The sequence below is a fragment of the Arthrobacter sp. OV608 genome, assembly GCA_900110595.1.
Classification (GTDB): domain Bacteria; phylum Actinomycetota; class Actinomycetes; order Actinomycetales; family Micrococcaceae; genus Arthrobacter.
This window is the reverse complement of record FOEZ01000002.1, coordinates 1-113538: the sequence shown is the minus strand read 5'-3', so window position 1 is coordinate 113538 and position 113538 is coordinate 1. Positions and strand designations below refer to the sequence as shown.

Annotated in this window: 104 protein-coding genes, 3 tRNA genes and 1 pseudogene (1 of these 108 only partly in view); 67 read left to right on the top strand and 41 right to left on the bottom strand. The window is 65.8% G+C overall.

Annotated features, from left to right (window positions below; translation table 11 throughout):
• The 4 genes from BMX78_RS03300 to BMX78_RS03285 all read left to right on the top strand — a co-directional run.
• Positions 1–1409 carry the 3' portion of an APC family permease gene (locus BMX78_RS03300; protein ID WP_091416338.1) on the top strand. It extends 574 nt beyond the left edge of the window, so only the last 1409 of its 1983 coding nucleotides appear in the window; the start codon falls outside the window, past its left edge; it ends in the stop codon at positions 1407–1409.
• Positions 1406–2866, top strand: coding sequence for a TrkH family potassium uptake protein (locus BMX78_RS03295; RefSeq protein ID WP_353615420.1), 1461 nt, complete (start codon positions 1406–1408; stop codon positions 2864–2866). Before BMX78_RS03300 ends, BMX78_RS03295 begins: the two co-directional genes overlap by 4 nt.
• 112 nt (positions 2867–2978) lie before the next feature.
• Positions 2979–3815 carry an alpha/beta fold hydrolase gene (locus BMX78_RS03290; protein WP_091416336.1) on the top strand — a complete coding sequence of 279 codons (837 nt, stop codon included), beginning with the start codon at positions 2979–2981 and terminating at the stop codon, positions 3813–3815.
• The gene (locus BMX78_RS03285) at positions 3812–5587 is read left to right on the top strand and encodes a sensor domain-containing protein (protein ID WP_091416333.1); all 1776 of its coding nucleotides are present in this window, start codon (positions 3812–3814) and stop codon (positions 5585–5587) included. The genes BMX78_RS03290 and BMX78_RS03285 overlap by 4 nt, the downstream gene beginning before the upstream one ends.
• A 150-nt stretch (positions 5588–5737) precedes the next feature.
• On the opposite strand, the gene BMX78_RS03280 is transcribed toward BMX78_RS03285, so the two are convergent.
• The gene (locus BMX78_RS03280; protein WP_091416330.1) at positions 5738–6064 is read right to left on the bottom strand and encodes a hypothetical protein; all 327 of its coding nucleotides are present in this window, start codon (positions 6062–6064) and stop codon (positions 5738–5740) included.
• A gap of 257 nt (positions 6065–6321) precedes the next feature.
• Positions 6322–6663: a hypothetical protein gene (locus BMX78_RS03275; RefSeq protein WP_091416326.1), complete on the bottom strand. Its 342-nt coding sequence runs from the start codon at positions 6661–6663 to the stop codon at positions 6322–6324.
• A gap of 134 nt (positions 6664–6797) precedes the next feature.
• On the opposite strand from BMX78_RS03275, the gene BMX78_RS03270 reads away from it, so the two are divergent.
• From BMX78_RS03270 to BMX78_RS03260, 3 genes are all read left to right on the top strand, one after another.
• A complete protein-coding gene (locus BMX78_RS03270; protein WP_091416324.1) occupies positions 6798–8015 on the top strand; it encodes an MFS transporter in 1218 nt (405 codons plus the stop codon).
• Between the two features lie 93 nt (positions 8016–8108).
• Positions 8109–8810 carry an esterase/lipase family protein gene (locus BMX78_RS03265; protein WP_091416320.1) on the top strand — a complete coding sequence of 234 codons (702 nt, stop codon included), beginning with the start codon at positions 8109–8111 and terminating at the stop codon, positions 8808–8810.
• A 68-nt stretch (positions 8811–8878) separates the two neighbouring features.
• Entirely contained in the window at positions 8879–9778 is a 900-nt protein-coding gene (locus BMX78_RS03260; protein ID WP_091416319.1) for an LssY C-terminal domain-containing protein, read from the top strand.
• A gap of 447 nt (positions 9779–10225) precedes the next feature.
• Here BMX78_RS03260 and BMX78_RS03255 read toward each other — a convergent pair whose 3' ends face one another.
• Together BMX78_RS03255 and BMX78_RS03250 are read right to left on the bottom strand one after the other, a co-directional pair.
• Entirely contained in the window at positions 10226–10882 is a 657-nt protein-coding gene (locus tag BMX78_RS03255; RefSeq protein WP_091416316.1) for a signal peptidase I, read from the bottom strand.
• Positions 10883–10966: 84 nt separating this feature from the next.
• Positions 10967–11563, bottom strand: a complete 597-nt coding sequence (locus BMX78_RS03250; protein ID WP_091416313.1) for a TasA family protein — start codon at positions 11561–11563, stop codon at positions 10967–10969.
• 327 nt (positions 11564–11890) lie between these two features.
• Here BMX78_RS03250 and BMX78_RS03245 point away from each other — a divergent pair, with 327 nt between their 5' ends.
• The 6 genes from BMX78_RS03245 (at position 11891) to BMX78_RS03220 (ending at position 19708) form a co-directional block, all read left to right on the top strand.
• Positions 11891–12691, top strand: coding sequence for a carbon-nitrogen hydrolase family protein (locus tag BMX78_RS03245; protein ID WP_091416311.1), 801 nt, complete (start codon positions 11891–11893; stop codon positions 12689–12691).
• 108 nt (positions 12692–12799) lie between these two features.
• Positions 12800–13618: a gamma-glutamyl-gamma-aminobutyrate hydrolase family protein gene (locus BMX78_RS03240; RefSeq protein WP_091416308.1), complete on the top strand. Its 819-nt coding sequence runs from the start codon at positions 12800–12802 to the stop codon at positions 13616–13618.
• 256 nt (positions 13619–13874) lie between these two features.
• Positions 13875–15008, top strand: coding sequence for a glutamate--cysteine ligase (locus BMX78_RS03235; RefSeq protein ID WP_091416305.1), 1134 nt, complete (start codon positions 13875–13877; stop codon positions 15006–15008).
• A 20-nt stretch (positions 15009–15028) separates the two neighbouring features.
• Positions 15029–16507, top strand: a complete 1479-nt coding sequence (locus BMX78_RS03230) for an aminotransferase class I/II-fold pyridoxal phosphate-dependent enzyme (protein ID WP_091416302.1) — start codon at positions 15029–15031, stop codon at positions 16505–16507.
• A gap of 24 nt (positions 16508–16531) precedes the next feature.
• Positions 16532–18310, top strand: a complete 1779-nt coding sequence (locus tag BMX78_RS03225; RefSeq protein ID WP_091416300.1) for an N-acetylglutaminylglutamine amidotransferase — start codon at positions 16532–16534, stop codon at positions 18308–18310.
• Between the two features lie 3 nt (positions 18311–18313).
• Positions 18314–19708: a M20/M25/M40 family metallo-hydrolase gene (locus BMX78_RS03220; protein WP_091416297.1), complete on the top strand. Its 1395-nt coding sequence runs from the start codon at positions 18314–18316 to the stop codon at positions 19706–19708.
• Between the two features lie 12 nt (positions 19709–19720).
• Here BMX78_RS03220 and BMX78_RS03215 read toward each other — a convergent pair whose 3' ends face one another.
• From BMX78_RS03215 to BMX78_RS03200, 4 genes are all read right to left on the bottom strand, one after another.
• Positions 19721–20626: a phosphatase PAP2 family protein gene (locus BMX78_RS03215; RefSeq protein WP_139204860.1), complete on the bottom strand. Its 906-nt coding sequence runs from the start codon at positions 20624–20626 to the stop codon at positions 19721–19723.
• Between the two features lie 96 nt (positions 20627–20722).
• On the bottom strand, positions 20723–21898 hold the full coding sequence (locus BMX78_RS03210) for an MFS transporter (RefSeq protein ID WP_091416294.1): 1176 nt from the start codon (positions 21896–21898) through the stop codon (positions 20723–20725).
• Positions 21899–21924: 26 nt separating this feature from the next.
• Positions 21925–22425, bottom strand: coding sequence for an SRPBCC family protein (locus BMX78_RS03205; protein ID WP_091416291.1), 501 nt, complete (start codon positions 22423–22425; stop codon positions 21925–21927).
• A gap of 10 nt (positions 22426–22435) precedes the next feature.
• Positions 22436–22777: an ArsR/SmtB family transcription factor gene (locus BMX78_RS03200; RefSeq protein ID WP_091417062.1), complete on the bottom strand. Its 342-nt coding sequence runs from the start codon at positions 22775–22777 to the stop codon at positions 22436–22438.
• A gap of 199 nt (positions 22778–22976) precedes the next feature.
• Between BMX78_RS03200 and BMX78_RS03195 the strand changes: the two genes are divergently transcribed.
• From BMX78_RS03195 to menD, 4 genes are all read left to right on the top strand, one after another.
• Positions 22977–23993: a magnesium and cobalt transport protein CorA gene (locus BMX78_RS03195; protein WP_091416288.1), complete on the top strand. Its 1017-nt coding sequence runs from the start codon at positions 22977–22979 to the stop codon at positions 23991–23993.
• Positions 23994–24022: 29 nt separating this feature from the next.
• Positions 24023–25015 carry an o-succinylbenzoate synthase gene (locus BMX78_RS03190; protein ID WP_091416285.1) on the top strand — a complete coding sequence of 331 codons (993 nt, stop codon included), beginning with the start codon at positions 24023–24025 and terminating at the stop codon, positions 25013–25015.
• A gap of 186 nt (positions 25016–25201) precedes the next feature.
• Positions 25202–27271: a PhoX family protein gene (locus tag BMX78_RS03185; protein WP_091416282.1), complete on the top strand. Its 2070-nt coding sequence runs from the start codon at positions 25202–25204 to the stop codon at positions 27269–27271.
• Between the two features lie 246 nt (positions 27272–27517).
• On the top strand, positions 27518–29299 hold the full coding sequence (gene menD, locus BMX78_RS03180; protein ID WP_091417060.1) for a 2-succinyl-5-enolpyruvyl-6-hydroxy-3-cyclohexene-1-carboxylic-acid synthase: 1782 nt from the start codon (positions 27518–27520) through the stop codon (positions 29297–29299).
• Between the two features lie 36 nt (positions 29300–29335).
• On the opposite strand, the gene BMX78_RS03175 is transcribed toward menD, so the two are convergent.
• The 5 genes from BMX78_RS03175 to BMX78_RS03155 form a co-directional block, all read right to left on the bottom strand.
• Positions 29336–30163, bottom strand: coding sequence for a VOC family protein (locus BMX78_RS03175; protein WP_091416278.1), 828 nt, complete (start codon positions 30161–30163; stop codon positions 29336–29338).
• Positions 30164–30367: 204 nt separating this feature from the next.
• Complete coding sequence (locus BMX78_RS03170; protein ID WP_091416275.1) at positions 30368–31171, bottom strand: amino acid ABC transporter ATP-binding protein; 804 nt, start codon at positions 31169–31171, stop codon at positions 30368–30370.
• Between the two features lie 11 nt (positions 31172–31182).
• Positions 31183–31974, bottom strand: a complete 792-nt coding sequence (locus tag BMX78_RS03165; RefSeq protein WP_091416272.1) for an amino acid ABC transporter permease — start codon at positions 31972–31974, stop codon at positions 31183–31185.
• A gap of 122 nt (positions 31975–32096) precedes the next feature.
• Positions 32097–32900 carry an ABC transporter substrate-binding protein gene (locus BMX78_RS03160; protein WP_091416269.1) on the bottom strand — a complete coding sequence of 268 codons (804 nt, stop codon included), beginning with the start codon at positions 32898–32900 and terminating at the stop codon, positions 32097–32099.
• Between the two features lie 169 nt (positions 32901–33069).
• Positions 33070–34458 (bottom strand): isochorismate synthase, encoded by a 1389-nt coding sequence (locus BMX78_RS03155; protein ID WP_091416267.1) that lies wholly within the window; start codon positions 34456–34458, stop codon positions 33070–33072.
• 162 nt (positions 34459–34620) lie between these two features.
• On the opposite strand from BMX78_RS03155, the gene BMX78_RS03150 reads away from it, so the two are divergent.
• From BMX78_RS03150 to BMX78_RS03135, 4 genes are all read left to right on the top strand, one after another.
• Positions 34621–35397, top strand: coding sequence for a demethylmenaquinone methyltransferase (locus BMX78_RS03150; protein WP_255470947.1), 777 nt, complete (start codon positions 34621–34623; stop codon positions 35395–35397).
• 3 nt (positions 35398–35400) lie between these two features.
• Positions 35401–36741, top strand: coding sequence for a geranylgeranyl reductase family protein (locus BMX78_RS03145; RefSeq protein ID WP_091416264.1), 1341 nt, complete (start codon positions 35401–35403; stop codon positions 36739–36741).
• On the top strand, positions 36738–37838 hold the full coding sequence (locus BMX78_RS03140; RefSeq protein ID WP_091416262.1) for a polyprenyl synthetase family protein: 1101 nt from the start codon (positions 36738–36740) through the stop codon (positions 37836–37838). Before BMX78_RS03145 ends, BMX78_RS03140 begins: the two co-directional genes overlap by 4 nt.
• Before the next feature lie 422 nt (positions 37839–38260).
• A complete protein-coding gene (locus BMX78_RS03135) occupies positions 38261–39100 on the top strand; it encodes a type IV toxin-antitoxin system AbiEi family antitoxin domain-containing protein (protein ID WP_091416260.1) in 840 nt (279 codons plus the stop codon).
• Positions 39101–39216: 116 nt separating this feature from the next.
• Here the strand turns inward: BMX78_RS03135 and BMX78_RS03130 are convergent, their stop codons facing one another.
• Both BMX78_RS03130 and BMX78_RS03125 read right to left on the bottom strand, forming a co-directional pair.
• Complete coding sequence (locus BMX78_RS03130) at positions 39217–39642, bottom strand: hypothetical protein (protein WP_091416258.1); 426 nt, start codon at positions 39640–39642, stop codon at positions 39217–39219.
• A 13-nt stretch (positions 39643–39655) separates the two neighbouring features.
• Entirely contained in the window at positions 39656–40324 is a 669-nt protein-coding gene (locus BMX78_RS03125) for a trimeric intracellular cation channel family protein (RefSeq protein ID WP_091416256.1), read from the bottom strand.
• A 61-nt stretch (positions 40325–40385) separates the two neighbouring features.
• Between BMX78_RS03125 and BMX78_RS03120 the strand changes: the two genes are divergently transcribed.
• The 6 genes from BMX78_RS03120 (at position 40386) to BMX78_RS03095 (ending at position 47543) form a co-directional block, all read left to right on the top strand.
• Positions 40386–41255 (top strand): sirohydrochlorin chelatase, encoded by an 870-nt coding sequence (locus BMX78_RS03120; RefSeq protein ID WP_091417057.1) that lies wholly within the window; start codon positions 40386–40388, stop codon positions 41253–41255.
• A 54-nt stretch (positions 41256–41309) separates the two neighbouring features.
• Positions 41310–43055 carry a nitrite/sulfite reductase gene (locus BMX78_RS03115; protein WP_091416252.1) on the top strand — a complete coding sequence of 582 codons (1746 nt, stop codon included), beginning with the start codon at positions 41310–41312 and terminating at the stop codon, positions 43053–43055.
• Positions 43052–43852: a phosphoadenylyl-sulfate reductase gene (locus BMX78_RS03110; protein ID WP_502686264.1), complete on the top strand. Its 801-nt coding sequence runs from the start codon at positions 43052–43054 to the stop codon at positions 43850–43852. The genes BMX78_RS03115 and BMX78_RS03110 overlap by 4 nt, the downstream gene beginning before the upstream one ends.
• The gene (cysD, locus tag BMX78_RS03105) at positions 43849–44796 is read left to right on the top strand and encodes a sulfate adenylyltransferase subunit CysD (protein ID WP_091416249.1); all 948 of its coding nucleotides are present in this window, start codon (positions 43849–43851) and stop codon (positions 44794–44796) included. The genes BMX78_RS03110 and cysD overlap by 4 nt, the downstream gene beginning before the upstream one ends.
• Positions 44796–46205 carry a sulfate adenylyltransferase subunit 1 gene (locus BMX78_RS03100; protein ID WP_091416246.1) on the top strand — a complete coding sequence of 470 codons (1410 nt, stop codon included), beginning with the start codon at positions 44796–44798 and terminating at the stop codon, positions 46203–46205. The genes cysD and BMX78_RS03100 overlap by 1 nt, the downstream gene beginning before the upstream one ends.
• 171 nt (positions 46206–46376) lie before the next feature.
• A complete protein-coding gene (locus BMX78_RS03095) occupies positions 46377–47543 on the top strand; it encodes an RtcB family protein (RefSeq protein ID WP_091416242.1) in 1167 nt (388 codons plus the stop codon).
• 6 nt (positions 47544–47549) lie between these two features.
• Here the strand turns inward: BMX78_RS03095 and BMX78_RS03090 are convergent, their stop codons facing one another.
• Positions 47550–47960: an Hpt domain-containing protein gene (locus BMX78_RS03090; RefSeq protein ID WP_091416240.1), complete on the bottom strand. Its 411-nt coding sequence runs from the start codon at positions 47958–47960 to the stop codon at positions 47550–47552.
• A gap of 320 nt (positions 47961–48280) precedes the next feature.
• On the opposite strand from BMX78_RS03090, the gene BMX78_RS03085 reads away from it, so the two are divergent.
• The 4 genes from BMX78_RS03085 to BMX78_RS03070 all read left to right on the top strand — a co-directional run bounded on the left by BMX78_RS03085 (position 48281) and on the right by BMX78_RS03070 (position 51727).
• Entirely contained in the window at positions 48281–49420 is a 1140-nt protein-coding gene (locus BMX78_RS03085; protein ID WP_091416237.1) for an ABC transporter substrate-binding protein, read from the top strand.
• Positions 49421–49448: 28 nt separating this feature from the next.
• Positions 49449–50174 (top strand): ABC transporter ATP-binding protein, encoded by a 726-nt coding sequence (locus BMX78_RS03080; protein ID WP_050054183.1) that lies wholly within the window; start codon positions 49449–49451, stop codon positions 50172–50174.
• Positions 50164–51105, top strand: coding sequence for an ABC transporter permease (locus tag BMX78_RS03075; protein ID WP_091416234.1), 942 nt, complete (start codon positions 50164–50166; stop codon positions 51103–51105). The genes BMX78_RS03080 and BMX78_RS03075 overlap by 11 nt, the downstream gene beginning before the upstream one ends.
• A 184-nt stretch (positions 51106–51289) precedes the next feature.
• Complete coding sequence (locus BMX78_RS03070) at positions 51290–51727, top strand: SRPBCC family protein (protein WP_091416231.1); 438 nt, start codon at positions 51290–51292, stop codon at positions 51725–51727.
• On the opposite strand, the gene BMX78_RS03065 is transcribed toward BMX78_RS03070, so the two are convergent.
• The gene (locus tag BMX78_RS03065; RefSeq protein WP_091416228.1) at positions 51724–52227 is read right to left on the bottom strand and encodes a cupin domain-containing protein; all 504 of its coding nucleotides are present in this window, start codon (positions 52225–52227) and stop codon (positions 51724–51726) included. The genes BMX78_RS03070 and BMX78_RS03065 overlap by 4 nt on opposite strands.
• 72 nt (positions 52228–52299) lie before the next feature.
• Here BMX78_RS03065 and BMX78_RS03060 point away from each other — a divergent pair, with 72 nt between their 5' ends.
• The 4 genes from BMX78_RS03060 to BMX78_RS03045 all read left to right on the top strand — a co-directional run bounded on the left by BMX78_RS03060 (position 52300) and on the right by BMX78_RS03045 (position 56927).
• Positions 52300–52914 carry a TetR/AcrR family transcriptional regulator gene (locus tag BMX78_RS03060; protein WP_170850669.1) on the top strand — a complete coding sequence of 205 codons (615 nt, stop codon included), beginning with the start codon at positions 52300–52302 and terminating at the stop codon, positions 52912–52914.
• 106 nt (positions 52915–53020) lie between these two features.
• Positions 53021–54286: a uroporphyrinogen-III C-methyltransferase gene (cobA, locus tag BMX78_RS03055; protein ID WP_091416223.1), complete on the top strand. Its 1266-nt coding sequence runs from the start codon at positions 53021–53023 to the stop codon at positions 54284–54286.
• 98 nt (positions 54287–54384) lie between these two features.
• Entirely contained in the window at positions 54385–55851 is a 1467-nt protein-coding gene (locus BMX78_RS03050; protein WP_091416220.1) for an FAD-dependent oxidoreductase, read from the top strand.
• Between the two features lie 140 nt (positions 55852–55991).
• Positions 55992–56927, top strand: coding sequence for a TM2 domain-containing protein (locus tag BMX78_RS03045; RefSeq protein ID WP_091416219.1), 936 nt, complete (start codon positions 55992–55994; stop codon positions 56925–56927).
• A 14-nt stretch (positions 56928–56941) separates the two neighbouring features.
• Here the strand turns inward: BMX78_RS03045 and BMX78_RS03040 are convergent, their stop codons facing one another.
• From BMX78_RS03040 to BMX78_RS03030, 3 genes are read right to left on the bottom strand one after another with little or no spacing between them, the layout of a single operon-like run.
• Entirely contained in the window at positions 56942–57382 is a 441-nt protein-coding gene (locus BMX78_RS03040) for an SRPBCC family protein (protein WP_091416216.1), read from the bottom strand.
• A 22-nt stretch (positions 57383–57404) separates the two neighbouring features.
• A complete protein-coding gene (locus BMX78_RS03035; protein WP_091416215.1) occupies positions 57405–58232 on the bottom strand; it encodes a DUF1206 domain-containing protein in 828 nt (275 codons plus the stop codon).
• A 3-nt stretch (positions 58233–58235) separates the two neighbouring features.
• Positions 58236–58526 (bottom strand): hypothetical protein, encoded by a 291-nt coding sequence (locus BMX78_RS03030; protein ID WP_091416212.1) that lies wholly within the window; start codon positions 58524–58526, stop codon positions 58236–58238.
• Between the two features lie 154 nt (positions 58527–58680).
• Here BMX78_RS03030 and BMX78_RS03025 point away from each other — a divergent pair, with 154 nt between their 5' ends.
• Entirely contained in the window at positions 58681–59217 is a 537-nt protein-coding gene (locus BMX78_RS03025; protein WP_091416210.1) for a hypothetical protein, read from the top strand.
• A gap of 76 nt (positions 59218–59293) precedes the next feature.
• On the opposite strand, the gene BMX78_RS03020 is transcribed toward BMX78_RS03025, so the two are convergent.
• The 3 genes from BMX78_RS03020 to BMX78_RS03010 form a co-directional block, all read right to left on the bottom strand.
• The gene (locus BMX78_RS03020) at positions 59294–60502 is read right to left on the bottom strand and encodes an AI-2E family transporter (RefSeq protein WP_091416208.1); all 1209 of its coding nucleotides are present in this window, start codon (positions 60500–60502) and stop codon (positions 59294–59296) included.
• Between the two features lie 147 nt (positions 60503–60649).
• Positions 60650–61330, bottom strand: a complete 681-nt coding sequence (locus BMX78_RS03015; protein WP_091416206.1) for a FadR/GntR family transcriptional regulator — start codon at positions 61328–61330, stop codon at positions 60650–60652.
• A gap of 6 nt (positions 61331–61336) precedes the next feature.
• Positions 61337–62716 carry an MFS transporter gene (locus BMX78_RS03010; protein ID WP_091416204.1) on the bottom strand — a complete coding sequence of 460 codons (1380 nt, stop codon included), beginning with the start codon at positions 62714–62716 and terminating at the stop codon, positions 61337–61339.
• A gap of 148 nt (positions 62717–62864) precedes the next feature.
• On the opposite strand from BMX78_RS03010, the gene BMX78_RS03005 reads away from it, so the two are divergent.
• Complete coding sequence (locus tag BMX78_RS03005) at positions 62865–64430, top strand: CYTH and CHAD domain-containing protein (protein ID WP_286138757.1); 1566 nt, start codon at positions 62865–62867, stop codon at positions 64428–64430.
• A 107-nt stretch (positions 64431–64537) separates the two neighbouring features.
• Here the strand turns inward: BMX78_RS03005 and BMX78_RS03000 are convergent, their stop codons facing one another.
• Positions 64538–65974, bottom strand: a complete 1437-nt coding sequence (locus tag BMX78_RS03000; protein WP_091416198.1) for a PucR family transcriptional regulator — start codon at positions 65972–65974, stop codon at positions 64538–64540.
• Between the two features lie 156 nt (positions 65975–66130).
• Between BMX78_RS03000 and BMX78_RS02995 the strand changes: the two genes are divergently transcribed.
• Together BMX78_RS02995 and gabT are read left to right on the top strand one after the other, a co-directional pair.
• Positions 66131–67561, top strand: coding sequence for a gamma-aminobutyraldehyde dehydrogenase (locus BMX78_RS02995; RefSeq protein ID WP_091417052.1), 1431 nt, complete (start codon positions 66131–66133; stop codon positions 67559–67561).
• A gap of 61 nt (positions 67562–67622) precedes the next feature.
• Complete coding sequence (gene gabT / locus BMX78_RS02990; protein WP_091416195.1) at positions 67623–68993, top strand: 4-aminobutyrate--2-oxoglutarate transaminase; 1371 nt, start codon at positions 67623–67625, stop codon at positions 68991–68993.
• 81 nt (positions 68994–69074) lie between these two features.
• Here gabT and BMX78_RS02985 read toward each other — a convergent pair whose 3' ends face one another.
• Positions 69075–70337: an NAD(P)/FAD-dependent oxidoreductase gene (locus BMX78_RS02985; RefSeq protein WP_091416192.1), complete on the bottom strand. Its 1263-nt coding sequence runs from the start codon at positions 70335–70337 to the stop codon at positions 69075–69077.
• A 40-nt stretch (positions 70338–70377) separates the two neighbouring features.
• Positions 70378–71457 carry an EamA family transporter RarD gene (gene rarD / locus BMX78_RS02980; protein ID WP_091416189.1) on the bottom strand — a complete coding sequence of 360 codons (1080 nt, stop codon included), beginning with the start codon at positions 71455–71457 and terminating at the stop codon, positions 70378–70380.
• An 84-nt stretch (positions 71458–71541) separates the two neighbouring features.
• Here rarD and BMX78_RS02975 point away from each other — a divergent pair, with 84 nt between their 5' ends.
• From BMX78_RS02975 to BMX78_RS02940, 8 genes are all read left to right on the top strand, one after another.
• Positions 71542–72540 (top strand): DNA topoisomerase IB, encoded by a 999-nt coding sequence (locus BMX78_RS02975; RefSeq protein ID WP_091416187.1) that lies wholly within the window; start codon positions 71542–71544, stop codon positions 72538–72540.
• Between the two features lie 101 nt (positions 72541–72641).
• Complete coding sequence (locus tag BMX78_RS02970; RefSeq protein WP_091416185.1) at positions 72642–74075, top strand: FAD-dependent oxidoreductase; 1434 nt, start codon at positions 72642–72644, stop codon at positions 74073–74075.
• 105 nt (positions 74076–74180) lie between these two features.
• Complete coding sequence (locus tag BMX78_RS02965) at positions 74181–75521, top strand: helix-turn-helix domain-containing protein (protein ID WP_091416182.1); 1341 nt, start codon at positions 74181–74183, stop codon at positions 75519–75521.
• Between the two features lie 173 nt (positions 75522–75694).
• Positions 75695–77218 (top strand): acetaldehyde dehydrogenase ExaC, encoded by a 1524-nt coding sequence (gene exaC, locus BMX78_RS02960; protein WP_091416180.1) that lies wholly within the window; start codon positions 75695–75697, stop codon positions 77216–77218.
• Positions 77219–77254: 36 nt separating this feature from the next.
• The gene (gene adhP / locus BMX78_RS02955; protein WP_170850668.1) at positions 77255–78277 is read left to right on the top strand and encodes an alcohol dehydrogenase AdhP; all 1023 of its coding nucleotides are present in this window, start codon (positions 77255–77257) and stop codon (positions 78275–78277) included.
• On the top strand, positions 78277–78684 hold the full coding sequence (locus BMX78_RS02950) for a DUF779 domain-containing protein (protein WP_091416174.1): 408 nt from the start codon (positions 78277–78279) through the stop codon (positions 78682–78684). The genes adhP and BMX78_RS02950 overlap by 1 nt, the downstream gene beginning before the upstream one ends.
• Positions 78685–78858: 174 nt before the next feature.
• A complete protein-coding gene (locus tag BMX78_RS02945) occupies positions 78859–80421 on the top strand; it encodes an amino acid permease (protein ID WP_091416171.1) in 1563 nt (520 codons plus the stop codon).
• A gap of 223 nt (positions 80422–80644) precedes the next feature.
• Positions 80645–81004: a nuclear transport factor 2 family protein gene (locus BMX78_RS02940; RefSeq protein WP_286138786.1), complete on the top strand. Its 360-nt coding sequence runs from the start codon at positions 80645–80647 to the stop codon at positions 81002–81004.
• A gap of 2 nt (positions 81005–81006) precedes the next feature.
• Here BMX78_RS02940 and BMX78_RS02935 read toward each other — a convergent pair whose 3' ends face one another.
• From BMX78_RS02935 to BMX78_RS02925, 3 genes are all read right to left on the bottom strand, one after another.
• The gene (locus BMX78_RS02935; protein ID WP_091416165.1) at positions 81007–81642 is read right to left on the bottom strand and encodes a DUF2461 domain-containing protein; all 636 of its coding nucleotides are present in this window, start codon (positions 81640–81642) and stop codon (positions 81007–81009) included.
• Positions 81643–81769: 127 nt separating this feature from the next.
• Positions 81770–83251 carry a catalase gene (locus BMX78_RS02930; RefSeq protein ID WP_091416162.1) on the bottom strand — a complete coding sequence of 494 codons (1482 nt, stop codon included), beginning with the start codon at positions 83249–83251 and terminating at the stop codon, positions 81770–81772.
• A gap of 7 nt (positions 83252–83258) precedes the next feature.
• Positions 83259–83744, bottom strand: a complete 486-nt coding sequence (locus BMX78_RS02925; protein WP_091416160.1) for a Fur family transcriptional regulator — start codon at positions 83742–83744, stop codon at positions 83259–83261.
• Between the two features lie 95 nt (positions 83745–83839).
• Between BMX78_RS02925 and BMX78_RS02920 the strand changes: the two genes are divergently transcribed.
• Positions 83840–85111, top strand: a complete 1272-nt coding sequence (locus tag BMX78_RS02920) for an MFS transporter (RefSeq protein WP_091416158.1) — start codon at positions 83840–83842, stop codon at positions 85109–85111.
• A 33-nt stretch (positions 85112–85144) separates the two neighbouring features.
• Positions 85145–86014, top strand: coding sequence for a zinc metalloprotease HtpX (gene htpX, locus BMX78_RS02915; RefSeq protein ID WP_091416155.1), 870 nt, complete (start codon positions 85145–85147; stop codon positions 86012–86014).
• A 109-nt stretch (positions 86015–86123) separates the two neighbouring features.
• Here htpX and BMX78_RS02910 read toward each other — a convergent pair whose 3' ends face one another.
• Positions 86124–86615, bottom strand: a complete 492-nt coding sequence (locus BMX78_RS02910) for a YajQ family cyclic di-GMP-binding protein (RefSeq protein ID WP_050054209.1) — start codon at positions 86613–86615, stop codon at positions 86124–86126.
• Positions 86616–86800: 185 nt separating this feature from the next.
• Here BMX78_RS02910 and BMX78_RS02905 point away from each other — a divergent pair, with 185 nt between their 5' ends.
• From BMX78_RS02905 to BMX78_RS02895, 3 genes are all read left to right on the top strand, one after another.
• A complete protein-coding gene (locus tag BMX78_RS02905) occupies positions 86801–87055 on the top strand; it encodes a hypothetical protein (RefSeq protein ID WP_091417050.1) in 255 nt (84 codons plus the stop codon).
• 180 nt (positions 87056–87235) lie between these two features.
• A tRNA-Tyr gene (locus BMX78_RS02900) sits at positions 87236–87317 on the top strand.
• Positions 87318–87883: 566 nt separating this feature from the next.
• A complete protein-coding gene (locus tag BMX78_RS02895) occupies positions 87884–88315 on the top strand; it encodes a CBS domain-containing protein (protein ID WP_091416152.1) in 432 nt (143 codons plus the stop codon).
• Between the two features lie 143 nt (positions 88316–88458).
• Here BMX78_RS02895 and BMX78_RS02890 read toward each other — a convergent pair whose 3' ends face one another.
• Both BMX78_RS02890 and BMX78_RS02885 read right to left on the bottom strand, forming a co-directional pair.
• Positions 88459–89478 carry a LysM peptidoglycan-binding domain-containing protein gene (locus tag BMX78_RS02890; RefSeq protein ID WP_091416150.1) on the bottom strand — a complete coding sequence of 340 codons (1020 nt, stop codon included), beginning with the start codon at positions 89476–89478 and terminating at the stop codon, positions 88459–88461.
• A 356-nt stretch (positions 89479–89834) separates the two neighbouring features.
• Positions 89835–90566: a potassium channel family protein gene (locus BMX78_RS02885; protein WP_091416147.1), complete on the bottom strand. Its 732-nt coding sequence runs from the start codon at positions 90564–90566 to the stop codon at positions 89835–89837.
• Between the two features lie 77 nt (positions 90567–90643).
• Between BMX78_RS02885 and BMX78_RS02880 the strand changes: the two genes are divergently transcribed.
• The gene (locus tag BMX78_RS02880) at positions 90644–91189 is read left to right on the top strand and encodes an acyl-CoA thioesterase (RefSeq protein ID WP_091416145.1); all 546 of its coding nucleotides are present in this window, start codon (positions 90644–90646) and stop codon (positions 91187–91189) included.
• 27 nt (positions 91190–91216) lie between these two features.
• On the opposite strand, the gene BMX78_RS02875 is transcribed toward BMX78_RS02880, so the two are convergent.
• Positions 91217–92017, bottom strand: coding sequence for an ABC transporter permease subunit (locus BMX78_RS02875; RefSeq protein ID WP_091416142.1), 801 nt, complete (start codon positions 92015–92017; stop codon positions 91217–91219).
• Positions 92014–92937 carry an ABC transporter ATP-binding protein gene (locus tag BMX78_RS02870; RefSeq protein ID WP_091416139.1) on the bottom strand — a complete coding sequence of 308 codons (924 nt, stop codon included), beginning with the start codon at positions 92935–92937 and terminating at the stop codon, positions 92014–92016. Before BMX78_RS02870 ends, BMX78_RS02875 begins: the two co-directional genes overlap by 4 nt.
• 158 nt (positions 92938–93095) lie before the next feature.
• On the opposite strand from BMX78_RS02870, the gene BMX78_RS02865 reads away from it, so the two are divergent.
• Positions 93096–93518: a thioredoxin family protein gene (locus BMX78_RS02865; RefSeq protein WP_091416137.1), complete on the top strand. Its 423-nt coding sequence runs from the start codon at positions 93096–93098 to the stop codon at positions 93516–93518.
• 90 nt (positions 93519–93608) lie between these two features.
• On the opposite strand, the gene BMX78_RS02860 is transcribed toward BMX78_RS02865, so the two are convergent.
• Positions 93609–93887 carry a putative quinol monooxygenase gene (locus BMX78_RS02860; protein ID WP_091417048.1) on the bottom strand — a complete coding sequence of 93 codons (279 nt, stop codon included), beginning with the start codon at positions 93885–93887 and terminating at the stop codon, positions 93609–93611.
• Between the two features lie 114 nt (positions 93888–94001).
• Between BMX78_RS02860 and BMX78_RS02855 the strand changes: the two genes are divergently transcribed.
• Positions 94002–95723, top strand: a complete 1722-nt coding sequence (locus tag BMX78_RS02855) for an AMP-binding protein (RefSeq protein ID WP_091416134.1) — start codon at positions 94002–94004, stop codon at positions 95721–95723.
• A gap of 132 nt (positions 95724–95855) precedes the next feature.
• The gene (locus BMX78_RS02850) at positions 95856–96809 is read left to right on the top strand and encodes a hypothetical protein (protein ID WP_091416131.1); all 954 of its coding nucleotides are present in this window, start codon (positions 95856–95858) and stop codon (positions 96807–96809) included.
• An 84-nt stretch (positions 96810–96893) separates the two neighbouring features.
• Here BMX78_RS02850 and BMX78_RS02845 read toward each other — a convergent pair whose 3' ends face one another.
• Positions 96894–97877: a DNA-3-methyladenine glycosylase family protein gene (locus BMX78_RS02845; protein WP_091416128.1), complete on the bottom strand. Its 984-nt coding sequence runs from the start codon at positions 97875–97877 to the stop codon at positions 96894–96896.
• Positions 97878–98018: 141 nt separating this feature from the next.
• On the opposite strand from BMX78_RS02845, the gene BMX78_RS02840 reads away from it, so the two are divergent.
• The 7 genes from BMX78_RS02840 to BMX78_RS02810 all read left to right on the top strand — a co-directional run bounded on the left by BMX78_RS02840 (position 98019) and on the right by BMX78_RS02810 (position 104635).
• The gene (locus BMX78_RS02840; RefSeq protein ID WP_091416125.1) at positions 98019–98411 is read left to right on the top strand and encodes a VOC family protein; all 393 of its coding nucleotides are present in this window, start codon (positions 98019–98021) and stop codon (positions 98409–98411) included.
• 41 nt (positions 98412–98452) lie between these two features.
• Positions 98453–99838, top strand: a complete 1386-nt coding sequence (locus BMX78_RS02835; RefSeq protein WP_091416123.1) for a cystathionine beta-synthase — start codon at positions 98453–98455, stop codon at positions 99836–99838.
• 38 nt (positions 99839–99876) lie between these two features.
• Complete coding sequence (locus tag BMX78_RS02830) at positions 99877–101040, top strand: cystathionine gamma-synthase (protein WP_091416120.1); 1164 nt, start codon at positions 99877–99879, stop codon at positions 101038–101040.
• 47 nt (positions 101041–101087) lie between these two features.
• Positions 101088–101597 (top strand): winged helix-turn-helix transcriptional regulator, encoded by a 510-nt coding sequence (locus BMX78_RS02825; RefSeq protein WP_091416118.1) that lies wholly within the window; start codon positions 101088–101090, stop codon positions 101595–101597.
• 125 nt (positions 101598–101722) lie between these two features.
• Positions 101723–102997, top strand: coding sequence for an MFS transporter (locus BMX78_RS02820; protein ID WP_286138785.1), 1275 nt, complete (start codon positions 101723–101725; stop codon positions 102995–102997).
• Between the two features lie 23 nt (positions 102998–103020).
• Positions 103021–103791 carry an SDR family oxidoreductase gene (locus tag BMX78_RS02815; protein ID WP_091416113.1) on the top strand — a complete coding sequence of 257 codons (771 nt, stop codon included), beginning with the start codon at positions 103021–103023 and terminating at the stop codon, positions 103789–103791.
• A gap of 46 nt (positions 103792–103837) precedes the next feature.
• The gene (locus BMX78_RS02810) at positions 103838–104635 is read left to right on the top strand and encodes an alpha/beta fold hydrolase (RefSeq protein ID WP_091416110.1); all 798 of its coding nucleotides are present in this window, start codon (positions 103838–103840) and stop codon (positions 104633–104635) included.
• Between the two features lie 83 nt (positions 104636–104718).
• On the opposite strand, the gene BMX78_RS02805 is transcribed toward BMX78_RS02810, so the two are convergent.
• From BMX78_RS02805 to BMX78_RS02790, 4 genes are read right to left on the bottom strand one after another with little or no spacing between them, the layout of a single operon-like run.
• Complete coding sequence (locus tag BMX78_RS02805) at positions 104719–105894, bottom strand: acyl-CoA dehydrogenase family protein (RefSeq protein WP_091416108.1); 1176 nt, start codon at positions 105892–105894, stop codon at positions 104719–104721.
• A complete protein-coding gene (locus BMX78_RS02800) occupies positions 105891–107390 on the bottom strand; it encodes an APC family permease (RefSeq protein ID WP_091416105.1) in 1500 nt (499 codons plus the stop codon). The genes BMX78_RS02805 and BMX78_RS02800 overlap by 4 nt, the downstream gene beginning before the upstream one ends.
• A 31-nt stretch (positions 107391–107421) precedes the next feature.
• A complete protein-coding gene (locus BMX78_RS02795; RefSeq protein WP_091416103.1) occupies positions 107422–108633 on the bottom strand; it encodes a glutathionylspermidine synthase family protein in 1212 nt (403 codons plus the stop codon).
• A gap of 2 nt (positions 108634–108635) precedes the next feature.
• Positions 108636–109295 (bottom strand): Tat pathway signal protein, encoded by a 660-nt coding sequence (locus tag BMX78_RS02790; protein WP_091416100.1) that lies wholly within the window; start codon positions 109293–109295, stop codon positions 108636–108638.
• 170 nt (positions 109296–109465) lie between these two features.
• On the opposite strand from BMX78_RS02790, the gene BMX78_RS02785 reads away from it, so the two are divergent.
• From BMX78_RS02785 to BMX78_RS02770, 4 genes are all read left to right on the top strand, one after another.
• Complete coding sequence (locus BMX78_RS02785; protein WP_091416098.1) at positions 109466–110122, top strand: MOSC domain-containing protein; 657 nt, start codon at positions 109466–109468, stop codon at positions 110120–110122.
• 405 nt (positions 110123–110527) lie between these two features.
• Entirely contained in the window at positions 110528–112660 is a 2133-nt protein-coding gene (locus BMX78_RS02780) for a DEAD/DEAH box helicase (RefSeq protein WP_091416095.1), read from the top strand.
• Between the two features lie 292 nt (positions 112661–112952).
• Positions 112953–113024, top strand: a tRNA-Thr gene (locus tag BMX78_RS02775).
• Positions 113025–113085: 61 nt separating this feature from the next.
• Positions 113086–113159 (top strand) — tRNA-Met (locus BMX78_RS02770).
• Positions 113160–113273: 114 nt separating this feature from the next.
• Here the strand turns inward: BMX78_RS02770 and BMX78_RS22990 are convergent.
• Positions 113274–113538 (bottom strand): annotated as a pseudogene (locus BMX78_RS22990) (IS256 family transposase); the annotation flags it as partial.

Here is a 113538-nt window from a genome sequence, read left to right as displayed (position 1 = left end):
CCGAAGCCGTCGCCGTCGCAATTCCATTGGTGGCCGTGTTCCTGGTGATGAACGCGATCATCATCGGGGCCGGCATTACCGAGGTTCTCGCAACTCCGGGCGCGCTTGGAACGTGGACCGACGCCCTGGCCTCCTCCGGCGGCGGACCGGGCGGAATCGTGGGTCCGGCCCTGATGGCCTTCCCGCTGCTGGTCCTGGGACTCTCCGGCTTCGAGACCGGCGTCAGCATGATGCCCCTGGTGTCCTCCAAAGGCGCCACCCCTGAGGAAAAGCTGGCCAGCCGGGTGCGCAACACGCGCAGGCTGCTCACGACGGCGGCACTCATCATGAGCGTCTACCTGCTGGGAAGCAGCTTCGTCACCACCGTCCTGATCCCGGCCGAGGAGTTCCAGGCCGGGGGACAGGCCAACGGCCGCGCCCTGGCGTACCTGGCCCACGAGCATCTCGGCAACGGATTCGGGTCCGTCTATGACGTGAGCAGCATCCTCATCCTGTGGTTCGCCGGCGCCTCCGCGATGGCCGGCCTGATCAACATCGTCCCCCGCTACCTGCCCTCCTACGGCATGGCCCCGGACTGGTCCCGCGCCGTCCGTCCCGTGGTGCTCGTCTACACCGCCATCAGCATCCTGATCACCATCGGCTTCAATGCCGACGTGAACGCCCAGGCCGGCGCCTACGCCACCGGCATCCTGGCCATGATGGTCTCCGGCGCCATCGCCGTCACCATCTCCGCCATCCGCCGCAAACAGCGGGCCGCCGCCGTAGGCTTCACCCTGCTCACCCTGGTGATGCTCTACGCACTGGCGGCCAACGTCATTGAAAAACCGGACGGCCTGGCCATCTCCGGGTTCTTCATCCTGGGCATTGTGGCCGTCTCCCTTGTCTCCCGCATCAGCCGCACCACCGAGCTGCGGGTGGACAGGATCGAGTTCGACGACGATGCGCGCCGGTTCATCAGCGACACCCTGGATTACGACGGCCGGATCAACCTCATTGCCAACCGGCCGCAGGGGCGTGACGCCGCTGAGTACGCGGACAAGGAAGCAGTGCAGCGGGAGAACAACCCCGTGCCCGGGACGGCCGATGTCATATTCCTGGAAATCGACATCACGGATCCGTCCGAGTTCAGCGACACGTTGCAGGTCCACGGGGTTGAAGTGGCCGGCCACCGGGTCCTGCGCGCCCAGAGCCCTGCCGCCCCCAACGCCATCGCAGCCATCCTCCTGGCCCTGCGCGACGGCACGGGCGTCAAGCCGCACGCCTACTTTGAATGGTCTGAAGGGAACCCCTTGGCCCACCTCATGCGCTACCTGCTCCTGGGCCGCGGCGACACTGCGCCTGTGGTCCGGGAAATCATCCGCGAGAACGAACCGGACCCGGCCCGGCGGCCGGGCATCCACGTGGGATGAGCCTCCGAAGGAGCCTCCCGCCGTCGGAACCTGCCAAACCGGGTCCCGACCCCGCCAGCGTGGCCGCCGTCCAAAAGATGCTGCGGGACGCCAAAAACGAAAGGGAGGGCCGGAAGGCAAACGTCGTTCGCAGGATCATGACCCACCCGGTCAGGGCTGTTCCCGTTGCCTTCCTGATGGTCATCCTCATCGGCGCGGCACTGCTGATGCTTCCGGCCTCACGAACCGATCCCGACGCTGATGCGTTTCTGGACTCCCTGTTCACCTCGGTATCGGCCGTGTGCGTCACGGGCCTGGTCACCGTGGATACGGCAACATTCTGGACCCCGTTCGGGCACGTGGTCATCCTGGCGCTCATCCAGGTGGGCGGCTTTGGCATCATGACGCTGGCCACCCTCCTGGCGCTGCTGGTCCGCAAGAGCATCGGCCTGCGCGGCCAGCTCGTGGCCCAGACGGAAACCCACACCCTGAACCTTGGCGACGTCCGGGCAGTGCTGCTGCGGGTAGCGAAAATCATGTCGACCTTCGAGGCCGCAACGGCCGCGATCCTCACAGCGCGGTTCTGGATCGCCTACGACCAGAACCCCGGAACTGCCCTCTGGCACGGGATCTTCCACGCCATCTCCGCCTTCAATAACGCCGGCTTCTCGGTCTACAGCAACAACCTCATCGGCTTCGCCGAGGACCCGTGGATCATCACCCCCATCTGCCTGGCCATCATTGCCGGCGGGCTGGGGTTCCCGGTGATCATCCAGCTCACCCGCGGCGAGACCAAACCCCGGAACTGGACTGTCCACCTGCGCCTGACCATCTATGGAACGCTGTTCCTCCTGATCGCCGGCATGGCGCTGTTCGCGGCGTTTGAGTGGAACCGGAACGAAACCCTCGGCCCGCTCTCCCTCACCGGCAAGATCCTCGGTTCCTTCGCCGGCAGCGTCTTTCCCCGTACTGCCGGCTTCAACAGCATCGACTACGGCGCCGCAGCCCCGGAAACGCTGATGGTCACCAACATCCTGATGTTCATCGGCGGCGGCAGCGCCGGCACCGCCGGCGGCATCAAGATCACCACCTTTTTGGTGCTGGGCTTCGCCATCTGGAACGAGGTCCGGGGCCGTGACCAGGTGACTATCGCCCACCGGTCCGTTAGTTCCTCTTCCCAGCGCCAGGCCTTGTCCGTGGCACTGCTGGGGGTCGCCGCCGTGGTGATCGGAACCATGCTGCTGCTCATCTTCACCGACTACAGCCTGGAGAAGGTGCTGTTCGAGTCCATCTCGGCGTTCGGCACCGTGGGAATGAGCACTGGTATCACCTACAACCTTCCCCCGTCCGCGGAATGGGTGCTGATGGCGCTGATGTTCACGGGCCGCATCGGCACCGTGACGGTGGCGTCCGCCCTGGCCCTCTCGGCACGGCCGCGCCTGTACCGCCTCCCCGAGGAACGCCCCATCATCGGCTGAGGGAAAGATTCCATCAAGCCGGAGCCAGTCCTAGGATTCCCCGCCTTGCCGCGATTAGTATCTGAGGCAACACGAAGTAACCCTACTTATTACCTCTGGAAGCCGGTGCGGCATGGTCGAAACAGTCACTTCAGCAGTTTCGCCCGTTATCCGGCGGAACAACGTCACCATATCCGGGCAGGCGGACGGGCCGGTGATGCTGTTTGCCCACGGCTACGGCTGCGACCAGGACATGTGGCGCCGGCTCCTGCCCTACTTCAGCGACACCTATCGGCTGGTGCTCTTTGACAACGTGGGCGCGGGCCGCTCGGACGTGGACGCCTACGACCGCGACAAGTACGCGTCGCTGGACGGTTACGCGGCGGACCTCCTGGAAATCTGCGATGCCCTGGAGCTGGAAGACGTCATCCTGGTGGCGCACAGCGTCAGCGCGATGGTTGCGGTGATCGCTGCCGCGCGGGAGCCGCAGCGGTTCTCCCGGCTGGTCCTGGTGGCACCTTCCCCGCGCTACATCAATGACTTAGCCGATGGTTACGTGGGCGGGTTCTCGCAGGAGGACATTGAAGGCCTGCTTGCTTCGCTGGACAGCAACTACTTCGCCTGGGCTGAGGCGCTGGCACCGATGGCCATGGGCCACCCGGAGGCGCCGGAGCTTTCGGAGGAACTCCGGAGCAGTTTCTGCCGGACCAATCCTTCCATAGCCCGGCATTTCGCGCGGGTCACCTTCCTCTCGGACACCAGGCCCATGCTGGAGCAGGTGGGGACTGACAGCCTGATCCTGCAATGCTCCGATGACCTGCTTGCGCCGCCGGAGGTGGGTTCCTATGTCCACGAGCATCTGGAACGAAGCACGCTGGTGCAGCTCCAGGCCACCGGCCACTGCCCGCACGTCAGTGCACCGGAAGACACCGCCCGGGCCATCCTGGACTATCTATCGGCCAGTACGTGACAGGTTCCGACGAGCCGGACCGGGCCGATTTTGAAGCGCTGTTCCACCAGGCGCCCTGCGGATACCTGATCACCGACGACGCCGGACACATCACCGCGGTCAACGACACGTTCGTGCGCTGGTCGGGTTACACCCGCCACCGTCTGGTCGGATCCACGTTGCAGTCCCTGATGCCCGTGGGGGACCAGATCCTCTATTCCACGCACTGCATCCCGCAACTTGGCATCAACGGCTCTGTTTCCGAAATAGCTGTTGAAATCATCCACGCCGACGGCGGCCGCCGGGCTGCGTTGCTCTCGGCGTCACGGTCTCCGGGCTCCGGAGGGCAGCCCGCCATCGTCCGGGTGATCGTTTTCAGCGCCCACGAACGCCGGATGTATGAAAAGGAACTGGTATCGGCAGTGCGGGCTGCCGAGGAATCCGAAGCCCGCCGGGCGGAGGCTGAAAAGGAACTGCAGCGGCTCGCCCTGCATGACGCGCTGACCGGCCTGCCCAACAGGGCTGGACTGAAGGCCAAGCTGGACGCGGTTCCAGGAACTGGCGCCCAGGGCAGCGGCCGGCTGGCCGTCCTGTTCATCGACCTCGACCACTTCAAGGCCGTTAATGACAGCCTGGGCCATTCGGCGGGGGATGAGCTGCTGGTCTCCGTTGCGGAGCGCCTGGCAAAAGCAGCTCCGGATGCAAGTGCTGTGGCCCGGCTTTCCGGGGACGAGTTTGTGGTGGTGGGCCCGTTCACCGGCCCCGGGGAAGCCACTGCCCTCGCGGCGGAACTGCTGGAGATCCTCAGTACGCCCATCCAGATCGAGGACCTGGAAATAGTCACCTCCGCCAGCATTGGAGTAGCTGCCGCCCAGGGGGAGGGGGAAGGCCTTGAAGAGCTGGTTCGCCGCGCGGATATCGCGATGTACCGGGCCAAGGAACTGGGGCGCAGCCGCTGGGAACTGCATGAACCCGCGGCGTCTGATCCCACGGTGGACCGGCTCCGCGCGCTGGGCGAACTCCGGCGGGGAATCAACGAGGGTGCGCTCCGCGTCCATTACCAGCCGCGCGTGGACCTGCGCACCGGGCGGACCATTGGAGTGGAGGCGCTGGTCCGGTGGCAACACCCAACCCGCGGACTGTTGCCGCCGTCGGAATTCATCACCATGGCTGAAGAATCCGGGCTGGTGCGTCCGCTGGGAGCCTGGGTCCTGGGCGAAACCCTCCGGCAGGCGGACAGCTGGCGCCGGGAAGGCCGCGGCGGCGCGGGCCTTGAGTTCGCCGTCAACCTGTCCGCCCGGCAGCTCAGCGACCCGGAGCTGGTGACGATGGTGGAAGGCGCACTGCAGCTACGGGACATTGATCCGTCACACCTGCTGCTGGAAATCACCGAAACGGCCCTGATGGCGGACCCTGACGCGGCACTTGAGTCGCTGACAGCCCTGAGGAATCTCGGTGTCAACCTCGCCGTGGACGATTTTGGTACGGGCTACTCAAGCCTGACGTACCTGAAGAAGTTCCCCATCGACGAACTGAAGATCGACAGGTCCTTTATCAACGGGCTGGGTTCGGACTCCGGAGACTCGGCGATCGTGGGCAGCTGCATTGATCTGGCCCATGCGGTGGGCATCCGGGCGGTTGCCGAAGGCGTGGAGACGTCAGGGCAGGTCCAGACGCTGAGGGCGATGGGCTGCGACCTTGCGCAGGGCTACCACTTTGCCCGCCCGCTGCCTGCCCCGGCCCTGAAGGAGTGGCTGGACGCCCACGGTGACGGCGAACCCGCCATCGCATAAAAGGTTTCCACCGGACTGGGAGTGCGGCTACCCGTCTATTCGGATACGGCTGCACTTCCAGTCGGTGGAAAGTCTAAGGAGAGAAGAAAGTGTGCGGCCGGCACCACTGGCCCGATCAGGGGGCGCTGCGGGTGCCTTGGCCATAAAGCCTTATGCGGCGAGCAGTTCCGGCCGCGAGGGGGTATGTTGCCGTCGCGGTGCCAGGACACTGATATCGCACGGCTTCTGGTACGGATCAATAAGTGCCGGCAGGTGATGGGTCTGGGAGCACGCCTGCAGTTGCTCCAGTGCCTCGTCATCCACCACGGCATGGGAGATATCCAACTCCAGGTACAAACCCTGTCTGATGGAATTGGCGCGCTTGGCCACAACATAAAGCGCATTCACGCTGTGCACGGTGATGTGCCCCTTTGCAATCACCAGTGCTTTCGCGTGGTCGAGATCTACACGGACAACGATGTTGAGCTTGGAGTTCAAAATGTAAAGCCTTCCCCGGCATTGGCTGCGACGCTGCAGCTTCTTGCATTGGCCTGTTTCTTAAGCCTCAATCAGAGTAGGGGGTGAATGTGATCCACGCAACAGTTACGTATTTATTACACCGAATGTGGATGCTGATGTTGTGACGCCAGCGGCCGCAAAAACAAGCACGCTCGCCTTTTCCTGAACAGCGGCCGGCAGCACCCGTGCCGCCGGCCGACGTCGTACTTCTCCGCCAGATGCTGCCAAGCAGAAGGTCAGACCACCTCCGGAAGCCTTCCCGTTATTACTGACACCGGGGCCGATGACCAGCGCTCGCGCTCCGGCTCGTAGGAAATCACCACCGCGGCGTCGATTTCCCGCGCTTCGTCCATGGCGAGCAGCAGGGCGTCTTCAACGTGCCGGGCGTATTCGAGCCGCTCGGCCAGGCCGCCCTGCAGGTCGCTGTCATCAATCAGGACATGGCCTTTGCCGTCCACGATGACCTTCAGCGAAAAACCCTGGTCCTCATGAAGGGACCCGCGGGTGGATGAAATTTCGGTGACATAGTCTGCCCGGACCAACCCGTTGCCGAGCGTACGGATCCACACTTCACCCATGAAATGAACCTCCCCTTTGGTTGTGGGCGCGGATCAGCACCCATAAGGCAAACGCTAGTCCTTTGCAAGGGTTTTGTGACCCCCAAACCGGCGTCTTTCTGGCCCCTGCTGCCGCCCGCCCTAGGATAAATCTGATGACTTCCCCGGATGACCCACAGCCCTTTACCTTGCGCGGTATCGCCGTGGCCGCTTTCGGCCCCACGCTGCTTTTTGGGATCGGGCAGGGCGCCATCCTTCCGGTGGTGGCGCTGACCGCCCGCGGGCTTGGCGCTTCGGTGGCCCTCGCGGCGCTGATCGTCACGCTGATCGGACTGGGCTCGTGGTTCTTCAACCTGCCCGCCTCCTTGGTGACGCTGAAGTTCGGCGAACGCTGGGCCATTGTGGGCGCCGCGGTGGCTGCCGGCCTGGCCCTGGCCGCCGCCGGGCTGTCCTCGCTGATCCCCAACGGACTGTGGCTGCTTGCGGTGGCGATGGCCGTCGTCGGGATGTCCGGCGCCGTGTTCGGGCTGGCACGGCAGAAGTACCTCGCCGAGGCCGTTCCGGTGGAGTTCCGGGCGCGGGCGTTGTCCACACTGGGCGGAGTGAACCGGATCGGTGTGTTCATCGGGCCGTTCCTGGGCGCCGGGGTGATGCAGTTCTCGGGCATCGGTGGTGCGTACTGGGTAGGGGTGGTGGCCATGGCGGCGGCTGCCTTGCTGTCCCTCACCATCCCGGACCTGGAGCTTTCTGGAACGTCCGACGGCGGGCACAAGGGTCCGGAGCCCACCCTCCGTAACGTCGCTGTGTCCCACGCGAAGGTGTTCCTGAGCGTGGGTGCGGGCATCCTGCTGCTGAGTGCGCTGCGCTCCTCACGCCAGGTGGTGATCCCGCTGTGGGCGGACCACCTGGGCATGGATGCCAGTTCCGCCTCGTTGATCTACGGTCTGTCCGGGGCCATCGACATGCTGGTGTTTTATCCGGCCGGGAAGCTGATGGACCGGAAGGGCCGGCAGTTTGTGGCCGTTCCGTCCACGCTGCTGATGGGACTGGCCCTGCTGCTGATTCCGCTGACCGGGTCCTTTACCGGGCTGCTGCTCGCGGCGCTGCTGATCGGGTTCGGGAACGGGATCAGCTCCGGACTGGTGATGACGTTGGGGGCTGATTTCTCGCCGGACCGCGGGCGCGGGCAGTTCCTGGGGCTGTGGCGGTTCATGGCGGACGCCGGGTCCACGGGCGGGCCGGTTCTCCTCTCCGGGGTGACGGCCCTGGCCTCCCTGGGCGCGGGGATCTCAGCCACCGGCATCCTGGGCTTCGCGGCGGCGGCCGTGTTCGCCGTCGTGATTCCCCGCTTGAAGCACCGCCGGAACTACTGACCCTCCACTTGAGCCATCACTTTTGGTGCCCAAACCGCCCGGTTGGGGACCAAAAGTGATAGGGCAACGGGGTGCGGGCGCTATCCTCGACAGATGAGTGAAACGGGGATGCCCGTCCGTGGCAGTGGCCTGCAGAAGGCCGTGTGGTGGCTGCAGGACTACGTCTATGCCGCCATCTGCCAGGTCCAGGGCGCGGTGTCCCGGGTGCAGCCGGGTTCCTTCCATAAAGGCCACCTCAGTCCCGTGCTGATTATTCCGGGCGTGTACGAAAACTGGCAGTTCATGATGCCGCTCATCCGGTCCATCCATGATGCCGGCCACCCGGTCCACGTGGTGACGGTGCTGCAGCGGAACAAGCTGGATGTTCCCGCCGCCGCACGCATGGTGGCCCAGCACCTGGAGGAAGCGGGCCTGCGTGATGTTGCCATAGTGGCGCACAGCAAGGGCGGGCTGATCGGAAAGTACGCCATGCTGAACCTGGACCCCGAGCACCGGATTGAGCGGATGATTGCCGTCTGCACGCCGTTTTCCGGCTCCCGCTATGCCCGCTACATGCTGCTGCCCAGCCTGCGGATCTTCTCCCCGCGCAACGCCTTGACGCTTCAGCTGGCACGGGAGGAGACCATAAACAGCCGGATCACCTCCATCTACGGCCCCTTCGACCCGCACATCCCCGAGGGCAGTGTCCTGCCGGGCGCCACCAACATCGAGCTGCCCGCCGCCGGGCACTTCCGGATTCTGGGCGAGCCGGAGACGGCCCGGATCATCGTGGAGCAGCTGAACCTTCCGGCCTAGTCCGCGGGCGTCCGGCTTTCCCACCGGACCTTTTAGGCTGTTGGTGAGCGACCGAAAGGAGAAGCGTCGTGACGTCCACTGGCTCCCAGCGGGCTGTTCCAGATGAGCCGGACCACTCACGTTCCAGCAGCCCCGTGGTCCGCCGGCAAAGCAGATGGGCCACCGTCCTGGCCGTCCTGCAGCGGCTTCTGTACCTGGTGGTGACCATCGCCGTGGGCTGGGCGGTCTACTATTTCCTGCTCGCCCGCCTGTCGCGCGGCCCGGAACAGGCGTGGGTGTTCCTGCCGGTCTGGCTGATCCTGGCCTACGCCCTGTTGCCGCGCGTGCACAAGATCCTCAGCAGCCTGTACATTCCGGACTACTTCATCGGGCGGACCAGGACGGGCGACGGCGTCCTGGGCGACCCCGTGAACCTCGCCGTGGTGGGTCCCAGGGAGGAATTGCGCCAGGCCATGATGACAGCAGGCTGGGTGGAGGCTGATCCGATCACACCCGGCACCGCCTGGCGCACACTCACATCCACGGTCCTCGGGCGCAGCTATCCGGCCGCACCGGTCAGTTCGCTCTACGTATTCGGCAACAAGCAGGACCTCGCCTTCCAGCGCGAAATCGAGGGAAACCCGCGGAAGAGGCACCACGTCCGGTTCTGGAAATGCCCGCCCGGATGGCGGCTCCCGGGCGGACTCGCCGTGGACTGGGTGGGCGCCGGCACCTACGACCGGAGCGTGGGGCTGTCACTGTTCACTTTCCAGATCACCCACAAGATTGCCGACCGCACGGATGAGGAACGGGACTTCATCATCGAGACGCTCCGCTCGGCCAACGCCGTGGAGTCGATCCACATCATCCTCAACTACTCCAGCGGCTACCACCACCGCAACGGCGGCGGTGACGCCATCCGCACCGACGGGCACCTGCCGATCATCGACCTGCACCCGCCGGAGCGGTTGCGGCGGAGGGGTCTTTGAGCTTTTCAACAGGTGTACGTTCCAGACAATGGCATTGGGCTCCGCCAGAAATTGGTGGAATCTGACGGACGGTAAAGGGGGCGAATTTCGTATGAGAAAGCAACAGAACTTCCACCCTGCGGGGCGGTAAAGGTGCGAGAGCTTTCAGACAGTCCCTGATAGGTCGTGGACGAAACGCCACCACTGGAAACGATGACTTGCAACTCGTTGGCGTAGGCTATGGTGGCTTTCGCTGCCACGGACAGGGTCAGCACTCTCTTGTTGCTGCCGCATACTGCTGTTACTGCCACAGTCGAGGCGGTTGCCGGTGGAATCGTAGCCGTTGCCAAACCCGCGGCTGCCTTTGCGCTTCCGTTGAAAGCGGCGTTGGCCGCGGGGGAAATTGATATTCCGAGCGCCAGGCACAGGACGACGCCAAGCGTTCTGGCGGTGCGGCTCTTATGCAACCTAATCATTGGATTCGGGCCTGGGATCCTTGCGCCAGATCGATGTCAACAGCCCGATTAGCAGGACGCCTGGCGCCCCGTACATCACGGTGTTCAGGACAAGTGGTTGGCGAAGGGCGCGGATGGCCTGGCCCACGAACGGGATAGTCAGGACCTGCTTGTCCACCCTTGAAGCTTGGAAGCTGGCGGTCCAAGGATCAACGCCATCGTTGGCGTCACCCTTTGTGCGCACAGCTATCGAACCGTCGGCGTTTGCCAGGACCTCGGTGACCCGATGGGTCTCCACGCGCTGATCCTCCACAGGGATGTGGTAGGTAATGACATCGCCAACCCGGATGTCCGCAACGGACGTGGGTACAGTCACTACCACGTCGCCCGGATTGATCAGGGGAGCCATGGACCCGGTGAGCATCGTTGAGGTCTGGTAGCCCAGGACTCGTGGACCGACGGCAAGGAGCAGAAAGCCTGCTACGGCGACGACGACCAACAGACTGCTGAGGATACTGACCATTCTGCGGGCGGCAGCCTTCACGGTAGCGGATGTGGTGCGCAACGTCTCCACCGAAGTCCCCGCATCACGGTGGGGGGGTTTGCGATGCGGGGACGGCTCGGGGGCAGTTGCAGCGCTGGATGCAGGGACATCAGTCAGTGTGCTCATGGCGGTACGGCCCTTTGGGAGACGGGTAGTGCGGGAAGATGTCCTGGCGGCGCCGCTTCATAACGCCGCCAGGAGAATGCGGGGTTATTTGACGGAGCCCGTGCGCTGGGTGGCGTCGAACTTGAAGTTCACCGTGCTGGTCAGGCCCTGGAAGGCGTCAGTGGCGCTGGTGGGTAGTGAGGTGGTGATCTTCAAGTGGTCTGACTTGGTGGCCGTAAGGGATGCCGGAGCCGTAAGGACCTTGGTGCCGAGGACGGGAGTGGTGGCTACCACTGTCTTGGACCCCGCGCACGTGTCGGGACCGTTCGCAACTGTCACCCAATCGGTGCTGCAAGCCTCGATGGTGAGCTGAAGGCCGTTTTGGACATCCGATGTCAGCAGGGAGCCAGCGGTGGCGGTGGTAGTCAGCGTCACCGCATTGAAGTCTGAGTCGCCGGTATTGCTCAGGGTGACAAACTTTTCAACGGAATCGCCAGGGAGCAGGCCGGAAACAGAGTTGCTGAGTGTGTTGACAGTCCCTCCTAGTTCGATAACTACCGTGCCGGCCTTCACTTCTTGGCTCGCGTTCGTTGTGGAGGTAAACGCGCCGTAAGTGCCCAGGCCTGCGACTGCGGCTGCAGTACCGACGAGTGCGACGGAGGCGAGAATCTTGCCTGATGTGCTCTTCATGCTGATGCCCATGGGAATGTCCTTTGCGACGGGCCCACCCCCCAGTAGGGCCGGCCGGTGATTCAGCCAGGCTCTCTTGGCCTGACAGGTTCAACTATTCAGGGGCTTAATCAAATTACACACAGGTAATCACTCAAGGTTCTGTCAATAGTTCATCGACGTTTCCGCAGGTCAGCTGCTGTTCCTCCAAGCAGGTACCGCTAAGAGTCGTTATGGATCGTCAAAACGGCACTTCGGGCTACCTGGTTGGGCTGGGGAAACAGGAAGGGACTGTTCCCGCGGACCCGCGTGTGCCAGTCTGTGTTGAGGGGGCCCTTTACCGGTGGCAGGAGGACGGACATGAGGATCGCCTCAGGGCAGTTCAGTGCCGGCCGGGTACCCCGGAACAACCTGCAGCAGATCGCGCAGTTGATGGAGGCGGCGGCGCTGGGAAACGCGGATCTCCTGGTGCTTCCGGAGTCCAGCCTCTACGCCAGCGCGGAACCAGCCACCGTCCTGGCCGTTGTGGCGGAGCCCCTGGACGGCCCTTTTATCAGCGGTATCGCAGCGCTCGCCAAGAACCTGCGGCTGCCCGTCGTCGTGGGCACCACCGAGGCCAATCCCGACGGCCTGCCGTTCAACACCCTGGTGGCACTCGACGCCGCCGGCGCCATCCAGGGCACGTACCGCAAAATCCATCTATACGACGCCTTCGGCTACCGGGAAAGTGACGGCACCAGCCAGGGATCCATCGGGGTGCCCGCCCTGCTCTCCTACGGCCAGCTGCGCCTGGGCATGCTCACCTGCTACGACCTGAGGTTTCCGGAGAGCGCCCGCTACCTGGTGGACGCCGGAGCCAACGTCCTGCTGCTGCCTGCCATGTGGATCGCCGGGCCGGGCAAAGAAGATCACTTTTATACCCTGCTGCGCGCCCGTGCCATCGAGAACACCTCGTATGTGGTGGCGGCAAACCAGTGCGGACCGCTGGCCACTGCCTATTCCATGGTGGTGGATCCCTTTGGGGTGGTGATCGCCAATGCCGGCGAGGCGCCGGGCCTGGTCTTTGCGGAGCTTGAACCCGAACGGATCGCGGCCGTCCGGACCCGTGTGCCCTCCCTGCGGAACCGCCGTTTCCGGGTGGTCCCGGCAGACGAGGAATGAACCGCAAAAAGTGTGATCGTCTTGACACTTGGAATTGACACTGGCGAAACATTCGACGGCTGCACGGGCCATAAAATTGAGTCAGTAAATCTTCCTGGAGGGACCTCAGTGCACACCACCGACGCCGCGATGAAACCTGTCATCGGACTCACCACCTACCTTGAGCAGGCGGGTACTGATGGTTGCGGCACGGTCAGGGCAGCTTTCCTTCCCGAGACGTACCTGAAACCGATCATCGCCGCTGGTGGCATGCCCATCCTCCTGCCGCCGCAGCCCGTGATGGCAGGCATGATAGAACTGCTGGTCAGCAGGCTCGACGGCCTGGTGGTACCTGGCGGCTGGGATGTCAACCCGGCCCTGTACGGCCAGGAAGCCCATCCCGCAACCGACGCGCCGCATCCGGAGCGGGACGCCTGGGAGCAGGCCCTCATCCAGGAAGCCATCCGGCAGGACGTTCCACTGCTGTGCATCTGCCGCGGCGAGCAGCTGCTGAACGTGACGCTCGGCGGCAGCCTCCACCAGCACCTGCCCGATGTCATCGGCAGCGGCAATTACCAGCCCGGAGGCTACACCTTCAACCGCATCCCGGTGGAGATCAAACCCGGTTCCCACCTGGAGCAGCTGATCGGACCCAACCCCGGGCCCGTGCCGGTCTCCCACCACCAGGCCGTGGACAAACTGGGCGAGGGCCTCACCGCCGCCGCATGGAGCGAGGACCAGGTGGTGGAAGCCATCGAGCGCCCTGCCAGCACGTTCGCCCTGGGCGTCCAGTGGCACCCGGAGGAGTTGCCGGAGGACTTCGGCCTGTTCCGCGGGTTTGTCGAAGCAGCCCGCGGAAAGTTCCTGTCCCGGCTGGTGCCGGCCACGCCGCCGTCGTCCGTCTCCGCCGAAATCAATGCCAGCATGGCCGGACCCGCGCTGGCCTGACCCGGAAGCTTCCTTTCAAGAGCAGCGGAACCGCCCCGAAGCAGCACGTCAAAGTGCGCCGTTCTGGGCGGTTCCTGCGTTGCAGCTTGCCCGATATAAATAAGCATGCTTAGTATGTTTTAGACACTGAAGTTAAGCCAAAGCTTCATGGGTTTTTGATCCAGGAGCGAATGATGGCTGATTTCTTTATCGTTTTTCCTCCTGCCCACCGACCAGCCGCGTGCAGGGAAGCTGACGGTCCTACGGGGCAGCGGCGATGCGCCGGGTAGGCGTTGAGGAAGAGTTCCTCATCGTTGATACCGGGGACGGCCACGCCGTGCCGCTCGGTGACCTCCTGGAACGCCTGAACAATGACGACGGGCTGAGCCGGGAGATGAAGCAGGAGCAGATCGAAACCTGCACGCTGCCGAGGATCAGCCTGGACGAGCTCGCCCGGGACATCACAGTGCGGCGGCTGAGCGCCGATTCAACCGCCCGCGCAGCGGGGGCACGGTCAGTGGCCCTGGCAACGTCACCCCTACATGTCAAAACCACAACGAGCCCCGGCCTGCGGTACGAGCGGATGATCGAGCGGTTCGGCCTGACGGCGGTGGAGCAGCTGACCTGCGGCTGCCATGTGCATGTGGAAATCGAGTCGGACGAGGAAGGCGTCGCCGTCCTGGACCGGATCCGGATCTGGCTCCCGGTGCTCATGGCCGTCACCGCCAATTCCCCTTTCTGGAACGCCACGGACTCGGGGTATGCAAGCTACCGCTCCCAGGCGTGGAACCGGTGGCCCACCGCGGGGCCCTGCGAGATTTTCGGATCAGCCGACTCCTACCACCGCCAGGTCAACGAGATCCTGGGTTCCGGAGTCCTGCTGGACAGGGGGCAAATCTACTTTGATGCCCGGCTCAGCCACCGGCATCCCACCGTTGAAGTACGGGTGGGGGATGTGTGCCTTTTCGCCGACGACGCCGTCCTCCTGGCCGGGCTGGTGCGGGGCCTGGTGGAGACGGCAGCCAGGCAATGGCGGGAGGGCGTGCCTCCCGCCCCTGTCTCCGCCACACAATTGCGGCTTGCCTCCTGGCAGGCCGGCCGCTTCGGGCTCGACGGCGACTTGCTGGACCCGCTGACCGGCGGGCCCCGGCCCGCGTTCGAGGTGGCCATGGCACTGCTGGACCACGTCCAGTCAGCGTTGAAGAGCCAGGACGAGTTCGATGTTGTGGAGTCCATGCTGTTCCAGGTGCTGACCAGGGGTACAGGCGCTGCGCGCCAGCGTGCCATGTTCGCGGAGGCGGGCAGCCTGTGCGATGTCATCGCTGACGCCGTCCACATGACCAGCCTGCCGGCCACACCGCTTCAGACGCTAAGGGGTTTGCCGCTGCTGGCCACCGACCAGAGTTCCTAGACAACCATCCGGGAGGACACATGGACCAGAACGAAACACCGGTGCTTGATGCACTGGCCGAACACCAGAAACTGGACAGGTACGGCTTCACACCACCTGCCCACCGCCAGGGCCGCGGCGTCGATCCGCGGGTGCTGGAAGTGCTGGGCGAACAAAGCTTCAAGTCCGACGTCGTTGCCTCCTCAGGCCTGGACGACCGGCAGTCCTCCAACGGCTACCTGTCCAAAGCAGAGCAGCTCCTTGCCGAAGCCGTGGGAGCGGACAAGGCCTTCTTAACCACCTGCGGCAGCTCCCTGTCCATCAAGGCCGCCATCCTGGCCGTCACACGCGGCGAGGGGGAACTCCTCATCAGCCGCGACGCCCACAAATCAGTGGTTTCCGGGCTTGTCCTGTCCGGGCTGCAGCCCCGGTGGATCAAGCCGCGCTGGGACAACGAGCTCAAGCTGAGCCACCCGCCGTCACCGGAAACTGTTGAGGAGATGTGGCAACGGTACCCGGACGCATCCGCCGCATTGATCGTCAGCCCCACCCCCTACGGCACGTGCGCGGACCTCAAGGCCATCGCCGAGATCTGCCACAAGCGGGGCAAACCGCTGATTCTCGACGAGGCCTGGGGCGCCCAGCTGCCCTTCCACCCGGACACACCCACCTGGGCCATGTCCGCCGGCGCTGATATCTGCGTGGTCAGCGTGCACAAGATGGGACTCGGGTTCGAGCAGGGCTCCATTTTCCACCTCCAGGGCAACCTGGTGGACCCCGTCCGCCTCAACCAGTGCGCCGACGTCCTCTCCACCACCAGCGCCAACACGCTGCTGTACGCGGCGATGGACGGCTGGCGCCGGCAGATGGTGCAGGAGGGCAAAGCCATGATCGACAAGGCCCTGGAGCTCACCAGGGGACTCCGCAGGGACATTGAGGCGATCCCCGGCCTGCACGTCCTTGAAGATGAACTCGTCCACGCCGAGGCCTCCCACGATCTGGACATCCAGCACATCATGATCGACGTTTCCAGCCTCGGCATCAGCGGGTTCCAGGCCACCGACTGGTTGCGCGAAAACTGCCGCATCGACATGGGCACAACAGACCACCGCCGGACCGAGGCCGTGATCTCGGTGTCAGATGACCAGGAAACTGCGGAACGTCTCCTGGGCGGGCTCCGCGCACTCACCGAAGCCGCCCCGGACCTGCCCCGGCCGCCCGCCGTCGTCATCCCCAGCGAGGAGGACCTCTTCCTGGAAACGGTGATGCTGCCCCGGGATGCGTTCTTCGGGCCGGTGGAAGTCATCCCGTGCGAGGAAGCGCCGGGGCGTATTGCCGCAGAAATGGCCACCCCGTACCCGCCGGGTGTGCCGCTCCTGCTGCCCGGCGAGCGGATCAACAAAGCCGCCATCGACTATCTCAGGAGCGGGGTGGAGGCAGGGATGGTCCTGCCTGATCCCGCCGATCCAACGCTCAAGACCATCAGGGTGGTCCGTGAAGAACCACACCGATCGCAGTAAATCGCAAGGAACGAGGACAGCAGCATGTGCGGTATAGCCGGCGAAATCGCCTTCAACGGTAGACGGGCCTCGCAGGAGGCAGTTCTGGACATCATGGGGGCAATGACGTCGAGGGGACCGGACGGACGGGGAACCTGGGAGGCGGGCTGGGTTGCACTGGGGCATCAGCGGCTCAGCATCATTGACCTTTCCACGGCGGGCGGCCAGCCCATGGTGGACGACGGCGGCCTGGCCATCACCTTCAACGGCTGCATCTACAACTACAAGGAGCTGCGCCGCGAACTCGAACCCGAATTCACCTTCCGGTCCACCAGCGACACCGAGGTGATCCTGAAGGCCTACCGGAAGTGGGGCGACGGCTTTGTCCACCACCTGGTGGGGATGTTCGCGATCGCGCTGTATGACCCGCGGCGGCCGGAAGTCCTGCTGGTCCGGGACCGGCTGGGTATCAAGCCGGTGTACGTTTCCCACCTGCACGGCCGGCTGCGCTTCGCCTCCAGCCTGCCTGCGCTGGTGGCTTCCGGCGGGATCGACACGTCCATCGACGAGGCTGCCCTGCACCATTACCTGAGCTGGCACTCGATCGTTCCGGCCCCGCGGACCATACTGAACGGCGTCCAGAAGCTGCCCGCGGCCACCATCCGCACCATCCGCCCGGACGGGACCTGGCACGACCGCGAGTACTGGAAGCCTTCCTACACGCGGAAGGCGGAGCACTCGGGCTGGTCCGCTGCCGACTGGCAGGACGCCGTCCGCGAGTCGCTCAAAACAGCAGTACGACGGCGGATGGTTGCGGACGTGCCGGTAGGCGTCCTGCTCTCCGGGGGACTGGATTCGAGCCTCCTGGTTGCGTTGCTGGCGGAGGAGGGCCAGCACGGCCTCTCGACGTTCAGCATCGGGTTCGACGGCGCGGGCGGCGATTCCGGGAACGAGTTCGCCTACTCGGACCTGGTGGCCCGGGAGTTCGGCACGCGGCATGAGCAGCTGCACATCAGCACCTCCGAGTTCGCCCCGTCCATTGCCGGGGCAGTGGGGGCGATGTCCGAGCCGATGGCCAGCCATGACGTGACGGCCTTCCACCTGCTGTGCCGGACCGTGACGGAGCACGTGAAGGTGGTGCAGTGCGGCCAGGGCGCCGACGAGGTATTCGGCGGGTACGGGTACCACCAACCGCTTGCTTCTGTAGGCCGGGCCGACGCTTTATCGGCTTTTTCAGCAAGCTTTGTGGACCACAGCCATGAGGAGCTCCTGAAAATCCTGGAGCCCGAGTGGTACTGCGGTACGGATGTAAGCCGCGAGGTCCTGGCCGCCCACCTGCGCGCTCCCGGGGCGGAGACTGCCCTGGACGCGGTGCTCCGGCTGGACACGCACCTGCTGATGGTGGATGACCCGGTTAAGCGGCTGGACAACATGAGCATGGCATGGGGCATCGAAGCGCGCGTCCCGTTCCTGGACCACGAACTGGTGGAACTCGCCGCCGCCTGCCCGCCCGAATTCAAGGCCTCCCAGGGCGGGAAAGGAATTCTGAAGGACCTGGGCCGGCAACTGCTCCCGGAGGCTGTGGTGGACCGGCCCAAGGGATACTTCCCGGTTCCGGCCCTGCGGCACCTGGAAGAACCCTTCATCAGCATGGTCCGCGAAGCGCTGCACGCGCCCGAGGCCAAGCAGCGCGGGCTCTTCCAGCCTGCGTACATCGACGGACTCCTGGCCAACCCCAACATGCAGCGGACCCCGGTGAACAGCAACGTGCTCTGGCAACTGGCACTGCTGGAAATGTGGCTCCAGCACCACGGGGTGGGCTGATCCTTGACCCTGGAAGGCACACACACCTCCCTGTTGCCCTCGCTCCGCCAAGCGGTCGCAGCGGACTTTGCGGCCGCCGTCGGCCAATTGTCCGGGCTGGTCCGGATCCCGGCGATGGCGTGGGACTCCTTCGACCCGGCCGAACTGGACACAGCTGCGCGGCACGTGGCGGCATTGCTTCACGAGGCCGGGATCACCGACGTCGACATCCTCCAGGCACCCCGGCCGGACGGTGCACCGGGGGCACCGGCGGTGGTGGGTCGCAGGCCGGCCCGCAACGGCAAGCCGACACTGCTGCTGTACGCGCATTATGACGTCCAGCCGGCCGGTGACATCGCCCTGTGGGAGAGTCCCCCCTTTGAAGCGGTGGAGCGGGACGGCCGGCTCTGGGGCAGGGGAGTGGCGGACAACAAGGCGGGCGTGATGCTGCACCTGGCCGCTTTCCGGAACGCGCTGCACGTGCTGGGCGATGATCTGGAGCTCGGGGTGACGGTGTTCATCGACGGCGAGGAGGAAGCCGGTTCGCCGCCGCTTCCCCTGCTGCTTCAACAGCACGCGGACCTGCTTCACGCCGACGTCCTGGTGGTGGCCGACTCCGGAAACTGGAAGGTGGGGGTACCGGCGCTGACCACCAGCCTGCGTGGGTTGATCCTGGGCACCATCGAGGTGCAGGTGCTGGACCATGCGCTGCATTCGGGCACGTACGGCGGGCCGCTGCTGGATGCGGTCACCGTGCTGTCCCGGCTGGTTGCCACGCTGCATCACGACGACGGCGGCGTCGCGGTAGAGGGGCTGCTTTCCTCTGATGCACCGGGTCCTTTCCTGTCCGAGGAGGAGTTCCGGGCGGATTCCGGCGTGCGTCCCGAGGTTCCGCTGGCCGGCTCGGGGTCGTTGACGTCGCGGCTGTGGACCAAGCCGGCGCTGGCGGTTATCGGGATGGACGTTCCTTCGGTGGCTCTTTCCTCGGACACTCTGCTGCCGGTGGCCCGGGCTAAGTTCAGCCTCAGCCTGGCGCCGGAGACGGATACGGCCGCCGCGATGGAGGCAGTCCGACGGCATGTGGAGTCACACACTCCCTTCGGCGCCGACGTGACCCTTACGCCCGCCGGCCGAACCGAGGGGTTTGCCGGCGACGCGTCCTCACGGGCCGCCCGGACCATGCTCGGGGCGATGGAGGACACGTGGGGCGTGCCCGCCGTCTGCATGGGGGTGGGCGGCTCGATTCCCGCGGTCAATATCCTGACCAAGCTGTACCCGCGGGCGGAAGTCCTGATCACCGGCGCGGAGGATCCGGATTCCCGGGCGCACGGGGCGAACGAATCGATCCATCTGGGCGATTTCGAAAACGCCATCGTCGCCGAGGCTCTGTTGATTGCCCGGCTTAATTCCCTGGACTGACCCTGCGCGGCGTCAGCGCTGTGGTGAGTCCCGTCGTCGTGCGGAGAATGCGAACAGGGCAGTGGTGGCGACGGTGGCCAGGTAACCGGCGATGACAATCAGGGAGATACCGGCCCAGAAGTAGTTGGTGGTGCTGGTCTCCTGCCAGGGGCTCGGCGCAATCCGGGCCAGCGAATACATCGCCACGGCCGCCGACGCCAGCCCGATCACCACCGGCAGCGACAGCCAGATCCTGGCCGAACCCACGTGCGCGCCGAAACCGTCCCAGGCGTTCCACATTCCCCGCCGGATGATCAGCCAGCCTGCGGGAATCATAAACGCGCCCACCAACAGGAATGCGGCCACCACGTCGGCCGGCCGGTGCCACTGGTTGATCAGCGTGGACACCCCGGAGGCGATGGCGAACGTGCCGCCTACGAAACCGGCCATCGGCCGCCACCGCGGCGATGCCATCAGGAATACGGCAGCGGCAGCGGACGCCGCGAGCGTGGTGTGGCCGGACGGCAGCGAGTTCAGTTCCAGCGTCACCACGCCCTTGTCCGGCCGTGCCGGCAGCAGGTCCTTGAGCACCTGCGTGGCGATGTTCGCGCCGATGCAGGCGGCCACTGCGATGCCGGCTTCGGTCCAGTGCTTGCGGATCACGGTGACAAACAAGACCACGACGGCGGCCATCACCAGTGAGATGGTGGGCAGCAGGTCCAGGAACTTGGTGCTCGCCTTGCCGGCCGGCCCGTGGATCTGCACAGCCTCCACCAGCGCCGACTCGTCGATGAACTGGCCTGTGGTGGTCTGGACAAAGTAGTGGTACGTCGCGATCAAACCGGCGATGCACGCCAGCGTGGCAAGAACGAACAGGAAACCCGAACCCGGAGCGGGCCGGCTGGGTGTCCTGGTGGAGGTCTGCCGCGAGATTGTCACCGGTTAAGGGTGTCACAGAAAGCTGGGAGCTGGCCGCATCCCAACTGGGTAGCGCTAACTGTCGTTTTCGAGCTCCAAAACGACACTTGGCGCTACCTAGTTGGGCAGGCGGGGCGGGACAGCTCCCAGCCGCGGGATGCTGGCCGCGGCAACGAGCACCGCCAGGGCGCCCAGGCCGAAAGGCAGGGCCGTGAGGGTAGCGATACCGCCCACCAGCAGCGGCCCGCCGGCGTCGCCCAGTTCCCGCCCGAGTTCGGCGGACCCCATAGTCCGTCCCATCCGCTCCGGCGGTGTGGTGTCCGCGAGGTGGGCGAACCCGAGTGGGGTAACAGCACCGATGCCCGCGCCGATTACTGCCGCGGCAACGAAGATGGTGACCACGCCCGGGGCGAGCGCCACCAGGCCGACACCCGCAGCGATCAGCAGCAGGCCCGCCGTCGTGCCCCGGTTGTCAGTGATGCGGTGGCTGTCCCGCATCCGGCCCATCCACGGCTGGACCAGTACCGAGCCGGCGGCGAGGACGCTGACGGCTGCAGTGCCGGCCAGGGCGCCGAGCCCGTGCCGGGTGGCCAGCGCGGGAAAGAAGCCGACGGCTGCGCCAAGGGCAGCAGTGGACGCAGCCAGCACCAGCGTGGGCACCAGGAAGCGGCGTTCGCCCACCTGCCGTGCCAGGTCCATCACCGTGTACCGCTGGCGGGGGAGCGGCTCAAGGTGAGGCACCGCAGCCAGGACCCAGACCGCCGTCACCACAGCCAGCACGGAAAGGGCCCCGAACAGCAGGGGGAAGCCGCCGGCGAAGATGAGGCCGGCGCCGAGCAGCGGGCCGATGATGTAGCCCAGGCTCTTCCAGGACCCGTACCTGCCGAAGTACGTGCCGGCTTTTCCGCCGCGTGCCAGCCTGGCCACCATGGAGGACGACGCCGGGGAAAACGCGGACGCCGCCGCGCCCTGGCCCAGCCGGGCCAGCGCCAGCATGAGCGGATCCGCCGCCCACAGGCCGATCAGGGACAGCACAGCAAAGGCGAAGAGCCCGCCGACGATCACGGGCTTGGGGCCAACCCGGTCACTGAGGGCGCCGAAAACGGGTTTGAGGAACACCTCCGAGATGTCGTACAGCGCCAGGAGGATGCCCAGGTTAAGCAGCGTCAGGCCGATGTTGCCACTCTGCGCGCCCAGGCCCGCAGCAATGCTGTGCGCGCCGAACGCCGTGACGAATCCGGCGGCGTAGAGCGGGGCGGAGGATGAGCGGGTGGCAAGGCCGGAAGCGGTCACACCCGCGAGTTTATCCGCTGCAAGGGTCAGGAGAGGGCGGCCGCCAGCTCTTCAATCATCTCGAACTGCTCGCGGACGCCGTCCTCCATGCCGGACTGGGCAATAATGTCGCGCACTTCCTTGCTCCCCGCATCAGTGCGCATGCTGACCAGGGTGGCGCCGCCGTCGGCCACTTCAAAGGTGACAGTGTTCAGCACGGCGCCCTCCTCACTGTCCGGAGCGGTGCCTGGCATCTCCATGATTTCGGTGTGGACGATCCGCTCGTTGGGCACGATCTCCCGGTACGTCCCGTGGAAGGCCACCTCGAATTCACCGTGCGCCACCATCACATACCGCCAGGCACCTCCCACGCGGAAGTCCATGTCTGCCACCGTCATCTCCCCGCGCCTGCCGGGCCACCATCTCCTCACGAGGTCCGGCGTGGTCCAGGCTTTGTAGACGAGGTGCCGGGGCGCGTTCACGGTGCGGGTGATCAGGATTTCCTCATCGCTGGGGAAACTGACGTCCAGGATTCCGGTGTGTGGCATTGCCCTGCTCCTACTCTTGCGTGTCTGACTCTTTGAGGTCCTCCAGCACATCTTCCAGGAGCTCGAAGCGCTCCTCCCAGAGATGCCGGTAGCCGGCCACCCAGTCGTGGATGGGTTTGAGGGCTTGCGGATTAAGCCGGTAGACGCGGTGCCGGCCTTCATCACGTGCGACGACGGCTCCCACCTCGCGCAGGACCCGCAAGTGGCGTGACACGTGCGGCTGTGCCAGGCCGAGCAGGTCCACCAGCTCGTTGACGGGCCGCTCGCCTTCGCTGAGGGCGTCCAGGATCTCCCGGCGGCGGGGCTCGGCCACCGCGTTGAATGCATCTGCCGTTGTTGCCGCCCGCGCCATGAACACATCATATATCCATATGGGTATGAGTGGAAGATCTGTTGGAGCGCGCGTTTCAGCGCTTGCGGTGTTCGGTCTTCCCAAAACCGTGAAGCTGAGTAGTGTGCGGATCAAGGGAACCATGGGCTCACGCGGGGCTTCGAGGGGCACCGCTTCCTCCCGCCGGAGGAGATGCTGTGTTCAACAAAGGAGGACGGCTGTGACCATCATCGACAACGCTGTGTATGTTGACGGGCTGCGCACGCAGGACCCCGGGAGCCTGGACGAAACCTACTTTGTGCTGCGGCAGCGGGAGGGGATGGCCTGGATCGGGCTGTACCGGCCGGACGCCGAGGAACTGCAGTCCGTGGCCGAGGAGTTCGACCTCAGCCCCCTGGCCGTGGAGGACGCCCTCGCCGGGCACCAGCGCGCCAAGCTGGAGCATTACGGCGAATGCGTATTCCTTGTCCTGCGGCCCGCCCGCTACCTGGACGACGTCGAAAAGGTGGACTTCGGCGAGATCCACGTTTTTGTGGGCCAGGACTACGTAGTGACCGTCCGGCACGCCGAATCCCCGGACCTCGCCAAGGTCCGCCGGCGGATGGAATCCATGCCGGAGTTCCTCGCGCTGGGCCCAAACGCCGTGCTCTACGGCATCCTGGACCAGGTGGTGGACGAGTACGAGCCGGTGGCGGCGGGACTCGAGAACGACATCGACGAGATCGAGGACGACCTCTTCGGAGCCGACCCCGACGTTTCCCGCCGAATCTATGAACTGTCCCGCCAGGTGATCACCTTCCAGCGCGCCACCAGCCCCCTGGTTGGCCTCCTGCAGGCACTCACCGCCGGTACTCCGGAGCGGGTGCCCCACCCCGAACTCCAGGACCATTTCCGTGATGTGCTGGACCACGTGCTGCGGCTTAACGAACGCGTAGCCTCCTTCCGGGCGCTGCTGCAGAACGCCCTGGCGGTCAACGCCGCCCTCGTGGCCCAACGGCAGAACGACGAGATGCGCCGGCTCACTGAATCCAGTTTTGCGCAGAGTGAGCAGGTCAAGCGGATCTCGTCCTGGGCGGCGATCCTGTTCGCCCCGACGCTCGTGGGAACCATCTACGGCATGAACTTCCGCTCCATGCCCGAGCTGGACTGGGTGTTCGGCTACCCCTTCGCGCTGGGGTTGATGGTGGCCATGGGACTGGCGCTCTACTGGACGTTCCGCCACAACAAATGGATCTAGCGGCAAACGCCCGCTTGTACAGTGGGTCCATGCCTACTGCTGTGCCCGCCCTTGAAGAACTCCTGGCAGGTGCACACGTGGTGAGCCTGCCCATGCGCGTGAAGTTCCGCGGCATCATGGAACGCGAGTCGCTCCTGCTCCAAGGCCCGGCCGGCTGGGGCGAATTCTGCCCCTTTCCGGAATATGCCGACGCCGAGGCCTCCAACTGGCTGGCCGCCGCCATCGAGGCCGGCTGGCAAGGCTTTCCTGCTCCGCTGCGGCCCATGATCCCGGTCAACGCCACCGTCCCCGCCGTTGCAGCGGAGCGTGTGCCCGAGATACTTGCGCGCTTTGGCCGGGTGGACGCGGTCAAGGTCAAGGTGGCCGAGCAGGGCCAGACGCTCGACGACGATTCAGCCCGCCTCGCCGCGGTCCGCTCCGCATTGCCGGACGCAGCCATCCGCGTGGACGCGAACGGCGGCTGGGACGTCCCCACGGCCATCAAGGCACTCACCCGGCTGGCCGGCGTCGGACTCGAATACGCTGAGCAGCCCGTCCCCACCATCGACGGCCTGGCCGAGGTGCGGCGCGCTTTACAGTCCGCGGGTACTCCAGTGCTGATCGCGGCGGATGAAAGCGTCCGCAAGGAATCCGATCCCCTGAAAGTGGCGCGGGCCGGCGCGGCGGACCTGATTGTGGTCAAGGTGGCGCCGCTCGGGGGAGTGCGGCGCGCTTTGGACATCGTGGCACAGGCCGCGCTGCCCGCCGTCGTCAGTTCTGCGCTGGACACGTCGGTGGGGATCCGGGCGGGCCTTGCGCTCGCGGCAGCGCTGCCCGAGCTGCCCTACGCGTGCGGGCTGGGGACGGTGTCCCTGTTTGAATCGGACGTCACCACGGATCCGTTGGTGGCCGACGACGGCGCCATCCGCCTCCGCGACGTGGCCGCCGACGCCGGGCTGCTTGAGCAGTATGCGGCTTCCGCAGAACGTCGCGACTGGTGGCTGGCCCGGCTCCGTCGCGTCCACGCCCTCCTCGCCCCGTAGCGACGCTCTCTCACTCAACGCGGGGTTTCCCGGGACGCTCTCTCACTTGGTGTGCCTTTCCTGCTGACGCGCCATCACGTTCCTGCAGGTCACCGGCGGTTCACCGGAACTTCACCTCACTGACTACTGAGCGTAGGAACTGGCTGGCAGGGTGGGCGGACCGCATCGATTTTTTGGAAGGCACCCATGTCTGAAACGACTGCCCGCAAGTTCAACCTGCTGCCCATGCTTGGCCACACCAAGGGCAAGCGGAGCCCCGTCACCTGCGCGCTCAAGTGCGACAACGCCTGCGCTGGCGACGTCTGCAACACCAGCTCCAACAGCTACTTCCGCGACATCGCCTCCGCCACCATGTCCCGCCGCGCCGCCCTGGGCTTCGGCGCCGCCGGTGCCCTCGCCGTCGTACTTGGAAGCGCCGTGACGTCCGCCGAACCCGCGAGTGCCGCAGGCCTTTCCAAGGCTGCCAAGGAAGGCTTCGGCAAGTCCAAGCTGCAGTTCACGGCCATTAAGCCGGTGGACAAGGCCGTTGACGCCTTCACCGTTCCCGAGGGATTCACCTGGCAGCCGGTCATCCGCTGGGGCGACCCGCTGTTCGCCGACTCGCCGGACTTCGACCTGAACAACCAGACCGCGGCAGCACAGGCCCGCCAGTTCGGCTACAACAATGACTACACGGACATCGTGGAAATTCCGGACAGCAAGGGCCGCCGCGCCGTGCTGTTCACCAACCACGAATACACCAACGAGAACATCATGGTCCCGGCCGGATACGACGCCAAGGAAACCCGCGCGATCGGCCGCGCCGCCCATGGCCTGGCCGTCGTGGAGCTGGAGCGCAAGAACACCACCAAACCGTGGAGCTACGTCAAGGGTGCACCGCTGAACCGCCGCTACCTCTCCGACACCACCTATGAACTGACCGGCCCCGTTGCCGGTTCCGCGCTCGTCAAGACCGTCGCGGACCCCTCCGGCCGCGCCATCAAGGGCACGTTCGGCAACTGCTCCGGCGGCACCACGCCCTGGGGCACCATCCTTTCCGGCGAGGAGAACTTCAACGGCTACTTCGTCGCCGCCGGCACTTCAGCCAGTGACAAGCGCTACGGCCTCACCGCCAAGCCCACCAACCGCAAGTGGGAGTTGGACGACCCCCGCTTCGATACCCGCAACGCCGGCTACGAGAACGAAACCAACCGGTTCGGCTGGATCGTCGAGGTTGACCCGTTCGACCCCACCTCCACCCCCAAGAAGCGCTCCGCCATGGGCCGGTTCAAGCACGAGGGCGCCAACGTGATCGTGGCCGAATCCGGGCACGTGGTGGCCTACATGGGCGATGACGAGAAGTTCGACTACCTCTACAAGTTCGTCTCCGCAGAGAAGTATCGTGAAGGCGACCGCCGGCACAACATGAACCTGCTGTCCGAGGGCGACCTTTACGTTGCCAAGTTCACCGGCAACTCACCCTCTCCCGAAATCACCGGCACCGGGGCGCTTCCTTCCGACGGCGCGTTCGACGGCACGGGCGAATGGCTGCCCCTGGTGGTGGCCGGAAAGTCCGCCGTCCCGGGCATGTCCGTCGAGGAGGTCCTGGTGTACACCCGCCTGGCTGCGGACAAGGTTGGGCCCACCAAGATGGACCGCTGCGAGGATGTCCAGCCGAGCCTGCACACCGGAAAGGTCTACGTGGTCTGCACCAACAACTCGGACCGCGGCACGGGCACAAAGGAAGGCGCCACCGAGGTCAACCCGCGCACGCAGAACCGCGACGGGCACATCGTGGAAATCACCGAAACCGGCGACCAGACGTCCACTACGTTCAATTGGACCCTCCTGATGGTCTGCGGTGATCCGGCGCAGGGTGACGCCACCTACTTCTCCGGCTACCCGGTGGACAAGGTCTCGCCCATCTCCTGCCCGGACAACGTGGCCTTCGACTCCGTCGGCAACCTCTGGATCTCCACCGACGGCGCCCCCTCCGGCATCGGCTACAACGACGGTCTCTTCAAGGTCACCCTGGACGGCGCCGAGCGTGGCAAGGTGGAACAGTTCCTCTCCGTTCCCCGCGACGCCGAGACCTGCGGCCCGGTCATCCACGACGACGAGCGCACGGTGTTCGTCTCCGTGCAGCACCCGGGCGAGGAAGGCACCTTCGAGGCGCCGAACTCCTACTTCCCGGACTACGTCCCGGCAGGTACGACGCCGGCAGCCGGCCAGGTGCGCGCGCCCCGTCCCGCCGTGGTCCAGGTGTTCCGCGCCTAGGTCCCTCCGCGGCGATTGCGACATCGAACGCTCTCTCACTTGATGCTGGTTTTTCGGACACGCTCTCTCACTTACCGCAGGAATAACTGGAACGCTCTATCACTCTCCTCAGGAGAGTGATAGAGCGTGCCGGCTTATGGCGCATCAAGTGATAGAGCGTTCCGGTTTATGGCGCATCAAGTGATAGAGCGTCGGGGCGTTCGTGCAGGAGGTGATGGCGCGTGGGGCGTATTGGTGCGAAAGGTGATGGGGCGTCGGGGGTGGCAGACTGGTTTGGTGACTTCGCTGAACGAACCTGCCCCCGACGCCTCGCCTGATTCACCCCGTGCTGCTGATTCCTTGACAGCCCTGGCAGCCGCGCGGATCGCCGTCGGGGTACTGCTCGACGGCGGCGTGCAGCACGTGGTGGTTTCGCCTGGTTCCCGGTCCGCCCCCATGGCCTACGCGCTGGCCGAGGCTACCGCGCAGGGCCGGGTGGAACTGCTGGTCCGCATCGACGAGCGTTCTGCCGGATTCACAGCCTTGGGCCTTGCCCTGTCCACCGGCTCGCCCGCGGCCGTCCTCACGACGTCCGGCACCGCCGTCGGAAACCTGCTGCCCGCCGTGATGGAAGCCAACCACGCGGCGGTTCCGCTGATCGTCCTCTCCGCGGATCGGCCGGACGAACTTCGCGGCACCGGTGCCAACCAGACCACCATCCAGCCCGATATTTTCGGTGAACAGGTACGTTTCGCCGTCGACATCCCGGCCGGCACCGATCCGGAGCGGGCCGTCCGGACGGGTCTCTCCGCCGCAACCGGGGCGTTCCCGGATCTCGCCCCCGGGCCGGTCCAGCTCAACCTTGCCTTCCGCGACCCCCTGGTGCCGGAGCCCGCCGACCAACTGCCCGCGGCTACCGAACGGCCGCGCTACCGCATCGGCACCGAGCCGCTCATCATGAATCTTCCGCCCGCCGCCACGGACATGACCGAGCACCGGACGGTGGTTCTGGCCGGACACGACGCCGGTCCGGTGGCCGAGGCCTTTGCCCGCGCCCACGGACTGCCGCTGCTGGCGGAACCGTCCTCGAATGCCCGGTTCGGGCCGAATGCCGTGGGCCCATACCGGCTGCTGCTGGAGCACTTCGGCCCTGGCGCGGCACAGCCCATCGAACGGGTGGTGCTGTTTGGCCGGCCCACGCTGTCCCGGCCGGTCGCTGCCCTCCTTGCCCGCGCCGATGTGCCGTCCGCTTTGTACCAGCCGGTTCCCGTGGCCTGGTACGAACCCGGCCGGCGCACCGAACTGCCCCTCGAAAGCCTCGCCGACCTCGCGGAATTCGCCGGCCGCGGCCCGGCCGACTGGCTGGACACCTGGCTGCTCGCCGGTTCCGCCGCCCAGCACGCGCTGGACCTCGTCCTGGCCGAGAACGCGCCCGCCACCGGCCCGTCCGTGGCGTCCCTCGTTTGGAAGCATGCCCGGGGCCAGCTGATGCTCGGCTCCTCCAACGGCATCCGGGACGCCGACCTGGCCGGCCTGCCCGCCCCTGAACCGGCCGCTACCGTCTATGCCAACCGGGGCCTGGCGGGGATCGACGGCACCATCTCCACCGCCACCGGCATCGCACTGGGCAGCCGGCAGGAAACCACTGTCCTCCTGGGCGATGTCACGTTCCTGCACGATGCCGGGGGCTTGCTGGTGGGACCAGGTGAGGAGCAGCCGCAGCTTCGGATCGTGGTCCTGAACGACTCCGGCGGCGCCATCTTCGACCTGCTGGAACACGGCGCGGTGCGTGAGGCTGGAACGTACGGCGACGCCGTCGAGCGCCTCTTCGCCACCCCGCACTCCGTGGACCTTGCGGCACTTGCTGCGGCGTACGGCGTCGGCCATAGCGCGGTAAGTACGACGGCGGCACTCGCCGAAGCACTCGACCAGCCTGTGGAGGGCCGCAGCCTTATCGAAGTCCGTACGGACCGCGGCGGCCTCCGTGCCCTGCATGCCCGGATCAAGGAAGCTGTTGCCGTAGCCGTGGGGGGAGTACTGGCGCGGTAGTTCCGGCCAGCGCGAATGGCCGCAACTGGGGAACTGCTAGTTGGTTGGGGGCGTGAACTGGCTGGCGCTGAATTCCCCGCCTTGCGGGTCCCGGATCAATGCTTCCCGCGTCCACCCGGTGTCGGCCTGCCCCAGGACCTGGGCGCCGAGCCGCTCGGCATCCGCCACGGTCTGGTCCCGGTCCGCGACCGTGAACGTGACGTGCCAGTGCGGTGGTTTGTCCGGGGCACTGGCCACAATCCAGGCGATCGCGTCCTCGAAGCCGGGTGGAGCAGAAATTCCCGCCTGCCGCGTCCGGATCCCAGGGTCGATTGTTGCCGCAAGATGGTCGCCGTACCCGGGGCTGCGGACCATCAATCCGTAGCCGATATCGTCCACCTCCCAGCCGAAAGCCTCTCCATAGAAGGCTCTGGCTGCATCCGGATTCGGTGTATGGAGATCGCTGAAATTCCACGCGCCCGGCTGGTTTGCCACTTGTGCCCCTAACCGGCGGTTGGCTTCCCAGAGGCGGAACGCGGCGCCTTCTAGGTCGACCAGGGCCGCACTGCGGCCACCTTCTCCGGCGTCCGCCGGAGCTGAGAGGAGGCTGGCACCCGCTGCGACGAGGCGCGGAACGGCAGCGTCGGCGTCGTCGACTGATATATAGGTGTTCCACGCAGTGGTTCCGTCCCCGCCGCTGCCTATGCCTGCGACGTCCTGGCCCCCGAGCTTTGCGATCAGGTACCGGCCCGGTGTGTCCGCCGGCATAACGTCCTCGAATGTCCAGCCAAAGAGTCCGGCGTAGAACCCGGCGGCCGCATCAACGTCGGGCTGCTCCGTGTCGATCCAACACGGGACGCCGTGCGGGTAGGTCCGTCCGGTCATATCGCTCCTGCACGTGATGGGCCTGCAACGCCGGCAGGCCCTTGAAGGGTCAGAGTTGCAGTGCCACCCATTCTCGACTCCTCGCGGGCGCGAAGTAAAGGCTTCCGGGCACGTATGGAAGTTCCCGGGACATGCAAAAATGCCCCGCCGCTGCCGGAGAATTCCGGTAGCGGCAGGGCATCGTCATGGCTAAAGCGGGTGCGCCTATTCCTCGATCTCGATGTGCGTCGGATCCAGGACGCGGCGCAGGAACTCCTTGGTGCGAGCCTGGGTGGGCGCGGAAATGACCTGCTCAGCCACGCCTTCCTCCACCACAACGCCGCCGTCCATAAACACCACACGGTCTGCCACTTCGCGGGCAAAGCCCATCTCGTGGGTCACCACCAGCATGGTCATGCCCTCCTTGGCGAGGTTGCGCATCACGGAGAGGACATCGCCCACGGTTTCGGGGTCAAGGGCGGACGTGGGCTCGTCAAAGAGCATCAGCTCCGGGTCCATGCTGAGCGCGCGGGCAATGGCCACCCGCTGCTGCTGGCCGCCGGAGAGCTGGTCGGGGAAGCGGTCCGCCAGGTGTCCCAGCCCCACGCGTTCAAGGTTGTGCATGGATACCTTGTCCGCCTCGGCCTGCGAACGCTTGAGGACCTTGACCTGGGCGATGGAACAGTTGCGCTTGGCATCCAGGTGCGGGAAAAGGTTGAACTGCTGGAACACCATGCCCACCTTGCGGCGCATCTTGTCGATGTCCACATCGGCGTCGGTGGCTTCAAAGCCGCCCACGTGGATGGCACCCTTGTTGGGCTGCTCCAGCAGGTTCACGCAGCGCAGGAGGGTTGATTTGCCCGAGCCGGAGGGGCCGATCAGGCACACCACTTCGCCCGGCTTCACGTCCAGGCTGATGCCCTTGAGCACTTCGTTGGTGCCGTAGGACTTGCGCAGGTCCTTGATGGACACACCTGCCGCATTGACGGTGCCGGGGTGGCCGGCGGAGGAATTTACGACGTCGTTCATGGCTTCCCTGCCTATCGCTTGGTCCGCGCGGAGCGGCTTTCGAACTTCCGGGCCAGGAGGCTCAGCGGGATGGTGATGATCAGGTAGAAGGCGCCGGCGACCAGGAGCGGCGTGAGACCGGCGCCGAGGCTGGAGATGCCGTCGCGGCCGAATTTGGTCAGCTCATACTGCGATGCGGTCAGGCCCAGCACGTAGATCAGCGAGGAGTCCTTGGTGAGCAGGATGACCTCGTTGGTCAGCGGGGGCAGGACGATCTTGAAGGCCTGCGGAATCACGATAGTCACCATGGCCCGCCACTGCGGCATGCCCAGGGAGCGGGCTGCTTCAAGCTGGCCCTTCGGCACAGCCTGCAGGCCGGCGCGGAGCGTTTCGGCGATGTAGGCGGAGGCCACGATGCCCAGCGAAACCATGACGATGATGGTGACGTTCCACTGAACGCCAAACGCCAGGGGAACGCCGTAACCGAAGGCGATGAAGACCAGCAGTGCCGGGACACCGCGGAAGAACTCGATGTAGCCGGTGGCGATCCAGCGGTACAGCGGAAAGCTGGAAAGCTTCATCAGTGCCAGCAGGAGGCCGCCGGACAGGCCAACAATAAAGCCGAGCACCGTGTAAATCAGGGTGTTCACCAGGCCGGTGGTGAAGATGCCCGGGAACATCGGGCCGATCTTGCCGAAGTTGAAGACGCTGTTGCCGATGGTCTTCCAGTCCGTGGCCAGGATCAGGGCGGCGACGGCCACAATAAAGATTCCTGCCTGGACGTACAGGCTTACTCTGGCGCGTTGACGTGCGGTCATTGCCATGGATGCTCACATTCGTAGTGCGTGGCTGAGGCCCCGGACGTACTGGCTGTACAGCGTGTCCGGGGCCCCGGCTGCGTTATTCTCAGGGCGGCGAAGGCCTCGGTGGAAGGCCGAAGCGCTCGCTACTTGGCGGTCTCGCCGAACCAGGTGGTTTCGAATTTCTTCAGGCTGCCGTCGTCCGTGAGGCGCTTGAGGGTGGCGTTGACCTTGTCCCCCATGGCGGTGTTGCCCTTCTTGTAGGCGATTCCGAGCTTCTCGCCGCTCGCGTAGTTCTCCACGCGCTTCCAGGCGGAGTTGTCCTTGATGGCGTAAGCGAGAACGGACTGGTTGCCCAGGGCGGCGTCGATGGTGCCGGCCTGGATGGCCTGGACCAGGAGGCCGGTGTCCTCGAACTGCTGGGCATCGATCCCCTTGTCCGCCGCGTACTTTGCGCCGGTGGTGGCCTGCTGGACGCCAACTTTCTTGCCCTTGGCGCTGTCAATGTCCTTGATACCGGAGGCCGTGGTTGCCAGGAGGGTGAGGTCGTCATCCAGGTACGGGGTGGAGAAGTCCATGACGGCCTTGCGGGTGTCCGTGATGGAGATCGACGAGATGGACAGGTCGCACTGGGTCAGCGCGGTGCCGGTCTCGATGGCCTCGAACGAGCTGTCCACGATGCTCAGTTCGGCCTTGAGGTCCTTGGCAACTTCCTTGGCGATATCGACGTCGAAGCCCACCGTCTCGCCGTCCTTCTGGAATTCGAACGGCTCGTAGGGGACATCCGAGCAGACCGTGAGCTTGCCGGAGTTGATGAGCTGGACTCCGCCTTCGGACGCTGCCGGGGTAGAGCTTCCGCCGCCGCAGGCCGTGAGGGTGAGGGCGCCGACGGCGAAGAGTGCTGCTGCCTTGGCGGTCATTTTGGCCGTGGCCAGGGACTTGAGCTGCATGTTTCTTACCTTTTGTTGCAGGAGTATGCGGTACTAAATCGGTTCATAGTGTAGCGCCGAATAAGAGATGTGCATCACAGGAAACTTAGTTTCACTATTGGATAACTAAATTACCCCTGTTTTCAAGCCTAGGCGAAGCAGTGATGTCTCAGATACCGGACTCGCTGGCCTAGTTCTGGATTCCCAGGGATTCCAGCATCGGCCGGAACTTCGCCCAGGTCTCGGCGAGTTCGGCCTCGGGCTGGGACCCGTCAACTATTCCGCAGCCGGCATATAGCCGGACAGTGTCCGGACCCTCGATGACCGCGCCGCGCAACGCGATGCCCCATTCACCGTTTCCTGCCGCGTCCAGCCAGCCGACCGGGCCGGCGTACGGCCCGCGGTCCAGGTGCTCCAGCTTACGGATCAGGGCGCCGGCCACCTGTGTCGGTGTCCCGCAGACGGCCGCGGTGGGATGCAGCGCGTTGATCAGGGCCAGGCATGTGGGCACGTGGCCTTCCACCTCAGCCAGTTCGGCTTTTACGTCCGAGGCCAGGTGCCACACGTTGGGAAGTTCGAGGATGAACGGCTCGTCGTGGGCGTTCATGGCTTCGGAGAACGGCGCCAGCTGGGTGGTCAGCGACTGGATGGCGATCTCGTGTTCGTGCCGCTGTTTCTCCGAGCCTGCGAGCACGCGGGTGGCGTAGTCCAGGGGAAGTCCGTCCTCGCCGTGGGCATCGCGGCGGTCCAGGGTTCCGGCGAGCACGCGCGCTTGGGCGGTCCGCCCTTCCACCTGGATCAGCATCTCCGGTGTCGCGCCCACCAGTCCGTCCACGCCGTACGTCCAGCATTCGCGGTACCGCCCGGCAAGCTCCCGCAGCACCTTCGCGGCGTTCACACCGGTGGGCACCGTGGCCACGATGTCGCGCGCGAGCACCAGCTTCTCCAGTGCCCCGGTCCGGATCTCGGCAACCCCCGCGGCGACGGCGGCCTTCCAGTCCTCCTCGCTCAGCGAGCCCGTGTGCAGCGTTGCCCCGGCGGCCAGGGGCAGGGGACGTACGACGGCGCCGCCCGCCGTGGCGGGCACCTTGCCGGGGGTGCCGTCCCCGCCTGAGTCCGCTGCCGCCGTCGTGGTTTCGGCAGTGGAGCTGCTGCCGAGCCAGCGGTCCAGGGCGGTGAGGGCGCCCTCTGGGGTGAGCGGGCCGTCGTCGAACGTTAACTGGGTGAGCCAGGCCTGGCCGTCGCGGACGCCCACCACAATCTCGGGCACAATCAGCCGGGACTCGTGGGCCGAGGTCTTGGAAAAGGCAAAGGAACCGAAGGCGACCGGACCTGTGCCCGGGAGCTCTACTGAGTCGGCGATCTCGGTTTCGAGGACCAGGTGGCGCCACCAGATATCCGCCTCAAGGAAGCGCTCAGGGCCTGTGGCAGTGAAGCGCGTGATCTCGCCGAACCCCACCAGCCCCGCCTCGCGCCGGGTCCAGCACAGGACATCGTCCCGGACCAAAAACGACGGCAGCCCCCCGGCGAATTGTTGGCCATCGAGGGGGACTGTCAAGGTGCGGAACGTGCTCGTCATGATTGCACCACGGTACTCCTTTTTGCTGCCGGGGCCGGTTACAAGGAAGCAGCCGGGCAACAGGCGTCGCTGAACCTTCCCCAGTAGCGCCGCAGGCCAGGCCCCGGTGCGGCGGATTCAGGCTTGGTCCGGACCCGCCTGAACATTTGAGACAATGTCATGGTGAACCGAGCATCCTTGGATAAGCGTCCGGACGAAGTAGCCACGATGTTTGACGACGTCGCACCGAAGTACGACGTCGTCAACGATGTTCTGTCCATGGGGCAGACCCGCCGCTGGCGCAAGGTTGTGGTGGAAGCCATGGAAGTGTCCAAGGGGCAGCGGGTCCTGGATCTGGCGGCCGGCACCGGCACCTCCAGCGAGCCATATGCCGACGCAGGCATAGATGTAGTGGCGTGCGACTTTTCCCTCGGAATGCTCAAGGTAGGCAAGCGCCGCCGCCCGGACATCGACTTCATCGCCGGTGACGCCACCAACCTGCCGTTCGCGGACAACACGTTCGACGCCTCCACCATCTCCTTCGGACTGCGCAACGTTAACGAGCCAAAGAAGGCCCTGCAGGAGATGCTGCGCGTGACCAAGCCCGGCGGCCGGCTGGTCATCGCCGAGTTCTCGCAGCCCGTGGTGCCGCTCTGGCGCACCATGTACACCGAATACCTGATGCGCGCCCTGCCGGCCATCGCAGTAAAGGTCGCCTCCAACCCGGACGCCTACGTGTATCTCGCCGAATCCATCCGCGCCTGGCCCGACCAGGACCACCTCGCGGCCTGGCTGCAGGACGCCGGCTGGGACAACGTCACCTACCGCAACCTCACAGGCGGCATCGTGGCGGTCCACCGCGCCTTCAAGCCTGCCGATTCGTCGCCGGACGGCGGCGCCGCCGCCATCGCCGCGCACAAGGGCCCGGTGGCCAAGCTGCGCCGCAACATCACGCGCTGACCTGTGAAGGTACTGATTGTCGGCGCGGGTCCGGCCGGATCCACTGCCGCGTACTACCTTGCCAAGGCCGGCCTCGAGGTCACGGTTCTGGAAAAGACGAGCTTTCCACGCGAGAAGGTTTGCGGCGACGGCCTGACCCCCCGGGCCGTCCGTGAAATCCAGAAGCTCGGCCTCGCCCACCCGGAAAACGAGGGCTGGCGCCGCAATAAGGGGCTGCGCCTGATCGCGGGCGGCCGCACCATCGAACTCCCATGGCCCGAGGTGTCCGACTTCCCGCAGTACGGCTTGATCCGCACACGCCTGGGCTTTGACGAGGAACTGGCCCGCCACGCCCAGGCCGCCGGCGCCCAGATCCTGGAGCGGCACAGTGTCACCGACACCATCCGCAACGACGACGGCCGGGTCACCGGCGTCCGCGCCGCCCTCCTGGACGAGTCCGGACGCAAGACGGGGGAGACGCACGAGTTCAGTGCCGACGTCGTACTCGCCGCCGACGGCAACTCCACCCGCACAGCCGTCTCCCTCGGCATCCAGAAACGCGACGACCGCCCCCTCGGCGTGGCCGTCCGCACCTACTTCACCAGCCCCCGCACTGACGACGACTGGATGGAAGGCTGGCTGGAGCTCCCCGGCCGCGACGGGAATCTGCTGCCGGGCTACGGCTGGGTGTTCGGCGTGGGAGACGGAACTTCCAACGTGGGCCTGGGCATCCTGAACTCGTCCAAGGAATTCGGCAAGCTCGACTACAAGCAGGTCCTGCGCGAATGGACCGCCGGGATGCCCGCCGAATGGGGCTTCACCCCGGAGAACCAGGTGGGCGACATCCGCGGCGCCGCACTGCCTATGGGCTTCAACCGCACCCCGCACTACTCACCCGGCCTCCTGCTCCTGGGCGACGCCGGCGGTATGGTCTCCCCGTTCAACGGCGAGGGCATCTCCTACGCCATGGAGTCGGCCCGGTTCGCCGCGGAGTTCATCATCGACGCCTCCTCGCGCAGTTCCTCCTCGGCCGGAACGTACGACGCCGACGCACACCTCTCGCGGTACGCGGACTACGTGCGCGGGCAATGGGGGTCGCACTTCACCCTGGGCCGGGCGTTCGCCGCGCTGATCGGCAAGCCGGCGGTCATGAAGCTGGCGCTGCGGACCGGCATGCCCATCCCGGTGCTGATGCGGTTCGTGGTCCGGCTCCTGGCCAACCTCACGGACCCGTCCGCCAAGGGCTTCGAGGACCGGGTGATCCGGGTCCTGGAGTCGCTGGTCCCGGCCACATCGAATACATCCGCCACCCCGTCGGCTTCGAACCAGCGGTATCCGCAACAAAAAGTTAGGGTTAACCCGTGACCAACCCCGCAGACCACAGCTGGACGCACGCCGGACACGGCCTGCCGGACTCCGAACCCAGCCTGAACACCACCGCCATCGCCACCGGCCTACAGTTGCCCGCGGGGTTCGCTGCCATCGCCGGGGATGCCGAGCTGGGACCGGCCATCACCAACAACCTGGCCCGGGTGGAGAAGAAGCTCCGCGAGGCCATTGCCAACTCCGATCCGCTGGCTGACGCAACGTCGCGCCACCTGGTGGAGGCCGGCGGCAAGCGCATCCGGCCGCTCCTGACGCTGCTCTGTGCACACCTCGGTGACGCCTCACTTCCCGCCGTTGTGCAGGCCGCCGTCGTGGTTGAACTGACCCACCTCGCCACCCTCTACCACGACGACGTGATGGACTCGGCTCCGTTCCGCCGCGGCGCTCCGACGGCCCACGAGGTGTGGGGCAACTCGGTGGCTGTCCTCACCGGCGACCTCATCTTTGCGCGCGCTTCGATCCTGGTGTCCGAGCTCGGCTCCCGTGCCCTGGGCATCCAGGCCCGCACCTTCGAGCGGCTCTGCCTGGGCCAGCTTCACGAGACCGTGGGGCCGCGTCCGGACGAGGACCCGGTGGAGCACTACCTCTCGGTCATCGCAGACAAGACCGGTTCCCTGGTTGCTGCTTCCGGGCAGCTCGGTGCCATCTTCGCCGAGGCAGATCCAGCCTACGAATCCGTGCTGGTGGAGTACGGCGAGAAGGTGGGCGTGGCCTTCCAGCTTGCCGACGACGTGATCGACGTGACCGGTATTAAGGTCAAGTCCGGCAAGTCCCCGGGGACGGACCTGCGTGAAGGCGTCCCCACCCTGCCGGTGCTGCTCCTCCGGAAAGCGGCAGCGGATGGCGACCAATCCGCCGTCGAACTCCTGAAACTGATTGACGGCGACCTCACCTCGGACGAAGCCCTCGCCGAGGCGGTAGCGGGTCTGCGCGAGCACCCGGTCACGGCCGAGTCCTGGGTTGTGGCGCGGCAGTGGGCCAATGAGGCCATTGCTGCCTTGGCTCCGCTGCCGGACGGTGTGGTCAAGGAATCGCTGTCCAACTTCGCTGTGGCTGTGGTGGACCGCGCCAGCTAGTTCCTGTTTCTGTGGAAGCCCGGCTCCGTGGACGGCGCCGGGCTTCTTCTTTGCTGCTGTGACTCTGTTGAGCTGTCCCTGGTTAAACGGGATAGCCCCGGTCCGCAGCAACAATACGAGTCATATGTTGCCGTGAACCGAGGCTATCTCTCCGTTCGCATCAGACCCGCTGGAGGCGTTTAGCGGATCCGTGAACAGTCTATGACAGATTTGTCATAAGACGCAAGCCCCTTGTTACTGCCTGTGTCAAAGAATTTTCAGCGCTGGCTTTCCCGCCTTGTTGGGGTGCATTGACGTCCGCTCCCTGCTGTCAGGGCTGAAGCCGCGGCGAGTCCGTGTCGAAGTGCCCTGCGACGGCGAGTTGTCCACATGGCCCTGCATGGAGCTGTCGCCTGCCGCGGGGTTCGAGCGAATTTGATTCCATGGATATCGAAGCCTTTCTCCGTCATCGCGGAGGCGTTGCCCGAACTGCTGCACTCCACAGTGCCGGATTCGCGAGAACGCGTGTGGACCAGGCCCTCGCAGCAGGCCAGGTCGTCCGGGTCCGGCGAGGTGTCTATGGCCTGCCAACGGAAGGCGGCGTTCTCGGTTTGGCCCTGCAGCACAATGCGCTCGTGACCTGCCTGTCCGCTGCCCCTGCTTATCAGCTGTGGACCTTGGAGAAGGCCGGATTGGTCCACTTGAGCCCTGGACACAAGAAGACAGTGCCGGGCACCCTGACCCACGGCCGGATCCTTCATCCTGTCCACCCCTGGCTGCCGGTGGCGGGCCTGGCGGACGTCCTCATCCATGCTCTGCATTGCCTTCCCGTCCTGGAAGCCTTGGTCATGGTTCAATGTGCGGCGCAGCGCGGAGATGTGGCAGTGGATTTCCTGCGGCGCAAACTTCCCGGGAATCGCAACGCACGTGCCCGTGCAGTCCTGGATTACGTGATTCCCCGGGCCGATTCGGTTCTTGAGGTATTGGCCAACTACCACTTCCGGAGGGCCGGCCTGTATGTTCGCCGGCACGTGGAGCTCCAGGGCGTGGGGGAGGTGGACTTCCTGATTGAGGATTGCCTGGTGGTGGAAACCGACGGGGCCACCCACTTGGACCCAAAACAGGTCAAAAAGGACCGCGTACGTAACAACGCCACCGTGGTTGGCGGACGTCTCTGCCTTAGATTCGGCTACGCGGACGTAGTCCACTATCCCGAGCGAATGGTGGCCCAGGTGTTGGCGGTGCTGGAGCTTAGCCGGCAGGGAGCCTTCGGCGGAAGGTGACCGCCGCCGTCGTGGGGCTCTTTGGGCCGCACAACACTTGAACTGGCCTCAACGCCCAGCGTGTCCGTGTCAAAGTGCCCCAGGACCGCCACCGGATAACCAAAAAGCCGCAGAATCTAGTCTTCGTCGTCCTCGAAGGCCCATTCGAACATGTCGAACACGAACTCCGAGAACGTGCCCTCTTCAGACTTCCACTGACCCCGGGCGTTGTTGCGCCGGTACACGATGGGGTCGGGGACACCGAGGTCACCTACCCGGAAGCCCCAGGTGTATTCCTCTTCCTCATCCTCGAGGAACATCAGGAAGCCCTCGTCATCAACTTCGAGCTCGTCCGGATCCCAGAAGTAGTGGTATGCCTCCATCAGGTCCTCGCAGCCGCCGATGGCCAGGTAGAACTCGCGCAGGACCAGGGGAATCTGGAATTGGTGGTCGGCGAGGGCCTTGTCCAGCTCCTCGGGGGACAGGCCGTCCTCTTCCTGCCATTCATCCTCGAGATACTTCGGAACAAGCGCGCGGAACTTCTCGAGGAACATGTCAGTCATGCTCATATCCTAGCTAATCGCGGCCCTGTGATTCGCCGCTGCCGGCCCCTGCCCGGTGCCACCCGCGAACGGCGAGCGGGGCCTGCCAGGACCGCCGCCAGGCCAGGACCCGGAACGTGAACACCAGGGCCGCGATCACGGCTGCAGTCAAAACATTGAACACGCCCAAGACCCAGAGGACAGCGGTCATGGCGGCTCCCAGGAAGGCCGGCAGCGCGTAGATGTCCTTGGGATTAAAAAGCTCCGGAACCTCGTTGGCAACCACGTCCCGCAGCAGACCCCCGCCCACCGCAGACGTCACACCCAGGAGCACCGATGCCACCGGATTCAGGCCCGTGGACAACGCCTTGAGGGTGCCCGTCATACAGAACAAGGCGAGCCCGCCGGCGTCGAACAGGGTGAGCAGTGACGTGTAGCGCTGGACGCTGGAGAACAGGAAATACACCAGAACAGTAGCCAGCAGCGGCGGCACCAGGTAAGCGGGGTTGGTGAAGGCTGCCGGGACCACGCCAAGGATGATGTCGCGGATCACGCCGCCGCCAAGGCCCACCAGGGAAGCCAGCAACAGGGATCCCACAATGTCGATCTGCTTGCGCGCCGCGAGCAGCGAACCCGAGACGGCAAAGAAGAAGACGCCCAGCAGATCCAGCCACACGGGCGCGTTGTCAAAGGCGAATGTCATGGAGCGTCCCGGCGGTTACAAAGAGGGCGGACAGGGCGGCTCCAACGTTACGCTAGCCCCTATGAACAGCCCCATCATGATCGCCTGCGCCCATGGGACGTCCAACACACAAGGCGCCGCGGAGGTCAACGCCCTGCGCGCTGCCATTGCAGCGCTCCGCCCTGGCCTCGACGTCAGGGAAGCCTATGTGGATGTCCAGCAGCCGGACCTGGTGGACGTGGTGGCGGGCCTGCCGGCGGGGGAGTCCGCCGTCGTGGTGCCTTTGTTGCTCAGCGTGGGCTACCACGTGAAGGTGGATATCGCGCGGGCGGTCATGAGTCGGCCGGGGAGCGCGGCGGCCGCTCCGCTGGGGCCGGATCCGCGCCTCGCGGCCCTCCTGGACCAGCGGCTGCGTGAAGCGGGCGTTACGGATAACGACGTGATTGTCCTCGCCGCCGCCGGTTCGTCCAACCCCAAGGCTGCCGTGAGCGTGGAGGAACTGCTGGGCCAGCTTCAGGAGCTGCGGTCCAACCGGATGGTGGCCGCCTATGGCGCCTCGGCCAAACCGTCCGTGTCCGACGCCGTCGCAATGCTTCGCGAGGAACTGGAGGGAGGTGCCGGCGCGGGGGAGTCCGCAGGGGCTGTCGACGTCGGCGGGCGCGTGGTGATTGCGTCCTACCTCCTGGCGCCGGGCTTCTTCCATGACCAGCTCGCCAAGGCGGGGGCCGACGTCGTCACCGAACCCCTGCTGCCGTCACCCGTGCTGGCGGAGATTGCGCTGGAACGGTACGACGCCGCCGTCGCGAAGGCCCGGGAAGCTGCCGCGGCGGCACCCTCCGAAGTGCCTTCCACAGCGCCGGCCAATGCCCCTGAAGCAGCACCTTCCGATGCACAGGAGGGTGGCTTCTTCAAGGCCGTCCGGCGTTTCGTGACGAAATATTTCCCTAGGTGACTCAACGTTTCCGGGCCTTTGTGACGCTCTTCGGACGGGACCTACAGTCGATGCATGACTGATACAGCTCTAGCCGGAGCGTCCGCGGACACCGCCGCCCCGACGCGCCCGGCCCGCCCGTCCCGACCCGCCGCGAAACCGCACGGGCAGTGGAAAGTGGACGGCAAAACGCCCCTGAACGCCAACGAAACCTGGAAACAGGAAGACGATGGCCTTAACGTGCGCGAGCGTATCGAGACCATCTACTCCAAAGAGGGCTTCGACGCGATCCCCGGCCAGGACCTGCACGGCCGGTTCCGCTGGTGGGGCCTCTATACCCAGCGCAAGCCCGGGATCGACGGCGGCAAGACCGCAACCCTTGAGCCGCACGAGCTCGAAGACAAGTACTTTATGCTCCGTGTGAGGATCGACGGCGGTGCACTCACCACGGAGCAGCTGCGCGTCATCGGCCAGATCTCCGTGGACTTCGCCCGTGACTCGGCCGACCTCACGGACCGCCAGAACATCCAGCTGCACTGGATCCGCGTGGAGGACATCCCCGAGATCTGGACCCGCCTGGAAGGTGTTGGCCTGTCCACTACCGAAGCCTGCGGCGACGTCCCGCGTGTCATCCTGGGCTCGCCCGTGGCCGGCATCGCCAAGGACGAGATCATCGATCCCACCCCGCTGATTGAGGAGCTGGGCGAGCGGTTCATCGGCAACCCGCTGCTGTCCAACCTGCCCCGCAAGTACAAGACCGCGATCACCGGCCACCCCAGCCAGGACGTGGTCCACGAGATCAACGACTTCGCCCTCGTAGGCGTGCGCCACCCTGAGCTCGGCATCGGCTACGACCTCTGGGCCGGCGGCGCCCTGTCCACCAACCCGATGCTCGGCAAGCGCCTCGGCGCATTCGTCAAGCCTGAGCAGGCCGCGGATGTGTGGCTCGGCGTCACCAGCATCTTCCGTGACTACGGCTACCGCCGGATGCGCACCAAGGCACGCCTGAAGTTCCTGATGGCCGACTGGGGTCCGGAGAAGTTCCGCCAGATCCTCGAGGACGAATACCTGGGCTACAAGCTGGCCGACGGTCCGGCCGCGCCCAAGCCCACCACCCCCGGCGACCACATCGGCGTGCACGAGCAGAAGGACGGCAAGTTCTTCATCGGCGCCACCCCGCTGGCCGGCCGCCTGTCAGGTGCCGCGCTGGTCAAGCTCGCAGACACCCTCGAGGCCCGCGGCTCGTACCGGCTGCGCACCACCCCGCACCAGAAGCTCGTGGTCCTGGATGTCGAGAAGGACCAGGTGGAGCCCCTTGTGGCCGAGCTGGACTCCCTGGGCCTGTCCGCCCGGCCGTCCGTGTTCCGCCGCGGGACCATCGCCTGCACCGGTATCGAGTACTGCAAGCTGGCCATCGTGGAGACCAAGCACACGGCTGCCACCGCCGTGGCCGAGCTGGAACGCCGCCTGGCCGACCTGGCCGAGTCCGGCGAACTGCCGCACGCATTGTCCCTGCACATCAACGGCTGCCCCAACTCCTGTGCCCGCATCCAGACGGCGGACATCGGCCTCAAGGGCATGATGCTTCCCACGCCCGACGGCGACCCCTCCCCGGGTTTCCAGGTCCACCTGGGCGGCGGGCTGGCTTCCAACGACCGCGAGGAAGCAGGCCTGGGACGCACGGTCCGCGGCCTCAAGGTGTACGTCGACGACCTGCCCGACTACGTGGAGCGCGTAGTCCGCACCTTCGTGGCCCAGCGCGCCGAAGGCCAGACCTTCGCCGAATGGGCGCACGCAGCAGACGAGGAGGCACTCCAGTGAGTAAGCACGCACTCGGACTGGACCCGGTGGTTGCACCTGCCGAGGCAGAAGCGACGGTGGTTGAGCTTGTCGAAACAAAGGCTGCCGAAACCCCCAAGCTCCGCAGCAAGGATGAGCTGAAGGCCCTCGCCGAAGCCGGCGCCGCCGAGCTCGGCTGGGACGCCCCCGCCCGCGACGTTATTGCCTGGGTGGAGCGCAACTTCGACCTGCCCGCAGTGGCCGTCGCCTGCTCCATGGCCGACGCCGTCCTGCCGGCCCTGGTCGCGGACCAGCTGCCCGGCGTCGACGTCCTGTTCCTGGAGACCGGCTACCACTTCCCGGAAACTTACGCCACGCGTGACGAGGTGGCCGCAAACCTCCGCGTCAATGTGGTGGACGTGCTCCCCGAGAACACCGTGGAGCAGCAGGACCGGCTCCTGGGCAAGGACCTCTTCGCCCGCGACGCCGCCCAGTGCTGTGCCCTCCGCAAGGTTGCCCCGCTGCGCCGCACCTTGTCCGGCTACGAGCTCTGGTTCACCGGCGTCCGCCGCGACGAGGCCCCCACCCGGACCAACACCCCGCTGGTCACCTGGGACGAGGCCAACGGCCTGGTCAAGGTCAACCCGGTGGCCGCGTGGACGTTCGACCAGCTGGTCCAGTACTCGGACGACAACCTCCTGCCCGTCAACCCGCTGCTTTCCCAGGGTTACCCCTCCATTGGCTGCCAGCCCTGCACCCGCAAGGTGGCGCCCGGCGACGACCCCCGCGCCGGCCGCTGGGCAGGCACCGACAAGACAGAATGCGGACTACACGTATGAGCACTTACCTATCCGAGGAGACCACCCAGGTGACTGAAGCTGCCGTATCCACGCGCCTCTCCAGCCTGGACACCCTCGAGTCCGAGGCCATTCACATCATCCGCGAGGTTGTTGCCGAGTTCGAGAAGCCGGCCCTGCTGTTCTCCGGCGGCAAGGACTCCGTGGTGATGCTGCACCTGGCCACCAAGGCTTTCTGGCCCGGCAAGGTCCCGTTTCCCGTGCTGCACGTGGACACCGGCCACAACTTCCCCGAGGTCATTGACTTCCGCGACCGTACTGTGGAGCGGCTGGGACTGAAGCTCGTGGTGGGCTCCGTTCAGGAGTTCATCGACCGCGGCGAGCTCGCTGAGCGCGCCGACGGCACCCGCAACCCCCTGCAGACCGTCCCGCTGCTGGACGCTATCCAGTCCAACAAGTTCGACGCCGTCTTCGGCGGCGGCCGCCGCGACGAGGACAAGGCCCGCGCCAAGGAGCGCATCCTGAGCCTGCGCGACGAGTTCGGCCAGTGGGACCCGCGCAACCAGCGCCCCGAGCTGTGGAACCTGTACAACGGCCGCCACACCGTGGGCCAGCACGTCCGTGCCTTCCCCATCAGCAACTGGACCGAGCTGGACATCTGGCGCTACATCGAGCGCGAGAACATCGAGCTGCCCGGCCTGTACTACGCCCACGAGCGCGAGGTCTTCGCCCGCGACGGCATGTGGCGCGCGGTGGGCGAGGTGTCCCAGCCGCTGCCGCACGAGGACGTCATCACCAAGACCGTCCGCTACCGCACCGTGGGGGACATGTCCTGCACCGGCGCCGTGGAGTCCGACGCCTACACCGTGGCCGACGTCGTGGTTGAAGTTGCTGCCTCCACCCTCACCGAACGTGGCGCCACCCGGGCAGATGACCGCATCTCCGAGGCCGCCATGGAAGACCGCAAGAAGGACGGCTATTTCTAATGAGCACGATTTCCGAGATTTCGACAGGCTCAATCAACGAAGGCCTGCCCACCACACTTTTCCGGTTCGCCACCGCAGGATCGGTCGACGACGGCAAGTCCACATTGGTGGGCCGCCTCCTTCACGATTCCAAGGCCATCCTGGCTGACACGCTCGACGCCGTTGCCCGCACCTCGGCGGACCGCGGCTTCGGCGGCGAGAAGGGCGGCATCGACCTCGCCCTGCTGACCGACGGCCTGCGCGCCGAGCGCGAGCAGGGCATCACCATCGACGTCGCCTACCGCTACTTCGCCACGGACCGCCGCAGCTTCATCCTGGCCGACTGCCCCGGGCACGTCCAGTACACCAAGAACACGGTGACCGGCGCGTCCACGGCGGATGCCGTCGTCGTACTCATTGACGCCCGCAAGGGTGTGCTGGAGCAGACCCGCCGGCACCTGTCCGTGCTGCAGCTGCTGCGCGTTGCCCACGTGATTGTGGCGGTCAACAAGATCGACCTGGTGGACTTCAGCGAGTCCGTGTTCCGCGAGATCGAAGCCGACGTGCAGCAGGTGGGCCGCGAGCTGAGCCTCGGCTCGGACGGTATTGCCGACCTGCTGGTGGTTCCGGTTTCCGCCCTTGACGGCGACAACGTGGTGGAGCGCTCCGAGCGCACCCCCTGGTACACGGGCCCGGCGCTGCTCGAAGTGCTCGAGACCCTGCCGGCAGCCGACGAACTCGAAAGCCACCTGGAGAGCTTCCGCTTCCCGGTGCAGCTGGTCATCCGGCCGCAAGGTGCACTGGCTCCTGATGCCGTGGCCGCCGGGCTGGACGCGGAGGCCTTCCGCGACTACCGCGCGTACGCCGGCCAGATCACCGAAGGTTCGGTCAAGGTGGGGGACCAGGTGTCCGTGCTGACCCCGGGCCAGTCGCCGCGCACCACCACCGTCGTGGGCATCGACTTCGCCGGGGCCTCGCTGGAGGAAGCAGCGGCGCCGCAGTCCGTGGCCATCCGCCTGGCGGAGGAGTTCGACGTGGCTCGCGGCGACACCGTCGCCGCTGCAGGCACCGTCCGTGAAGCCTCGGCAGACCTGTACGCCTCGCTGTGCTGGCTCTCCCCGAAGCCGCTCCGCGAAGGCCAGAAGGTGCTGGTCAAGCACGGCACCCGTACCGTTCAGGCCCTGGTCCGCAACGTCAACGGCAAGCTGGACCTGTCCACCTTCAAGCTGGAACCCGCGTCCACGCTGGAGCTGAACGACATCGGCCACGCGCAGCTGCGGCTCGCCGCGCCGCTGCCGCTCGAGAACTACCTGCACCACCGCCGCACCGGCGCGTTCCTGGTGATCGATCCGCTGGACGGCAACACGCTGGCCGCCGGCCTGGTCAAGGACCACCCGGGCGACCACGAGGACGAGCGCTACAGCATCTAAGTTCCGACACTAAACCGCGGCCTGTTCGCGAAACCCCGCCGTCAAGGCCAGGTTTTGCGAACAAGCCGCGGTTTTGCGTCTCCTTCCGGGGAACCGGTTCAAGGCGGTCTTGGGGGCCGGGCGGTAGCCTAAGACTCACGTTAGTCCTCATCCGGCAGTGGGAGGCGGCACATGGAAACCATCAACAGCAAGCTGCTCAACTGGGCATCAATCCTGGATGACCAGACCCGGGAGCAGGCCGTGATGACGGCCGAGTTGCCATTCATTTATCCCCACCTGGCCCTCATGCCCGATGCCCACCTGGGCAAGGGTGCCACCGTGGGCTCGGTGATTCCCACGCTGCACGCGATCATCCCTGCGGCCGTAGGCGTGGACATAGGCTGCGGCATGATTGCCGTCCGGACCCAGTACTCGTTGGCGGACCTCCCGAAGGACCGCAAGAAGCTCCGTGAAGACATCGAACGCGTCATTCCGCTCTCCGCGGGGCACAACAACAGAACTGTGCTGCCCAGCGCCGAGCCGCGGATCGCCGAACTGAAGCAGCTCGCCGCCAAATCCGGGTTCAACCCCGCCCAGTATGTGGCCAAATGGGAGCTGCAGCTGGGGTCCCTGGGCTCGGGCAACCACTTCATCGAAGTCTGCGCCGATGAGGCTGACGCCGTCTGGCTGTTCCTGCATTCCGGTTCACGCGGCATCGGCAACAAGATCGCCCAGCATCACATCGGCGTCGCCCAGCATGTGTCGCGGAAACACCAGATCCGCTTACCCCACCCGGACCTCGCCTACCTGGACGAGGGCACACCGCAGTTCGACCGCTACATGGCAGAGCTGCGCTGGGCCCAGCACTTCGCGCTCCTGAACCGGGAGGAGATGATGGACCGCCTCAGCGCCCGGTTCGGCCACTGGGTGGGCGGCCGGGTGCAGGAACGCGAACGGATCAACTGCCACCACAACTTCACCCAGCAGGAAACCCACTACGGCAGGTCCGTGTGGGTGTCCCGGAAAGGCGCGATCCAAGCCGGCCCCGGCGATCCCGGACTGATTCCCGGATCCATGGGGACGGCGTCGTATGTGGTGGAAGGCCTGGGCAACCCCGCCTCCCTGAACTCCTCACCGCACGGGGCCGGCCGGGAGTACTCACGCAACGCAGCGCGCAGGACCTTCAGCCTGGACGAGCTGAAGAAGGCCATGCGCGGGATCGAGTTCCGGGCTTCGGAAGCCTTCATCGACGAGATTCCGGCCGCCTACAAACCCATCGACCAGGTGATGCAGGACGCCGCAGACCTGGTCAAGGTCCGGCACAAGCTGCGGCAACTGATCAATGTCAAAGGCAACTGAAGCCGCTCAGCCCCCATCCGGCTTCCGCTTCAGCGTGGCCTGGAGAAGGTATGTGGTCTGCCGGCTGCACTGCTTGATCCGCCGGAGATGGGCGGCGGCCAGTTGGGGCAGCGCCACGGCGGGATCGCTGCCAAGGATGTCATGGCGCAGGGCCTGCTCGAGGTCCATGACCAGGCCCGCCAGACGCTCCGCGCCCACCATCTGGCTGGAGGTTTTGAGGCTGAGCACGGCATCCATGGCCCCCTTAACGTCACCGGTGGTCAACGCCTGCCGCAGCTTCTCATTCCGTTCGGGCAGTTGCTCGATGAAGTTCTGCACGAACACTTTCCAGACGCCCTCATCGTCCTCGAGTTCATCGCGCAGCCTCTCCAGCACTGAGGGGTCCAGGAGCGGGGCATAAGCGTCGCCCTCGGTCACAGCAACGCCTCGAGGCCAGTCCCGGCGTTGGGCCCAACCACGTAACACTCATGCCTGCACAGCTCGTTACCCATGACCTGCCCCTATAAGTCAATTCGCTTATGAGCCTCCCCAGCAGGACTTTTATGGACGCTACGTGGCAGGGCGCCGGGAAGCACGAGTAGCGAGTACTCGAATCTTGCGCCCGGGCGGCAGCGCAGGCCCCAAGTGGTGCAGCGCAATGTGACGCTAGATGAACCTTCGTGACCCCCCGTTTCCGCTTCGTTGAACGGGTTTGGGTCACTCCCTATGGTGAAACAATGACTAGTTCCAAGCCCGGGATGACCCGCATCGTGGCAGGCGAAAGCGCTGTTCCCCAGCGCAAGCGTGCCATCGAGGCTGCCCTGGCCATCGGGCTGGTACTGCTGATCGCCCTCGGCGCCGTGGTGGGGTCCACTGTTTCCCGCAATAGCGAGGCCCAGGCAGTTGAACCCGCTCCGGCCGCAGAACTGAAGCTGGGGTACTTCGGCAACGTCACGCACGCTCCCGCCCTGGTTGGCATCAAGCAGGGTTTCCTGGCCGAAGCCCTGGGCAGCACGGCGCTCAGCACCGAGACGTTCAACGCCGGTCCGGCAGCCATTGAAGCGCTCAATGCCGGTGCCATCGATGCCGCCTACATCGGCCCCAACCCGGCCATCAACTCCTTCGTCAAGAGCCAGGGGGAGTCTGTCAGGATCATTGCCGGGGCTGCTGCCGGTGGCGCGCAACTGGTGGTCAAGCCGGAGATTACCTCGGCTGGGGACTTGAAGGGCAAGGCCTTGGCTTCCCCGCAACTGGGCGGCACCCAGGATGTTGCCCTGCGCGCCTGGCTCGCGGCCCAGGGGTACAAAACCAACGTGGACGGCAGCGGCGACGTCGCCCTCAACCCCACCGAAAACGCGCAGACCCTAAAGCTTTTCCAGGACGGAAAGCTCGACGGCGCGTGGTTGCCTGAGCCCTGGGCGTCACGCCTGGTGATCCAGGCCGGAGCGAAGGTGCTGGTGGATGAAAAAGACCTGTGGGACGGCGCAGGCACCGGCAAGCCCGGCGAATTCCCCACCACCGTCCTGATCGTGAACCAGAAATTCGCAGCAGACCACCCGGACACCGTGAAGGCGCTCCTGGCCGGCCATGCGAAGTCGGTTGCCTGGCTGAACGAAGCGCCCGCGGAGCACAAGGCCGCCGTTATCAACTCGGCGCTGCAGGAATCAGCAGGCGCGGCACTGGCGGACGACGTCCTTGCCCGGTCCCTGACCAACATCACCTTCACCCTGGATCCGCTGGCCGGAAGCTACCCACGGCTGCTGCGGGACGGCGTGGAGGCCGGCACCACCAAACAGGCGGACCTCAACGGACTCTTCGACCTCCGCCCCCTGAACGAGGTCGCTGCCGCCACAGGCAGCACCGCCAAGATTTCCGCCGCCGGCCTCGGCCAGAACTGATCCACCCCACCTACCTAAGGACGGCACCATGCCAGTCGTACTGGAAAACCTGGGCAAGCGCTTCGGCGATGGTGCCCCGGTGCTGGACGACGTCAACGCCAACATCGGCCAGGGCGAGTTCGTCGCCCTCCTCGGTGCCTCCGGCTGCGGCAAATCCACCCTGCTGAACATCATCGCCGGACTCGAGGCGCCGACGTCGGGCGCCCTCGAAGTGCCCAGCGACGGTGCCGCGTTTATGTTCCAGGACGCCGCGCTGTTCCCCTGGCTCACGGCCCGGGAGAACATCGAACTGGCGCTCAAGCTGCGCGGCATGGGCAAGGCCGAGCGCAAGGCGAAGGCGCAGGAGCTCCTTGAGCTGGTGCACCTTGGCACCGCGGGGGACAAGCGCCCGCACGAGCTGTCCGGCGGCATGCGGCAGCGCGTGTCCCTGGCCCGGTCCCTGGCACAGGACCGGCAGCTGCTCCTGATGGACGAGCCGTTCGCCGCCCTGGACGCGATCACCCGCGACCTGCTGCACGACGAACTGGAGCGCATCTGGAAGGAAACCGGGCGCACTATCGTCTTCGTGACCCACAACGTCCGCGAGGCCGTCCGGCTGGGCCAGCGCGTGCTGCTGCTGTCCTCCCGCCCCGGCCGCGTCGTCCAGGAATGGGCCGTCACCGAGGAACACCGAACCGATGCCGGGCTTGCCGGCCAGCTGACCGGGGTCATCACCGCCCGGCTGCGTGAGGAGATTCGCCGCCATGCCAAGTAACTCCGTGTCTGATCCGTTGGTTGAGCCTGTCGAAACCCCTCACGTGCATGCCGCTTTGACGAGGACTTCCACCGGCCACGAGGACCTGCGCGAACTTGAGTCCGGCCTTGACTCCCTGCAGTCCGACGCCGACCGTAAACACCGCGTGGACTGGAGCCGTGTACTCCTGCCCATCGCCGCCCTGGTGGTTCTGGTGCTCATCTGGCAGTTCTACGTCTCGCTTGGCGTGAAGCGCCGCGACCTGGTGCCCGGCCCGCTGGACGTGGTGACCCAGATGGGCGTGCTGTGGAACGAGGGCAAGCTTCAGGAATCCGTCTGGACCTCCATGCAGCGCGGCATCATCGGGTTTGTGATCAGCGTTGTCATTGCCACCCCCGTGGGCCTGCTGCTGGCCCAGGTGGCTCCGCTCCGCAGGGCTTTCGGGCCGCTGATTTCCGGCCTGCAGGTGCTGCCTTCGGTGGCCTGGGTGCCGGCAGCCATCATCTGGTTCGGGCTGACCGACGCCACCGTGTACTTCGTGATTTTTATGGGCGCCATCCCCTCCATCATCAACGGGCTCATTTCGGGCGTGGACCAGATTCCGCCGCAGTACCGCCGCGTGGGTACCGTCCTGGGTGCGTCCCGGCTCCAGATGGCGCTGCAGATCATCCTTCCCGCCGCGCTTCCGGGATACCTGAGCGGCCTCAAGCAGGGCTGGGCGTTCTCGTGGCGCTCACTGATGGCCGCGGAAATCATCGCCGTGGGCGGCACCATCGGCTTTGGCCTGGGCTCGCTGCTGGACCAGGGCCGGCAGCTGTCCGACATGTCGGTGGTGATGGCCGCAATCCTGCTGATCCTCGCCGTTGGCATCCTGATCGAGCTGCTGGTGTTCGCACCGATCGAAAAAAGGCTCCTGCGCAGCCGCGGCCTCCTCTCCGGCAGCACCCGCTAAGCCAGCCCCGTTCCAAGCCTCCAGCAAAGCCCGACGGCGACTCCTGCCGTCGGGCTTTCTGCTTTCTCTGGTCCTGCCCTGCCAAAGCGGGGCACTTTGACACGGACACACCGCCAAACCGCCACTGGAACCTCAACCCAAGCGCCAAAGTGCCCCACGACCGCGGCAGCTGCGGAGGCAGACAATGGCAGACTGGCGCCATGACAGCCAGTTTGTATGCCGCGCCAAGTCGCAGCTGCCTGTGGAGCGGCTCTTCGACCTGGCGCGCAGCATCGACGTGCACGTGGAATCCCAGCGTGCGTCGGGGGAGCCGGCGGTGACGTGGCGGGCCAGGCATTTCGGGATCCCGCTGACCATGACCAGCCGGATCACACGCCTGGTTTTCCCCCGCAGCTTCACTGACGAACAGGTCACGGGCCCCTTCAAGTCTTCCCGGCATGTCCACGACTTCGTTGCTACAGCCACCGGGAGCGTTATGGTGGACAAGGTGGAGCTCACCGCCCCGCTGGGTGTGGTGGGCCTCGCCGTCGAACGGCTGTTCCTGGCGCGGTACCTGAAGCGCCTCATCAAGCGCCGGGGCCAATTCCTTGCGGGCGGCGCCGCCGGATTAACTAACCGCTAGGGCTGTGCGAAGGGCGGCGGCCCAATGATCTCGATCCCGCCGTGGGCCTGGCCGGACGCCTGGATTCGGCTGAAGTCCACCGCGCCTGATCCATTGGGGTCATCAGAACCCGAGAGCGGTTCGCTGGCGCCATCATAGAACGCCTGCGCCCCGCCGGGAGTGTGCAGGCACAGCACCTTGGTCCCCTCTTGAAGCACCTTGAACGCATGCGCGACACCGCGGGGTGCGATGACCAGCCCGCCGGCAGCCACGCGGTGCTCGGTCCCGTCGATGTTGACCAGAATCTCCCCCGCCAGGATGTACATGGTTTCGTCAGCGTCTGGATGAGTATGCAGCGGCGTGACCTTGCCGAGGCCCATCTCGTCTTCAAAGAGGAGGAAGGCCCCGGCAGTCTCCTCAGCTCTCGCTTTCCACGTGTGCACACCTCCGCCGAAGAACCAGCGTTTGGCACCTTCGCCCGGCTGCCGGATGACTGCTGTGGCTGGCTGCTTCGTCTCCATGATGCTCGCCTCGATGAGTGGATGGCTTATGGGACGGCTGTCCCATGACAAGACTGGAGTACCATAAAGAGCATGTCAAGAACCTATGCGGAGGTTGGGCGGACGGGGCAGAAGCGGCGGACGCTGGATGCCTTGGTAGCTGCCGCCCGCCAGCTCGTCGCTTCAGGCACCACGCCAACGGTGGACGAAGCGGCTCTGGTGGCCGGGATTGCGCGCAGTACCGCGTACCGGTATTTCCCCGGCCAGCGCGAGCTGCTGGCAGCGGCGCATCCGGAAACGGGCCGAACGTCCCTGTTGCCAGCCTCTCCGCCTGAGGACGTGGCTGACCGTTTGGATGCTGTGGTGAAGGAATTCACCACGATGATCATCCACACCGAATCCCAGCAGCGCACTATGCTGCGGCTTTCGCTTGAGCCCCCTGGAAGCCGGCAGAAGGACCTTCCGCTCCGGCAGGGACGGGCCATTGCCTGGATCAGCGAGGCGCTCTCGCCGCTCCGGGGAAAGATGGACGACAAGGACATCCGCCGGCTGGCCTTGTCGATCCGCAGCGCCATCGGAATCGAGGCGCTGGTGTGGCTGACCGACATCGGCGGCCTCAGCAGGGAAGAAGCGGCCGTGTCGATGCGCTGGACGGCGGCGGGGCTTCTGTCGCACGCACTGCAGCATGGACTGCCGCCCAGGGACTGACTGGCGGACGACGGCGGCGAACCACTATGTGACGCAGCGTTACCTTACGTGAACTGGTGTTGCTCGGCCTTTGTGGGCGATTGTGACGCGGCCCTACCGTTGATTCATGGCAATTCAGGATATCTACCCCACAGCACTGCGCCTCCTTGGCCGCCCCGTGCTGGTGGTGGGCGGCGGCCCCGTTGCTGCACGCCGCGCCAAGGGGCTGCTCGACGCCGGTGCCCGGGTCACCGTCGTGGCTCCGGTTGCCTCCGCCGCACTCCAGGAACTGGCTGGCGCCGGCCTCCTCACCTGGGAAGCGCGCACCTACTCTTCCTCCGACGTCGACGGCGTCTGGTTCGTCCAGACCGCCACCGGTGATTCCGCCGTGGACGCCCAGGTTTCCGCCGACGCCGAGGCGCAGCGCATCTGGTGCGTCAACGCCTCCGACCACGAAGCCTCAGCCGCCTGGACCCCCGCCGTCGCAGAAGTGGACGACGTCAAGATCGCCGTGAACGCCGGGGGAGACCCGCGCCGCGCCATGGCCGTGCGCGACGCCGTCGCCACTGCGCTGGAAACCGGTGACCTTCCGCTGCGTCGCCGCCGGGCCGCCCGTAATGGTTCCGTTGCCCTGGTGGGCGGCGGTCCAGGCGACACCGGCCTCATCACCGTCCGCGGCCGCCGGCTCCTCGGCCAGGCCGACGTTGTGGTGGCAGACCGCCTGGGCCCCCGCGAACTGCTCAACGAACTGGCACCGGACGTCCACGTCATCGAGGTTGGCAAGACCCCCGGCCACCACCCAGTGCCCCAGTCCGAGATCAACCGGATCCTTGTGGAGGAAGCACTCAAGGGCCACCGCGTGGTCCGGCTCAAAGGCGGGGACCCCTACGTCCTGGGCCGCGGCGGCGAGGAAGCCGAATACTGCCGCCAGCACGGCGTCGACGTTGAAGTGGTTTCCGGCGTCACGTCCGCGATCTCCGTCCCCGCCGCAGCCGGCATCCCCGTGACGCACCGCGGCCTCGCCAAGGGCTTCAGCGTGGTCACCGGCCACGAGGAACTGTCCGAAGTTCCGGCCCGCCCTGACCACACCGTGGTGCTGCTCATGGGGGTGGGCCAGCTGCGCGAATCCGCGTCCGCCCTGGGCAAAGCCGGCATGCCGGCGGACACCCCGGTTGGTATCGTGGAGAACGGTTACCTGCCCAACCAGCGCGTCACCATCGGCACCCTCGGTTCCATTGCGGACCAGGCGGAAGCCGCCGGTGTGGCCAACCCGGCAGTCATAGTCATCGGTGACGTGGTGCGCGTGAGCCCGTTCGCGCCGTCGCACTTCAAAACCGCTGATTACGGAACCACCACCCCCAACAGCCCCCGCAAGACCTCCGTTACCACCTAGCCCCCACCCAACTAAGTAGCGCCAAGTGTCGTTTTGAGCCCTCAAAACGACACTTAGCGCAACTTAGTTGGGACGGAACGAAGAAAAGGAACACAGCCGTGTCATCAAGCACCACCGTAGGTTCTGCCGACCGTCCGCTGCGCGTCGCCGTCGTGGGCTCCGGCCCGGCAGGCGTCTACGCCGCGGATATCCTCACCAAGAGCGAGGCCGTCAAGAGCGGCGAGCTGACCGTGAGCATCGACCTCTTTGACCGCTACCCGGCACCCTACGGCCTGATCCGCTATGGCGTGGCCCCGGACCACCCCCGCATCAAGGGCATCGTCAACGCCCTGCACAAGGTCCTGGACCGCGGCGACATCCGCTTCTTCGGCAACGTGGACTACGGCACCGACCTCACCATCGAGGACCTCCGCACCCACTACGACGCCGTCATCTTCGCCACCGGCGCCATCAAGGACGCGGACCTGAACATCCCCGGCATCGAGCTGGACGGCTCCTACGGCGGCGCGGACTTCGTCTCCTGGTACGACGGCCACCCTGACGTTCCCCGTGAATGGCCCCTCGAAGCCAAGGAAATCGCCGTCATCGGCAACGGAAACGTTGCCCTGGACGTGGCGCGCGTCCTGTCCAAGCACGCCGACGACCTGCTGGTCTCGGAAATCCCGGACAATGTCTACGCCGGACTGAAGGCCTCGCCGGTCACCGACGTGCACGTCTTCGGCCGCCGCGGGCCTGCCCAGGTCAAGTTCACCCCGCTGGAGCTGCGCGAGCTGTCCCACTCCAAGGACGTGGACATCATCCTGTACCCGGAGGACTTCGAGTTCGACGAGGAATCGGACCGCCAGATCCAGACGAACAACCAGACCAAGACCATGGTCGGCACGCTCACCAACTGGATCGCCGAGCAGCCCGAGGACGTCTCCGAGCTGAAGGCTTCCCGCCGCCTGCACCTGCACTTCCTGCACAGCCCGGTGGAGATTTACGACGACGCCGAGACGCCCGGCAAGGTGGCCGGCATCAAGTTCGAGCGCACCGAGCTGGATGGCACGGGCAACGCCCGCGGCACCGGGGAGTTCGTGGACTACCCGGTCCAGGCCGTGTACCGGGCCATCGGTTACTTCGGTTCCGCCCTGCCGGAGATCGAGTTCGACCACAAGAAGGGTGTGGTCCCGAACGACGGCGGCCGCGTCCTGGATGCCTCCGGCACCCACGTGCCGGGTATCTACGCCACGGGCTGGATCAAGCGCGGTCCCGTCGGCCTGATCGGCCACACCAAGGGCGACGCCCTGGAGACCGTCACCTACCTGCTGGAAGACCGCGAAAACCTTCCGGTGGCCAGCGTTCCGGCCGAGGACGCCGTGGTGGAACTCCTGGACGCCCGTGGCGTGAAGTTCACCAGCTGGGAAGGCTGGCTGGCACTGGACGCCCACGAACTCGCCCTTGGCGCAGCAGCCACGGAAGCAGGCGGCTCGCACGGTGTTGAGGTCAAGCGTGAGCGCATCAAGGTAGTGCCGCGCGAGGACATGGTGGACATCTCCCGCGACGGTGTAGCCGCGCAGGTCTAGCGCTTTTCGAAGTCAAATCAGTGGGATGGGCATTTCTGCCCATCCCACTTTTTTGGCCAATAAAGTAAATTCATTGGAGAAACACTTGCCGGCCCCGGCCGGCCGCTGCCATTCCGCCTGCCCTTACCTAAGGACCCTCCATGAGCCACCCCAGTTACCCGCCTGCGCCCGAAAACGGCGCGTCAGTTCCGCCCGTTCCGCCTGCTCCGTCCGGTTTCGCCGGGCACTACCAGGGAGGACAGTCCGGCGGCTACCAGCCGGAGCCATACGGGCAGGTTCCTTACGCCGGCGGGCCGGGCAAGTCCTTCGTCACTACCTGGCTTCTGTCCCTCCTGCTCGGCAGCCTGGGCGCGGACCGGTTCTATCTCGGCAAGATTGGCACCGGCGTCGCCAAGCTGCTGACGCTGGGCGGACTGGGTATCTGGGCCATCGTTGACCTGATCATCACGCTGACCGGGAATGCCAGGGACAAGGATGGCCGTCCGCTGGAAGGCTACCCGGAGAACAAAAAGAAGGCGTGGATCATCACAGTAATCCTCTGGCTCGCAAGCATGATTACGGCCATCCTGCTCACTGTCGTGTCCATCAGCATCACAGCTGCAGCCCTCGAGGGCCGGAACGTTCCCGTTCAGCCGCCTCTTCCCCCGGCCTCGCAGTCAGCGCCCGCTCCATCATCCGGAAGCACCACCGATGAAAACTCCCTCGTGGTCACCGTGTCCGAAGGCAACACCGTAAAGATCGGCGTCCTCGATTCCCTGTACACCACCGAGATCCCGGCCATGTCCTACCTGAAACCGGCGAACGGAGGGTTCCTGGTGTTCGAGGTCTCATGGGAGACGCTCACCGGAACCAGCACGGCCGCGCCGATGAACTTCGAGGCGTACGACTCGGAGGGCAACCAGGGCGAACGGATCTATCTTGAGGATGGCCTGGGCGGCCTGCCCACTGAGGAAGTGGGCGTCGGGGATCTCCGCCAGGGGCTCATTGCGTTTGACGTCAAGAAGGGGCCGGTCAAGGTAGTGGTCAGCGATGACTTCGGCGACCAGGCATCCACCTTCACTTTGACCGCGGAGTAGTTAACCCGGCCGGGCTACTTCCCGGCTCCGCCTGCCGCCATCAGCTCCAGCCGCTTGAGCGTCTCGCGGTTGCGCATGGTGATCATCGGATCCCGCAGTGCCTTCGGGACCTTCTTGCCCGGGCCGCGGATAGCGTCCTCGGCCATGGTGACAAGGCACTGGTTGCCCTGGTCCTGCAGGGTGATCATCACTTTGGCCTCGCCCAGCGGCCAGCCGCGCGCCACCAGTTCCAGTGACTTCTCCGGTTCGGCAGCTGTCACGCGAGTGCTGTCGTTGATCACCATCGGCCATGCGCCCACGGAATGGTGGAGGCGTGAGCCGGCCTGCGGCCAGGTGTCATCCACCGCGCGGATCCTTGAGGCACCCACTACCCAGCCGGAGTAGAGCCAGCCGTCGGCAATGACCCGCCAGACATCGGCGGCAGGGGTGTTGAACAGCTGTGACACGGTGGACATGGCGTTCCTTCCTGTAGTGGAGCTACATCCGCCCGAAGCGCGACCGGATGAGGGCGAAAATTCCGTAGGCGATGAATCCGGCCCCGATGGCAACCAGCAGGTAGGGGCCGAAGGGGTGGTCGCGGAGCGCCTTGAGGCTGCCGTCCAATCCCGTGGATTCGTTGGCGTTATGCTTCGCGGCGGCAATCACAAAGAGCAGCCCGGTGAGGCACAGGGCAGCGCCTTTGGCGATATGGCCTGAGATGCCCAGGCTGTCGATAAGCCGTCCGCGCCGGGTGCCGTCGAAGTGGAAGAGTTCCTCCTTGAACCCCCGCCGGATGCCTTTGAAGATGAAGTAGACGCCGATCCCGATGATGGTCAGGCCCAGCGCCACCAGCGCCCACAGCCCCCACGGGGTTCCCATCAGCGAAGCACTGAAATCGCGGGTGCTCTCACTGGAGTCGCCCCGCAGTCCGACGGCGAAACCCGCGAAACTGAGGCCTACACTGCCGTAGGCGATGGCCAGGAAGCCCGAGGAAACCAGCTTGGCCAGCCGCTCCTTGCGGGGAAGGCGGCGGGCCCGGAGCGTGGCTTCACTGGCCTGCCATAAAGCAAGGCCCAGGCACGCAGCCACACAGACCCACATCACGGCCGGTCCCCACGCATTGGCCGCGAGCTGTTCGATGGCGCCCGTGGGCTCGGCCTCTCCGGGCTGGCCGAAGGCCACCGCAATGGCGATGGCCCCAATGATGACGTGCAGCAGCGCCATAACCGCGAACCCGGCCCGGGCCAGGACGTCGAGGGCCGGGTGGTTCGAGGCCTCCTCGACGGCATCCGCTGCCTGGCTGAGGGTGGAGTCGCTGTCCGACATTGCTTATCCGTTCATGGGTCCTTCGGCGCGGATCTTCTCCGCGCCTGGTCCCTCGACGTGGACGGTGCAGCGGACCACCAGCTGCCCGGGGGCGTTCTCCAGTTCCACGAGGGAATCGTTTCCGCTCAGCACGGTGAAGACTTCGGTTCCCGGCACCACTGCCACGCCCTTGGCTTTGGCAGTGTCCCGCGCATTCCCGAACGCTTCGCGCTGAAGCTTCTCCACGTAGCTGCCATCATCTTCACGGGCGGGGTCACCAAAGGCCCAGCCGAACAAACTCCCTGTAGTACCCATGCCCAAGATATTACGCGTTGCGCCTGTACAAGACGGGCTTTCGTAACATTAGTAAGTGTGCTTACCATAGGCGCACCATGACCTTGAGGGGACACGGCAAGAGACGTCCGCAGGCACGGCATCTGTAACCAGTTCAACGTTAGGAATGCACATCATGGCAGGAAATCTTATTGCCCGGTCGGTTCACGACCTGACGGCAGCAGCATGGTTCGGTGGATCCTTGATGGGTGCTATCGGCCTGAACGGTGCGGCAGCGGCGGCCAGGGAGCCGTCAGAGCGGACCCGGCTCTCCAGTGCCGGGTGGATGAAGTGGGCGCCCTTCCAGACGGCTGCGTTCGCCTCCCACCTGGTGGCGGACCTCGCCATCGCCTGGGAGAACAAGGAGCGCATTGCCAAGCAGGACGGTGTAGCGCGGGACACGGTGATCAAGACGGCGGTGACGCTGGCGGGCGCTGCCGTGACGCTGTACTCAGGCATCCTGGGCAAGAAGGTGGAGAAGCTGGCCGATCAGGGCGCTGAGGGTGCCACGGAGCCGCGGCCGGACGCCTCGGACGAACTGAAGGCGGCGCAGCAGCAGCTCAAGGTGCTGCAGTGGGTCATCCCGGCGTTCGCCGGCCTGGTGGTCGTCCTGGGCGCCAAGCATGGCGAGATGCAGCGGCCCAAGAACGTATTCGCGGGCCTGCAGCGCTAACGCAACAAAGACGTACGACGACGGTCCGGCACCCAGGTGCCGGACCGTCGTCGTTATGCCTGGTTACAGGCCAGGGCTAGACCGGCTGGCTGTGCGGGGGAGGCAGGTTCGGATTCATGTCCTCCAGGTTTGGATCCTCTGCCGTCCACACCTGGATGATGGCCCAGGCGACGGCGGCCAGCGGCACCGACAGCACCGCACCGATGATGCCCGCCAGGATAGTGCCGGCCGTCAGTGCCATCAGGATCACCAGCGCGTGGAGCTGCAGCGACTTGCCCATCACGATCGGCTGTAGGAGGTCGCCTTCGAGCTGGTTGACCGCCACCACCACGGCCACCACGATCAGGGCAACCACCGGCCCGTTCGCCACCAGCGCCACTAGAGCGGCCAGGATGCCGGCGACAGTGGCGCCCACCAGCGGGATGAATGCGGTGATGAACACGATGATGGCCAGCGGGAAGGCCAGCGGAACCTGCATGATCAGCAGTGCGGCGCCGATGGCCACCGTGTCCACCAGGGCCACGATGGCGGTGCCGCGCACGTACCCGCCCAGCACCTCGAGGGTCCGGCTGCCCACCCGGCGCAGCTTCGCTTCCCGCTGCCCGCTGAAGGGTCGAAGGAAGAAGTTCCAGATCTTGGCGCCGTCCTTGAGGAAGAAAAACAGGATGACCACCATCAGGCTGGCCCCCGCGATGAATTCGGTGACCACCGACAGGCCGGTGATGGCGCCGGAGCGGACCTGGCTGCTGGTGGCGAACTGCACGATCCCCTCGCGCGCCTGGTTCAGCTGTTCCTGCTCGATGGGAACCGGGCCGGTCAGCAGGAATTGCTCCAGCTCGTCCAGTCCTGAGGAAGCCTGGGCCGCCAGCTCGCCCCACTGGTTGCGGACGGAAAAGTAGATCACGGTGGAAATACCGGCGAGCAAAGCCAGCAGGGCGAAGAAGGCGATGCCGGTGGCCACTCCGCCGGGGAGCCCGCGGCGCCGGAGCATGTTGACGAACGGTCCTATCGCCGCCGCCAGGATCAGCGCGATCAGGACCGGAATGACCAGGAGTTTGATCTGCATCAGCGCGTAGACGGACACCACCGCGACCGTCAGGATCAGCAGGACCTGGGCTGCCCGGGTGCCCACCCTGCCCAGCCCGTCAGTCCAAAGTGCGCTGGGCTGTTTGGCCGGGCGTTTCTTTGGAGCCGCGGCCGGTTCGTGGCCGTTTGGATGTGGCGCCGGTAGCGGCTGCGGGGTATCGGTGCCCGGTACCTGTTCGGTCAGGCGTGCTCGCGCCATGGGGAACTCCTCATTCGTCGGCGGGTACCCTGGTGCGCGTGTAGGAGCACGCCAGGAAGACAACCTTCGTCGAATAGTAAGCCTACTGACCGATTAGGGCCGGGTGAAACCCCGTGACCGCCGCATTTCCCTTCGAAGGAGGAGCCGCTACGCCGCCAGCCATTCCGCGCAGGAGTTGAGGTTCCGGTTTACGGTGGCCACGGACCCGTCCTCATCGCCCTGCTCTATGGCCTCGAGCAGTAGGTCATGCCCCTCGTGCTGCAGCCCGTCGAATCCGGGCCGGAGAAGCTGCTTGAGCATGTCCTCATGGACCACGGCGCCGAAGCTGACGTAGAGCTCATGCAGCAGGGGGTTGCCGGACGCCTGCGCCACCCGCTCATGGAAACCCCAGTCGGCACGCGCCCACGCCGCATAGTCTTGGCTTTTCCAGGCCTGGGCCCGGTCGCTAAGGAGCGCGCGCAGGGCCGCGACGTCGTCGGGCGTGGCATGGCGCGCCGCCAGCCGGGCCGCCTGGGTGTCCAGGCCGAGGCGGACCTCCAGGATGTGGGCCTCCGTGTGGTCCTGGTACATGCGGCGGGCGGCACCGGAGATCTCGCTGGTGGCGCGGACGTAGGTGCCGTCTCCGCGGCGCACTTCCAGCATGCCGCTGTGCGCCAGGGCCTTGATGGCCTCGCGCAGCGTGCCCCGCGAGACGCCCAGATCCGTCATCAGTCCGGTCTCGGAGGGGATGCGCTGGTGCAGGGGCCATTCGCCGGAGTGGATCATGGCGCGAAGCTTTGCCGTGACTTCCTCGGCAAGCGGCGGACGGTGTGAGGTACTGAGGGCCATGGCGTCCTACTTCCGCCCGGCTGCGGGAAATGCGGCCGCGGAAGATTTGGCCGCGGGTGATCCGGCCGTGCGGACGGCAATCGCGCCAGTTGCGCCGCGGGTCATCGCGCTGCCGGTGATCAGGTGCGCCACCACAATCTGGACCAGCGACACGAAAAGCAGTAACGCAAGGGGCAGGATCCAGCCGCCGGTGGCGCTGTGCAGCAGTCCCATGCCGAAGGGGCCGGCGGTGGCGAGCAGGTATCCGCTGGACTGGGCAAGGGTGGAAAGTGCTGTGGTTTCGGCCGTGCTGGCTCCGCTCCGGCTGATCATCACCATCACCAGCGGGAAGATGCCCAGGCCGAACCCCAGCAGGACCGCGGGAACAACGGCCAAGGCCACCGGCAGGACCAGGAGCAGGGCAAGTCCCGCGGCCATGGTGATGCTGACCAGGTAAAACGCCGGGCGCAGCATCCGGGGGCGGGAACCGATGGCAATGAGCAGCATGCCCGCAGGAACGGACACCAGCTGCATCAGCCCGAACATCAGCCCGCTGTCCGAAGCGTTCATGCCCATGGTGGTGAGCATGTACGGGAACCAGCTCAGCAAGGCATAGGCCAACAGGGCCTGGAGCGTGAAGATTGCCGTCAGGAGCAGCCCTTTCCGGGTCCGCAGCAGCGGCCAGGGGGACACATGCCGGGCCGCGGACCGGGTGCTGTTGCGGTGTGCGTGCAAGGCGACGGGGAGGAAGCCGAGGAACGCGGCGACGGCGGTGATTCCAATGGCGCCGACGGCCGCGGACGGCGATCCCAGGGCCTGCGCCAACGGAACCACGGCAACGGCCGTGACGGTGGCCCCGGTGGTCATGGTCACCGTATAGACGGCCGTCATGAGCGAGGTCCGGTGCGCGAAGTGGTCACGGATGAAGGACGGCATGGCCACGTTGCACACTGCCAGCCCGGACATTCCCACCACGCTGCCCAGTACCAGCATTCCGGTGGCGGGGATGCCGCGGAGCAGGAGCCCGCCGGCCAGCAGGGAGAGTGACAGCAGGATGGCCTTCTCCACGCCCAATTTGCCTGTCAGCCATGAGGTACCGGCGCCGGCCAGGGCGAAGCAGAGTGTGGGGATGGAGGGGATGATGGCAGCCACGAGGGGTCCGTAACCCAATACGGTCTGCAGGTCGTGCAGAAGCGCCGATGCCCCGGTGATGCCCGCCCGCAGGTTGAGCCCGATGAGTACCAGAGCTATCACGCCGAACACGACGGCGGAGCGCGGCTTGGTTGCCTCACCTCCAGAAGTGCCCGCGACAGCAGGCGCGGCGGCCCGCACCTGGGCCGAAGCAGTGGCAGGCGCCGAAGCATGTGCGGTGTACGGGATTGCAGCGGAGGGGGGAGTGGCGGGCATCTCCCTAGGCTAAAGGTTAGACGTTTGATGTTTCCAGTTTTGTGGTCAAGCTCTCCCGCCGCTGCCTGCCCGGGCAATAGACTGCCAGCGGGGGCTGGGGCGCCAATCCGTCCAGGCCATGCGTGACGAGTGCGGAAGGACGGCTGTGATGGCTTCCGAGGGAATTGAGATCGAGAAGAAGTACGACGTCGGTGAAGACGCCGCAGTGCCCGCGCTGGAAGAACTGCCGGGCGTGGCCAGCGTCGGGACGCCGCATACTGCCGTCCTGGAGGCCGTCTACTTCGATACGGACAAGCACACGCTCGCCTCCCGCCGCATCACCTTGCGCCGCCGCACCGGTGGGGCCGACGCCGGCTGGCACCTGAAGCTGCCGCCGGAAGCAACCGCTGGAACAGAACCCCAGCACCGCCGCGAGGTGCACGCGCCGCTGGGCCAGCCCGACGTCGTGCCTGAAAGCCTGATGGCGCATGTCCAGGCTCATCTTCGGGGAGCCGACGTGAGGCCCGTAGTGCGGCTTCAGACCCGGCGCACCACCCACGCGCTGTACGCCGGGGACGGGACGCACCTGGCGGACCTGGCAGATGACTGGGTGGAGGCAGCCCGCCTGCGCCCCGGTGACGCGGAAGAACAGCCGCAGACCTGGCGCGAGTGGGAACTCGAACTGGTTCACGGCGGGCCGGAGCTGTTCGAGCCCGCAGAGCCGCTGCTCCTGGCTGCGGGAGCCCGTCCGGCCGGCCACGCATCCAAACTGGCCCGGGCCCTCGGGGGCGAGTCAAAGGCGGGCGCAGCGCTGGAAGGCCAGGCAGCCCCGGTGGAACTGCAGGCCGGAACGAAGGCACCGGCCGCCGCCGTCGTCACCGTCTACGTGACGGAGCAACTGCGCCGGCTCCTCGCCGAGGACGCCGCGGTCAGGCTGGAGGAACCCGAGGGCATCCACAACATGAGGTCCGCCATCCGCCGGCTCCGGTCGGTGCTGGCCGCGTACAAGAAGCTTTACCGGGCCACGCCCGTCCGGCGCTTGCGGGATGAGCTGGACTGGCTCGGCCAGCTGCTGGGCGATCCGCGGGACGCCGAGGTGGTCCTGGCAGGGCTGCGCAGCCAACTGGCAGGGCTTCCGCCGGGCGCCGGCACGGACGCCGTCCGCGAGCACGTGGAGCGCAAGGCCGGAGCGGCATTCGACGCCGGTTACCGCCAGGTACACAAGGCCCTTCAGTCCGAGCGGTATTTTCGGCTGCTGGACAACCTTGAAGACTTCCGCGATAAGCCGCCGGTGAGGGCGGACGAGGCGGCGGCAGGCCGCCGGCTCGCCGTAAAAGCCGTGGACAAGTCCGTGCGCAGGCTGCGGCGCTCGCAGAAGGCCGCCCGCCAGGCCCGGCGCGGCACCGATTACGAAAACGCGCTCCACCAGGTCCGCAAGGAGGCCAAGCGGCTGCGGCACGTGGCCGAGCTGGCGGCGCTGGTGAAGGGCAAACGCGCCGGGAAAGTGGCCAGGGCAGCCCACAAGCAGCAGAAAATCCTCGGCGGCTTCCACGACGCCGTGGTGGCCCGGAAGCTGCTGCAGGACCTGGAAGCGGGCCCTGCCATGGCGGAGGCCGCGGCCGAGGCGATGGCGGTGCTTCGGAAACGCCAGGCCGACGTCATGGACCAGTCCGAGGCCAAGTACCGCAAGGCCCGGAAAAAGTCCCGTGGCCTGCTGCGGCGCGGGGTTCTGTAGGGGCTGCGCAAGGCAACGCGGGGTCAGATAACGCCCTTTCAACCCCAACTATTGGGCGCTGTCTGACTCCGCGTTGCGGCTACTTCCCTGTCTGACCCCCGTTGCGGCTACTTCCCCTGCCGGGCGGACAGCCGGGCCACCGCAAGAGCGAGCCAGAGCTGCACCCGGTCCGTGGTGACCGCGGGGTCGTAACCGGTCAGTTCAGTGATCTGTGCCAGCCGGTACCTGACCGTGTTGCGGTGCAGGGTGAGCTCCTCGGCGACGGCGGCCACGGAGCCGTTGTTGTTCAGGTAGCTTTCCAGCGTGGTCATCAGTTCGGCACCATGGGCGGCGTCGAAGGTCCGCAGCGGATTCAGGGACTCGTGGGCCATGTCCGCCAGCGGCACGTCCTCACTGGCCAGCAGCAGCGACGTCAGGCTCAGCCGCTCCGGCTCGTTGACCGGCAGCCCGTGGCTGGCCGCATCCCGCGCCTCAAAGTAGCTCCAGCGCAGGCCGTTCGGCTTGGTGTACGCGCCGCCGATGCCGATCGTGGCGTGAATCCCCGCCTCCGCCAGGTGGTCGCTCAACTTCCGCGCCAGCGACGGCGCCGCCCCGCCGTCGTCGTTCATCACCAGCATCAGGTCCTTGCCCACGACGGCGGCAACGGACTTCTCCAGTTCCCGCGGCACCGACGTGCTCACCAGGGCCTTGTGATGGGCGGCGGAGACAGCCAGCAGCACCACGTTCTTGCGTGTGCTGTTGATGCCCACCCCGGCCAGGCGGCGCTGCGCCTCGCTGGTCTCCAGCGCCCCGTGGATCACGTCTTCCAGCACCTGCCCGCACAGGGCACGCTCGGCCTGGCGCTGCTTCACCATGTTGTTCAGCTCAACGCTGATCAGGTTCTGGGCGTACCCGATGATGCCCGAGTCCTCAAAGGGCTTGCGGACCCAGAGGGTGCAGGCATCCCGCCGGCCGGTGGGGATGGGGTAGGACGCCCAGGTATCGGCCTGCGGACTGTCTTTGGTGCTGTTGTACAGCTGTGCCGTGAACTGGGTGAGCGCGATGTCCGCGCGGAGCATGCCGCCCAGGTGCTTCAGGAGCTCGGCCAGGCCGCCGCCGGTCAGCAGTGCGCGCGCCAGCACCTGGTGGCCGGCGATCAGCCGTTCCAGTTTCGCGTAATGGTCCGCGGACTGGGCGTCCGCCACCAGCTTGCCGATGGCGATGAAGGGTGTTTCGTAGGGGACTTCCACCACCGGCAGGCCCCAGCGGTTGGCCTCGGCAAGCAGGGCCGGCGGTACTGCTTCATGTGACAGCCCCACGCCGAACCCGATACCCACGGCTCCGGCCCGCTGTACCTGCCGGACAAAACGCCGCTGCTCGGGGGCCGATTTCAGCCGCAAGCCAGTGGTGAGGATGAGCTCGCCGCCATTGATGAAGCGCTGCGGGTCCTCCAGTTCGGTCACAGCCACCCAGTTGATGTCCTCGTGCCAGGTGGTCTCGGCGACCCCCACTTTGGACAGGTTCAGGGATTTGACACCCAGGAGGGCAGCAAGGGAAATGGCCATGAACCAAGGATAAACGGGCGCTAGTCAACCGCACTAAAAAGCGGCAGGAAAGGTGTGCAGGTGGCTATTCACGGCGCAGGGGCGCTGGCATAGGCTCAAGGCAGTCAGATCCATCAGTTTCGACGCCGATGGCCCCCAGGAAAGAGGTTGCACACCGTGGTCCAAACCTTGCAGAACTTCATCAACGGTTCCTTTGTCACGCCCGCCGGCAGCGGCACGCTGGACATCGTGAACCCCACGAACGGTGAAGTGGTGGCGCACTCGCCCATCTCCAACCAGCAGGACGTGGACGCTGCCATGGCTGCAGCCAAGGAAGCCTTCAAGAGCTGGAAGCACGTCACGCCCGGCCAGCGCCAGCTGATGCTGCTCAAGCTCGCCGACGCCGTCGAGGCCAACAGCGACGAACTGGTGGAGGCGCAGCACCGCAACACGGGCCAGGTGCGTTCCCTGATCGCGTCTGAGGAAGTCGCCGCTGGTGCGGACCAGCTGCGCTTCTTCGCCGGAGCAGCCCGCATCCTCGAGGGCAAGTCAGCTGGTGAGTACTTCGAGGGCCACACCTCCTACGTCCGCCGCGAACCCATCGGCGTTGTGGCCCAGGTGGCGCCCTGGAACTACCCGTTCCTGATGGCTATCTGGAAGATCGGCCCCGCGCTCGCAGCCGGCAACACCGTTGTCCTGAAGCCCTCGGACACCACCCCGGAGTCCACCCTGGTCCTGGCCCGTCTCGCCGGTGACATCTTCCCCGCCGGCGTCCTGAACGTGGTGCTGGGCACCGGCCAGACCGGAGCCATGATGGTGGACCACAAGGTTCCCGGCCTGGTGTCCATCACCGGCTCGGTCCGCGCCGGCATCGCCGTCGCCTCCGGTGCCGCGAAGAGCCTCAAGCGCGCCCACTTGGAGCTGGGCGGCAAGGCGCCGGCCATCGTGTTCAAGGACGCCGACATCAAGAAGAGCGCCGCGGCCATCGCCGAATTCGCCTTCTTCAACGCCGGGCAGGACTGCACCGCCATCACCCGGGTCCTGGTGGAGGAATCCGTGCATGACGACGTTGTGGCAGCCATGGTGGAGCACACCAAAACCCTGCACACCGGCTCGCAGAACGACGAAGACAACTACTTCGGCCCGCTGAACAACATCAACCACTTCAAGCAGGTCAGCTCCGTGGTGGAAAACCTTCCAGCGCACTGCCGGATCGAAACCGGCGGACACCAGGCGGGGGATAAGGGCTTCTTCTTCGAGCCCACCATCGTCACCGGTGCGAAGCAGACGGACAGCATCGTCCAGCAGGAAACATTCGGCCCGGTCATCACGGTGCAGAAGTTCAGCACGGAAGAAGAAGCGGTGGAACTGGCCAACGATGTGGACTACGCCCTGGCCTCCAGCGTCTGGACCTCCAACCACGGCACGGCCATGCGGCTCAGCCGCGACCTGGACTTCGGCGCCGTCTGGATCAACACCCACATCCTCCTCACCGCCGAAATGCCGCACGGTGGCTTCAAGCAGTCCGGCTACGGCAAAGACCTCTCCATGTACGGCGTCGAGGACTACACGCGCATCAAGCACGTGATGAGCGCACTGGACGCCTGACGAGTCCGCGCTAACTGCACCACTTCCCCAAACGCTCCCCGCAATTCCTGAAAGGCCCCCCATGACCACCACCGCATCAGACATCACCTTCCGGCTGGAACAGAAGCGCCGCGTCCAGGCCGACTTCCCGGGCCCCAAGTCGCTGGCCCTGGCTGAACGGCGCAAGTCCGTCGTCGCCGCAGGCGTCGCCTCCGGCGTCCCGGTATACGTTGCCGACGCCGACGGCGGCATCATCCACGACGTGGACGGCAACTCCTTCATCGACCTTGGTTCAGGCATCGCAGTGACCAGCGTGGGCGCGTCCGATCCCGCCGTCGTCGGTGCTGTCAAGGAAGCCGTGGAGCACTTCACCCACACCTGCTTTATGGTCACGCCGTACGAAGGCTACGTGGCGGTCGCCGAGCAGCTGAACCGCCTCACCCCGGGCGACCACGAGAAGCGCACCGTCCTGTTCAACTCCGGCGCGGAGGCAGTAGAGAACGCCATCAAGGTGGCCCGCCTCGCCACGGGGCGTGACGCCGTCGTGGCTTTCGACCACGCCTACCACGGCCGGACCAACCTCACCATGGCGCTCACTGCCAAGGCCATGCCGTACAAGACCAACTTCGGCCCGTTCGCGCCCGAGGTCTACCGCATGCCCATGAGCTACCCGTACCGTGAGGAAAACCCGGAGATCACCGGTGCCGAGGCCGCCAAGCGCGCCATCACCATGATCGAAAAGCAGATCGGCGGAGACCAGGTTGCCGCGATCATCATCGAACCCATCCAGGGCGAGGGCGGCTTCATCGTCCCCGCTGAAGGCTTCCTCCCCGCACTGGCAGCCTGGGCCAAGGACAAGGGCATCGTCTTCATCGCCGACGAGGTCCAGTCCGGTTTCTGCCGCACCGGCGAATGGTTCGCCGTCAACCACGAAGGCGTCATCCCGGACATCATGACCCTGGCCAAGGGCATCGCCGGCGGCATGCCGCTCTCCGCCATCACCGGCCGGGCAGACCTGCTCGACGCCGTCCACCCGGGCGGCCTCGGCGGCACCTACGGCGGCAACCCGGTGGCCTGCGCCGCCGCACTCGCCTCCATCGGCACCATGGAGGAGTACGACCTGAACGGCCGTGCCCGCCACATCGAAGCTCTCGCCACTACCCGGCTTCGGGAACTGCAGCAGGAACTGGCAGCCGCGGGAACCGGTGTCATCGGCGATGTCCGCGGCCGCGGTGCAATGCTGGCCATCGAACTGGTCCAGCCCGGCTCCAAGGAACCGAACCCGGAACTTACCAAGGCCGTTGCCGCCGCCTGCCTGAAGGAAGGCGTCATCATCCTGACGTGCGGCACCTACGGCAACGTCATCCGCCTCCTGCCGCCGCTGGTTATCACCGATGACCTGCTGAACGACGGCCTGGAGGTCCTGGCTGCGGCCATCAAGGCCAACGCGTAGCCGCCAACAGAGTTAGCGTCCCCTCGCAACGGCGCGAACAAAACCTGGGCCCCGGAACTACCGTTCCGGGGCCCAGGGGTTTTAAGGCAGCTGTCGGTTGACGTTATCCGGCCCGCCGATAACCACCTGCGCGGGGCTGTGCAGGACGTACCCGTTAAGCCAGGAAAACAACGCCCGGATTTTCTGCTGGAATCCGGACAGGAGCGCCAGGTGCACCAGGAGCCAGGACAGGAAGGCCAGCGGCCCCTGGAGCTGCATGCGCTGCCGGCCGAGTTCAGCCACCGCCGCTCCCCGCCCGATCATGGCCATGTAGCCTTTGTCCAGATAGCGGAACGGCTGCCGGGTGCCGCCGTTGAGGTCTGCGTTGATGTTGCGGGCTGCCCACTTGCCGGCCTGCTGGGCCACTGAGCCGAGCTGCGGCAGCTTGGCTCCCGTGGAGTCGGTGATGTTGGCGGCATCGCCAATGACGTAGACGCCCTCGACGTCGGGAACGGTCAGGTCGGTGCGGACATCGATCCGGCCGCCTTTCCCCTGGGGCAGCCCGGAGCCGGCCAGGAGGTCGCCGCCCTTGAGCCCGCCGGCCCACACCACGATTCCTCCCGGGATGTCCGTCCCGTCAGCCAGCGTCACGCCGCCGTCACGAACTTCTGTGACGCCCACGCCCATGTGCATTTGGACGCCGATTTTTGCCAGGCGCTGCCGGGTGTACTCCTGGGACTTCGCCGAAAACATGGTGAGGACGGTGGGGACCATGTCCACCAGGTGCACGCGGCACCGTGCAGCCAATTCGGGGGAGAAGTACTTGGCCACGACGAATTTGATGTTTTCCGCCAAGGCCCCGGCTGTCTCCACGCCGGTGGGTCCGCCGCCCACCACGACCATCTCCACCGGCGTCCCCGGCTCCCGGTCCGCCCGGTCCAGCAGCCGAATCACGCTGGTTCCCAAACGGGTTGCGTCCGTGACCGAATACAGCGGGAAGGTATGCTCCGCGGCGCCGGGAATGTTGAAGAAATTGGGGACGGCACCAACGGCAACCACCAGGATCTGCGCGCGGAAAGTGTCACCCTCGGCGGTGGTGACAGTGTGGTTTGCGGCGTCGACGGCGGACACCTCGGCCGTCAGGACCCGGACGTTCCTGCGGCGCCGGAAAACCGACCGGATGGGCCGGGCAATGGCTGACACGCCGATCTGGGACGTGGCCACCTGGTACAGCAGCGGCTGGAACTGGTGGTAGTTGTTCGAGTCGATCAGCAGTACCCGGACGCCCTTGCGGCCAAGTTCTTTGGCTGCGGCGATGCCGGCGAATCCTGCCCCGATCACGATGACCTGATATGAGTCCTCCATCCGAGCAACCTACTCCACCGGGCTTCCCCGCAACAGTGGGTCAGGTGGATTTCAGGGAAGCTTTGCTCCTTCGGCGGGCCACGGACGTCTTGCGTGCGGTGCGCAGCATGTCCACGGTCAGGACCAGCAGCGCCAGCCACACCACGCCGAACCCGATCCAGCGGTCCACGGTCATTGCTTCCTTGAACACCAGCAGCGCCAGGATGAACTGCAGCACCGGTGCTGAATACTGGAGCAGCCCGATGCTGGTCATAGGGAGCCGGCGTGCCGCGGCACCGAAGAACACCAGCGGCACCGCGGTGATCACGCCGGAAGCCAGCAGAAGCCAGAAGTGGCCAGGCCCCTGCGTGGTCAGGGTGGCGGTTCCGGCCGACGCCAGGTAAATCATGGTGACGGCAGCAAACGGAGCCAGCACCACGGTTTCAACGCTGAGGCTGGTGACGGCGTCCACCTTCGGACCAACCCGCTTCTTCACGAAACCGTACAGGCCAAAACTGAAGGCGAGCGTCAGTGCAATCCACGGGAGCTTTCCATAGGAATAGGTGAGCACTCCTACGGCGATGAAGCCGATGGCGACGGCCGCCCACTGCAGCGGCCGCAGTTTTTCCTTCAGCACCAGCACGCCAAGCATGACCGAAACCAGCGGATTGATGAAGTATCCCAGCGATGCCTCCACGGCCTGTCCCGTAGTCACCCCGTAGGTGTAGGTCAGCCAGTTGATGGCGATCAGGAAAGCGGCCACGGCAAGCGTGCCAAAAACGGAACGGTCCCGCAGTGCCCGGGACAGGGTGCCCCACGACCGGGTCACCGTGATGAGGAGCGCACAGAACAGCAGCGACCACACCACCCGGTTGGCCACAATTTCGACGGCGCCTGCCGGCATCAGCACAAAGAAGTACAGCGGGAGCAGCCCCCACAGTCCGTAGGCGCCGATGCCAAGCAGGATCCCCGCCGTCGTCTCCTTGTCCACTGCCTTGGGCGCCCCCTTGGTGCGGGCGCCGCCTGCGGGTGCCCCGCTTACTGCTGCTGCAGGAGCCGGCCCTGGCGACGACGTTGGGCTAGCCGGAGCGGGCATGTGGGCGGGGGAGGAGGATCCATCGGGAAAAGGCACAACACCCATAACATCACTTCCAGGACGGGTATTCCGGCAAATAGTCAGTAGGCTTGCTTTTATGACTTACGCCGACCGGCCGGAGACCGCCCCATGAGGCTCCGGCGCAGCAACGCTTCGGGCCGCGGCTACCGCCGGGTGGCGGCGGGCAAGGGTTTCAGTTACCGGGACCTGGACGGCTCCACCCTGCCACCGGGGCCCGTCCGCGAGCGGCTGGAAAGTATCGGAATACCGCCGGCGTGGACGGATGTTTGGATTGCCCCGTTCGAGAACGGACACATCCAGGCCACCGGCGTGGACGCTGTTGGCCGGCGGCAGTACATCTACCACCCGGAATGGCGGGAGCGGAAGGACCGGGTGAAGTTCAACCGGGCGCTTCAGCTGGCCGAATCGCTGCCGGGCGCCCGCCGTCGGGTAACCATGGACCTGCGAAGTGACGGATTTTCGCGTGACCGGGTCCTTGCGGCCGCCTTCCGGATGCTGGACAGCGGGTCGCTGCGGGTGGGGTCCGAGCGGTACACCAACGAGAACGGCAGCCGCGGCCTGGCCACCCTGCTCTGCGCCCACGTGCAGGTGCGCAAGGACCGGATCCTGTTGAGGTTCCCTGCCAAGAGCGGCAAGGACTGGGAGTCGGAAATCCGCGACGCCGACCTTGCCGCCCTGCTGCGGCTGCTCAAGCGGCGGGGACCCAACGCCCGGCTCCTGGCGTACAAGGACGGGCGGCAGTGGCGGCCGGTTACCAGTGCGGACATCAACGCCTACGTGAAGGAGCGGACCGGCTCGGACTTTACCGCCAAGGACTTCCGGACCCTGCGGGGTACGGTGGCGGCGGCTGCCAGCCTTGCCAGGACAGGCCCGCAAAGGACGGCGGCAAAGCGGAAGCGGGCCATCAGCCGGGCGATGGTGGACGCCTCCGAAGTACTGGGGAACACGCCGTCGATCGCGCGCAAAAGCTATGTGGACCCCCGGGTGGTGGACCACTACCACGAGGGCGAAACCATCGACCCCAAGCGGCCGGACTCCGCCGAGGCCGAGCTGCGCGCGCTGCTCTACCGCGAAGGCGATGTGGTTCCGCTGGCCAAAAGCGGATAAGGCCGGCTTTGTGCTCCGCGGCCAGGGGTCCGGGGCCAATTAGAATAAGTGACTGTGCGCTGCTCCTACCTGCGCATCCTCATCGGTCAGAAGGGCTCCGAGTGTCCAACCACGGCGAAACCACCCCCACACGTCCGCTCCGCGTAGCCATCGTGGGCGCCGGGCCGGCAGGAGTCTACGCTGCGGACATCCTCACAAAGTCCAGTGGCGTGAAGGAGGGCGACTTCGAAGTCAGTATCGACCTTTTTGAGGCCTACCCCGCGCCGTACGGCCTGATCCGGTACGGCGTGGCCCCGGACCACCCCCGCATCAAGGGCATCGTTAATGCGCTGCACAAGGTCCTGGACCGCGGCGACATCCGGTTCCTGGGCAACGTCACCTACGGACGGGACCTTACCCTCCACGATTTCCGCGCCTTCTACGACGCCGTCATCTTCTCAACCGGCGCCGTCAAGGATGCGGACCTGGGTATCCCGGGCATCGACCTGCAGGGCTCCTTCGGCGGAGCCGACTTTGTGTCCTGGTACGACGGGCACCCGGACGTGCCGCGGGACTGGCCCCTGGACGCCAAGGAGATTGCCGTCATCGGCAACGGCAATGTGGCGCTGGACGTGGCCCGCATGCTGGTCAAGCATCCGGAGGAGCTGCTCAGCACCGAGATTCCGGACAACGTCTACCAGGGACTGAAGGCTTCGCCGGTGACGGACGTGCACGTGTTTGGCCGCCGCGGCCCGGCCCAAGTGAAGTTCACGCCGCTGGAGCTGCGGGAGCTCAGCCACATGAATGACGTGGACATCGTGCTCTACCCGGAGGACTTCGAGTTCGATGAGGCCTCCGACGAAGCCATCCGCAGCAACAACCAGATCAAGACCATGGTGAACACGCTCACCAACTGGCTCGTTGAGGAGCATACCGAATCGGAGAACCCCTCCTCCCGCCGGCTGCACCTGCACTTCCTGCACAGTCCCGTTGAGATTTACGACGACGGCGGGTCGGGCAAGGTGGCGGGCATCAAGTTTGAGCGCATGCAGCTTGACGGCACGGGCAACGCCAAAGGCACCGGCGAGTTCATCGACTACCCCGTGCAGGCCGTCTACCGCGCCATCGGCTACCACGGCTCGGCCCTGGACGAACTGGAGTACGACGCAAAGCGCGGTGTCATCCCCAATGAGGGCGGCCGTGTGCTGGACGCCGCAGGCCATCCGGTGCCCGGGATCTACGCCACCGGGTGGATCAAGCGCGGCCCGGTGGGCCTGATCGGCCACACCAAGGGCGACGCGCTGGAGACCATCGGCTTCCTCCTCGAGGACCGGCTCACCCTGCCGCCCGCGCAGAACCCCGATCCGCAGGCCATCATCGACCTGCTGGAGGAACGCGGCATCGAATACACCACGTGGGAAGGCTGGAACAAGCTCGATGCCCACGAAGCGGGCCTGGGCGCGGCCTGGACCGGCCCCGAAGGCCTGGACCATGTGGTGCGCGAACGCATCAAGGTGGTGCCGCGCGAGGAGATGATCCGCATCTCCCGCGGCTGACCACCCCGCCGGCAGGCCTAGGTGGGGGAGGAGGGCAGGGTTAGAATTGCCACCACCCCTTGGCCGGCACGGCAGCGCCGTGCCTACAGGCAGCACAGGAGTTCGATGAAGAACCTGATCCAGCCGGAGCCGCTGCAGCGCGGCGCACTGGCCGCCCACGAGCTGCTCGACGGCGGCTCCCTGCACGATGCCTCCAGCGGCCTGCGCAACCTGATCCGCGAATCGTGGCAGCGCTCCGCCGGCTTCAAGGCGGACCCGGACAACCCTGCCGCTCCACTGGCCATGGACCGGGATGAGCTCGAGGATTACCGCAGCCATCACCCCCTGGCCGCCATCATGCCGGTCATCAACAAACTCCTGGTCCAGCCCAGCCACGACAGCGGCCTGCTGGTGGCGGTGGGCGACGAAGTGGGCCGGCTGCTCTGGGTGGAAGGCGATCCGGCGCTGCAGCGCAGGGCAGAGGGCATGATGTTTGTTGCCGGCGCCGACTGGTCCGAGGCCACGGTGGGCACCAGCGCGCCCGGAACCGCCCTTGCCCTGGGTCGGGGCATCCAGATTGCCGGCGCTGAGCATTACCAGCGGGCGGTGCACCCCTGGAGCTGCACGGCGGTGCCCTTCCACGACCCGGATTCCGGTGCCGTCCTCGGCGTCGTGGACATCACGGGCACGGCCACGGCGGTGGCGCCGCATACCCTGTCGCTGGTGGAGGCAACAGTAGCGGCCGCCCAGGCACAGCTGAGGGTGGAGCGCCTTCAGCTTGCCGCGGAGCTTGCGAACAGGCCGGCACGACGCCGGGCCACGGCTTCCGCTTCCCGCGCACCGGGGCAGGGGGTTAAGGAAGGCAGCCTGTACCGGAACAGCCTGCAGCTGCTGGGCCGCGACCAGGCACTGCTCAGCCTGGAAGGAAAAACCATTGTTCTTTCCGCCCGGCACAGCGAGATCCTGGCGCTGCTCAGCACCCACCCCGACGGGCTTTCTGCTGAGGAACTGGGCGTCCTGCTCTATCCCGGTGAGGGTTCCACCATCACCCTGAGGGCTGAAATGGTGCGCCTGCGCAAAGTCCTCCAGCAACTGAGCCCCGATGCCGTTCCCGGTTCCCGGCCCTACAGGCTTCCCGTGGATGTGGTGCCGGACAGCGGCCAGGTGCTGAGCTGCCTGCAACGCGGCGCGCACCGCATCGCCCTGGAAATCTACCGCGGCGCTGTCCTGCCGCGGTCCGAGGCGCCCGGCGTCGTGGAGCTGCGCAACAAGGTCTCGTTGCTCCTGCGAGAGGCAGTCCTCACGGACGGCAGCGCTGAGTCGCTGCTCAAGTACGCCGAACTTCCCGAGGCAAGGGACGACGTCGGGGTCCGCCGCGCCGCCCTGCGCCTCCTGCCCGCCCGCTCACCCAAGCGGGCCGCCGTCGTCGCGGACCTGGAGCGGCTGGAAGCCGAACTGCGCGCCTAACTTGTAATTGGGGCGACGGGACTGGGCCCACGCCTGCAGGGTTCCCTGGCCGAGCTTGCGAGGCTAGGGGGCAGGTGGGGCGCAACCTGACTGCAACCTGCCCGCTCCTACGCTGATTCCAACGGCGGCCGCCAGCAGCAAGAGCCGCCCTCTGCAAAGCAAAGGAGCTAGCAATGACTGTTTACGCCCAGCCCGGTACCGAGGGTTCGAAGGTCACCTTCAAGGACCGCTACGAGAACTGGATCGGCGGCGAATGGGTGGCCCCGGTCAAGGGCCAGTACTTCGAAAACATCACGCCCGTCACCGGCAAAGCCTTCTGCGAGGTAGCCCGCGGGACTGCAGAAGACATCGACCTGGCGCTGGACGCGGCCCACAAGGTTGCACCGTCCTGGGGCAAGACGTCCGTGGCCGAGCGCGCCGCCATCCTGAACAAGATCGCCGACCGGATCGACGAGAACCTGGAAATGCTCGCCGTCGCCGAATCGTGGGACAACGGCAAGCCCATCCGCGAAACCCTCAACGCCGACATCCCGCTGGCCGCCGACCACTTCCGCTACTTCGCCTCCGCCGTCCGTGCCCAGGAGGGCCGGCTCTCCCAGCTCGACGACGACACCACCGCCTACCACTTCCACGAGCCGCTCGGCGTCGTCGGCCAGATCATTCCCTGGAACTTCCCCATCCTGATGGCCGTCTGGAAGCTTGCACCGGCGCTCGCGGCAGGCAACGCCGTGGTGCTCAAGCCCGCCGAGCAGACGCCGAGCTCCATCCTGGTCCTGGTGGAACTCATCGGCGACCTGCTGCCCGCAGGCGTGCTGAACATCGTCAACGGCTTCGGCGTGGAGGCCGGCAAGCCACTGGCATCCAGCCCGAGGATCCGCAAGATTGCCTTTACCGGCGAGACCACCACCGGCCGCCTGATCAGCCAGTACGCGAGCCAGAACCTCATCCCCGTCACGCTGGAACTGGGCGGCAAGAGCCCGAACATCTTCTTCAACGACGTCGCCCAGGACAACGACGCGTTCTATGACAAAGCACAGGAAGGCTTCGCGCTGTTCGCCTTCAACCAGGGCGAAGTCTGCACCTGCCCGTCCCGCGCGCTGGTCCAGGAGGACATCTACGAATCCTTTATGGCCGACGCCGTGGCCAGGGTGGAGAAAATGATCCAGGGCAACCCCTTGGACACCGAAACCCAGGTGGGCGCCCAGGCCTCCAATGACCAGCTCGAGAAAATCCTCTCCTACATCGACATTGGTAAGCAGGAAGGTGCCAAGGTCCTCACCGGCGGCGGCCGCGCCGAACTGCCCGGCGACCTGGCGGGGGGCTACTACGTCCAGCCCACCGTCTTCGAGGGCCACAACAAGATGCGGATTTTCCAGGAGGAGATCTTCGGCCCGGTGGTGGCAGTCACGAAGTTCAGCGACTACAACGACGCCATGGGCCTGGCCAACGACACCCTGTACGGCCTGGGCGCCGGCGTCTGGTCCCGCAACGGCAACATCGCCTACCGCGCTGGCCGGGAAATCCAGGCCGGCCGCGTCTGGGTCAACAACTACCACGCCTACCCGGCGGGCGCCGCGTTCGGCGGCTATAAGTCCTCGGGCATCGGGCGCGAGAACCACGCCATGATGCTGGACCACTACCAGCAGACCAAGAACCTGCTGGTCAGCTACAACGAAAACAAGCTCGGCTTCTTCTAACAACACCACCGCTACAACGACGCAAGGATTTCGCCAATGACGACGACAATGCAAGCAGCAGTAGTAACCGAATTCGGCACCGACCTCCAGATGCAGGACCTGCCCATCCCAAAGCCCGGCCCCGGGGAAGCCCTCGTCAAGGTGCTTACCACGGGTGTGTGCCACACGGATCTGCACGCCGCCGAAGGCGACTGGCCGGTCAAGCCCTCGCCGCCCTTTGTTCCCGGGCACGAAGGAGTGGGTGAAGTGGTGGCACTCGGGGACGGCGTCACCGACCTTGCGGTCGGCGACATGGTGGGCAACGCCTGGCTGTGGTCCGCGTGCGGCGACTGCCAATACTGCCGCACGGGTTGGGAAACCCTGTGCGAGGCACAGAAGAACGGCGGCTACAGCGTCGACGGGTCCTTCGGCGAATATATGCTCGTCGATACCCGCTTCGCCGCCCGCATACCGGCGGGATCCGACCCCGTCGAGGTGGCGCCGGTGCTCTGCGCCGGCGTCACCGTCTACAAGGGCCTGAAGATGACCGAAGCCAGGCCGGGCCAGTGGGTGACCATCTCCGGCATCGGCGGCCTGGGGCATATCGCGGTGCAGTACGCCGTGGCGATGGGCCTGCGGGTTGCTGCGGTTGACATTGCCGACGACAAACTCGCCCTTGCCAAGGCACACGGGGCCGAACTGACGGTCAACGCTTTGCACGAAGACCCCGTGGAAGTGATCCAGCGTGAAACCGGAGGTTGCCATGGAGTCCTGGTTACTGCAGTGCACCCGTCAGCGTTCGGGCAGGCCATTGGAATGGTCCGCCGCGGCGGCACGATTGTGTTCAACGGGCTGCCGCCGGGCGACTTTCCGGCGCCCATCTTCGAGATTGTGCTCAAGGGCCTGACGGTCCGCGGCTCGATCGTGGGAACCCGGCAGGACCTGGAGGAGGCCCTGGACTTTTACGCCCAGGGCAAGATCCATCCCACGGTCTCCGTCCGGGAACTCGCCGAGGTCAACGCGGTTTTTGACGAGATGAAACACGCCAAAATCGACGGCCGCGTGGTCCTGAGGTTTTGATGACCCCGGACAGCATCCATGCTGCAGTGACGCTGCCCGGGGAGGACTTCTCCCGGGTGGCGCTCACGCCGGCGGCCGCCGAGTTGCTGCGTTTGCTGTGGGTTCGGCACGGGCCGCTCATGTTCCACCAGTCCGGCGGGTGCTGCGATGGGTCCTCACCCATGTGCTACCCGGCAGGAGACTTCCTGACCGGTGACTCGGATGTGCTGCTGGGCATATTCGATGTGTCCGAGGGGCTGGAGCCGCAGCCTCTGGAGTTCTGGATGTCCCGGGAGCAGTTCAACTACTGGAGCCACACGCACCTGACCGTTGACGTGGTGCCGGGGCGGGGCAGCGGATTCTCGGTGGAAGCGCCCGAAGGCAAGCGGTTCCTGATCCGGTCCGCACTGATGGATTGGCCGGCATAGTACTTCGGCCCTACAGGCTTGAGGTCCTCCATTTGGAGGGCCTTAAGCGCTTTACGCAGAACATAGTTTGGCAGCTCTGTCGTCTCACCATTCGGAACAATTGGGACCGTCCAGTGGATGGACACTATCGTTGATAGGTCTGTTTCCATCAGAAATCAGGATTGTGATCCCCCTATGAACCTTCTCCGGACCAAATCAATCGAGCAGTCCATCGCTGACGCCGATGAACCCGGACGCAAGCTCAAACGGTCCCTCAGCACGTGGGACCTGATGATCATGGGCGTTGCGGTGGCTGTGGGTGCCGGTATCTTCTCCGTTGGTGCCAAGGCCGCAGCCAACTTCTCCGGCCCTGCCGTGACGTTGTCCTTCGCCATCGCCGCCGTCACCTGCGCCCTTGCCATCATGTGCTACGCCGAGTTCGCCACCGCCATCCCCGTGGCAGGCTCCGCCTACGTGTTCACCTACGCCACAATGGGCGAGCTGCTTGCCTGGATCATCGGCTGGAACCTGATCCTTGAGCTCTTCACGGCCGCAGCGGTGATCGCCAAGTACTGGGGCATCTACCTCAGCAAGGTGTTCGCGCTGATGGGTGCCGACATTCCGCCGGCCATCTCGCTGGGCGGGGTGGAACTCTACTGGGGCGCCTTCCTCATCGTTGCCGTGTTCACCGTACTGCTGGTGCTGGGTACGAAGCTGTCCGCCCGCGTGGGCAACATCTTCACCCTGATCAAGATCGGTGTGGTGCTCTTTGTGATCGTCGTCGGCTTCACGTACGTGAAGTTCGAAAACTACACTCCCTTCATTCCCGCCGCCGAGCCGACCGGAGGTGCCGGCGCCGCGGATGTCCTGAAGCAGTCGTTCTTCGGGTTCCTCACCGGAGCCGCCCCGGCACAGTACGGGACGCTGGGCATCTTCGCCGGCGCTGCACTGGTGTTCTTCGCCTTCATCGGCTTCGATGTTGTGGCCACCTCGGCCGAGGAAGTCAAGAACCCGCAGAAGACCCTGCCGAGAGGCATCTTCGGCGGGCTCGCCGTGGTGACGCTGCTCTACATCCTGGTATCGCTGGCCCTGACCGGCATGGTCTCCTACACGCAGCTGGCCGAGGCCAAGAGCCCCACCCTCACCACAGCCTTCGAAGCCGTGGGTGACACCTCCGCCGCCAAGGTCATTGCCTTCGGTTCCCTGGTTGGCCTGACCACCGTGATCATGGTGCTCCTGATGGGCCTGTCCCGGGTGGTACTGGCGATGAGCCGCGACGGCCTCCTGCCCCGTGCGCTGTCCAAGACCAGTGACAAGCGCTCGACGCCGGTCCGCCTCCAGATCATTTGCGGTGCCGCCGTGGCCTTGGTGGCGGGGCTGACCAACGTGGACCTGCTCGAGGAAATGATCAACATCGGTACGCTGTCCGCCTTTGTGGTGGTGAGCCTGGGCATCCTGGTGCTCCGCAAGAAGCGCCCGGACCTCAAGCCCGCGTTCCGCGTTCCCTTCGGCAAGGTCCTGCCGGTTGTGTCCGCCGTGCTGTGCCTTTACCTGATGACAAACCTTGCCGTGGAGACCTGGATCTTCTTCGCCATCTGGCTGGCGATCGGCCTGGCCATCTACTTCGCCTACGGCCAGCGCCACTCCCGTTTGAACGAGAGGTTTGCCACGGCCAACACCACCGTCAACGGGGGTCCTGTGGAAGCCGGTACTCCGGTGGGGTCCGCCGACGACGAGGACGAGCTGACACGCGCCTGACACTGACGTGCGCCTGGCGCTGACCTGCGCCTGAGCGCTGGTCGTGGCTGACGCCGGAGCCGCAGAACCGCCCGCTGATCCTGGAATCAGCGGGCGGTTCTGCGTTTGCCTGCCGGTCGGAGCGAGAATTGGGGGTGCGGCAGGACGGAGTCTGCAGTTCAATAAAAGTGCACCTGTGGCGGCGGGCCACGGGATGGCTGGAAGGAACGTGGGCGTTGTGCAGATGACGATGGAGCAGGTGGCAGGCGCTTTTTCGAGCCACCGGTTTGAAGAGGCCCTTCCCCAGATCCACGACGATGTTGCCTGGGATCTTGTGGGAGGCGAAGTCCTGGCCGGCAAGCCGGCGGTGGTTGATGTCTGTTCATCCCTCGCCCGGGACCTGCAGGATGTGCAGACCACGTTCGATCACTTCCGGATGGTTTCCGGACCTGCGGCTGTTGTGGTGGACAGCGTTGCCCGGTACCTTTCAGCCGATGGCAGCCTCAGCCGGGTGGCCTCCTGCGATATCTACGACTTTATGGACGGGCGGGTGGTCCGCATCCGCTCCTACAATGTGGAACTGGCTACCGACACAGCCGGTTGAGGCTACGGTGCTGCGTGCCGGCCCACCCAGTCCACCAGCGGCCGCAGCTCATCCCACAAAGCAGCAATCTCCTGGAGGGCGGCAGGAGTGGCCAGCCACGCCGGCTGTCCCAGGTCGGTGGCGGCGGAAAGGGATTTGTGTTTGAGGAGTTCGGCCCTGGCGTGATCCTGCGGGTACCCGCGCGGGACGGTCTTGAGCTTCTCTCCCTCCACCATAAAACCGGCAGCCGCCACGGCTTCGACAATGTGCCGCAGTGATTCGCCCGTTCCTGAAGCGTCCACCGAGTTGCGATACCGGGCCAGCTGGGCCGGGGTGTGGGAGTGGTATCCGCCGCCCACCAGGAGTCCGTCCGCGCTGACCTGAAGGTAGAAGCCCACTCCTTCCTGGACGGACGCAAAGGCGCCTTGGGCGGTTTTGTAGGGCGACTTGTCCTGGGAGAACCTGATGTCCCGGTTTGGCCTGAAGATTTTGCCGGGACCAAATCTGGGCTCCAGCCCGGCCAGCAATGCGAGGAACGGCTCCCGGACCAGCGTCTGGTAGCGGTCCTTGTTCTCCTGCCACCACTCGCGGGTGTTGTTCTCCTGCAGCTCCTGGTAGAACTCGAAGGCGCCGGCGGGGATGCCTTGGAAAGTTGTCATGCGTCGATCCTAGGGACAGCAGCCACCGGCGGCCATGGCGAACAATACCTATGTGGAAAAAGAAAAAACCACCCCGCCACGGAAACCCGTGACGGGGTGGTTTTCAGCAACTCAGAGAGGGGCTGGATCAGCCGATCTTGTTGGCGGCTTCTGCCTCGGAGAGCGGTGCAGCGCCGAGGTTGGCGCGCAGCTTGGCGCCGAGTTCGGCGTCAACGTTGGTCCAGTACTGGATGGCGCGTTCCTTGATGTCGGAGCGCTTGACGCCGCCCACGGCACCGGTGATGGTGTCCAGGAAGCGGGCCTTTGCGGCGTCGTCGTAGACCTCGCGGTACAGCGCGCCGGCCTGGACGAAGTCGCTGTCCTCGGCGTGGAGGGAGTGCGCGGCGAGGGTCAGCTCGCCGTCGTTCTCCCAGCCTCCGGCCGGGTTCTGCGGCTCAAGCGCAGCGGGACCGCCGAAGGTGTTCGGGGCGTAGACCGGAACCGAGGGAGCGTTGAACAGGTAACGTCCGGCGCCGTCCTGGCTGTAGTTGTTGACCTGGTTCTTGGGCTGGTTCACCGGGATCTGGGCGTGGTTGGTGCCCACGCGGTAGCGGTGTGCGTCCGCGTAGGAGAAGATGCGGGCCTGCAGCATCTTGTCCGGGGAAGCGGCGATGCCCGGCACGAAGTTCGACGGCGCGAAGGTGGCCTGTTCGATCTGCGCGAAGTAGTTCTCCGGGTTCCGGTTCAGCTCCATGGTGCCCACCTTGATCAGCGGGTAGTCAGCATGCGGCCAGACCTTGGTCAGGTCGAACGGGTTGAAGCGGTACGTCTTGGCATCCTCGTACGGCATGACCTGGACGTGCAGGTCCCAGGACGGGAAGTTGCCGGCTTCGATGTTCTCGGACAGGTCGCGGATGTAGAAGTCTGCGTCCGAACCGGCCAGGGCTTCAGCCTGCTCGCCGGTCATGGAGTTCACGCCCTGGTTGGACTTGAAGTGGTACTTGACCCAGAACCGCTCGCCCTCGGCGTTGATCCACTGGTACGTGTGTGAGCCGTAGCCCTGCATTTCACGCCAGGAGGCCGGCAGGCCGCGGTCACCCATCAGCCAGGTGACCTGGTGGGCGGACTCGGGGGACAGGGTCCAGAAGTCCCACTGCATGTCGGCGTCGCGCAGGTGCGTGCCGGGAAGGCGCTTCTGGGAGTGGATGAAGTCCGGGAACTTGATGCCGTCGCGGATGAAGAACACCGGGGTGTTGTTGCCCACGAGGTCGTAGTTGCCCTCAGTGGTGTAGAACTTCACGGCGAAACCGCGGGGATCGCGCCAGGTATCCGGGGAGCCGTTCTCGCCCGCAACGGAGGAGAAACGGATCAGCATTTCGGTCTCGGCGCCCGGCTGGAGGAAGGCTGCCTTCGTGTACTTGGACACGTCCTCGGTGGTCTTGAACGTACCGAATGCACCGCCGCCCTTGGCGTGCACTACGCGCTCCGGCACCCGCTCGCGGTTGAACTGGGCGAGCTTTTCCACCAGGTAGTGGTCCGTCAGGATGATGGCACCATCGGCACCAACTGACTTCGAGTGCGCGTCGGACGTAACGGGGGCACCTGACTGGGTTGTTGAAATGGCAGTCATTGTTCTCCTATTTCTGTGTTTCTTCTGAGTGACGATTGGAAGGAAGTTGTTGGGACTGCTGGCAGTCCTGGCAGATGCCCTGGTACATCACGTCGGCGATCTGGATGGTCATCGGCTTAGCGTTTTCATCCCAGTGGGGCGTGAGGCAGGGCGCGTGGCCCACGGCGCAGTCCACGTCCTCAACGCGGCCGCAGCTGATGCAGATGGCGTGGTGGTGGTTGTCGCCGACGCGGGTTTCATACAGCGCGGGGGAGTGCGGCGGCTCGAAGCGGCGCAGCATGTGCAGGTCCGTCAGGTCACCCAGCACCACGTAAACGGACTGGGCTGTCAGCTCGGGGAGCTCGGCACGGGCGGCGGCCAGGATGCTCTCCGCCGGGGAATGGGGGTGGCGTTCGACGGCGGCAAGGACCGCCAGCCGCTGTTTGGTCACCCTGCGGCCGTGGGCGCGCAGGGCGGCAGCCCATGCCTCCTGGCCATCAAAGTGCTCCGTCATGGCTCCATTGAAACACTTATTCTGAGTTTCTCACAATAAGGCTTGGCTAACCTCGCGTGGAGGGTCAGAGGCGCCGGCGACATTAGGGTTGCAGGGTGGGGAAACTGCTTGCTGACATCACGCCGCTCAAGGAGAGCCGTGCCTTCCGCCGGCTCTGGCTCGGCTCGGCCGTATCCGCCGTCGGAAGCCAGCTCACCCTGGTGGCAGTGAGCCTGGAGATCTACCGCCTGACCCAGGACAGCTTCTATGTGGGACTGCTGGCCGTCTTCGCCCTGGTGCCCCTGGTATTCGGCGGGCTCCTGGGTGGATCCATCGCCGACTCCCACGACCGGCGCCGCGTGGCGCTGCTGGCCAGCACGGTCATGTGGCTGACCACTGGCCTGATCGCCCTGCAGTCCTGGCTGCACCTGGGCAACGTTTGGGTCCTCTATCTCCTGGTGGCAGTGCAAAGCGGCGCGCAGGCCATCAACCAGCCCGCCCGCAGCGCCATCCTTCCCATGCTGATCCGCCAGGAACTGCTGCCGGCGGCGAACGCCCTGAGCATGATGTCCTTCGGCCTTGCCCTGACTGCCGGGCCCCTGCTGGCCGGCGTGCTGGTGGCATGGGTGGGATTTGGCTGGACCTACACCATCGACTTCGCCAGCTTCGCCCTGGTGCTGTGGGCCGTCTACCGGCTGCCGCCCCTGCCGCCGTCGGGAAGCCCCGGCAGGCCGGGCATCCGCTCGGTCATCGAGGGGTTCCGGTTCCTGGGCACCCGTCCCAACCTGCGCATGACTTTCGTGATCGACCTGGTTGCCATGATCCTCGCCCAGCCGCGCGCGCTCATGCCGGCTATCGGCGCTGTGATGATCGGCGGCGGCGAAGCTACGGTGGGCATACTCCTTGCCTCAACAGCCGTGGGAGCGTTCCTGGCCGGGCTGTTCTCGGGCCCCCTGGGCGCTGTCCGCTGGCAGGGGAGCGCGGTGGTTTTCTCGGTGATGGGGTGGGGTGCATCCATCGCCGCGTTTGGCTTGGTGGCGGTGCTCGCCGGCCGCTCCCCGGACGGGGAGGTTACCTTCTGGCTGCTTCCGGCTGCACTGTGCTGCGCACTGGCTGGAATCGCCGACTCGATCAGCAGCGTCTTCCGCAACACCATCCTCCAGGCCGCCGCGCCGGACCACCTCCGCGGCCGGCTCCAGGGTGTGTTCATCGTGGTGGTGGCAGGCGGCCCCAGGATCGGCGATCTGCTGGCCGGCGGCGCCACCAAGATGGTGGCCGAGGGGTGGGTCCTGTTGTTCGGCGGGCTGCTGTGCATTATGGGGGCGTGGCTGGCGGCGAGGCTGCAGCCGGGATTCCAGAAATACGACGCGCGGAACCCGGCTCCGTAGAAAGCCGTTTCCATAGATGAGCGAGGAGGAATCGTGCACAAACACTACAACGGACTGAAGACGGCGGTGCTTTTCGGCGTGCTGTGGGCGGTGCTGCTTGGCCTCGGAGCCCTCATTGGCGCCAGCACCCGCAGTTCGGCTCCTATCTGGATTATGGCGCTGGTCGGAGTCGGGACCACGGCGTACGGCTACTGGAACAGCGACAAGATTGCCATCCGGTCCATGCAGGCCTACCCGGTCACGGAAGCGCAGGCGCCGCAGCTGTACCAGATTGTCCGTGAGCTGTCCGTGCGCGCCAACCAGCCGATGCCGCGGATCTACATTTCGCCCACCATGAATCCGAACGCCTTCGCCACCGGCCGGAACCCGCGGAACGCCTCGGTCTGCTGCACCGAAGGAATCCTGCAGCTCCTGGACGCCCGCGAACTCCGCGGCGTCCTGGGGCACGAACTCATGCACGTCTACAACCGCGACATCCTCACCTCGTCCGTGGCCGCCGCCGTCGCGGGCGTTATCACATCGGTGGGCCAGATGCTGCTGTTCTTCGGCGGCGGCGACCGGCGGAACTCGAACCCCCTGGCCATGATCGCCATGGCCCTGCTGGCGCCCTTCGCGGCGTCGCTGATCCAGATGGCCATCTCCCGCACCAGGGAGTACGACGCCGACGAGGACGGTTCCGCGCTCACCGGCGATCCGCTGGCGCTCGCCTCAGCCCTGGCCAAGATCGAGCGCGGCGTCAGCATTGCGCCGCTGCCGCATAATCAGCGGCTGGTCAACGCATCGCACCTGATGATCGCAAATCCGTTCCGCGGCGGCGCCATCAACAAGCTGTTCGCCACGCACCCGCCCATACGGGACCGGATTTCGAGGCTGGAACGGATGGCCGGCAGGCCGCTGCGCTGACCCAGGTTCCTGCGACACGCATAGAGGCTGGCGCTGCCCATATTCCGGGTGCGCCAGCCTCTTTGTGCGGCGGCAGAACTTTGCGCGTCGAAACCGACGGCGGGGGCTGCTAGCTGCGGAAGTTCACAAACTGCAGGTCGGCCTCGTCGAAGTCCTTCAGCAAGGCCATGGTGGCCTGCAGGTCATCACGGGACTTGGACGTAACGCGCAGTTCGTCGCCCTGGATCTGGGACTTGACTGACTTGGGGGCTTCGTCGCGGATCAGCTTGTTGATCTTCTTGGCCAGGTCCTGCGCGATGCCTTCCTTGATGGAAGCCTCGAGGCGGAACTCCTTGCCCGAGGCATACGGCTCACCGGTGTCAAGGGACTTCAGTGAGATGCCGCGGCGGATCAGCTTGGACTGGAGCACGTCCAGTACCGCCAGGACGCGCTCTTCGGAGTTTGCCTTCATGAGGATCTTCTCGCCGCTGAAGTCCACTTCTGCACCGACGCCCTTGAAGTCGTAGCGCTGGGCCAGTTCCTTCTGTGCCTGGTTGAGCGCGTTGGCCACTTCCTGTTTGTCCACTTTGCTTACGACGTCGAACGTTGACTCGCCTGCCATGACTCTCCTTGTGCTGGTGGGGGCCTTGTCCGCGGACAGGGCCGGGATCGCTGCATTCCAGCCTAATACGGATGTCGCTGATGAGGGGGAGCCGTATTTCACAGTTCCCTCTCAGCGGACATCCCGGGGGAACGAAGGAGGCGGCGACAGAGTTGAAGGAGTTGGAACTGCACGAAAGGAACACCATGCACCGCAAAGCTGTCCACTACGTCACACGAACCACATCAGCGGCAGCCGGGGCGGTTGCCACGGCAGCAACCTCGGTGGCGGCAGCGGCGGTGGCAGCGTCCATCATTTTCAGCCCGGTAGCGGATGCGTCCTCACGTCTGGACGGCGTCCGCGAGGACCTGCTCCGGGCGGTGCAGTTGAACCAGATCACCGAAGAGCAGGCCGTGAAGTTCGAGGCGAAGCTGGCCGGCCGGATTCTGGGCGAGGCCTGACAGCAGCCTTAGGGACCGCCTCGAAGGGCGGGAAATCCGCGCCGTTCCGGGCCGCACAGCGCCGATTCGATTCTTCGGCGGAAGTTCTGTAAAGTTGTCTTGCCCGCGGTTACTGGAAGCGGAACGGCCCGGAAACGGACGTCCTGCAGACTGCATCTACGGGTACTTCTTTTGAAGTTCGGCAGATTACCCGAGCGGCCAAAGGGGGCTGACTGTAAATCAGCTGGCAACGCCTACGGGGGTTCGAATCCCTCATCTGCCACCCAAGGAAAAGCCTCCGGAACCACAGGTTCCGGAGGCTTTTTCGTGTTTGCGAGCCGGCCCCCATCAAGGTGGCGCAGCACCGGGCGACCCGCCATCACGTCCTGCACCAAATCGGGCAACCCGCCATCACGTCCTGCACCAAATCGGGCATTCCGCCATCACGTCCTGCACCAAATCGGGCATTCCGCCATCACGTTTGGGGCCAGAGGAGTTATCGAATGCACAAGGCGGCGGCAGCACCGCCGTCGGACTTCATCAGGAAGTGATGGGGCGATGCGGCAGTAGCGGCAGGAGGTGATGGGGGGGATGCGGTAGATGCGGCAGGTGATGGTGGCGCGTTGCAGTGAAATCGGCAAAGCTTAGCCATCGCCCATTTCCCGCGCCTTTGCTGGGAAGCAGGCCCCTCCCTTAAACACGTTTTGTCCTATAAACCCCAGGTTCCCGAGCTGTCCCCAGAGGCGGTAAAACCGTCGTCGACATGACAGTGGCACCGGCGTAGTCTGGCACCATCGGCGCAGGTGCCCGATGCCCTGCGTCGATCAAAGAATCGATAAAGGAGGACAAATGAGTGCCGTACGTGAATTCATGACTACGGACGCGCAGTGTATTAAGGAAAGCCAGTCCCTCGCAGATGCTGCGCGGATGATGCTGGACCTTGACTGCGGATCGTTGCCGATCTGCGGTGACGACGGCAAGTTGAGGGGCATGATCACCGACCGTGACATCGTGCTCAAGTGCGTGGCCGCCGGGCGCGATCCCCGCGAAATGATGGCCCGCGATCTCGCCTCGGGCAAGCCCTACTGGATCGACGCCGACGCGAACGTTGATGAGGCCATCACCATGATGGAGAGCCACCAGGTCCGCCGGCTTCCTGTCATCGCCGACCACAAGTTGGTGGGGATCCTTAGCCAGGGAGATATCGCCCGCAATTACTCCGAACAGCGCGTGGGCGAGCTGGTGGAGCACATCTCCGAACGCAAACGGATGAACGCTTAGCCGGGAAATTTTCATCAACCAACGCCACGGAGGTCCCTCCGTGGCGTTTCTTGATGCCCGGTCCTGGCCTTGTCCGCAGCTCCCCGCCTTGAAGGTTAGGAACTGCGGACAAGCTTATGAATCCTCGTGCGCGGCAGGAATCTTCAGTTCAGCGCAATCAGGAGCATCTGGCTGGTTCCCGGGATGCACGTCTGCAGGATGGCCCGGGGGAAGCCGCCAAACACATTGATGACATCGTTGGTGGTCCCGGGGTTGGGTACCTGCCCGCGAGCCGTCACCGTGTACGTTCCGTAGCCCGGGATGCTCACCGTCTCACCCACGCCGATTCCGGAGAAGCGGGCCCAGCCGCCGCAGAAATCATGTTCGGTGATAAAGAGTGAGTAGCCGTCGTTGGGCGTGAAGTGGATGGGCCCGATGCAGGCATCGACCATGGACTGTCCACCGGCGCCGGCAACATAAATGGTCCGGACGGCTGGAGCGGCCGCAACCGGGGCAGGCGCCGGAGCAGCTGCCGGTGCCGGTGCGGGGGCCGAAGCAGGAGCGGGAGCAGAAACAGCAGCAGGTGCCGGTGCGGCAATGGCCGGACCCGTCAGGACCAGTGTCTGGCCCGGGACGATGATGCTGTACTGGCCCAGGCCGTTCGCGGCAAGCATGGCGTTCATGTCCACCCCGAACCGCCCTGCAATTGCACCGACGGTATCGCCGGGAACCACGGTGTACTGGTTTCCGTCGGGCGCCGCTGCCGGTGCCGGTGCCGGTTCAGGAGCGGGTGCGGGCTCGACGGCGGGCGGCGGCGGTGCTGCCTCCGCCGGCGCTTCCGGGGCAGGCGCGGCAGGCGCAGCAGCAGCGGGTGCCTCGGCTGGTGCTTCTGCCGGTGCCTGGACAGATTCCGCGGAACCGGAACCGGCAGCATCGGCCTGCGTGCCCTGCGCCTGGGAAACAGCCTCGGCAACGGGAGCCGCCGCCGTCGTACCTGCCGGAGCGATGGTGACGGGCGCGGCAAGGGCTCCCACTCCCACCGCCGCCACAACGGCAGCGGTGGCCATCCCCGCCCACAGTTTGTTGCTGATGGTGGAGCGGCCCGCCGTCAGGTCGGAGCGGGGGACGTCGGTGGCGAAACTACGGCTCGGACCGTCGGGGGTAGAGAAGTATGGCTGGTTCATGGGTAGCCCATCGAGGTGCGGTCCGGCCAGGCAGCTGCGGGTGCAGGAAGCGGGGCAGGACGGATCGAGGTGTGACGCACCGGCGGCCCAGCCTTAGGCCAGGCCGCCGCCGGCGCATGATGGAGGCGTCCGCATACCCAGAAAATACGGAGCTCCGCGAGAAGGCACTGCCATCCGGAAGCCACCCGGTGAACAGGCCAGCACATGTTCGGTCCTAGGAATCCCGAGTCTAGGAAGTGCGGCGGGGCGCATGCACCAGTAGGGATTACCCGAATATTTTGGACCGGTACTTGGGAGTGCGGTCCCGGACACTCAAAATCGTTCCTGCGTACTACCTGCTGCTCCGGGCGCGGATGCTACCGGCTCTGCCGGCCCTTCAGCTCCGCAATCTCCCGGCGGAGCATGGCGATTTCCGCAACCAGGTCCGCCAGTTCGGCCCGCACGGGCTCCTCGGCCTCGGCCACCGCTTCGGCGGTGTCCTCCACCCGCTGGACCAGCCAGGACGCAATGGATGCCGTCACCACACCGAGAACCGCGATGCCGCTCATCATGAGGGCTGCTGCCACCACCCGACCGAGAGGCGTTACCGGGTACATATCCCCGTAGCCCACGGTGGTGATGGTGGTAATGGCCCACCACAGGGCATCGCCGAACGTCAGGATCTTCGCGTCCGGCGCAGACTGCTCCACGTCCAGGACGGCGAGGGCGCCCACAAAGACGAGCATGGTTGCCGATCCCGCCACGTACGTAACCACGCGTCCCCGTAGAGTGTCGCCCAGCGTCCGGTGCAGGACGGACAACAGGGTCACCAGCCGCAGCAGGCGAAGTGGGCGGAAGAATGGCAGGGCCACAATCAGCAGCTCATGCAGGTTCCGGACGAACCAGCTGCCCCGGTCAGCGGCGAGCCAGAGGTTGGCCACGTAGTCCACGGCGAAAATACCCCACGTGGTCCACATGACGGCCTCCAGCCAGAAGGCCGCGCTGCCCTCTATGCGGCCGATGACCTGCGACGCATACGCTGCCAGGAAGATCAGTGCCGTCATGGTGAGCGGCCAGTCCGCCAGGTCCCGATAGCGTTGTTGCGTCATGGAGGAAATCCTACGTGGAGGCTTATCAGCCTTGATGTCTGGCTGACCCGAACGTTACCCGCAGGTAACATGAGTGAATGCACTTGCTGTTGCGAACCCTCCTGCTGCTCATCACCTCGTCGCGCCGGCGGCCGCTGACCGTCTGGGACCATTCGTCGCTGCCGCTGCGTGTGCTGCCCACGGACATCGACATCGCCATGCACGTCAACAACGGGATGTACCTGTCCCTGATGGACCTTGGCCGGTTCGACCTGATGGTCCGTTCCGGCGTCTGGAAGCGGATGCGGCGGCGGGGCTGGAGCCCGGTCGTGTCCGCGGAAACCATCTCGTTCCGCAAGTCCCTGCAACTGTGGCAGCACTACACCATCGAAACCAGGATCATCGGGCTGGACGCGAAGGCCATCTACTTTGAGCAGCGTATGGTGGCCGACGGCGAGATTTACGCCCGCGCCTACATCGCCACCCGCCTGGTCCACCAGGGCCGGCCCGTCAGCCAGGAGGAGACCCTGCGCGAGTTTGGCGAGCCCCCCGCCGACCTGGTTCTTCCCGAATGGGTCCATGAGTGGCGGGCCTCCAGCGCGCTGCCCGGGAGCCGGACCCCGGCGCCGCACGCCTGGGCCTAGACGTCCCTGGCCGTCTGCCCGGCGGACTTAGGCGCCCACATCACGCCGTTCGAGTGCGACGGCGGCGAGCGCCACGAGTGCCGCGGCGATGCCCCACAGCCACCCGGCCGCAGCCCAGTCCGCGCCGTTGGCAACGGGAGAGTTGCTGTACGCCCAGTGGTACGGGCTCAGGTCCAGCAGCCACTCCACGTCCTGGCTCTGGCGGCCTACGGCGTTGAACACGTACCCGAGCACCCCCACCGCAGCCCCGGCGAAGATGCCGTGGATCCTGCGGCCGGTGATGGTACCCACGCACAGGGCGGCGGTGCCGCTGAGCATTGCCAGCCCGGCGAACAGGACGGCGGCACCGAACAGGTTGCCCGGCTCGATCCCCAGCCGGGAGGGGCCGTTCAGCAAGGACACCAGGACAAAGACCATGCCAGCCAGGATCAGTACCCGCAACAACAGCGCCAGGGCCCGTTCCAAGACCACCTGGACCCGCCGCACCCCGTGGGCGAGCGTCAGCTCCAGCTGGCCGGACTCCTCGTCGCCGCCGACGGCCGCCGCTCCCCATGCCACGGAGGCGATGGTCATTAGCAGGAAGCCGATCAGGCCGAACAGGGTGGCCTGCGTATAGCCGGGGCCGGTGGCGATCTGGTCATAGTTAAGGGCTTTGGTCATTTCGGCGGGCAGGGCGTTGATCATGTCCTGCATCAGGGCACTGCCGCCAATGGAGGGGTACAGGGGCAGGTAGAGGAACGCTGCGGCCGCCAGTCCAGCGGCCCAGGCGAGCGTGGACCGCCACGTATCAAAGAAGGCCCGGCGGAACAGCGGGAGGGTTGTTTTCACTGTGCTTCCTCCGGCTGGGCGGAATACATCTTCAGCACGGCATCCTCCAGGTCGGGTTCCTCCAGGACCAAGTCGGTCAGCTGCAGGGATCCCAGGATCCGCACCAACGGCTGGATGGGGCCTTCCAGCAGGGCGGACAGCGTGACCGCGCCGTTGGACTCCAGCACCTCCACTTTCCCGACGCCGGGAACACCAGTCAGCAGCGCAACGGCGTCGTGCGCCGTTATTCCGGTAGCGGTGATGCGGACGCGGCGCACTGCACCTTCGCGAAGCCCGCTCACCGATTCCACGGCGATGATGTGTCCGTCCCGGAGGATGGCCACCGTGTCCGCCGTCTGCTGGACCTCGCTCAGCACGTGTGAACTGAGGAAGATAGTCTGGCCCCGGTGCCGGGCTTCCCGGACCATCGCATGGAATTCCTGCTGAACCAGCGGATCCAGGCCGCTGGTGGGCTCGTCGAGGACCAGCAGCTCGGGCTGGTGCATAAAGGCCTGCAGCAGGCCGAGCTTCTGTTTGTTGCCCTTGGAAAGTTTGCGTGTGTGGCGGTCCAGGTCCAGTCCCAGGCGTTCGGCCAGTTCGTTGATCCGGCCGGCAGGAACTGGACCGCTCACCGCCTCATAATGCGCCAGCAGCTTGCGGCCGGTCACCCGGCCCTCAAGGAACAGCTCGCCGGGCAGGTAGCCGATGCGGCGCCGCAGCTCCGGCCCGCCCTTCCGCGGATCCACACCCAGCACCCGCACTTCGCCTGCCGTGGGGCGGATGATGTCGAGGAGGCAGCGCATGGTGGTGGTCTTCCCGGCACCGTTGGGCCCGATCACGCCGAACACCGAGCCAGCTTCCACCGCGAAGTCGATCCCGTGCAGCACCTCGCGGCGGCCAAAACTCTTGGTCAGGGACCGGGCCGAAATCGCGATAGCCATAAGCCCTCCCGTGGACCGCGCCGAACGCTGATGACCCTCAGAATAGGCGCCCGGGTGCAAGCTGTATATGCGCCGGGCACTCTTATTCCCGATGACGCGGGGAGCGAACAAACGGCCCTGGCCAAGACATCCCGGCCACGCACGCGTACGGTTGAAACATGGCTACCGTTGACATCACTGGCGAACAGTTCGCATCAACCATCGAAGGCAACGACATTGTCCTGGTGGATTTTTGGGCAGAATGGTGCGGCCCCTGCAAGCAGTTCGGGCCCACGTACTCCGCCGTTTCCGAGAAGCACCCGGATGTCCTCTTCACCAAGGTGGACACAGAGGCCGAGCAGCAGCTGGCCGCCGAGGCAGGCATCTCGTCCATCCCCACGCTGATGGCATTCCGCGAAAAGGTGCTGGTGTTCTCACAGCCCGGCGCGTTGAACTCCCAGCAGCTGGAACAAGTTGTGGACGCCGTCAAGGCCCTGGACATGGACGAGGTCCACGCCCACGTGGCACGCCAGCGCGAAGAAGCAGCCGCGGCCAGCAAGTCGGCGGGACCGCAGGACGGCTCCCAGATCCCGGATCTTTAAACCTTTTTTAACTGCAACGCGGGGTCACTTCGCGCCCAAAAACTTTGGTTCTTTGGGCGCAAAGTGACCCCGCGTTGTGCGTGAAAGGGGCTACAGGCGTTCCAGCTTGACCGGCTCGGCCAGCAATGCGCTCAGGGACTCGTTCAGGTCCTGGACGGCGATGCCCTTGGAGTGCTTGGCCAGATCCTCCTCCGAGGCCCACTGTTCGGTCAGGACCAGCTTGTCCTCGGTGGCTTCGGTCAGCTCATAGCGGATGCAGCCGGGTTCGTTCACCACCTCGTCAATGGCGATTTCCAGGGCCAGCTTTACACGGTAAAACTCGCCGTCGTTGGGGATGAATGTTGCCTGCAGGTCAATGGGAGAACTCATGGATTTCACAATACCGGCCACCGGCTGCAGCCCCGCTCCTGTTTACGCGGCCCATCCGACTGTTGCACTGCTTCAATCCTTTGATTGCCCGGGGCCGCTTGGTAGCGTGCCCTCATGCGCGCTTACACAGCCGGGGACACTGACGTCCCGTTGCTCGAGGAGACCATCGGCGGGAACTTCGAAAAAATGGTGGCCAGGTTCCCGCTCCACGACGCACTGATCGAGGCCGCTCCGGTGCCCGGTGCGGACGCGAGGCGGTGGAGCTACACCAAAATGAACGACGACGTCGACCGCCTGGCGCGCGCACTGCTCGCCATGGGCGTCGCCAAAGGGGAGCGGGTGGGGATATGGAGTCCGAACTGCGCCGAGTGGACGCTGCTCCAGTACGCAACGGCCAAGGTGGGTGCCATCCTGGTGAACGTCAATCCCGCCTACCGCAGCCACGAGCTGGAGTTCGTGGTCAAGCAGAACGGGATGCGGATGTTGGTCGCCGCGCCCTCGGACCAGAACAGCGACTATGTGGGGATGGCCCGCCATGCGCTCGCAGAGTGCCCGGATCTTCGCGAACTCGTGTTCCTGCCCCCACCCGGTGGGGAAGGGGCCGGCGGGAAAGGGTCCAGCTGGGAGGAGACCGGCGGCGAAGGGTTCGACGGCGCCGTCCCGCTCAGTGATGCGGAACTGACGTACGCCGAGCTGCTTCGGCGGGCGGACGCCGTCGGACATGCCGCGCTGAAGACGCGCATGGCGGAATTGAGCCCGCACGACCCCATCAACCTCCAGTACACCTCGGGGACTACTGGCTTTCCCAAGGGCGCCACGCTGACCCACCACAACATCCTGAACAACGGCTACTCGATCGGGGAGCTGCTGGGCTACACGGAGCACGACCGGGTGGTGATTCCGGTGCCGTTTTATCACTGCTTCGGCATGGTGATCGGCAACCTGAACGCCCTGAGCCACGGTGCCGCCACCATCATCCCGGGCAGGGGCTTCAACCCGGCCGCGGCGCTGGAAGCGGTGCAGGACTTTGGCGGAACGTCGTTGTACGGGGTGCCCACCATGTTCATCGCAGAACTGGCGCTGCCGGACTTCGCCTCCTACGACCTGTCCACGCTCCGCACTGGCGTGATGGCCGGTTCGCTGTGCCCCATCGAGGTGATGAACAGGGTGATCTCGGAGATGAACATGCGCGACGTGGCCATTTGCTACGGGATGACGGAGACCTCGCCGGTGTCCACCATGACCCGCGACGGGGACACCCTGCAGCACCGGACGGAAACCGTGGGCCGGACCATGCCGCACCTGGAAAGCAAGATCGTTGATCCGGGTTCGGATGAGGTCCTGGAAAGGGGACAGATCGGCGAACTGTGCACCCGGGGCTACGCCGTGATGGAGGGGTACTGGAACCAGCCGGACAAGACCGCCGAGGCCATTGATGCCGACGGTTGGATGCATACCGGTGACCTGGCCCGCATGGACGACGACGGCTACGTGGTGGTGGAGGGCCGTATCAAGGACATGGTGATCCGGGGCGGTGAGAACATCTATCCGCGCGAAATCGAGGAGTTCCTTTACACCCACCCGTCCATCCAGGATGTGCAGGTCATTGGAGTGCCGGATGCCAAGTACGGGGAGGAACTGATGGCCTGCATCATCCTCAAGCCGGGTGCTGAACCGCTGGACGCTTCCGCCGTTGCCGAATTTTGCCGCGGGAAGCTGGCGCACTACAAGATTCCCCGCTACGTCGATGTACGGGACAGCTTCCCCATGACGGTGTCCGGGAAGATCCGGAAAGTGGAGATGCGCGAGGAAGCCGTGGCCAGGCTGGGCCTCTAACTCCAACGCGGGGTCAGATCTGGCCCAAAAACCGCGGCTTTTTGGGCCAAAAATGACCCCGCGTTGAATGGATGGACCTATGCCTGTGGATAACTTCAGAAGGTCTTGCTTGTGGGGTGCACACTTGGTGCCATGGTTACCGCCAGGCCACTTCCCGAGACTCTCGCCAAGCTGCCTTTTACGATCTACGAGGCACGCGACCTTGGCGTTGCGCCAAAGCGTTTGCGCGCAAAGGACCTTGTTGGGGCAGGGCGGCTGATTCGGGCCCATGCCGACCGGGAGCTTGAACTGGCTGAACGGGCCCGTGTGCTTTGCACGGCGACCCCGGATGCCTGGGTGTCCCATGAAACAGCTGCCATCCTCTGCGGGCTGGGGCTTCCTCCCTGGCTGGGCAAAGACGCGCGCATCCATCTCAGCAAGCCGCACAGCCTGCCGCGCGTCCGCCGGGCCGGGATCATCGGTCACCGGGTGCATATGATCCCTGGTGAAGTGGTGGAGATTGATGGAATCAGGGTCACCGGGCCAGCAAGGACGTGGCTGGACCTGGCCCATGAGTTGCCGCTCCCATACCTCGTGGCCTTGGGAGACCAGCTGATCCGGATTCCACGCCCTGAACTGGAGTTCCGCAGCGCGCCGTTTGCCTACAAAGAAGGGCTCCGGCTGCTGATACGGCAGCATCCCAACATGAAGGGCGTGGAAAAGGCGCGTCTCGCCCTTGACGAGATGCGGGTAGGGTCTGATTCCTTTCCGGAGACATTCCTTCGGCTTGCGATACTGGATGCGCACCTGCCCGAGCCGGAACTGCAGCTCCGCCTTGATCCCGACGATCCGCGGTCGCCGGCAGCCGACCTTGGGTATCGGAAGTACCGGATCGCTGTGCAGTACGACGGCGAACATCACCGTTCGAGGGAGCAGCAGTCACGCGATAATCGCCGCGATGAATTCTTCATCAACGCCGGTTGGTCCTATTTCAAGCCAAACGCGGACGACCTCGCCGACGGCTTCCTGGATCTCATCGCCAGGATGAAACAAGCACGCCGATCATCGCAAAACCGGTCTTCTCAAACAACGCGGGGTCAGATTTAGCCCAAAAATCGGGGTTTATTGGGCCAAAAGTGACCCCGCGTTGCAGTAATTAAGCGTGACCGCGTTGCAGTAACGAAGGCCGGATCAGTGCCGGCGGTGGTCCTGGATGGTCATCCGCGGGCCGAAGGTGGGTTTCCGGAAGCCCGTGCTCTGGATCATCCGCACCACCCGCTGCCGGTGCCCCTGCCAGGGTGCCAGCAGCCGGAGCATGCCGGCGTCGTCCGTCCGCCGGCCCGTCAGCGCCGCGCCGACGTACGCGGCCAGATGGTAGTCGCCCACCGAGATGGAGTCCGGGCAGCCGTGGGTGCGCTGCACCACCTCGGCCGCCGTCCAGATGCCGATGCCCGGGATGGTCTGCATTTTTGCTGCCGCCTCCAGCGCCGGCAGTGCCGCCAGCCGTTCCAGAGCGACGGCGGAATGCAGCGCCCGCATCACGGTGGCCGAGCGCTGTGGTCCCACGCCCGCCTTGTGCCACTCCCAGCTGGGGATCTGGGCCCACTGTGCTGGGGTGGGCGGCAGCATCAGGGTACCGGGTGCCAGCAGCCCTGCCTGCGGTGCGGGGGAGCCGTAGCGGTGCACCAAGTAGCGGTAGGCCCGGCGGGCCTCGATCACGGTCACTTTTTGCTCCAGGATGATGGGCAAGAGCTGGTCGATCATCCGCCCGGTGGAGGGAAACCGGAGGGCCAGGTTCCGCCGCCGCGCCTCCCGGACCATGTGGGGGAGCGTGGCGTGGAAGGCCGCCGCATCAAAGGCGCTCCAGTCATCCTCCGCGCCCATGAGGCGGGGCACTGAGCCGATGGCGGTGCCTGCGCCCGGGCCCCATGCCTGGACGTCCACCCGGAACTCGAGTTCGGCGCTGCCGGCGGGGCTGAGGCGCACGGTGGCCGGCCCGTCCGGCGTCGTGAAGGCATTCCAGATGACTCCACCCTGGACGCTGAAGGACGGATCACTATTGCCGCGCAGGAGCGGGCCCAAGGTGCGGGCAAGGTCATACGGGCCGCCCGGATACCAGCGGAGAGAGGCGTCCGCGGCGGCGGAAAGCCGCGCGGGTGCCTCTGCAATGGTCATACTGCCATCGTCCCACGGCACACGGACAATGCGCCCGCCGGGGTTCCAGCCGGGCCCTTAATCCACGGCGTGCAAAGGACTAGACTCCCAGGTGTGGCGCGGGGCGTCCGCGCCTTCACTTCGCATTCAAAGGAGCATGCAGTGGCTGGAGTTGTGCATTTCGAGATCCCCGCCGACGACAAGGAACGCGCCAACGGCTTTTACCAAAGCGCATTCGGTTGGAACCTGAGCCCCATGCAGGGGATGGACTACACCATCGCCATCACCACACCATCAGACCAGCAAACAGGGATGCCAAGCGCGCCCGGTGCCATCAACGGTGCCCTGTTCCCGCGCACGGACAACCTCAGGACGCCCATCATCACCATCGACGTCGAGGACATGGACGCCGCCCTCGCGCAGGTGGAATCCGCCGGCGGTTCGGTGGCCCAGGCCAAGGACGCCGTTCCCGGCATGGGTTACTACGCCTACTTCAAGGACACCGAAGGCAACATCATGGGCCTCTGGCAGACGGATTCCTCGGCAGGGAGCTGACTGACGGGGCAGGCGCCCGCGAAAGCGGTAGCTTTGTACTCATGAAGTACGCCCAGTCCGTCCTGGACCTCATCGGCAATACCCCGCTCATCAAGCTCAACCACGTGACGGACGGCATCAAAGCCACCGTCCTGGTCAAACTGGAATACGTGAACCCGGGCGGATCCATCAAGGACCGCATCGCGGCCAAAATGATCGAGGACGCCGAGCGGGACGGCAAGCTCAAGCCCGGAGGCACCATCATCGAACCCACCTCCGGCAACACGGGGGTGGGCCTGGCTCTTGTCGCCCAGCAGAAGGGCTACAAGTGCATTTTTGTGGTGCCGGACAAGGTGGGCGAGGACAAACGGGCCGTCCTGCAGGCCTACGGCGCGGAAGTGGTGGTGACGCCTACGGCCGTTCCGCCGGACAGCCCGCAGAGCTACTACGGTGTCTCGGACCGGCTGGTGCGCGAAACGCCTGGCGCTTACAAACCGGACCAGTTCTCCAACCCGGCAGCGCCGGGAAGCCATTATGAGACCACGGGCCCGGAAATCTGGCGAGATACCGACGGCAAAGTCACGCATTGCGTGATCGGCGCCGGCACCGGCGGCACCATCACCGGCACCGGCCGGTACCTCAAGGAGGTTTCGGCCGGCAGGCCGGAGTCCGACGGCGGACTGGTCCGGATCATCGGCGCTGACCCCGAAGGCTCGGTCTACTCCGGAGGCACCGGACGCCCCTACTTTGTGGAAGGCGTGGGGGAGGACATGTGGCCGGCGAACTACGACAAGTCCGTCCCGGACCAGGTCATCGCCGTCACCGACGCGGACTCGTTTGCCATGACCCGGCGCCTCGCTCGCGAGGAAGGCCTCCTCGTGGGCGGCTCCTCGGGCATGGCTGTAGTAGCCGCGCTGCAGGCGGCGCGGGACCTGTCGGAGAGTGCCGTCGTCGTCGTGATCCTGCCCGACTCCGGGCGCGGCTACCTGGCCAAAATCTTCAACGACCAGTGGATGCGGTCCTACGGTTTCCTCTCCGGCGGCGAGGAAACCTCCGTGGGTGAGGTGATCAAGTCCAAGAACGGCGAACTGCCGGACCTGGTGCACATCCACCCCAACGAATCCGTCCGCGACGTCATCAACATCATGAACGAGTTCGGTGTCAGCCACATCCCGGTCCTGTCCCAGGAGCCGCCCGTGGTCATGGGCGAGGTACTCGGTGCGGTGGATGAGCGCAGCCTCACGGCCAAGCTGTTCCGCGGGGAGGCCAAGCTGACGGACAAGATCGCCGAGCACATGGGCCCCAAGCTGCCCGTCATCGGTTCCCTGGAGACCATCTCTGCCGCGAGGGAGCTGCTCTCGGACGTAGATACGGTGATGGTCACGTTCGTGGGCGCCCCGGTGGGTATCCTTACCCGGCACGACCTCCTGGCCTACCTCAGCAACTGACCTGCACCTCCTACCCTCCCTGCCCGATAAGGAGCACCATGTCCCTCCCGGAAAACCAAGGTTTCAACACCCGCGCCGTCCACGCCGGCCAGCCCTTCGAGCCGCGCACCGGTGCCGTGGTTCCGCCGCTGCACTTCAGCTCCACCTATGCCCAGGACGGAATCGGCGGGCTCCGCGACGGCTACGAGTACGGCCGCGGCGGCAACCCCACCAGAGACGCGCTGCAGGAACAACTCGCGGCTTTGGAGGGCGGCACGCACGCCTACAGCTTCAGTTCCGGACTGGCGGCTGAGGACTCGCTCATCCGCGCCCTGACCCGGCCCGGCGACCACATCGTGCTGGGCAACGACGCCTACGGCGGGACCTACCGGCTCATCAGCCGCGTGCTGGGCGGCTGGGGGATCGGCAACACACCGGTGGACATGGCCAACCTCGACGCCGTCCGCCAGGCCGTCGCCGCCAACAAGACCCGCTTTGTGTGGGTGGAGACGCCGTCCAACCCGCTGATGAAGATCACAGACATCGCCGCGCTCGCAGGGATAGCGCACGACGCCGGGGCCCTCCTGGTCGTGGACAACACCTTCGCGTCGCCGTACCTGCAGACTCCGCTCGCCCTGGGTGCCGACGTGGTGGTCCACTCCACCACCAAGTACATCGGCGGGCATTCGGACGTGGTGGGCGGCGCCGTGGTGGTCAAGGACGCCGAACTGGCTGAGAAGATCGGCTTTGTCCAGTTCGCCGTGGGCGCCGTTTCAGGTCCGATGGATGCCTTCCTCACCACCCGCGGCCTCAAGACCCTGGGCGTGCGGATGGACCGGCACAGCCTCAACGGCCAGGCGGTTGCCGAATGGCTGCTGGAGCGCCCCGAAGTTGAGGCTGTCCTGTACCCGGGGCTGCCGTCCCACCCCGGCCACGAGCTCGCGAAGAAGCAGATGCGCAGCTTCGGCGGCATGGTGTCCGTGCAGTTCAAAGGCGGTGAAGCGGCTGCCCGGAAGGTGGCCGAATCAACCTCGGTGTTCACCCTGGCTGAGTCCCTGGGCGGAATCGAATCGCTGATGAACTACCCGTCAGAAATGACGCACGCGTCTGTCAAGGGCACCGAGCTCGCTGTCCCGGTGAACCTCCTCCGGCTGTCGTGCGGCATAGAGGACGTGGAGGACCTGGTGGCGGACCTCGAGCAGGCGTTCTCGTCCATCCCTTAAGGGCGCTCGTGCTGGCTTTCTTCAAGAAAGTCAGCTAGGGTCCCGATATGGCACTCCGATCTGACTGGTCCCGGCGTAACTGCAGCATGGCCCGTGGCCTGGATATCCTCGGTGATCCCTGGACCATCCTGGTTCTCCGGGAAGTGTTCTTCGGAAACGGGCGCTTCGACGCGATGAAGTCCCGGCTGGAGGTGGCCGACTCCGTGCTCACCAAACGCCTGGCCGGCCTCGTGGAGTCGGGGCTGCTGACCAAAAGGGCGTACGACGACGGCGGCCGCACCAGGGGCGAGTATGTCCTCACGGAGAAGGGCGAAGACGCCCTCCCGGTGCTGAACGCTGTCACCATCTGGTCGGAGAAACACTTGCCCGCCCCGTCCGAGCAGGCCCACATGTACGTCATCCATTCGGGCTGCGGGCAGCGAACCAGCTCCGCCGATACCTGCACCCACTGCGGTGACCGCCTGACCGCGGCCAACACCAGCTGGCACAGCCAGACCAGGACAACATCGCCGGTGGAGCTCGCCACCGCCGGATCCCCGAAGGGAACAGCCGCGTGAGCGACGACAAGCCCACCCACGGAAGCACCACAGCACCGGCCGCCAGCCGGCTCCCTGGCGACGGAAGCGCCAATGCCGCATCCGCCGTCGTCCGCCCGCAGGACAATCCGCCGCGGCGGCGGCGCCTGCACCCGGCCTGGATCGTTGCCGCCGTCGCGTTCCTCGCGCTGGTGGGAGCGGCCGGTTTCCGGGCTGCTCCGGGCGTGCTGATGGTGCCCCTGCAGCAGGAATTCGGGTGGTCCACCACGGTGTTGTCCGGGGCCGTCAGCATCAACCTGGTCCTGTTCGGGCTGACGGCGCCGTTCGCCGCGGCGCTGATGGAGCGCTTTGGCATCCGGGCGGTGACGGCAACGGCGCTGGTGCTGATCGGTGCCGGCAGTGCGCTCACGGTGCTGGTGAACCAGTCATGGCAGATCCTGCTGACGTGGGGCCTGCTGATCGGGCTGGGCACCGGGTCCATGGCGCTGGTGTTCGCTGCGACCATCGCCAATACCTGGTTCGTCAAAAACCGTGGGCTCGTGATCGGTATCCTCACCGCAGGAAGCGCCGCCGGCCAGCTCGTCTTCCTCCCGTTCATCGCCGTGCTCGCCCAGGATCCGGGTTGGCGGCAGGCATCGCTACTCATCGCGGCAGGTGCCCTGGCGGTGGTCCCGCTGGTGCTGAAGTTCCTCAAGAACTCGCCCGCCGACGCCGGTGCGCTGCCATACGGTGCGGAACAGCCCGGTGCAGGAACCCCCAAGGCACCGCCCGTGGACAGCGGTCCCCGCGCCAACGCCGCTATGCGCGCCCTGCAGGTGCTGAAGCGGGCCAGCAAGGTACGCACCTTCTGGGCCCTGGTGGCCGGCTTCGCGATCTGCGGTGCCACCACCAACGGGTTGATCGGCACGCACTTCATCCCCTCCGCCCACGACCACGGGATGGCCGAAACCACCGCCGCGGGGCTGCTCGCCGTCGTCGGGATCTTCGATATTGTGGGCACCATCGCCTCCGGCTGGCTGACCGACCGGTTCAACCCCCGCATCCTGTTGGCTGTCTACTACCAGTTCCGGGGCATCGGCCTGCTGGTGCTGCCCCTGCTGCTGAACGCCGAGGTGCAGCCCAGCATGATCGTTTTCGTGGTGATCTACGGCCTGGACTGGGTGGCCACCGTCCCGCCCACCGCCGCCATCTGCCGGGAAACCTTCGGCGCGGACGGCAGCGTGGTGTTCGGCTGGGTGTTCGCCGCGCACCAGCTCGGGGCCGCCGCCGCGGCCCTGGCCGCCGGCGCCATCCGGGACTCCACCGGACAGTACACCTACGCCTGGTTCGGCGCGGCGGCCATGTGCACCATCGCCGCGGTCATCAGCGCCACCATCCGCAGGCACGCCGCCCCGCGGGAAGAGCCCGTCCCCGTGGCTTAACGCCGCGCCACTAGGCTGGTGCCATGGAACCCCTTGCGCCAGGCGCTGCCCGCAACACGGCCTTGATCACGGGCGCCGGCCGCCTTGCCGGCATCGGTGCCGGAATCGCCCGGCAACTGGCGGCCGAAGGCTGGGACCTGGTCCTGGCCTACTGGCAGGACTACGATGCCCGGATGCCGTGGGGGAGCGAACCGGACGACGTCGTGCGCCTGACCGCCGAGCTGGAGGCGATCGGTGCCCAGGTGCATACCCTGCCGGCCGACCTGGAGGACCCGGCCGCCGCAGAGCAGTTGCTCGCCGAAGCCGTCCGGCTGGCAGGGCCGCTGCAAGGCCTGGTGCTCAGCCACGCCGAGTCCGTTGATTCGGGGATCCTGGACACGAGCCTGGAATCCTTCGAGCGCCACTTTGCCGTTAATACGCGTGCCAGCTGGCAGCTGATTGCCGCCTTCGCCCGGCACGTGACGGACGACGGCGGCGCGATCGTGGCGCTGACCAGTGACCACACAGCGTTCAACCTTCCCTACGGCGCGTCGAAGGGGGCCCTGGACAGGATCGTGATTGCCGCGGCGCGGGAGCTGGGGCCGATGGGTATCTCCGCCAACGTCCTGAACCCCGGGCCCGTGGACACAGGCTGGATGGACGACGAGGTCCGCTCAGCACTGACGGCGCAGCAGCCCACCGGCCGGCTGGGCACCCCCGCGGACGTGGCCGGTACTGTCGCATTCCTGCTCTCACCGGCCGGCCGCTGGGTCTCCGGCCAGCTGATCAAGGCCGACGGCGGTTTCTCGGCCTGACGCCTGCTCGTAGGCAACAGGCCTTCGCAGTCCTACAATCGCGGATATGGACGCCGTTGAGGTAGCCGGACTCAGGATTGCTTACCAGCAGGTGGGCAGCGGGCCGCCGCTGGTCCTCTTCCATGGTGCAGGCGATGACAGCAGGATTTGGCGTCAGCAACTGGAGGACCTCTCCCGGGACTTCACCGTGATCGCCTGGGACGCTCCCGGATGCGGCCAGTCCGATGACCCGGCACCGGACCTCTCGGCCCCGGACCTGGGCCTGCTCGCCGCCGGCTTCGTGGAGCAGGCCGTCCGCGGCAAGGGAAAGCCACATATCCTGGGCCTGTCCTGGGGCTCCATGGTGGCGCTTGAGTTATACAAGGGGTACCCGGACGTCCCTGCGTCATTGCTGCTGGTATCGGCCTATGCAGGCTGGGCAGGGTCGCTGCCGCCGGAGGAAGTAGACCGCCGGATTGCCATGGTGGAAGCGGAAATCGGGGAGCCGCCGGGAAAGTTCGTGCACGAGTGGCTGCCCACCCTCTTCACGCCCGCCGCCAACCCCGCTGCAGTCGCCGAGATTGCCGCCATCATGCTCGATGTCCGCCCGGCAAGCCTGCGGGCACTGCTCAGCGCGAGCGGACGCGCGGACTACCGCCACCTCCTGCCCACGATTACTGTTCCCACCCTCCTGATCTACGGCGAGGAGGACCAGCGCTCACCGCTGCCGGTGGCGCATGAGCTCCACCGGCAGATACCCGGGGCAGAGCTGACGGTGATTCCCGGCGCCGGACATCTGGTGTTCGCCGAAGCACCCGACGCGTTCAATGCCGAGGTCCGCCGCTTCCTGCAGGGTCCCGCATAAACCCCGCACCCAACTGAGTAGCGCTAAGTGTCGTTTTGGCGCTCCAGAACGACACTTAGCGCTACCTAGTTGGGATGCATGGGTCAGCGGAAGGCGCCCAAGCCGGTGATGTGCTGGCCGAGGATCAGGGTGTGCACCTCGTCGGTGCCCTCATAGGTGCGCACCGACTCCAGGTTGGCCGCGTGCCGCAGGGGCGGGTAGTCCAGCGTGATCCCGTTGCCGCCCAGGATGGACCGGGCCTCGCGAGCTACTTTAATGGCCTCGCGGACGTTGTTCAGCTTGCCCAGCGAGATCTGCTCAGGCCGTGGGACACCGGCGTCCTTGAGCCGGCCCAGGTGCAGCGCCAGCAGCGTGCCCTTCTGGATCTCCACCAGCATGTTCACCAGCTTTTCCTGGGTCAGCTGGTACCCGGCCAGCGGCTTGCCGAACTGGAGCCGCTCCTGAGAATACGCCAGTGCCGCCTGGTAGGAATCGCGGGCAGCGCCCATGGCGCCCCAGGCGATGCCGTACCGCGCTTCGTTCAGGCAGGTGAACGGCCCGCCCAGGCCGCGCGCCGCCGGGAGCAGGGCCTCCGGACCCAGCCGGACGTCGTCGAACACCACATCACACTGGATGGACGCACGCATGGACAGCTTCTGCGCGATCGGCGTGGCAGCCACGCCAGGAGTTCCGGCCGGCACCAGGAAGCCGTGCACGCCGTCGTCCGTCATGGCCCACACCACCATGACCCCGGCCACCGAAGCGAGCCCGATCCACCGCTTGGCCCCGTTCAGCACCCAGCCGGCGTCGTCACCGGACCCGTCGCGTCGGGCATACGTGGTCATCGAGGAGGGATCGGAACCGGCGGTGGGCTCGGTCAGCGCAAAGCAGCCGATGACTTCCCCGGCGGCCATCCGGGGGAGCCACTCCTGCTTCTGGTCCTCCGAGCCCCATGTGTGGATGGCGGTCATGGCCAGCGAACCCTGCACCGAGACGAACGTGCGGATTCCGGAGTCCCCGGCTTCCAGTTCCATCGCCGCCAGGCCGTATTCGACGGCGGTCCGGCCGGGGCAGCCGTAGCCCTTCAAGTGCATCCCCAGGACCCCGAGCTCACCCAGTTCCGGTGCGAGCTCGAGGGGAAAGACGGCGTCCTCATACCAGCGCGCGATGTCCGGCCTCATGCGCTGGTCCGTAAAGTCCCGGACCTTCTGCCGGAGGGCAAGTTCGTCCGTGGTCAGAAGGGAGTCAAGGGCAAGGACGTCAGACGGGTCAGGTGTCACGGTTTCCCCACAAAGTAGCTCCGGGTGGCGGGCAGGAACCGGCAGACGACCGCGAGGACCACACCCAGGGCCAGGAGCACCACGCCGCTGACAAAGGCACCGCCGACGCCGAAGATCCGGGTATCGCCGTACGCCGGGTCCCACATCTGTACCGCTGAAACGAAGAAGGCACCGGTCAGCAGCAGCGCACCCACGAGCGGCAGGATGCCCCGGAACCACAGGTTGCGCGCCGACTGCCGGAGCGTATTCCGGAAGAACCAGAAGCAGGCAAAGCCGGTCAGGGCGTAGTAAAAGGCGATGAAGAGGCTGATGGCGCTGATGGAGTCCGAGAGCAGATTTTCGCTGAGGAAGCTCATGGCCACGTAGTAGGCAATGGCCGCGCCGCCCATCACCTGGGTGGAGAAGCCGGGCGTCTGGTTCTTTGGGTGCACCTCGCCGAACTTGGCGGGCAGGGCGCCGTGGACGCCCATGGACAGGGTGCCTCGGGCGGTGGGCAGGATGGTGGTCTGGGTGGAGGACAACACGGAAGCCAGCACCGCGACGACGATCAGCCAGCCCCACGGGCCCAGCACCACGTCCTTCATGGCCAGGAAGACATCGTCCTGGTTCGCCTCGTTGCCGAGCCCGATTCCTTCCGTGCCCACCGTGGCGTACATCATCACCAGGAGCGCAACGGACACGTAGATGGCCACCAGGACGAACGCGGAGATCACTGCCCCACGGCCCGGAGTGGTGGAGGGGTTCTCTGTTTCCTCGTTCACTGCCAGGCACGTGTCCCAGCCCCAATAAATAAACAAGGCCAACAGGGCGCCGTGCACCACGGCGCCCGGGTCCGCGAAAGCACCGGCGGGGTTGAACCACTCAAAATCGAAGGGCTGGATGGTGGTCTCGCCACTGGCTGAACCCCTGATGATTCCCACCACGATGGCCACTGCGAAAATGCCCAGCGATATGTACTGCACATACGTCAGGACACGCTGCACGTGCTCGCCCAGGCGGATGCCGCGGTAATTGACCAGCGTCATCACGGCGATGAACAGCACGCCCGTGGCGGTCACCAGTACTTTGTTTTCGGCCAGCGTGCCGTCACCCACCAGCAGCCACAGGTACTGGCCCGCCACCTGGGCGAGGTTGGCCAGGACGATGATGCCTGCGAGCGCAACACCCCAGCCGCCCAGCCAGCCTGCCCACGGTCCGAAGGCGCGCCGGGACCAGGTGAATGTGGTGCCGCAGTCCGGGATGGCGCTGTTCAGTTCCCGGAAGGCGTAGGCGATGAACAGGACCGGGATAAAACCGATAAGCAGGATCAGGGGAGTGTAGTCCCCGTTCACTGCCACGATCAGTCCCAGGGTGGCGGCCAGTGAATACACCGGCGCGGTGGAGGCCAGGCCCAGCATGACGGAGTCGCCGAGGTCCAGGATGCCGGCCCGGAGTCCCTTGGCCGGGACGCCGGACGCTCCGCCCGGGCCTCCCGCCGTCGTGATCTCTGTGCTCATGCTGCCACCGGGGCCGGAAATGTCAGGGGGCTCATAGGGCGATACCTGCCTTGCTGGAATTGGCCGCGGCCGAGAGCGGGGCCGGGGCGTCAATGGTGTTGGGCACGAACCTGCAGAAATAGTCCGTGACCGGGCCGTCCGATTCGCGGATGCCGCAGCCCACGGATTCGCCGTCCACCACCCACAGGCCAAGGACGGGATGGTTGCCGTCGAAGTCCGGCAGCGGATGGTACTGCTGGTAGCACCAGCCTTCACGGCCGTAGCCGCCGGGCTGCTCAAGGTTGATGCCCTGGGCGTGGATCCGGATGTTGTCGCCTTCGCGGCCGTGCAGGGGCTTGGCCACCCACTCCTTCAAGGGACCGGGCTCGTTCAGGTATGCGGGGAGCAGGTTGGGATGCTCCGGATAGAGGTGCCACAGGGCGGCCAGGAGTGCTTTGTTGGAGAGCAGCATCTTCCAGGCCGGCTCCACCCAGCGGGGGTTGTGGGCGCGTTCGAGCAGGCGGTGGCCGAACGGTTCCTTCATCATCAGCTCCCACGGGTACAGCTTGAAGATGGTGCTGATCATGAAGTTGTCCAGGTCCACAAAGCGGTTCAGGTTGGGGTCCCAGCCGATATCGGACATGTTGATGCCGATGGTGGTCCAGCCGGCCTGGCTGGCGACGTCCCGCATGTAGGCGGCGGTCATCCAGTCCTCGCCGGACTCCTCAACTTCCGAGTGCGCGACGTGCAGGGTGCTCATGCCGGTGCGGAACTGGAACTTTTTCCACTGCCGGATCAACGCTTCGTGGATGCCGTTCCACTGGTCCTTCCCAGGGAAGACGTCCTGCAGCCAGAACCACTGGGCGACGGCGGCCTCAATCAGTCCGGTGGGAGTGTCGGCGTTGTACTCCAGCATTTTGGCCGGGCCGCCCTGCCCGTCGTAGATGAAGTCGAACCGGCCGTAGACGTCCACGTCCGCCGCCTGCAGGGAGGCCGCGGCCAACTCCAGGGCCTGGGGACCGATGCCAATGTCCCCCATGGCCCCGGTGGCCAGGAACCGTGCTGCCTCCAGGCACATTTTGTGCATGTCCTCGGCGGCTACCTCAAGGGTTTCCACCTCGTCAGTGGTGAATTCGTAGTACGCGGACTCGTTCCAGTATTCGATCTTCCGCCCGTCGTCCATGGTGGTGGTGGAGAACACCAGGCCCTGTTCCTCGATCTTCTGCTTCCATCCGGGCCTGGGCTCGCTTAACAACCGCTTCACGCCTAACCCCCCGAGACTTTGCCGCCGCCGCCACTGGTACCGCTCTTCGCGGTAGTGCCGAATCCGCCCCGGCTCACAGTGCCGCCCTGGGTGCTGTACCCCGTGGACGCCTTCGCGCCACTGGGCACCGTCCTGGTGTAGCTGGGGGCGGTGGAGCGGTTCTGCCCCAAGGGCGGGACATAGGCGCCGCGGGAGAAGAAGTACCAGGCGTAGATCCCGCCGCCCCTCCCTGCGGAGCTGTTGCAATTGTTGTCGTCCACGCGCTCGCCGGTTTCATCGTTGAAGCAGACCTGCGCGTATTCGGGGTCGTCCTGGTTGCTTGCCACGACGGCGGTGATGGTTCCGGCGAGCAGTGCCGTGACGCCCAGTCCCACCACCACGGTCCGCCGCTGGGAGCGCTTCTTCCGTGCGGCGGCCTCGTTGAGCTGCTTTTCGCGGTCCCGGGCGAACGGATCCGCCGGGGTGACGGGCTGGTTCAGGAGGTCGGGACGCAGTTCAGGCTTGGGAACCTGCCAGGGGGGAGGTTTGGGCGCCCCGTCCCCGCCGGGAGCATCGCTCGGCTGGCCTGCCGCTTTGCCCGGGCTGGCTCCGGCATCGCTGCCGCCCGCGCCCTTGCCGGCGTCGCGTTGCGGCTCGCGCTCCGGATCTTTGTTCGGGTCCATGGCGTCCCCCTCAGTAGTCCACGTGAATTGGGCACAGCGCTGCACCCCCAATTGCAATCCTCGAATCAGCGTAATCCCTGCCGGCCCCGGCTGCGAGCAGATAGCCCGCAAGAACTCCCCACGGTGGCGGCAGCCACCCCAGACGGCGAAGGGATCCCTACACTGGTGCCATGGAAACCGCCTCAGTACTTGCCGTCTGCCGCGTCCACCAGCTTGTCCCGGACTCTTCGAATGTGGGAGTCACGGCCATCGACAAGCGTGCGGTGGACGGGCCGGTGAAGGTGCACAAGCTGGGCCTCCAGGGCGACATCCAGGCCAACCGTGTTCATCACGGCGGACCGGACCAGGCCATTTACGCCTACTCGCAGGCCGACGCCGATTACTGGACGGCGGAACTGCAACGCGAGCTCCCGCCCGGAATCTTCGGCGAGAACCTCCGGGTGGCCGGGATCGAGCCCACCAACGCCGTGATCGGGGAACGCTGGAAGATCGGCCTGGACGTGGAAGTTGAGGTCACCTCGCCGCGCACGCCCTGCGCCACGTTCCAGCGGCGGATGGGGGAGCCCCAGTTCCTCAAGCGGTTCACCGGCGAAGGACGCGTGGGTGCCTACCTCCGCGTCATCAAGGTAGGCACCATCCGGGCCGGCGACCATATCCACAAGCTGTACGTCCCGAAGCACGGCGTCACGGTGGGCAAGTGGTTCAGCGAGCCGGACCTTGAGTCCATGGAGGCGCTGAAGGATGCCGACGCCGACGGCGGGATCCGTCTTCAGCAGCCCGAGTTCAGGAAGAAGTTCGAGGCGCTGGAGCGGCAGCTGGCGCGGTAGGGTCCTGCAGCAGCAGCTGGACGGTGAGGCATGTGCGCAAGCTCACCGCCCGCCGTCGTGCACTCAATTTCCGCTGCGGCACCTGCGTACCTTACACTTGAAACATCCCCCACTCCGGAAATCCCTTATTCCTGCCCAATTTTTGAGGCAGGACTGGCAAGTGTTGGGGCCCGCAACTGTGATGCGGGCATTTTCATAGGGAGAGCCGGCTAAAGAAAACGCTGTACAGACTGCTGGGATAGCAGCCAAGAGATGCAGCGCGAAGTCCTGCCACGGGATTGCGAAAGCGCCGGACTTCTGTGACCGGCCGGTCAACGTTTGCCCGGCATCCACGGCACACGTACTGCGGCTCCGCTCACCTCGGGTAGTGCCGCCTGGCCCCCTATGGATGAGGAATATTTCCCTATGCCCGAAAATCAAAACGAAACCATCGACGCCCAGAACACCAGCGTCGAGACCGCAGCCGTCGAATTCACCGAGGCCGCTATCCCCGCAGCAGAGCCTGCTGAGCCTGCAGCCGAGACTTCCGCACCGGCAGTTGAAACTCCGGCCGCCGAGGCTCCCGCCGCCAAGGCTGAGGAATCCGAAGAGGACGGCGTACGCTTCGCCGATCTCGGCATCGACGGCCGCGTCCTGGCTGCCCTGCAGGATGTTGGCTACGAGAAGCCCTCACCCATCCAGGCAGCCACCATCCCGCTGCTGCTCGAAGGCCGCGACGTGGTTGGCCTCGCCCAGACCGGCACCGGTAAGACTGCAGCATTCGCAGTACCGGCACTGTCCCGCCTGGCCGAACTCCACGACCTCAACGGCCCGTCCCGCAAGACGCAGGCCCTGGTGCTGGCCCCCACCCGTGAGCTCGCGCTCCAGGTGGCCGAGGCCTTCACCTCCTACGCCAAGCACATTGATGACTTCACCGTGCTGCCCGTGTACGGCGGTTCCGCCTACGGCCCCCAGCTGGCCGGCCTGCGCCGCGGCGCCCAGGTGGTCGTCGGTACCCCCGGCCGCGTGATCGACCACATTTCCAAGGGCTCCCTGGACCTCTCCGAGCTGCAGTACCTGGTGCTGGACGAAGCTGACGAGATGCTCCGCATGGGCTTCGCCGAAGACGTGGAGCAGATCTTCCAGCAGACCCCCTCGGACCGCCAGGTCGCGCTGTTCTCCGCCACCATGCCCAGCCAGATCCGCCGGATGTCCAAGCAGTACCTGAACAACCCGGCCGAGATCTCGGTGAAGTCCAAGACCACCACCGGCGCCAACACCCGCCAGCGGTACCTGCAGGTCATGGGCCCGCACAAGCTGGACGCGATGACCCGCATCCTCGAGGTGGAAGAGTTCGACGGCGTTATCGCCTTCGTGCGCACCAAGATGGCCACCGAGGACCTGGCTGACAAGCTGAAGTCCCGCGGTTTCCAGGCTGCAGCGATCAACGGTGACATTCCGCAGCAGCAGCGTGAACGCACTGTGGACGCGCTGAAGGAAGGCCGCATCGACATCCTCGTTGCTACCGACGTCGCCGCCCGTGGCCTTGACGTGGAACGCATCAGCCACGTGATCAACTACGACATCCCGCACGACACGGAGTCCTACGTCCACCGCATCGGCCGCACCGGCCGTGCAGGCCGTTCCGGCGATGCCATCCTGTTCATGACCCCGCGCGAGAAGTACCTGCTGCGTTCCATTGAGAAGGCCACCCGCCAGCCGGTCGAGCAGATGCACCTGCCGACGGCCGAGACCGTGAACACGCTGCGCCTGGGCAAGTTCGCCGAGCGCATCACGGAGACCCTGGCCTCCGAGGACGTCGCCCCGTTCCGTGACCTCATCGCCTCTTACGAGGAAGAGCACAACGTTCCGGCTTCGGAAATCGCGGCAGCCCTTGCCGTGATGGCGCAGGGCGGGCAGCCGCTGCTGGTCAAGGAACTGCCGGCAGCTCCCGAGTTCCAGAAGCGCGAGCGCTCCAAGGACGGCTTCGGCTCTCGCGGGCCTACCCGCACACTGACCGAAGGCAATGCCACCTACCGGATCGCCGTGGGACGCCGCCAGCGCGTCATGCCCGGTTCCATCGTGGGCGCTATCGCCAACGAAGGCGGCATCTCCTCGGCGCAGATCGGCGGGATCGACATCCGCTCGGACCACTCCCTTGTGGAATTGCCGGCGGACCTCAGCCCCGAGCAGTTGCGTGCCCTGTCCCGCACCCGGATCGGCGGCGAGCTGATCCACCTCGAGCTGGACAACGGCCGCAAGCCTTCCGGTGACCGCGGCGCCTACCAGGGCAGCCGCGGCGGCGACCGGGGCGGCAACTTCAAGGGCAACGGCGGTTTCAAAAAGGAGTTCCGGAAGAACGACGGCGAGCGCGGCTCTGCGGACCGCGGCGGCCGTTCGTACAGCGAGCGTTCGGAGCGCAGCTTTGGTGCCGACAGCGGTTCCAGCCGCGGCCAGGCCAGCGACTCCCGCTTCGGCGGCCACGGCGACGGCTCCCGCAAGCCCCGCCACGGCAACGAGGGCGGCCAGCGCGACTTCAACCGCAAGGGCAAGTGGTAAACCCGTCAGCTTCTAATTGACGGATTTCCCCCGATGGGCCGGCTTTCGAGCCGGCCCATCGGCATTTAACGGGTATGGCAGGATGTGGGACTCGACACATCGGGGCCTTCGAACGGCGACATAGCCTGCCGCAGCCCTGGTCCCGGCGGTTTCCCGCACGCCCGTAGATCCCAGCACTGGCGCGGAAAATGGCGGATATTTCAGGGCGAAATGCAAGTGTTGCACCGCACCGGAACCGCCCCGGAGCCCGATTTGTTGGTGGTGAAATCTTCCGGTAGAGTATTTACTCGTTGCCCCCCTAGCTCAGTGGTAGAGCGCGTTCTTGGTAAGAACGAGGTCACCGGATCGATTCCGGTGGGGGGCTCTGGATGAGGGCCTGTGTCAAGGCGGTTTTGACCGGCTTGGCGCAGGTTTTTCTCATTCGTGGCGGTGTAGCTCAGTTGGTTAGAGCGCACGACTCATAATCGTGAGGTCGGGAGATCGAGCCTCCCCACCGCTACAGGCTAAGCCCCCGGAATCCCCCGAGATTCCGGGGGCTTTCCTGTTTGCAGGCAATCAGGGTTATAGGACAAAACGGGGTTAGCGGCCAAAATGTGTGTACGGCTTGGGCGTGTCATCTGCGTCGTCCGCCCCATCCTTGTTGGATTCCGTTTCCTTCCTCGGCGCTGAAGGCTGTGTCATAGAGGGCTGGACCGATGGGTTCATCGGCGCGACTGGGGTTCTTTCTTTGAGGTTGCGAGTGGCGGGGTTGTACCAGTTGCCAGGGGTCTTGAGGTTGCTCGGTGCGCAGGTAGAGGTACCAGTCGACGGCGCGGGCGGCGTGGTCCGGGGTGAGCCCGCGGTGGGTGCGGAGCAGGTCTTTGAGTCCGGCGTTGATC

Bases quoted from the DNA above. Each gene is read 5' to 3' on its own strand.
- cysD (WP_091416249.1), top strand. From the start codon at position 43,849: ATGAGCACTTACCTATCCGAGGAGACCACCCAGGTGACTGAAGCTGCC.
- BMX78_RS03270 (WP_091416324.1), top strand. From the start codon at position 6,798: ATGACTTCCCCGGATGACCCACAGCCCTTTACCTTGCGCGGTATCGCC.
- BMX78_RS03265 (WP_091416320.1), top strand. From the start codon at position 8,109: ATGAGTGAAACGGGGATGCCCGTCCGTGGCAGTGGCCTGCAGAAGGCC.
- gabT (WP_091416195.1), top strand. From the start codon at position 67,623: ATGACCACCACCGCATCAGACATCACCTTCCGGCTGGAACAGAAGCGC.
- BMX78_RS03085 (WP_091416237.1), top strand. From the start codon at position 48,281: ATGACCCGCATCGTGGCAGGCGAAAGCGCTGTTCCCCAGCGCAAGCGT.
- BMX78_RS03250 (WP_091416313.1), bottom strand. From the start codon at position 11,563: ATGGGCATCAGCATGAAGAGCACATCAGGCAAGATTCTCGCCTCCGTC.
- BMX78_RS02870 (WP_091416139.1), bottom strand. From the start codon at position 92,937: ATGGCTATCGCGATTTCGGCCCGGTCCCTGACCAAGAGTTTTGGCCGC.
- BMX78_RS03160 (WP_091416269.1), bottom strand. From the start codon at position 32,900: ATGCAGCTCAAGTCCCTGGCCACGGCCAAAATGACCGCCAAGGCAGCA.
- BMX78_RS03095 (WP_091416242.1), top strand. From the start codon at position 46,377: ATGGAAACCATCAACAGCAAGCTGCTCAACTGGGCATCAATCCTGGAT.
- BMX78_RS03125 (WP_091416256.1), bottom strand. From the start codon at position 40,324: ATGACATTCGCCTTTGACAACGCGCCCGTGTGGCTGGATCTGCTGGGC.
- cobA (WP_091416223.1), top strand. From the start codon at position 53,021: ATGGCAATTCAGGATATCTACCCCACAGCACTGCGCCTCCTTGGCCGC.
- BMX78_RS02825 (WP_091416118.1), top strand. From the start codon at position 101,088: ATGGCACTCCGATCTGACTGGTCCCGGCGTAACTGCAGCATGGCCCGT.
- BMX78_RS03255 (WP_091416316.1), bottom strand. From the start codon at position 10,882: ATGAGCACACTGACTGATGTCCCTGCATCCAGCGCTGCAACTGCCCCC.
- BMX78_RS02930 (WP_091416162.1), bottom strand. From the start codon at position 83,251: ATGACTGCCATTTCAACAACCCAGTCAGGTGCCCCCGTTACGTCCGAC.
- BMX78_RS03190 (WP_091416285.1), top strand. From the start codon at position 24,023: ATGCCTACTGCTGTGCCCGCCCTTGAAGAACTCCTGGCAGGTGCACAC.
- BMX78_RS03030 (WP_091416212.1), bottom strand. From the start codon at position 58,526: ATGGGTACTACAGGGAGTTTGTTCGGCTGGGCCTTTGGTGACCCCGCC.
- BMX78_RS03200 (WP_091417062.1), bottom strand. From the start codon at position 22,777: ATGGCGCGGGCGGCAACAACGGCAGATGCATTCAACGCGGTGGCCGAG.
- BMX78_RS02830 (WP_091416120.1), top strand. From the start codon at position 99,877: ATGTCCCTCCCGGAAAACCAAGGTTTCAACACCCGCGCCGTCCACGCC.
- BMX78_RS02815 (WP_091416113.1), top strand. From the start codon at position 103,021: ATGGAACCCCTTGCGCCAGGCGCTGCCCGCAACACGGCCTTGATCACG.
- BMX78_RS03115 (WP_091416252.1), top strand. From the start codon at position 41,310: ATGACTGATACAGCTCTAGCCGGAGCGTCCGCGGACACCGCCGCCCCG.
- BMX78_RS03120 (WP_091417057.1), top strand. From the start codon at position 40,386: ATGAACAGCCCCATCATGATCGCCTGCGCCCATGGGACGTCCAACACA.
- BMX78_RS02885 (WP_091416147.1), bottom strand. From the start codon at position 90,566: ATGACGCAACAACGCTATCGGGACCTGGCGGACTGGCCGCTCACCATG.
- BMX78_RS02790 (WP_091416100.1), bottom strand. From the start codon at position 109,295: ATGGACCCGAACAAAGATCCGGAGCGCGAGCCGCAACGCGACGCCGGC.
- BMX78_RS03155 (WP_091416267.1), bottom strand. From the start codon at position 34,458: ATGACGAGCACGTTCCGCACCTTGACAGTCCCCCTCGATGGCCAACAA.
- BMX78_RS02810 (WP_091416110.1), top strand. From the start codon at position 103,838: ATGGACGCCGTTGAGGTAGCCGGACTCAGGATTGCTTACCAGCAGGTG.
- BMX78_RS03045 (WP_091416219.1), top strand. From the start codon at position 55,992: ATGAGCCACCCCAGTTACCCGCCTGCGCCCGAAAACGGCGCGTCAGTT.
- BMX78_RS03170 (WP_091416275.1), bottom strand. From the start codon at position 31,171: ATGAACGACGTCGTAAATTCCTCCGCCGGCCACCCCGGCACCGTCAAT.
- BMX78_RS03010 (WP_091416204.1), bottom strand. From the start codon at position 62,716: ATGCCCGCCACTCCCCCCTCCGCTGCAATCCCGTACACCGCACATGCT.
- menD (WP_091417060.1), top strand. From the start codon at position 27,518: ATGGGGCGTCGGGGGTGGCAGACTGGTTTGGTGACTTCGCTGAACGAA.
- BMX78_RS02880 (WP_091416145.1), top strand. From the start codon at position 90,644: ATGCACTTGCTGTTGCGAACCCTCCTGCTGCTCATCACCTCGTCGCGC.
- BMX78_RS02860 (WP_091417048.1), bottom strand. From the start codon at position 93,887: ATGAGTTCTCCCATTGACCTGCAGGCAACATTCATCCCCAACGACGGC.
- BMX78_RS03000 (WP_091416198.1), bottom strand. From the start codon at position 65,974: ATGGCCATTTCCCTTGCTGCCCTCCTGGGTGTCAAATCCCTGAACCTG.
- BMX78_RS02855 (WP_091416134.1), top strand. From the start codon at position 94,002: ATGCGCGCTTACACAGCCGGGGACACTGACGTCCCGTTGCTCGAGGAG.
- exaC (WP_091416180.1), top strand. From the start codon at position 75,695: ATGACTGTTTACGCCCAGCCCGGTACCGAGGGTTCGAAGGTCACCTTC.
- BMX78_RS03205 (WP_091416291.1), bottom strand. From the start codon at position 22,425: ATGCCACACACCGGAATCCTGGACGTCAGTTTCCCCAGCGATGAGGAA.
- BMX78_RS03165 (WP_091416272.1), bottom strand. From the start codon at position 31,974: ATGGCAATGACCGCACGTCAACGCGCCAGAGTAAGCCTGTACGTCCAG.
- BMX78_RS03245 (WP_091416311.1), top strand. From the start codon at position 11,891: ATGAGGATCGCCTCAGGGCAGTTCAGTGCCGGCCGGGTACCCCGGAAC.
- BMX78_RS02935 (WP_091416165.1), bottom strand. From the start codon at position 81,642: ATGACAACTTTCCAAGGCATCCCCGCCGGCGCCTTCGAGTTCTACCAG.
- BMX78_RS03040 (WP_091416216.1), bottom strand. From the start codon at position 57,382: ATGTCCACCGTGTCACAGCTGTTCAACACCCCTGCCGCCGATGTCTGG.
- BMX78_RS03290 (WP_091416336.1), top strand. From the start codon at position 2,979: ATGGTCGAAACAGTCACTTCAGCAGTTTCGCCCGTTATCCGGCGGAAC.
- BMX78_RS02865 (WP_091416137.1), top strand. From the start codon at position 93,096: ATGGCTACCGTTGACATCACTGGCGAACAGTTCGCATCAACCATCGAA.
- BMX78_RS03230 (WP_091416302.1), top strand. From the start codon at position 15,029: ATGGACCAGAACGAAACACCGGTGCTTGATGCACTGGCCGAACACCAG.
- rarD (WP_091416189.1), bottom strand. From the start codon at position 71,457: ATGGGTGTTGTGCCTTTTCCCGATGGATCCTCCTCCCCCGCCCACATG.
- BMX78_RS02905 (WP_091417050.1), top strand. From the start codon at position 86,801: ATGCACCGCAAAGCTGTCCACTACGTCACACGAACCACATCAGCGGCA.
- BMX78_RS03275 (WP_091416326.1), bottom strand. From the start codon at position 6,663: ATGGGTGAAGTGTGGATCCGTACGCTCGGCAACGGGTTGGTCCGGGCA.
- BMX78_RS03235 (WP_091416305.1), top strand. From the start codon at position 13,875: ATGCGCCGGGTAGGCGTTGAGGAAGAGTTCCTCATCGTTGATACCGGG.
- BMX78_RS02785 (WP_091416098.1), top strand. From the start codon at position 109,466: ATGGAAACCGCCTCAGTACTTGCCGTCTGCCGCGTCCACCAGCTTGTC.
- BMX78_RS02800 (WP_091416105.1), bottom strand. From the start codon at position 107,390: ATGAGCACAGAGATCACGACGGCGGGAGGCCCGGGCGGAGCGTCCGGC.
- BMX78_RS03295 (WP_353615420.1), top strand. From the start codon at position 1,406: ATGAGCCTCCGAAGGAGCCTCCCGCCGTCGGAACCTGCCAAACCGGGT.
- BMX78_RS03175 (WP_091416278.1), bottom strand. From the start codon at position 30,163: ATGACCGGACGGACCTACCCGCACGGCGTCCCGTGTTGGATCGACACG.
- BMX78_RS03135 (WP_091416260.1), top strand. From the start codon at position 38,261: ATGGATATCGAAGCCTTTCTCCGTCATCGCGGAGGCGTTGCCCGAACT.
- BMX78_RS03080 (WP_050054183.1), top strand. From the start codon at position 49,449: ATGCCAGTCGTACTGGAAAACCTGGGCAAGCGCTTCGGCGATGGTGCC.
- BMX78_RS03025 (WP_091416210.1), top strand. From the start codon at position 58,681: ATGGCAGGAAATCTTATTGCCCGGTCGGTTCACGACCTGACGGCAGCA.
- BMX78_RS03015 (WP_091416206.1), bottom strand. From the start codon at position 61,330: ATGGCCCTCAGTACCTCACACCGTCCGCCGCTTGCCGAGGAAGTCACG.
- BMX78_RS02940 (WP_286138786.1), top strand. From the start codon at position 80,645: ATGACGATGGAGCAGGTGGCAGGCGCTTTTTCGAGCCACCGGTTTGAA.
- BMX78_RS03060 (WP_170850669.1), top strand. From the start codon at position 52,300: ATGTCAAGAACCTATGCGGAGGTTGGGCGGACGGGGCAGAAGCGGCGG.
- adhP (WP_170850668.1), top strand. From the start codon at position 77,255: ATGACGACGACAATGCAAGCAGCAGTAGTAACCGAATTCGGCACCGAC.
- BMX78_RS03020 (WP_091416208.1), bottom strand. From the start codon at position 60,502: ATGGCGCGAGCACGCCTGACCGAACAGGTACCGGGCACCGATACCCCG.
- BMX78_RS02945 (WP_091416171.1), top strand. From the start codon at position 78,859: ATGAACCTTCTCCGGACCAAATCAATCGAGCAGTCCATCGCTGACGCC.
- BMX78_RS02845 (WP_091416128.1), bottom strand. From the start codon at position 97,877: ATGACCATTGCAGAGGCACCCGCGCGGCTTTCCGCCGCCGCGGACGCC.
- BMX78_RS03225 (WP_091416300.1), top strand. From the start codon at position 16,532: ATGTGCGGTATAGCCGGCGAAATCGCCTTCAACGGTAGACGGGCCTCG.
- BMX78_RS02835 (WP_091416123.1), top strand. From the start codon at position 98,453: ATGAAGTACGCCCAGTCCGTCCTGGACCTCATCGGCAATACCCCGCTC.
- BMX78_RS02950 (WP_091416174.1), top strand. From the start codon at position 78,277: ATGACCCCGGACAGCATCCATGCTGCAGTGACGCTGCCCGGGGAGGAC.
- BMX78_RS02965 (WP_091416182.1), top strand. From the start codon at position 74,181: ATGAAGAACCTGATCCAGCCGGAGCCGCTGCAGCGCGGCGCACTGGCC.
- BMX78_RS03005 (WP_286138757.1), top strand. From the start codon at position 62,865: ATGGCTTCCGAGGGAATTGAGATCGAGAAGAAGTACGACGTCGGTGAA.
- BMX78_RS02985 (WP_091416192.1), bottom strand. From the start codon at position 70,337: ATGGAGGACTCATATCAGGTCATCGTGATCGGGGCAGGATTCGCCGGC.
- BMX78_RS03185 (WP_091416282.1), top strand. From the start codon at position 25,202: ATGTCTGAAACGACTGCCCGCAAGTTCAACCTGCTGCCCATGCTTGGC.
- BMX78_RS03035 (WP_091416215.1), bottom strand. From the start codon at position 58,232: ATGTCGGACAGCGACTCCACCCTCAGCCAGGCAGCGGATGCCGTCGAG.
- BMX78_RS03065 (WP_091416228.1), bottom strand. From the start codon at position 52,227: ATGGAGACGAAGCAGCCAGCCACAGCAGTCATCCGGCAGCCGGGCGAA.
- BMX78_RS02910 (WP_050054209.1), bottom strand. From the start codon at position 86,615: ATGGCAGGCGAGTCAACGTTCGACGTCGTAAGCAAAGTGGACAAACAG.
- BMX78_RS03130 (WP_091416258.1), bottom strand. From the start codon at position 39,642: ATGACTGACATGTTCCTCGAGAAGTTCCGCGCGCTTGTTCCGAAGTAT.
- BMX78_RS02780 (WP_091416095.1), top strand. From the start codon at position 110,528: ATGCCCGAAAATCAAAACGAAACCATCGACGCCCAGAACACCAGCGTC.
- BMX78_RS03100 (WP_091416246.1), top strand. From the start codon at position 44,796: ATGAGCACGATTTCCGAGATTTCGACAGGCTCAATCAACGAAGGCCTG.
- BMX78_RS02925 (WP_091416160.1), bottom strand. From the start codon at position 83,744: ATGACGGAGCACTTTGATGGCCAGGAGGCATGGGCTGCCGCCCTGCGC.
- BMX78_RS02895 (WP_091416152.1), top strand. From the start codon at position 87,884: ATGAGTGCCGTACGTGAATTCATGACTACGGACGCGCAGTGTATTAAG.
- BMX78_RS02975 (WP_091416187.1), top strand. From the start codon at position 71,542: ATGAGGCTCCGGCGCAGCAACGCTTCGGGCCGCGGCTACCGCCGGGTG.
- BMX78_RS02890 (WP_091416150.1), bottom strand. From the start codon at position 89,478: ATGAACCAGCCATACTTCTCTACCCCCGACGGTCCGAGCCGTAGTTTC.
- BMX78_RS03070 (WP_091416231.1), top strand. From the start codon at position 51,290: ATGGCAGACTGGCGCCATGACAGCCAGTTTGTATGCCGCGCCAAGTCG.
- BMX78_RS03075 (WP_091416234.1), top strand. From the start codon at position 50,164: ATGCCAAGTAACTCCGTGTCTGATCCGTTGGTTGAGCCTGTCGAAACC.
- BMX78_RS02850 (WP_091416131.1), top strand. From the start codon at position 95,856: ATGGTTACCGCCAGGCCACTTCCCGAGACTCTCGCCAAGCTGCCTTTT.